We start from the raw sequence: 111,254 nt of genomic DNA on the forward strand, positions 1-111,254 counted from the left end.
GCCATAACCGGTATGAAAATCAATCAATTAACTGACTCTCTGCGGTTGTATATCGGCATGCTGATGCACGACTGAGTTGTGCCAACCCACAAATTCCGCGCCGTTCCTTCGGCGATTTTTTGTTGTTTCCCCTCAGGCCAACGCCGGGCGCGCGGGATATGTTGGCCTGCACATCAACCACGGAGAAAACAACAATGACAACCGTATCCACTCTGGGGGCGCTGGTGGCGTTAGCCGTCGCCATCGTCCTGATTCTACGCAAGGTTCCACCGGCTTACGGCATGATTGCCGGCGCGCTGGCGGGCGGGCTGTGCGGCGGCGCCGATCTGGTGCAGACCGTGACGCTGATGATCGGCGGGGCGCAGGGCATCACCAACGCCGTGATGCGCATTCTGGCGGCGGGGGTATTGGCCGGGGTGCTGATCGAATCCGGCGCGGCGCACACCATCGCCGAAACTATCGTACGCAAGGTGGGCGAAACCCGCGCGCTGCTGGCGCTGGCGGTGGCTACACTGATCCTGACGGCGGTGGGGGTGTTTATCGACGTGGCGGTGATCACCGTCGCGCCGATCGCGCTGTCGATCGCCCAAAAGGCCGGCATTTCTCGTGCGGCGATCCTGCTGGCGATGATCGGCGGCGGCAAGGCCGGCAACGTGATGTCGCCCAACCCGAACACCATCGCGGCGGCGGACAACTTCCACGTGCCGCTCACCTCGGTGATGATGGCCGGCATCGTGCCGGGGCTGTGCGGCCTGGTGGTGGCCTATCTGCTGGCGCGTCGCCTGAGCGATAAAGGTAGCAGGGTGATGGCTGAAGAGCTGACTCAGCATGCCGAAGGGGCGCGGCCGGGCTTCGCTGCGGCGATCAGCGCGCCGCTGGTGGCGATCCTGCTGCTGTCGCTGCGGCCGATCGCCGGTATCGCCGTTGATCCGCTGATCGCGCTGCCGGCCGGCGGTTTGGCGGGCGCGCTGCTGATGGGGCGCATTCGTCAGTGCAATCAGTTTATGGTCTCCGGCCTGTCGCGCATGGCGCCGGTGGCGATCATGCTGCTCGGCACCGGCACGCTGGCGGGCATTATCGCCAACTCGGCGCTGAAGGATGTCTTGATTACAGGTTTGACGCACACCGGGCTGCCGGCCTGGCTGCTGGCGCCGCTGTCCGGCGCGCTGATGTCGATGGCGACCGCCTCGACCACCGCCGGCACCGCCGTCGCCTCCGGGGTGTTCAGCTCCACGCTGCTTGAGCTGGGGGTGAGCGGATTGGCCGGCGCGGCGATGATCCATGCGGGCGCCACGGTGCTGGATCACCTGCCGCACGGCAGCTTCTTCCACGCCACCGGCGGCAGCGTCAATATGGCTGTGCACGAGCGGCTCAAACTGTTGCCGTATGAAACGCTGGTGGGGTTCACCATCGCGGCAATCTCGGCGCTGATGTTTGGCGTATTTAACCTGGCGGGATAAGGAACAGTGATGAAAACGCTGAAAAAAGTGGTTATTGCCCCGGATTCTTTCAAAGAGAGCCTGAGCGCGCTCGGCGTCGCCGACGCCATCGAGCGGGGATTCCGTCAGATTTACCCGCAGGCGCACTACGTGAAGCTGCCGATGGCGGACGGCGGTGAAGGGACGGTGGAGTCGATGGTGGCGGCCACCGGCGGTGAAATCGTTCAGGTGACGGTCACCGGCCCGCTGGGGGATCCGGTGCAGGGGTTCTATGGCTTGTTGGGCGACGGCGAAACCGCGGTGATTGAAATGGCCGCCGCCTCCGGGCTGCATCTGGCGCCGCCCAACCGGCGCGATCCGCGCATTACCACCAGTTACGGCACCGGCGAATTGATGCTGGCGGCGTTGGATCGCGGCGTGAAGGCGATCGTTCTCGGCATCGGCGGCAGCGCCACCAACGACGGCGGCGCCGGGATGATGCAGGCGCTGGGCGTTAAATTGCTGGATAAGGCTCGTCACCCGCTGCCAATGGGCGGCGCGGCGCTGGCGCAGCTGGCGCACCTCGATCTCGCCGGACTGGACGCGCGTTGGCAGCGGGTGAGCGTAACCGCCGCCTGCGACGTGGATAACCCGCTGTGCGGCGCAAAGGGCGCGTCGGCGGTATTCGGGCCGCAGAAAGGGGCGACGCCGGAGATGGTGGCGCAGCTCGATGCGGCGCTGCATCACTACGGCGAGCTGCTGGAACGGGAAACCGGCCGCGCCGTGCTGACCCAGCCAGGGGCGGGCGCGGCGGGCGGCATGGGGGCGGCGCTGCTTGGCATGCTCGACGCGCGCTTGCGACCGGGCATCGAGATTGTCACTGAAACCCTGCGCCTGGATGAGGCGGTGCGCGATGCCGATCTGGTGATCACCGGCGAAGGGCGGCTGGACAGCCAGTCGATTCACGGCAAAACGCCGATCGGCGTGGCGCGGGTGGCCAAGCGTCACGGCGTGCCGGTGATCGCCATCGCCGGCAGCCTGACGCCGGATTATTCGGTGGTGCATCAACACGGCATCGATGCAGCGTTTTCGGTGCTCGATCGCATCGTGACGCTGGAAGACGCGCTGGCGGACGCCGATCGCAATCTGCAGGTGACGGCGCGCAACGTGGCGGCGGTATGGCAGCTGGCGCAAGGAAGATGCCCACAGGCATAGCCTGTTGCTGTTATCGGTTTCGACGCAGGACTTTTCCGTTACAATAGCCGGCATTAATGGCTGCTGACATCCCGACCCAGAACGGAATGCCGGCCGGAAAGGAAATGAGGGGAACTGAGATGAAGCAAGAGAAACACGGCGTATTGCTGGTGAACCTGGGCACGCCAGATGCGCCGACCTCGTCGGCGGTCAAACGCTATCTGAAGGAATTCCTCAGTGACGATCGCGTGGTCGATACGGCGCCGCTGATCTGGTGGCCGATCCTAAACGGCGCGATCCTGCCGATCCGCTCGCCGCGCGTGGCGAAACTCTATCAGTCGGTGTGGATGGAAGAGGGTTCGCCGCTGCTGGTGTACAGCCGCCGCCAACAGCGGGCGCTGGCGGCGCGCATGCCGAATACGCCGGTGGAGTTGGGCATGAGCTACGGTTCGCCGAGCCTGGCGGAAGCCATCGACAAGCTGCTGGCGCAGGGCGTGACCAACCTGGTGGTGCTGCCGCTCTATCCGCAATATTCCTGTTCCACCAGCGCGGCGGTATGGGACGGCGTAGCCCGGGTGCTGAAAGGCTATCGCCGCTTGCCGTCGGTGGCCTTCATTCGCGATTACGCCGAACACCCAGCCTATATCGCCGCGCTGCAACAAAGCGTGGCGCGTTCGTTCGCCGAACACGGCCAGCCGGATCGGCTGGTGCTGTCGTTCCACGGCATCCCCAAGCGCTATGCGCGGCTGGGCGACGACTACCCGCAGCGCTGCGAGGATACGCTGCGAGCGCTGAGCGCCACGCTGCCGCTGGCGCCGGAGCGGGTGATGATGACGTACCAATCGCGCTTCGGCCGCGAGCCTTGGCTGACGCCGTACACCGATGAAACCCTGAAGGGGCTGCCGGCGCAGGGCGTGAAGCACATTCAGCTGATCTGCCCCGGTTTCTCGGCGGACTGTCTGGAAACGCTGGAAGAGATTAAAGAGCAGAACCGCGAGATCTTCCTTAAGGCCGGCGGCGAGAAGTTTGAATACATCTCAGCGTTGAACGACGAGCCGGCGCATATTGACATGATGCAGCAACTGGTGGCGCAGCGTCTGTAATCATCCATAATCTGTCTATTAGATGCATCGTGATCGGGCGGGGATGTGTTAACATTCTCCGCTTGTTAAACCGCCACCACCACCAATCACATGAAATTTCCTGGTAAACGCAAGTCCAAACACTATTTCCCGGTGAGCGCCCGCGATCCGCTTCTGCAGCAGGCCCAGCCCGAAAGTGAAATCAGCACCTCGTATATCGTCGGCATCGACCAGACGCTGGTGGATATCGAGGCGAAAGTGGACGACGCTTTTGTCCAGCGCTACGGCCTGAGCCTGGGCCACTCTCTGGTGATCGAAGATGACGTCGCCGAGGCGCTGTATCAGGAATTGAATGAAAACAACCTGGTCACCCATCAGTTCGCCGGCGGCACCATCGGCAACACCATGCACAACTATTCGGTGCTGGCGGACGATCGCTCGGTGCTGCTCGGCGTGATGTGCAGCAACGTGAAAATCGGCAGCTACGCCTACCGTTATCTGTGCAATACCTCCAGCCGCACCGATCTTAACTATCTGCAGGGCGTTGACGGCGCCATCGGCCGCTGTTTCACGCTGATCGGCGAAAGCGGCGAGCGCACCTTCGCCATCAACCCCGGCCAGATGAACCAGCTGCGCCCGGAAAGCATCCCTGAAGAGGTGATCGCCGGCGCGTCGGCGCTGGTGCTGAGCTCTTATCTGGTGCGCTGCAAGGAAGGGGAGCCGATAAAGGACGCGACCTTGCAGGCGATCAAATACGCTAAAAAGCACGATGTGCCGGTGGTGCTGACCCTGGGCACCAAGTACGTGATCGCCGACAACCCGCAGTGGTGGCGCGACTTCCTGAAGGAAAATGTGACCATTCTGGCGATGAACGAAGACGAAGCGCTGGAGCTGACCGGGCTGAGCGATCCGCTGACCGCCTCGGACATGGCGCTGGAGTGGGTGGATCTGGTGCTGTGCACCGCCGGGCCGAACGGCCTGTATATGGCGGGCTATACCGAAGAGGCCAACAAGCGTCAGACCCAGCACCCGCTGTTGCCGGGGCATATCGCCGAGTTCAACCGCTACGAGTTCAGCCGCGCCATGCGCCGCGAACACTGTGAGCAACCGCTGCGCGTTTACTCGCACATCGCGCCGTATATGGGCGGGCCGGAGAAGATCATGAACACCAACGGCGCCGGCGACGGCGCACTGTCGGCGTTGCTGCACGATATCGCCGCCAACGGCTATCACCGCCACAACGTGCCGAATTCCAGCAAGCACGTGCGCAGTTACCTGACATACTCCTCATTGGCGCAGGTGTGCAAATACGCCAACCGCGTCAGCTACCAGGTGTTGAACCAGCATTCGCCGCGTCTTACTCGTGGCCTGCCGGAGCGCGAAGACAGCCTGGAAGAGTCCTATTGGGAGCGTTAACCCGCTGAAAAAGAAAAGGTCCGGCATGCCGGACCTTTTTTTGTGCGCGGTGCCTCAGATCGGGCAGCCCCCCATTTTTTCTTCTTCGCTCAGGGTATCCAGCTGCAGGATGTTCAGCATGCTGTTGGCGATCTCCCGTTCACCCATCACCACCTGATTGGCGCCGCGATCGGTGATGTAGGCCACTTCGTCGTCGTAGTGGGCGCGGGCGATGATCTCGATGTTCGGCCGCTTGGCGCGCGCCGAGGCGACGATCTCGCCGGCCTCATAGCCGTTGGGGATGGTCAGCAGCAGCCAGCGCGCGCAGTCGAGCCGCGCCAGATCCATCACTTCCGGATTGGCGGCGTTGCCCAGCACCGTCTTGATGCCCTGTTCGCGCAGCGCTTCCACCCGCGGGCGGGAGTTCTCGATCACCACCAGCGGAATGCCCGCCTCGGCCAGTTTGCCGCCCAGCAGGCTGCCGACGCGGCCGTAGCCGACCACCAGCGCATGGTTGCACATGTCCACCGGGATCTGCTTCTCTTCTTCCACCGCCTCTTCGAGGATTTGCTCTTCGATGGTTTCGGTTTTGGCCAGATAGCGCTCCAGCAGGGTGAACAACAGCGGGTTGAGCATGATCGACAAAATGGCGCCGGCCAGCACCAGATTGCGCCCGTGTTCCGACATCATGCCGAGCGCGATGCCGAGGCCCGCCAGAATAAAGGCGAACTCGCCGATCTGCGCCAGGCTGGCGGAGATGGTCAGCGCGGTGCGCTTGGAGTGGCCGAACATTTTCACCAGCAGGAACGCGGCGGCGGATTTGCCGAACACGATGATCGCCAGCGTCGCCAGCACCGCCAGCGGTTCGTTAATCACGATCATCGGATCGAACAGCATGCCAACCGAGACGAAGAACAGCACGGCGAACGCGTCGCGCAGCGGCAGGGTGTCGTGCGCCGCGCGGTGGCTCAGCTCGGACTCGTTCAGCACCATGCCGGCGAAGAAGGCGCCCAGCGCGAAGGAGACGTCGAACAGCTTCACCGCGCCGTAGGCGATGCCGAGCGCCAGCGCCAATACCGCCAGGGTGAACAGCTCGCGCGAGCCGGTGCTGGCGGTTTTCGACAGGATCCACGGCACCAGGCGGCGGCCGACCACGATCATCAACGCAATGAAGGCGATGACCTTACCGATGGTCAGCGCCAGCTCCATCAGCAGCTGGCCGCTGCTGGCGTTGTCGTTGCCCAGCATGTTGCCGAAGGCGGGCAGTAATACCAGCGTCAGCACCATCGCCAAATCTTCGACGATCAGCCAGCCGATGGCGATTTGCCCGCGCTGGCTGTCGATCAATTGCCTCTCCTCCAGCGCGCGCAACAGCACCACGGTGCTGGCGGTGGAGAGACAGAGGCCGAACACCAGGCCGGAGATCAGATCCCAGCCGAGCAGCTTGGACAGCCCCATGCCGAGCAGGGTAGCGACGGCTATCTGCGCCACGGCGCCAGGTATGGCGATAGATTTTACTGCGAGGAGGTCTTTCAAAGAGAAGTGCAGGCCAACACCGAACATCAACAGGATAACGCCGATTTCCGCCAGTTCCGGCGCCAGTGAGGTATCGGCGACGAAACCGGGGGTGAACGGGCCGGCGAGCACCCCTGCGGCCAGATACCCCACCAGGGGTGAGATGCGCAGGCGGTTCGCCAGCATACCGAGGAGGAAGGCGAGTACTAACCCTCCGACGATGGTGGTGATGAGCGGTGTTGAATTATGCATCCATACTCCTTCTGGCTATGCATCGCGGCACGGGAGAAACGCAACAAAGTTACGAAAAGATACATTTAGTTTATTGCATTTGTTCGCGGCTTGCTTGGCTAATTTGGCCTTTTTTGTAAAAAAGCAGAGGATTTCGCTTAAGGCGCGGCAATGAGGGAGTTTTGTGCCAGATAAACCAAATAACATTGATTTATCCGTAGGATAACCCGGATGAATAAATACTTTCATCCGGGCGGTTCGCGGGGTTATTGCGGTTTATGCTCCATATTGGGCAGTAGCGCGGTAATAATGCCGATCAGCGGTAGGAAAGCACAGATTTGGTAGACCAGCTCGATACTGGTCAAATCCGCGACATAGCCAAGAACTGCCGCACCTAACCCGCCCATACCGAAAGCAAAACCGAAGAATAAACCGGAAACCATGCCGACTTTACCGGGGATCAGCTCCTGTGCGTAGACCAGGATGGCGGAGAAAGCGGAGGCGAGAATAACCCCGATGATCACCGTCAAAATGCCGGTCCAGTACAGGGATGCATGGGGTAAAATAAGCGTAAATGGCGCTGCGCCAAGGATTGAGCCCCAAATAACGTATTTTCTCCCTATCTTGTCGCCAAGAGGCCCGCCGATGATGGTTCCGGCGGCTACCGCGAACAGGAAGGCGAACAGGTGAATTTGCGCATTCTGCACCGAAACGCCGAACTTATGTATCAGATAAAAGGTGTAATAGCTGCTGATGCTGGCCAGATAGAAGTATTTAGAGAAAATCAGCACCAGCAGAATGCCCAGCGAGTAGGCGACGGTACGTTTTGGCAGCGGTTTCAGCATTGCGGGGCTTTTCGGCTGCCCTTTCGCCGCCCGATGCTGATGTTGGTACCACTTGCTGACCTGCAGCAATACCACGATCGCCAGCAGCGCCGCCAGCGTGAACCAGGCGACGTTGCCTTTGCCGTAAGGCGCGATGATCAGCGCGGCCAGCAGCGGGCCGAGCGAGCTGCCGAAGTTGCCGCCGACCTGGAACAGCGACTGCGCCAGGCCGTGTCGTCCGCCGGAGGCCATGCGCGCCACGCGCGAGGATTCCGGGTGGAATACCGATGAGCCGGTGCCCACCAGCGCCGCCGCCAGCAGCACCAGCGGGAAGGTGTTCGCCACCGACAGCAGCAGCAGGCCGGACAGGGTAAAGCCCATGCCGATAGGCAGTGAGTAAGGCTGCGGGTGTTTATCGGTGTAATAGCCGATCAGCGGTTGCAGCAGGGAAGCCGTTAGCTGATAGGTCAGGGTGATCATACCGATTTGCACGAAGCTGAGGTGGAAATCGGCTTGCAGGATCGGGTAAATCGCCAGGATCAGCGACTGGATCATATCGTTGAGCAGGTGAGACACGCTGATGGCGCCGAGGATGGAGAAAGCGGTCCTCTTTACCGTACTGCCCTTGGCGGGCGGCATCGCGCTTTGGCTACTGTCGGTCATATTATTATTAGCCTGATAAGTTGTTGAGCACAGAGATGACATCTTAGGCAGGGCGTTCAATTTTTACCATATCTGAAATAATCAGACTCACATCGCAAAAAATTGAAATCAGCTGTCATTAATTCGCGCTACAATTTCGCCCTCATCATAAAAGCCATTTAATACACGGAGATCCGCCATGCGTTTTTCGCTGAAAACCACCGCATGCGCGTTGGCCGTATCCCTGACGCTGCTGTCGGGGGCCGCCAGTGCCTGGGAAAAGGATAAGACCTACGCCATCACCATTCTGCATACCAACGATCATCACGGTCACTTCTGGCAGAACGATCACGGTGAATACGGTCTGGGCGCGCAGAAAACCCTGGTGGACGGCATTCGCCGCGAAGTGGCGGCGCAGGGCGGCAGCCTGCTGTTGCTGTCCGGCGGCGATATCAACACCGGCGTGCCGGAATCGGACCTGCAGGACGCCGAGCCGGACTTCCGCGGCATGAACCTGGTGGGTTACGACGCGATGGCGATCGGCAACCACGAATTCGACAACCCGCTGAGCGTGCTGCGCCAGCAGGAGAAGTGGGCGACCTTCCCGCTCTTGTCCGCCAACATCTACCAGAAAAGCACAGGCCAGCGCCTGTTCAAGCCTTATGCCTTGTTCGACAAACAGGGTATCAAGATTGCCGTGATCGGCCTGACGACCGACGACACCGCCAAGATAGGCAATCCGGAGTACTTCACCGACATGGAGTTCCGCGTGCCGGCGCAGGAAGCGAAGCAGGTGGTGGAGCAACTGCGCAAGGACGAGAAGCCGGACGTGATCATCGCCGCCACCCATATGGGGCACTACGACAACGGCGAGCATGGCTCTAACGCGCCGGGCGACGTGGAGATGGCGCGCAGCCTGCCGGCGGGATATCTCGACATGATCGTCGGCGGCCACTCGCAGGATCCGGTGTGCATGGCCGGCGACAACCGCAAACAGGCGGATTACGTACCGGGCACGCCATGCTCGCCGGATCGTCAGAACGGCACCTGGATCGTGCAGGCGCACGAGTGGGGCAAATACGTCGGGCGCGCCGATTTCGAATTCCGCAACGGCGAGCTGAAGCTGGTGCATTATCAGCTGATCCCGGTGAACCTGAAGAAGAAGGTGGAGAAAGCCGACGGCACCAGCGAGCGCGTGTACTACACCCAGCAGATTGCGGAAGATCCGACCATGATGAAGCTGCTGACGCCGTTCCAGGATAAGGGCAAGGCGCAGCTGGGCGTGAAGATCGGCAGCGTCAACGGCAAGCTTGAAGGCGATCGCAGTAAGGTGCGCTTCGTGCAGACCAACCTGGCGCGGGTGATGCTGGCGGCGCAGAGGGAGCGCGCCGACGCCGACTTCGCCGTGATGAGCGGTGGCGGGGTGCGCGATTCGATTGAAAGCGGCGATATCACCTACAAGAATGTGCTCAAGGTGCAGCCGTTCGGCAACACGTTGGTGCATGTCGATATGAAAGGCCGCGAGGTTGAACAGTATCTGGCGGTGGTGGCCAACATGAAGCCGGATTCCGGCGCCTATGCCCAGTTCGCCAACGTCAGCCTGGTGGCGGACGGCAAGGGCGTCAGCGAGGTGAAGATCAACGGCCAGCCGCTGCAGGCGGATAAAACTTACCGCATGGCGACGCTGAACTTCAACGCGCTGGGCGGCGACGGCTATCCGAAGCTGGACGGGCTGCCGAGCTACGTCAACACCGGCTTTATCGATGCCGAAGTGCTGAAGCAGTACATCGAGAAACACTCGCCGCTGGATGCGGCGGCCTACGAGCCGAAGGGCGAAATCGTCTATCGCTAGGGGCGTCGCGGAACGGCGCTCTCGCTTGTCGCGGGGGCGCCGTTCCCCCCTCGCTTTTCTCCACTGCATCAACGCCTTTTGTCAGCGTTGCCGTTTTAAACGGCGTCTTACTTTCTTCTCTCCATATACGCCCTCGGCGGGCAGCCCGCCATATTCTTGAAAAAAGTGGCGAAGGCGCTGTCGCTGGAAAACGCCAGCCGACCGGCGACGTCGGATTGGCTCAGCCCTGCGGCCAGCATCTCTATCGCTTTGATCAGGCGCCATTGCTGACGCCATTGTTGATAACCGAGCCCGGTTTCACGGCGGAAAATCCGGCTGATGGTTTTCTCGGAAGCGCCGCTATAGCGCGATAACTCGTGCAGCGGCGGAAGCATGTCCAGATTGGCCAGATGGCGCAGGCGGCGGTCGCTGGGCAGCGGCAGCAGCGTCAGTTCGCGCGGCGCGGCGGCGATCTCGTCCAGGCAGACCGCCAGAATATTGGCGTAAGGCCCATGCTGCCAGTCGGTGTCGAAGGCGGCGAACGCGATGCGTTCCAACACCTCGCGCAGCAGCGGCGAGGCTGTCAGTACGGCAAGCTGCGCAGGCAGACAGGCATAGCGATCGGCGTCGAGATAAAGCGAACGGTAACCGACGACGCCGTTGACCTGAACGCGGTGAGCCACCTGCGGCGGGATCCAGGCGACTCTGCCCGGCGGCAGCATGCAGATGCTTTGGTTGAGCGTGATGCGCATGCTGCCTTGCTGACAGAACAACAACTGCCCCCTGTCATGCCAATGCGTGCCCGAGTCGTGCTGCGCCAGTTCGGCGGCGATCCCGAGTACCCCGTTGTCGAGCGTATCCGGATTAAAACTGTCCTGCGCCTGAAGCCACGCCATAGTCTGTCCGATTTTGTAAATTTATTGTCTTTTATATTGTAATCGGCGCTGGGACCAGATGCTACCTTGTGCAGCCTATTCTTGGCTACAGGATCTGTTATGCAACGTAAACTGACGCTGACGTTGGCGACGTCGATGATGATGTTTCCCCAGGTGGTGGAGACCATCTACAGCCCTGCATTGACGCATATTGCGCACGGTTTCCGGGTCAGTGCGGAAATGGCGGCGCAAACGCTCTCTTGTTACTTTTTCGCCTTTGCGCTGGGCGTGGTGGTATGGGGGCGGATGTGCGATGTCATCGGGCGGCGTCCCACTATTTTGGCCGGGCTGACGCTCTATCTGCTGGCTTCTCTCGTTGCGCTGTTCAGCGGCAGCTTCAGCGTACTGCTGGCGGCGCGGGTGCTGGCCGCCTTTGGCGCGGCGGTCGGGTCGGTCGGGACGCAAACGGCGATTCGCGATCGCTTCGACGGTTATGAATTGGCGCGGGTGTTCTCGGTGATGGGGATCGCCATGGCGATCAGCCCGGCGGTTGGCGTGTTGAGCGGCGCAGTGCTGACTCACTATTGGGGCTATCAGGGGGTGTTCGGCGGTTTGGCGCTGTTGGCGGCGCTGTTGCTGGGCTATGCCGGTTGGCAACTGCCGGAGACGTGTCCGCAGCAGGTGGTGAAGAATTCATTTTTCGGCACGCTGGGACGGATGGTCAAGGACGGGGATATTTGGCTCAGCGCGCTGTTGGTGGCGTTGTTCAATATTTGCATGTTCAGCTATTACCAGCTGGCGCCATTCCACTTCTCGGCGTTGGCGCTGCCGGCACAGTGGTTCGGTTATACCGGTTTGGTGTTGGCGGCCGGGGTGGGCATCGGCGCGGCGATCAACAAGTTTTTGATCGGCAAGCACTGGCTGTTCCCCGCGCTGTTGATGCTGGCCTGCGGATTATCGCTGACCGGCGGCCTGCTGGTACTGCTGCTGGAAGGGACCTTGTGGTTCGTTCTGCCGATGATGCTGGTGGTGATGGCGTACGGCATCGCCATTCCCAATATTCTGGCGCGCGCGCTGCGCCATTATAAAGACTGCATGGGCACCGCCGGCGCCATCCTTGGCCTGATGTATTACCTGATGCTCGGCGGTGGCTTGGTGTTGGCGGGGCTGTCGCAGCACCTGGGCGCCGTGCTGTCGCTCTGCAGCCTCTGCGTGCTGCTGTTGGCGTGGCGGGTGGTGCACAACGAGCGTCGTTTGGCGATGCCTGAGCGTATCTGAATGATAAGCGGGCCGGACATTCTCGCCACCGCCGCCTTCCAATGATAGCCTGAGCGACAATTTGGTTTTGATAACGCAAACAGGAAGATGACATGTTGAAAACCGCAGGCTGGCTGCTGCCCGCCATCGTGGCGCTGGCGGGGTGTTCGTCATCCGGCGAACGTCATGGACAAACTCTCAGCCAGGCGCTGGCGGCCCTCGGCCAGGACAAGGCGTTGGTCGGGGCGTCGAACGGCGTGATGGTGCGCGATGCCGACAGCGGCAAGGTGCTGTATCAGGCGCACGCGGAGCAGCGTTTGGCGCCGGCTTCCAACATGAAGGTCTTCACTTCTCTGGCGGCGTTCGGCGTGCTGGGGGCGGATTACCGGTTTGAAACCCGGCTGTTGACCGCCGGCGAGCAGCGCGGCGACACGTTGCGGGGAGATCTCTATCTGCAGGGCAGCGGCGATCCGACGCTGCATCCGGACGATCTCGACACCTTCGCCGCGGCGCTGGCGCAGCGCGGCATCCGTCATATACAGGGGCGGTTGTTGCTGGACGCCGGCGCCTTCGATCAAACGCCATTCGGTGCCGGCTGGAGCTGGGACGATGAACCCTTCGCCTTCGCTGCGCCGATCTCGGCGCTGAACTACGCCTTTACCCCCGGCGGCGATATCAACGTGGTGCAGGTGGATGTGCGGCCGGGCGCTCGCGCCGGCGCGCCGGGACGGGCGAGCTTCTATCCCGCCAATGACGCGGTGACGCTGGTCAATCGCACCACCACCGGCAGTGACACCGCGCTGACGTACGAGCGCCGGCCGGGCAGCAACCGGATCGTGGTCAGCGGCACCATCGCCGCGCAGGCGGAGGCCAGCTCGCGATTGATTACCGTCGATCAACCGGCCCTCGTCGTCGGCGCTTTATTGCAACATGCTCTGCGCGCGCACGGCATCACCCTGCGCGGCAACGCTGAAGAGGGCGTGACACCGGCCGGCGCACAGCTGCTGGCGCAAAAAACCTCGCCGCCGCTCTCCCGCCTGGTCGTCACCTTCCTGAAAGTGTCCAATAACGGCTACGGCGAGATATTGACCAAGGCGATGGGCCGCAAGACGCAGGGCAAAGGGGATTGGGCCGCCGGCCTTCAGGCGATAAACGGATTTGTGCAAAGCCAGGGCATCGCGGCCGACGCGTATCGCCAGGTGGACGGTTCAGGGCTGTCGCGCATGAACCAGATCACGCCGCAACAGCTGACGACGCTGCTGCTGGCGGCCAGAAAACAGCCGTGGTTCGCCGACTGGTATCGCGCCTTGCCCGTCGCGGGCGAGCCGGGGTTGCTGGTGGGCGGCACGCTGCAAAGCCGCATGGTGAAAAGCGCGGCGGCGGGGCGCGCTCACGCCAAGAGCGGTTCCATGACCGGCGTATCGTCGCTCAGCGGCTATGTTGATTCGGCTACCGGGCGGCCGCTGGCGTTCGCCATCATCAGCAATAACTATCTGGTGCCCGGCGCGCAGGTGAAGGCGCTGGAGGACCGCCTGGTGGAAACGCTGGCGGCCTGTGACGCCACGGTGGTGTGCCGCTGAGTACGCGGCGTCAGTCGCGTTTGGCGATGTCGGCGAAGCTGCCGGCCAGCAGGCGGCACAGATCGGCGGCGGCCAGCTCGATATCCAGCCCGCGTTTGCCGCCGGAAACGTAAATGGTGGCGAACGCTTGCGCCGGGCTGTCGATCACCGTCGGCAGCCGTTTTTTCTGCCCCAGTGGGCTGATGCCGCCCACCAGATACCCGGTGACGCGCTGCGCCAGCTGCGGATCGGCCATCTCGGCCTTTTTGGCGCCGAGGGCGCGGGCAACCTTTTTCAGATCCAACTGGGTTGCGACCGGCGTGACCGCCACCGCCAGGTGTTTGGCGTCGCCGTTCAGCGCCACCAGCAAGGTTTTGTAAACCCGATCGGCATCCAGCCCCAGCTTTCTCACCGCCTCATCGCCGAAGTTGGTTTCGTCGCTGTCGTGGTGATAAGGATGGAGGGTGAAGGCGACCTTTTGTTTCTCAAGCAGAACGACTGCGGGCGTCATGATGTGTTGTCCAAAATGTCCCCGGCGGGGAAAGGGTGATAACCAGCCTTAAAAATACAAAAATCCAACCAGCCCGGCAACCTGAGCGGCTGTTACATAAAGCGGGTTGCCAAGATATTCGCCGGGTTGCTACCCTGTTTACTGTAACCGTTAACACGGTTGCTATGCGTATAACTAGAATACAAGAAATTCCTCTTTGACTGGCCAATAGCGATATTGGCCACTTTTTTACCCCTGCGGCTGCAGCATCGCCGGCAGGTTATCCTCGCCATACAGGTGCAATGCGCCAACCGCCACCACATAGTCTCCGGCCGGCAGCGCCTCCAGCTGACGCCGCCAGTCGCGATTGCGTTGATGCATCAGCACGTCGTAAAGCCCGGCGCTGAAGGTGGCCGGCAGCGTGTCCAGCGTGCCGCGCGGTTTGGCGTCCAGCCACCAGCTCACCATGGTTTGCAGCAGCCGCGCGTTGGTATGCCAGTGCTCCAGCGTATCGCGCAGCAGCGCGATGCCGCCTTCCGGCAGCTGTTCCAGCAGCGCCAACTGCTGCTGCGCCCCCTCGAGTTCGATCACCGGTTTGTCCTGCGCTCTGGCGGCCTGCAGCAGCTGATAATCTACGCCGTACTCTGCGCGCAGACCCAGACGCTGGGCCTGCCGCGCCTGCATCATCAGCGCCACCTGCCAGCCGGGCAGGGTGGCGAAGGCGTGTGGATCGGCGCCCAATTCGTGGCACAGCGCCAGCAGCTGTTGATATTCTTCGGCGGACAGGCGCTGTTCCAGCTCCGGCTGTTGCTCTGCGTGGTCGAAAGGGGAGGCGGCGCCGGTGATATCGGCTTCGACGATCAGCGCGTCGGCCTGTTGCAGCCGGGCGGCCAGCCGGGGCGGCAGCGGCGACATATCGACGGTGCCCATATGGATGCTGCCCACCAGATGGAGCCGACGCTCGCCCGGCAGCGTGATGTCCAGCGCCGGATAAGCGTAACTTTTGGGCGAGATCAGGCCGAGAAAGGCGGCGAGGCGGCGTAACAGTTGACCCATACGGCGTGGCTCCTGAATAACGGGTGCGCGTTTTCGCGTGCAAGGCGAGGGAAAATCGTCATTCATGCTAAACGCTATCCGCCGCGCAGGGAAGCCCGGAAAACAGCGGGGCGCCTTGACGGCGCCCCGGAGCTTACTTCCTGGGTTTAAAACGCAGCAGCCGGTTGGCGTTGCTGACCACGGTAATCGACGACAGCGCCATCGCCGCGCCCGCCACCACCGGGCTGAGCAGCGTGCCGGTCAGCGGGTAGAGCACGCCGGCGGCGATCGGAATGCCCAGCGTATTGTAGATAAAGGCGCCGAACAGGTTCTGCTTCATGTTGCGCAGCGTGGCCTTCGACAGTTCCACCGCATCCGCCACGCCGTGCAGGCTGTGACGCATCAGGGTGATGGCGGCGGTCTCGATGGCGATGTCGCTGCCGCCGCCCATCGCGATGCCCACGTCGGCCTGCGCCAGCGCCGGGGCGTCGTTGATGCCGTCGCCGACCATCGCCACGCGTTGGCCCTGCGCCTGCAGCTGTTTGATCGCCGCCGCTTTGCCGTCCGGCAGCACGCCGGCAATCACCCGATCGATACCGGCCTCTTTGGCGATGGCGTTGGCGGTCACCGGGTTGTCGCCGGTCAGCATCACCAGCTGATATCCCTGCTGGTGCAGGCGCTGCAGCGCCGCGACGCTGTCCTCGCGCAGCGGATCGCGAATGGCGAACAGCGCAGCCGGTTTACCGTCAACGGCCAGCAGCACCGGCGTCACGCCGCGTTCGGCCTGGGCGCGCATCGGCGCCTCCAGTTCGTCGGCCGCGACCTGATGTTGTTTCAGCAGCGCGGCGTTGCCCAGCAGCACCTGCACGCCGTCGATCTCCCCGCTGACGCCGGCGCCGCGCAGGGTGCGGAACTGCGCCACCTGCGGCAGCGTTTGCCCGGCGGCGCGTTCCATGATGGCGCGCGCCAGCGGGTGATTGGAGCCTTGTTCCAGCGCGGCGGCCCAGCCGAGCGCCTGCTGTTCGCTGACCTGATTGAAGGTCAGGATCTCCACCACCTGCGGTTTCCCTTCGGTCAGGGTGCCGGTTTTATCGAACACCAGGGTATCCAACTGGCTGGCCTGCTGCAGGGCGTCGGCGTCGCGCACCAGCACGCCGAATTCCGCCGCGCGGCCCACGCCGGAGATGATCGACATTGGCGTCGCCAATCCTAACGCACATGGGCAGGCGATGATCAGCACCGTGGTGGCGATCACCAGCGTATAGACCAGCTGCGGCTGCGGACCAAAGAAGTACCACACCGCCGCGCTGAACAACGCGATCGCCACCACCGCCGGCACGAACACCGCCGAGACGCGGTCGGCCAACTGGCCAATCGCCGGCTTACTGCTCTGCGCCTGACGCACCAGTTTGATGATGCGCGCCAGCGTGGTTTGGCTGCCGATGGCGGCGGCGCGGAACAGCACGCTGCCGTCGTCGACTACCGTCCCGGCATGCACCGTGTCGCCGGGGCCTTTCTGCTGCGGCACCGCTTCGCCGGTCAGCATCGCTTCATCAAGCCAGACTTCGCCCTGCACGATTTCACCGTCGACCGGCACGCGATCGCCGGTGGTCAGCCGCAGCGTCATGCCGAGCTGCACCTCCGCCAGCGGAATATCGCGCTCGCCGTCGTCAGTCACCAGCCGCGCGGTGGGCGGTGTCAGATCGAGCAGCCGCTCCAGCGCCTGCGAAGAACGTTGGCGGGCGCGCTGTTCCAGCGCATGGCCGAGGTTGATCAAACCGATGATCATCGCGCTGGCCTCGTAATAGAGGTGACGCGCCTCCATCGGGAAGAAATCGGGCCAAATGTTGACGGCGATCGAATAGAGCCAGGCGGCGCCGGTGCCGAGCGCCACCAGGGTATCCATGGTGGCGCTGCCGTTCATCAATGCGCGCCAGGCGTTGCGGTAGAAGTGCCCGCCGGCGAACACCATCACCGCCAGAGTAATGACGCCGACCAGCAGCCAGGGGCGCTGGGTTTCCGGCGTCAGCGTCATGCTGCCGCCGAACAGCCCCCAGGCCATCAGTGGGATACCCAACGCCAGCCCCAGCGCCGCCTGCCAGCTAAAGCGCTTCATGTTGGCGCGTGCGGTCTGTTGCTGACGTTCGCGGCGTTCGGTTTCGTCCTGGATCATCTCGGCGCCGTAGCCGGCTTTTTCCACCGCCGCCACCAGCGCCTGCGCATCGGCGGCGCCGGTCACCAGCGCGCTGCGCTCCGCCAGGTTGACGCGCGCGTGCTCCACGCCGGGAACGCTTTGCAGCGCCAGCTGCACCTTATTGACGCAGCTGGCGCAGGTCATGCCGCTGAGCAGCAGCTGTACGCTGTCGTCCGCGCTGTTGGTTGCCGGAAGAGAAGGCTGCGCCGCTGGCTGAACGTCCGGCAACGAAGGTGTTGCGTCAGTCAACGGCTCAGTTTTTGGGACGACGGCGCCCGCCACGCTGGCGTGATAACCGGCATGTTCCACCGCGGCGATCAGCGCCTGCGGATCGGCATCGCCGTACACTTTCGCGTTGTCGATCTCGACGTCGGCGGCGAACACGCCCGGCACCGCTTCCAGCGCCTTGCGGGTGCTGCCGACGCAGTGCATGCAGCTCAGCCCGCTCAGCTGCAGTTCGGTGTCGGCGCGCGGCGCGACTTCTGCCTGATAGCCGGCGGCGATCACGCTGTCGATCAATGCGCTGTCCGGCGCTTCGCCGGTCACTTTGGCGTAATGGACGTTAACCTCCGCCTGTTCGACATCGCTGCGGCTTTCCAGGGCTTTTTTCACCCGCTGCGCGCAGTTCATGCAGGACAACCCCTGCAATGCCAGCATAGTGGTGTGTGACATGATTGAACTCCTTGCTTAAAGGGCGGTGTTTAAAGGTTGACCGCCGGACCTGTTTTCACTAAGAATGGAGCTTAAACCTTCCAGCAAGGGTAAGGTCAAGGAGGGAAAATGAATATTAGCGACGTCGCGAAAAAAACCGGTTTAACCAGCAAGACGATTCGTTTTTACGAAGAGAAAGCGTTGATTACCGCCCCGATCCGCAGCGACAACGGTTACCGCCACTATTCCGCCAAGCATGTCGAAGAGCTGACGCTGCTGCGCCAGGCGCGGCAGGTGGGCTTCAACCTGGACGAGTGCCGCGAACTGGTAGCGTTGTTCAACGATCCGGCCCGCCACAGCGCCGACGTGAAGGCGCGCACGCTGCAGAAGGTGGCGGAGATCGAAAAGCACATCAGCGAGCTGGGGAACATGCGCCAGCGCCTGTTGACGCTGGCGGAACAATGCCCGGGCGACGAGGGGGCGGAGTGCCCCATCATCAATAACCTGGCGGGGTGTTGTCATCAGGTGACTGCGGCCAAATAATTCGGACAGCGAGTTGTCCACCTGCGTGTGGCACAACCCGTTGTTTTGGTGCAATGAAGGGCCGAACTTTAAAGTCTTTGTGTCGATTGAGACGCACAGACTTCAAAGAGGTGGTTCTATGACGAGCAGTTCTGACAGCGTTGCCGCGCTTACCGTTATCCCTAGTTTTGAAGCTCTAAGAGCCTATGTACCTGCGCAGGCTGGCGTGAGGGTTAGACTTAACGCGTGGAAGGAAGGTGGGATATATGGTGGCGGAGATTTTATTTCTGTCGCTGGTGTGAAAGTTGATGATGGTGGTCACGTCGCGCAAACAACCGGGTTCTATTGGGAAAGGATCGCCGGCTCGGTTAATCTTTATGATTATGGGATAGAAACTACGAATAGGGCGACATCAAGTTATGTTGATGTCACCGGAAGCTTACAGGCGGCTATAAACAAAGCGATTGAAAAAAAATGCGCTTTGGTGAGCGAGTTTCCTAAAGCTGGATCTTATGCACAAGTAGGGTTATTTATTTCATCCTCTATCAATATCACCGGGTTGACTTCTCTATCCGGTGCTCTCCACTTATTTATTAAGTCGTCTTCTTTTATTCCAAAGACTGATCTTGGGTTGAGACTTCCTTGGGTCGTCATTAACCAGAATGGGCAGTATGACGGAAAAGGTTTAGTGTATGGAACAACCCAAGGTAATCAGGATCTGGATACCATCACTATTTACAATATGGATGGCTACACGGGTAAAGCGATTAATGGTCAACTGCATACGCTTTCAGGTTCCAGAGTTCAATTTCTCTCTTCAATGCACATGAATGGTGCAGGCGTCTATTTTGCTTCTACGTTTGATAACGTATTTAATGACGTCAGGGCGCTGTTCTGTGGCAATGAGATGATGTTCGGTATCGACTTTACCAGTTATCCCGCTGCAACCGGATCGGCGTTTGATGAATCTAACGCCAATACGATCCACTCTTTAATGGCTCATGACTGTAGAGAGAAAGCTTGGCGAGTATCAGGTTCAAAAAATTGGCTGGCAAAAGTTCATGAAGAAGGCACGTTAGTCACTAAGGCAACTGTTGAAACCCCCAACTCTGCCGAAAAAAGAAATGGATATGGCTATATGAATAGCTACTTTTCTTCCGTAGGTGGCGGTGCCGGCGTGATTAATATCTATGCCTCTACAAATAGTACGGTTGAGCATGTTCATACTTTCGGTGCAACGGCAACTGCTGTCGGGAATCTTTCGTCAACGGCGAATGTTTCAATTATACCTGGTGATCCCGCTCCGAATGGGGGGGCTATAGGGACAGTCTTTGCCAAAGACATTGTAGTTATGGCTAATGCCCGCGTCAATTTAGACTCTGTCAGAACGGCAGGTGGAGTAGATATTCGTGACGATAACTCATCCGTATCCAGAGGCAATATTGCGGGTCACCTACAGCTCTCTTCTGCCGCCAAGATTTTAAATAGTTACATCGGTGGCGATGTGATTTCTACGTCGATGCCCAGACTCACTAATTGCGACCTGCAAAAGAGCTTTACCGGCGGCGGGAGTCTGCAAAATACGAAAGTCGTTGGCGATGTAACAACGGTCGATGCGCTGCGGTTGGTTCTGATTGATGTTTCTTTAGCAACGCTGATGGTTACCGGGAAAGGCGTTTTGTTGGATGTTCAAGGGGGAAACTTTAACCGTATGACCTTTGCCGATGGAGTTACGGGTAGATGGATAATCTTTCCGTCGCCTAGGGTGAATGTGACGGTGGATAATTGGTTACCTCCAACATTTGCCGCGGGCCACGGATTATTCACCATCAACCCGCTTTCGAACAAGATTTACACGGTTCGAAACGGCATGTGGGTGGATTATAAGGCGTAAAATACCGCTCTGCTGGCAGGATGAGTGAGCCGGGTGTGGGCTAGCCCGGCTCACTTGTTAACGCGATGAAGAAGGCAGGGCACGGATCACCAGCGTGACCCCTTCCACCGCCACCACTTCCACTTCGGTGCCGGCGGGCAGATCTTCCGCCGCCTGCGCGCGCCAGCTGCTGTCGCCGATATTGATGCGCCCCATGCCGTTGTGCATCGGCTCCGTCAGCGTGGCGCGGGTGCCGATCAGCTGACGGTTGCGCTGGTTGAGCACCGGCGAACCGCCGGATGCGGCCGCCGGGCGGCGACGCAGCCAGTACCACCACAGATAGGCGACGACGACGGTCAGGACGGCGAAGATCACGCCTTGCCATTCCCAGGAAAGCGGTGGCAGCAGCCAGATCAAGGCGCCGACCAACAGCGCCGCCACGCCGCTCCACAGCAGGTAGCCGCCGGCGCCGAGCATTTCCGCCGCCAGCAGCACGCCCCCGAGGGAGAGCCAGAACCACAGCGGATTCGCCGCGATCAGTTCGAGCATGATTATTTGCCTTTGCTTTCTTTCAGCAGTTCGGTAATGCCGCCGATCGAGCCGAGCAGGCTGCTGGCGTCCAGCGGCATCATCACCACTTTGCTGTTGTTGGAGGAACCGATCTTCTGCAGCGCATCGGTGTATTTCTGCGCCACGAAGTAGTTCACCGCCTGAATGTTGCCGCTGGCGATGGCGTCGGACACCAGCTGGGTGGCGCGCGCCTCGGCCTCGGCGGCGCGCTCACGCGCTTCCGCCTGCAGGAACGCCGACTGACGTTCGCCCTCGGCCTTCAGGATCTGCGATTGCTTCTCCCCTTCGGCGCGCAGAATGGCCGCCTGACGCACCCCCTCCGCCTCCAGGATGTCGGCGCGCTTGGTGCGCTCGGCCTTCATCTGGGCGTTCATCGAGGCGATCAGTTCTGCCGGCGGCCGCACGTCGCGGATCTCGATACGGGTGATTTTCACCCCCCAAGGGTTGGTCGCTTCATCGACGATGTGCAGCAGGCGGCTGTTGATGCTGTCGCGCTGCGACAGCATTTCGTCCAGCTCCATCGAGCCGAGCACGGTGCGGAAGTTGGTCATGGTCAGGTTGACGATCGCCTGTTCGAGGTTGCTGACCTCGTAGGCGGCGCGCGCCGGATCGACCACCTGGATAAAGCACACCGCGTCGATGGCGACGTTGGCGTTATCGCGGGAAATCACCTCTTGGGAAGGGATGTCCAGCACCTGCTCCATCATGTTGATTTTGCGGCCGATGCGGTCCATGAACGGCACCACCAGGTTCAGGCCCGGCATCAGCGTTTTGGTGTAGCGGCCGAAGCGTTCTACCGTCCATTGGAACCCCTGCGGCACAATTTTGACGCCGGCGAACACCACAATCAGTGCGACGACGATCACGATGGGAATAAAAGTAAGCATGCAAACCTCCTGTCAGACATATGTAAACAGATATTACGACAGCGCCGGAAAAATGCCTACTGATACCGCGACTTAATCCAGGGCGCTGACGCAACCCGCGAGCGGTGGATCCCGCGTCTGGAACAGAGTGTTGTCACGACAAGTGTGGCACAGCTGAAAAATAAGTATGCCTAAATGGCATGATTTCAATAATTTTTATTCATTTCATGATGTTGCTCGCCTTGGCTAGAGTAAAAACACCCCCGTGTTTACCGTCAAAAATTTGTCATTTTCATTTGCGACTATGCTTTTTGAAATGACATTTCGGCCAAGGATTGTTATGGATTCGCTCAGTGTTGATGAACTCGCCCAGAAGAACGATCGCTGGTATCGCATTGTGGAGGAGATGTTGGCGGAAGCCGGCGTCGCCATCAACGGCCCGCGTGCCTGGGATATCCGGGTGAATAACCCGGCGCTGTTCAAACGCATTTTGCAGGAAGGCTCGCTCGGCTTCGGCGAAAGCTATATGGACGGCTGGTGGGAGTGCGAACGGCTGGACATGCTGTTCACCCGCATTCTGCAGGCCGGCGTCGATGAACGGCTGCCGAAAAGCCTGAGCGACATCGCGCGCATCGCCTATGCTCGGCTGTTCAATCGCCAATCGCGCAAGCGTGCCTGGCAGGTGGGCAAAGAGCACTACGACATCGGCAACGACCTGTTCCGGGCGATGCTCGATCCTTATATGCAATACTCCTGCGGCTACTGGAAAGAGGCGCAGACGCTGGAGCAGGCGCAGCAGGCCAAGCTCAGGATGATCTGCGAAAAACTGCAGTTGAAACCGGGCATGACGCTGCTGGATATCGGCTGCGGCTGGGGCGGATTGGCGCAGTTTGCGGCGCAAAACTACGGCGTCTCGGTGCACGGCGTGACCATTTCGGCCGAGCAGCAGAAGCTGGCGCAGGAACGCTGCGCCGGGCTGGACGTCGAGATCTTGCTGCAGGATTACCGCGATCTGGATCGTCAGTTTGATCGCATCGTGTCGGTCGGCATGTTCGAGCACGTCGGGCCGAAAAACTACGAGACCTACTTCAGCGTCGCGGCGCGCAACCTGAAGCCCGACGGTCTGTTCCTGCTGCACACTATCGGTTCCAATCAAACCGATCTCAACGTCGACGCCTGGATAGACAAATACATCTTCCCCAACGGCTGCCTGCCTTCGGTGCGGCATATCGCCGAGGCCAGCGAAGGGCGTTTCGTGATGGAGGATTGGCACAACTTTGGCGCCGATTACGATCGCACGCTGATGGCCTGGCTGGAGAATTTCAAACGGGCGTGGCCGGATCTGATGGGCGGTTATTCCGAGCGCTTCGAACGCATGTTCACCTATTACCTGAACGCCTGCGCCGGCGCGTTCCGTTCGCGCAACATTCAGCTGTGGCAGGTGTTGTTCAGCCCGGCGGGCGTGGAGGGCGGGGTGCGGGTCTATCGCTAATCCCCGTCATATTTCAAGCTGGCTGCACGTTCGAGCCCTGGTCGCTTAGTTATCTAAGCGCCCAGGGCTTTTCACATTTGCCGCCTGGATGCAGCTTCAGGTATGACGGATATCAGTACAGCAGGGAGTACAGCTGGCGGCGATATTTAGCGGCCAGCGCGTCGCCGGTGCCGAGCGCGGCCAGAATGTCCATCAGGGTTTTGCGCGCGCTGCCGTTGGCGGCGGCCAGATCTTTCTTCAGATGCCCCATCAGCAGTTCCAGCGCTTCTTCGTTACGCCCGACCTGATGCAGTTGCAGCGCCAGCTGCACCGCCAGTTCGACGTTGTCCGGCTGCTGCTGCACCTGCTGTTGCAGCTGTTGGATTTCCGGCGTGTCCGCCGCCTGCTTCAACAGTTCAATCTGCGCCACCAGACCTTGATAGCGGGTATCGCGATCCTGCAGCGGGATGGTCGCCAGCACCGCTTCAGCGTCTTCGCTGCGGCTGAGCGCGATCTGAGTTTCGGCCAGCGTCAGGCCGATGTCGCTGCGCTGTTGGCTGCTCTGCCAGGCGTCTTTCAGCAGCGGCAGCGCTTCGGCGGCGTTGCCGGCGGCCAGCAGCTCCTGCGCCTGCGCCAGTTTCAGATCTTCTTCCTTCGGCAGGAAACGCTGCAGCAAATCGCGGATCGCTTCTTCCGGCTGCGGGCCCTGGAAGCCGTCGACCGGCTGACCGTCTTTGAACAGGTAGACCGTCGGAATGGAACGCAGCCCGAATTGCGAGGCGATCATCTGTTCGGCGTCGCAGTCCACCTTGGCCAGAATGAACTGACCGGCGTATTCCGCCGCCAGCTTGTCCAGCACCGGCGTGAGCTGCAGGCAGTGTTGGCTGCGCTCGGACCAGAAGTAGAACAGCACCGGTGTGGACATCGATTGTTCCAGCGTCTGGTGCAGGTTAGTTTCGTTAATATCAACAACAGCTTGAGCTAGCATCTTTTTTCTCTCTGATCGTGCGGAGCCATGGGGTGTAGATGGGGGCGCGCCGCCATTCTTCAACCCCGTCGGGCGAATTAAGCGTTGCTGCGCAGCAGCCAATCCAGACAGCGGCCCGGCAAAATGCGGCGCAGCACGCTCATCGCGTGCGCCAGCAGGGTGACCGGATAGCGCAGTTTGGCGCGCGGGCTTTCCAGCGCGTGGCGCAGTTTGGGCAGAATGGCCTCCGGCGGCAGCGTCAGGCGCTTGGCGATGCCGGGATTGTGCACCGGTTTGTCGCTCTGCGCCTGGTTGACGTTCTGGCTAAAGTGGGTGGAGATCGGCCCCGGTTCGATCAGGCTGACCTGAATGCCGCTGCCGTGCAGCTCCATGCGCAGCGCGTCCGACCAGGCTTCCAGCGCGAACTTGCTGGAGGCGTAGGCGCCGCGCCCGGCGCTGGAGACCAGGCCCATCACCGAACTGGTCTGAATGATCCGCCCTTCGCCGTGCGGCAACATCGCCGGCAACAGCAGCTGGGTCAGTTGGTGGGTGCCGAACAGGTTGGTGGCGAATTGCCGTTCCAGCTGGCTGCGCGAAATGCGGCTGAGCGGGCCGTAAACGCCGAAACCGCCGTTATTGAACAGACCGTACAGTCGGCCGTCGGTCAGCGCGATCACCTCGGCGGCGGCGCGCTCGACGTTGGCGCTGTCGTCCAGATCCAGCTCGATGCCTTCCAGCCCGAGCTGGCGCATGTTTTCCACGTCCTGCGGCTTGCGGCAGGCGGCCAGCACCCGGTAGCCGCGGTTGCGCAGATCCTGCGCCGCAATCAAGCCAATCCCGCTGGAACAGCCGGTTATCAATACCGCTTTTTGCATAACTTTACCTAGTGTACGACCCTAATTTAGTGAGACTCATGCTTTACTAGAGGCTCCAGGCGCTCCGCCATCCAGGTGGCGATAAACGGCTGGGCGTCCCCATTGGGGTGCAATCCGTCATCCTGCATCCATTCCGGCTTCACCACCACCTGTTCCATATAGAACGGCAGCAGCGGAATGTTGAACTGCTTGGCCAGTGCCGGGTAGACGGCGCCGAACGCTTCAGTATAGCGGCGGCCGTAGTTCGGCGGGATGCGGATCTGCATCAGCAGCGGCTGCGCGCCGGCCTGCTGCACCAACGTGATGATTTGGCCGAGATCGCGCTGTACGTCCTGCGCCGGGAAGCCGCGCAGGCCGTCGTTGGCGCCCAGCTCGATCAGCACCCAGCGCGGCTGATGCTGTTTCAGCAGCGCGGGCAGACGCGCCAGCCCCTGCGCGGCGGTGTCGCCGCTGATGCTGGCGTTGACCAGCTGCGGCGCACCCGGTTTTTTCTGCCACTGTTCGGCCAACAGCGTCGGCCACGCCCGCTCGATCGGCAGGCGGTAACCGGCGCTTAAACTGTCGCCTAAAATCAACAAGGTATCGGCGGCGGCAGCGCGTAAACTGAATAATCCCAACAGCAAAAGGAAGGGAAGATGCCAGCGGAAAACGTTCTTGAAGTTCATCATCTTAGTAAACACGTTGGTCAGGGTGAGCATCAGCTCACCATCCTTACCGGAGTCGAGCTGCTTGTCAAACCCGCGCAGACGATCGCCCTGATCGGCGAATCCGGATCGGGGAAATCGACCTTGCTGGGTATTTTGGCCGGGCTGGATGACGGCAGCGAAGGCGAGGTACGCTTGCTCGGCGAGTCGCTGACCGCGCTGGACGAAGAGGGGCGCGCCGCGCTGCGCGCCAGGAATGTCGGTTTCGTGTTTCAGTCGTTCATGCTGGTGCCGACGCTGAACGCGCTGGAGAACGTGCAACTGCCGGCGCTGTTGCGCGGCGAGAGCGACAGACAGAGCCGCGAGCAGGCGGTGCAGCTGCTCGAGCAGTTGGGGCTGGGGAAACGGCTCGATCACCTGCCGGCGCAGCTGTCCGGCGGCGAGCAGCAGCGCGTGGCGCTGGCGCGCGCCTTCAGCGGCCGACCGCGGGTGCTGTTCGCCGATGAACCGACCGGCAACCTCGATCGTCAGACCGGCGATCGCATCGCCGACCTGCTGTTTTCCCTCAACCGCGATTTTGACACCACCCTGATCCTGGTGACCCATGACGAAACCCTGGCGGCGCGCTGCCAGCGGCGGCTGCGGCTGCGCGAAGGCAAGCTGTGGGAGGAAGCATGATCTGGCGCTGGTTCTGGCGCGAATGGCGCTCGCCGTCGCTGCTGATCGTGTGGCTGGCGCTGACGCTCTCCGTCGCCTGCGTGCTGGCGCTGGGCAGCATCAGCGATCGCATGGACAAAGGGCTCAGCCAGCAGAGCCGCGATTTCATCGCCGGCGATCGGGTGCTGCGCAGCGCGCATCCGGTGCCGGAAGGCTGGCTGCTGGACGCGCAGCAACAAGGGCTGAAGGTGAGCCGTCAGCTGTCGTTCACCACCATGACCTATGCCGGCGATCGGCCGCAGCTGGCGGACGTGAAAGCCACCGATTTGGCCTATCCGCTGTACGGCAAGCTGGAAACGCGCCCGGCCAACATCCAGCCCGAACCGGGCAGCGTGCTGGTGGCGCCGCGTTTGCTGGCGCTGCTGAACGTGAAAGTGGGGGATTCGCTGGAGGTGGGCGACACCACGCTGCGCATCGCCGGTGAAATCATTCAGGAGCCGGACGCCGGCTTCAACCCGTTCCAGACCGCGCCGCGCATCATGATCAACCTGGCGGACGTCGATAAGACCGGCGCGGTGCAGCCGGGCAGTCGCCTGACCTACCGCTACATGTTCGCCGGCGCCGAGCCGGATATTCAACGTTACGAAGAACGGCTGACGCCGCAGTTGACGCCGGATCAGCGCTGGTTCGGGCTGCAGGAGTCCGGCAGCGCGCTCGGCAAGTCGCTGCAGCGCTCCCAACAGTTCCTGCTGTTGTCGGCCCTGCTGACGCTGCTGTTGTCGATCGCCGCCGTGGCGGTGGCGATGAGCCACTATTGCCGCAGCCGCTACGATCTGATCGCGGTGCTGAAAACCCTTGGCGCCGGGCGCGGTGCGCTGCGCAAATTGATCGTCGGCCAGTGGCTGGCGGTGATGGCGCTGGCGGCGGTGTGCGGCGGGGCGATCGGGCTGGCGTTCGAGGCGCTGTTGATTCGCCTGCTGAAGCCGGTGTTGCCGGCCGCGTTGCCCGCCGCCGGCGTTTGGCCGTGGCTGTGGGCGCTCGGCGCGCTGGTACTGATTTCGCTGCTGGTCGGGTTGCGGCCGTATCGCCAGTTGCTGGCCACCCAGCCGCTGCGGGTGCTGCGTCGCGATGTGGCGGCCAACGTCTGGCCGCTGCGCTACTTCCTGCCGGTGACGGCGGCGATCGTGGTCGCGTTATTGGTGTTGCTGATGGGAGCCAGCACGTTGCTGTGGGCGATCCTGGCGGGCATGGCGGTACTGGCGCTGCTGCTGGGCGGTATAGGGTGGGGCAGCCTGCTGCTGCTGCGCCGCATCACGCTCAAGAGCCTGGCGCTGCGGCTGGCGGTCAACCGCCTGCTGCATCAACCGTGGGTGACCATCAGCCAGTTGGCGGCGTTCTCGCTGTCGTTCATGCTGCTGGCGCTGCTGTTGGTGCTGCGCGGCGATCTGCTCGAACGCTGGCAGCAACAGCTGCCGCCGGACAGCCCGAACTATTTCCTGCTCAACATGACCGAGGCGCAGGTGCCGCAGGTGAAAACTTTCCTGCAGCAGCACCAGATCAAACCGGAAACCTATTACCCGATCGTCCGGGTGCGCCTGACCGAGATAAACCAGCAGGTGGCGACCGAACGGGTGCATGAAGACGATCCGGGCGGTGAGGCGGTGAACCGTGAGCTGAACCTGACCTGGCTGGCCGAACTGCCGGATCACAATCCGTTGGTGGCGGGCAATTGGCCGCCGAAAAGCGGCGAGGTTTCAATGGATGAAGGCATCGCCGGGCGGCTGAAGATCAAGCTGGGCGACACGCTGACCTTCAGCGGCGATACCCAGGCGTTCAGCGCCAAAGTCACCAGCCTGCGCCAGGTGGATTGGGAAAGCCTGAAGCCGAACTTTTACTTTATCTTCCCGCCGGGCGCGCTGGACGGCCAGCCGCAGACCTGGCTCACCAGCTTCCGCTACGACGGCGAGGGCCGGATGTTGACCCAGCTCAACCGCCAGTTCCCAACGCTCAGCCTGCTGGACATCGGCGCGATCCTGAAACAGGTCGGCGGCGTGCTGCAACAGGTCAGCCGCGCGCTGGAGGTGATGGTGGTGCTGGTGGTGCTGTGCGGCGGCCTGCTGCTGCTGGCGCAGGTGCAGGTCGGCATGCGTCAGCGGCGGCAGGAGCTGGTGGTCTATCGCACGCTGGGCGCCGGTAAACGGCTGCTGCGCCGCACGCTGTGGTGCGAGTTTGCCCTGCTGGGGCTGGTGGCGGGCATCGCGGCGGCGGTGGGGGCCGAGGCGGCGCTGTGGCTGCTACAAAGCCGGGTGTTCGACTTCCCGTGGACGCCGACGCCGGTGCTGTGGTGGGCGCTGCCGCTGGCCAGCGCGCTGCTGCTGTCGCTGTGCGGCGGCTGGCTGGGCGTGCGCTTGCTGCGCGGCCGGGCGCTGTTCCGCAGTTATGATGGCTGATCTGGCGATCGCAGGCCCGTTGCCGCCAAGCGTGGCCGGGCCTGCCGATTTTCTTTCGCGCGTCACTGGCGCAATTCCTCTTCATGCCCATTCATTGTGAAATCGATTACATTTATGTCATATCGATACGTTTGCCATTGGTCATCGGTGTAGCGGATAGTTGGCCGACTTCGCCTATTTTACGCATTGATTTAGAGGGTTACGCATGGATTAAGTGAATTCATCCGCCATAAAAAGCGACCTAAAAAGATTCAATGGAATGTAACCGTTTTCACTAATGTGATCGCACTCACTTATCTCCGACGCATTGCCTCCTATCATGTCGCACACTGATGACCGTTTTCTCTTGGAGGCTGTATGAGCGATACCGTCAAAGTGACACCGGCGGAGAAAAGCCCGACTCATGTCGGCATGACTTTTTTCGTCTGTTTTTTAGCCGCCTTGGCCGGCCTGCTGTTCGGTCTTGATATCGGCGTGATCGCCGGCGCCCTGCCGTTTATTACCGACACTTTTCAGATCACCAGCTCTCAGCAGGAGTGGGTGGTCAGCTCAATGATGTTTGGCGCCGCCGTCGGCGCCATCGGCAGCGGCTGGATGAACTTCCGGCTGGGGCGCAAATACAGTTTGATGATCGGCGCAATCCTCTTCGTGGCGGGATCGCTGTGTTCTGCGTTCGCTCCCAACGTGGAGGTGTTGATCGTTTCACGTATTCTGCTGGGATTGGCGGTGGGGATCGCTTCTTATACCGCGCCGATTTATCTTTCTGAAATCGCGCCGGAGAAAATCCGCGGCAGTATGATCTCGATGTATCAATTGATGATCACCATCGGCATTCTGGCCGCTTACCTGTCTGATACGGCATTCAGCTATACCGGCGCCTGGCGCTGGATGTTGGGCGTCATCACCATCCCGGCCGGGCTGTTGTTGGTCGGCGTGTTCTTTTTGCCTGACAGCCCGCGGTGGTTGGCCTCGCGTAATCGCCATGAGCAAGCGCGTCAGGTGTTGGAGAAGCTGCGCGACAGCAGTGCCCAGGCGCAGTATGAGCTGAATGAAATTCGTGAAAGCCTCAAACTGAAGCAAAGCGGTTGGGCGTTGTTCAAAGGCAATAAAAATTTCCGCCGCGCGGTTTTCCTTGGCATTCTTCTCCAGGTAATGCAGCAGTTCACCGGGATGAACGTCACCATGTATTACGCGCCGAAGATTTTCGGTCTGGCGGGCTTCGCCAGTACGGAACAGCAGATGTGGGGCACGGTGATCGTCGGTCTGGTCAACGTGCTGGCCACCTTTATCGCTATTGGGCTGGTTGACCGCTGGGGCCGCAAGCCCACTTTGATCCTTGGGTTTATCGTGATGGCCGTCGGCATGGGGGCGCTGGGCACCATGATGAACATCGGCATGAACTCGGCGGCGGAGCAATATTTCGCCATCGTCATGCTGCTGATGTTTATCGTCGGCTTTGCCATGAGCGCCGGCCCGCTGATTTGGGTGCTGTGCTCAGAGATCCAGCCATTGAAAGGCCGCGATTTCGGCATCACCTGTTCCACCGCCACTAACTGGATAGCCAATATGATCGTGGGGGCGACGTTCCTGACCATGCTGAATTCGTTGGGAAGCGCTCACACCTTTTGGGTTTACGCGGGGCTTAACGTGCTGTTTGTTTTCATCACGCTGGCGCTCATCCCGGAAACCAAAAATATTTCACTGGAACACATTGAGCGCAATCTGATGGCCGGCAAACCGTTGCGTAATATCGGCTCGCGTTGATCTTTGCGGCAATAAAAAAGGTTCAGCCTGGGCTGAACCTTCTTCTTTTCGGCGGTGTAAACCGTTAAGCCAGCTTCTGCTGTGCCCAGGCCAGCCCGCTTTGGTATTCGCCCGGCAGCAGCGGCGTCAGCGCCTGCAGCGCTTGACGCAGATCGGCGGCGCTCGGGTCGTTCAGATTGAGGTGGCCGACCTTGCGGCCCGGGCGAACCTCTTTCTCATACCAGTGCAGATGCACCAGCGGCAGCGACAGCCACTGTTCGTTGACGGCGGTGCCGATCAGGTTGACCATCACCGACGGTGTGCTCACCACCGGCTGCGGCAGCGGCAGGCCGAGGATGGCGCGCAGGTGCAGCTCGAACTGGCTGATGGATGCGCCGTTTTGCGTCCAGTGGCCGCTGTTGTGCACGCGCGGCGCCAGTTCGTTGATCAACAGCCGATCGCCGACGATAAAGCACTCCATCGCCATCACGCCGACGTAGTTCAGCTCGTTCAGGATCGCCGCCAGCATCTGCTCGGCCTGTTGCTGCAGCGCCGGATTGGGCTGCGGCAGCGCCACGCTGGCGCGCAGGATGCCGTCTTCATGCAGGTTGTGGGTCAGCGGGTAGAAGACCGAACGGCCGTCGTGGCCGCGCGCGCCCACCAGCGACACTTCGCCGGAGAAATTGATGCCTTGCTCGACGATGCACTCGCCATAGGCATCGGCCGGCAGTTCGGCTTCCTGCCCCGGACGCAGGCGCCACTGGCCGCGGCCGTCATAGCCGCCGACCCGGCGTTTGACGATCGCCAGCTCGCCCAGCGCAGCGAACACCTGCGGCCATTCGGCGGCGCTCGCCAGCAGCTGCCACGGCGCGGTCGCCAGGCCGAGTTGATCGAGCAGCTGCTTTTGCGTCAGGCGATCCGCCAAACGCGGGAAGATGTCGCGGTTGACGAAGGCGCTGTGAGTCGCCAGTTCGCGCGTCAGCGCGGTTTCCGGCCAGCGTTCAATCTCGGCGGTAATGACGCTGTTCTGATACGGCACCGCCTCGGGTTCGGCATCGATGCCGACAGGGTAGACGGCGATGCCCAGCGGTTCGCCGGCCTGGCGCAGCATGCGCCCCAGCTGACCGTTGCCCAATACGCAAACCGGCTTCATGCGTCCTCCCGCGGATCGGGGTGGTTCAAAACGTCTTCAGTCTGCGCCTGACGCCAGTCCGCCAAACGCTGCGCGAGCGCGGCGTCGTGCAGCGCCAGGATCTGCATCGCCAGCAGCCCGGCGTTGGCGGCGCCGGCTTTGCCGATCGCCAGCGTCCCCACCGGAATGCCGCGCGGCATCTGCACGATGGAGTAGAGGCTGTCCACGCCGCTCAGCGCGGCGCTTTGCACCGGCACACCCAGCACCGGCACCAGCGTTTTCGCCGCCAGCATGCCCGGCAGATGCGCGGCACCGCCGGCGCCGGCGATGATCACGTCAAAGCCGTTGGCGGCAGCCTGCTCGGCGAAGCTGAACAGCTTGTCCGGCGTGCGGTGAGCGGAAACGACTTCGACATGGAAGGGGACATCGAGCTGGGTCAGGACTTCGGCGGCGAACTGCATGGTGGCCCAGTCACTTTTCGATCCCATTACAATTGCGATTTTAGCCCCGGCATTGGCGGCTGAAGCGGCGTTGGCTCCCATGGGTGTAAGGCTCCTGTGATTTGTCTGGCGTCGGCTGAGGGCCGAATGAGGGCGTAGAGCATACCATGAGCGCACGGCGAGGAAAACGGTTGCGTCGCCGGTTTTCACCGGCGAAAGCGCGAATTTTCACCCGCGCGCCAGTGCGGAACTCAGAACGGGAATTGGATCAGCTCGACGGCGTCGGCGCTGACTTTGATCATCGATCCTTCGACGTGCCAGGCGCCCAGCACCGCGCGATGGGCTTCGCCGTTGCTCAACGCCAGCCGATGCACCGCCGGGCGATGGGTATGGCCGTGGATCATCCAGTGCACATCGTGGCGCAGCATGGTTTGCTCGACCGCCTGCGGGTTGACGTCCATGATGGCATCCGACTTGTACTGGTTGGATTGCTGGCTGCGGGCGCGCATCTTGGCGGCGATCTTCAGTCGCCAGCGCAGCGGCAGCGCGAGGAACAGTTTTTGAATCAGCGGGTTGTGCACTTTACGGCGGAATTGCTGATAGGCTTGATCGTCGGTGCACAGGGTGTCGCCGTGCAGGATCAGGATCCTGCGGCCGTACAGCTCCAGCACTTTTTCTTCCGGCAGCAGCTGCATGCCGCTGGCGCGGGCGAAGCGCTTGCCGAGCAGAAAATCGCGGTTGCCGTGGATGAAATAGCAGGGCACGCCGGCCTGTTGCAGCGCTTTCAGCGCCGCGGCGATCTCCGCGTGCAGCGGCTCGGGATCGTCGTCGCCGATCCAGGCTTCAAACAGGTCGCCGAGGATGTACAGCGCGTCGGCGTGCACCGCTTCGCGCCGTAAAAAACGCAGAAAACCGGCAGTGATTGCCGGTTCCTGTGCGCACAAGTGCAGATCTGCGATGAACAGCGTACTCATGCAGCCGCGATTACTCGCTGACGGTCACGCTGTTGATCACCACGTCTTCTACCGGTACGTCCTGGTGCATGCCGCTGCGGCCGGTTTTCACGCCTTTGATCTTGTTGACCACGTCCATGCCTTCAACCACTTCAGCAAACACGCAGTAGCCCCAGCCCTGCACGTTTTCGCCGCGGAAGTTCAGGAAGTCGTTGTCAGCCACGTTGATGAAGAACTGTGCGGTGGCGGAGTGCGGATCGTTGGTGCGCGCCATTGCCAGGGTGCCGATGGTGTTTTTCAAACCGTTGTTGGCTTCGTTCTTGATGGCCGCGTTGGTCGCTTTCTGGTTCATGCCCGGCTCGAAACCGCCGCCCTGGATCATGAAGCCGTTGATCACACGGTGGAAGATGGTGTTGTCGTAGAAACCGGCGCGGCAGTAGTTCAGGAAGTTTTCAACGGTAACCGGCGCTTTGTCAGCAAAGGTCTTGATAACGATATCGCCGTGATTGGTGTGGAAAGTAACCATAGTTTTAATCCTAACAAGGTGAAGTGAGACGTCACGTAAAGCGAGTGAACATTCAGACCGCCCTTATAACATATCCGCCCCAGCGAGTCAGCAGCGGCTCAACCGCGCACTGTCTGTGGTAATTGTATTTGTGTTATATTATAACATTTGCGCCGGCCGGCGAATTTTGCGCTTTTTCTTCGCGTGAAGTCAGCAAAGCATGGCCTTAACCTTGCAATAGATCAGGCTTCAGGTTTCAATACGCTACCGGGCGTTAAACCTGAAGCCCGGTTATCTTTTTTGTTATCACGCACACCACGGAATCTCCCGATGCTAAAGATTTTTAATACCCTGAGTCGTCAAAAAGAGGAATTCAAACCCATTCATGCCGGGAAAGTGGGCATGTACGTGTGCGGGGTAACCATCTATGACCTGTGTCACATCGGCCACGGTCGTACCTTTGTCGCTTTCGACGTGGTGGCGCGTTACCTGCGCTATCTCGGCTATTCGCTGAACTACGTGCGCAACGTCACCGACGTGGACGACAAAATCATCCGCCGCGCGGCGGAAAATCATGAGACCTGCGACCAGCTGACCGAACGCATGCTGGCGGAAATGCATGCCGACTTCGACGCGTTGCTGATCGATCGCCCGGACAGCGAACCGCGCGCGACCCAACACATCGCCGAGATCATTGAGATCACCCAGCGCCTGATCGATCGCGATCACGCCTATGTGGCCAGTAACGGCGACGTGATGTTCTCCATCGACAGCGATCCGCAGTACGGGCTGCTGTCGCGCCAGGATCTGGAGCAGCTGCAGGCCGGCGCGCGCGTGGAGATCGACGACGTTAAGCGCAACCCGATGGACTTCGTGCTGTGGAAAATGTCCAAGCCGGGCGAGCCGAGCTGGCAGTCGCCTTGGGGGCCGGGCCGTCCGGGCTGGCACATCGAATGCTCCGCCATGAACTGCAAACAGCTGGGTACCCACTTCGACATTCACGGCGGCGGTTCCGATCTGATGTTCCCGCACCACGAGAACGAGATCGCGCAGTCGAGCTGCGCCCACGACGGCCCATACGTCAATTACTGGATGCACTCCGGCATGGTGATGATCGATAAGGAGAAGATGTCCAAATCGCTGGATAACTTCTTCACCATTCGCGACGTGCTCGGCCATTACGATGCGGAGACGGTGCGTTACTTCCTGATGTCCGGCCACTATCGCAGCCAGCTGAACTACAGTGAAGAGAATCTCAAGCAGGCGCGCACCGCGCTGGAGCGCCTCTATACCGCGCTGCGCGGCACCGACGCCAATGCCGCGCCGGCCGGCGGCGAGGCGTTCGAAGCCCGCTTCCGCGAAGCGATGGACGACGACTTCAACACCCCGGAAGCCTACTCGGCGCTGTTCGATCTGGCGCGCGAGGTTAACCGCCTGAAGGGGGAAGACATGGCGGCGGCCAGCGGCATGGCGGCGGAACTGCGCAAGCTGGCGAACGTGCTTGGCCTGCTGCAGCAGGAGCCGGAGCAGTTCCTGCAAGGGGGCGCACAGGTTGACGACGGCGAAGTGGCGGAGATCGAAGCGCTGATCAAACAGCGTAACGAAGCGCGCGCCGCCAAGGACTGGGCGCTGGCGGATGCCGCGCGTGATCGCTTGAACGAGATGCACATCGTGCTGGAAGACGGCCCGCAGGGCACCACCTGGCGCCGTAAGTAATCCGGCAGAAGGAAACAAAAAAGGCGCTGAATTCAGCGCCTTTTTCTATGGCTGCGGGTTAGGGTTTAACCATGACCTTGCCGCCGCCGAACTCCACCACCTGATCGGCGACGATCTTGCAGCGCTTGCGGGTTTCGACCTTACCGTCGACTTTCACCTGCCCTTCGGCGATGACTTCTTTGGCGGCGCCGCCGCTTTCACACCAGCCCTGGAACTTCAGCAGATCGCACAGTTCGACATGGGGATGATTGTCCAGATTGAAAATTTCCATACTGCCTTACTTATTTAGGTTGAACGTCGTGATATTCCTCGCAGGCTTGCAAGGTATTTTGGATCAGTGTAGCCACGGTCATCGGGCCAACGCCACCCGGCACCGGGGTGATGTAGGCGGCGCGCTCGCTGGCGGCGTCGAAATCGACGTCGCCGACCACTTTACCGCTTTCCAGGCGGTTGATGCCGACGTCCACTACGATGGCGCCCGGTTTGATCCAGTCGCCCGGAATGAAGCCCGGTTTGCCGACCGCCACCACCAGCAGATCGGCGTTCTCGACGTGATGACGCAGATTCTTGGTGAAGCGGTGGGTGACGGTGGTGGTGCAGCCGGCCAGCAGCAGCTCCATGCTCATCGGGCGGCCGACGATGTTGGACGCGCCGACCACCACGGCGTTCAGGCCGTAGGTATCGATGTTATAACGCTCCAGCAGGGTGACGATGCCGCGCGGCGTGCATGGGCGCAGCTTGGGCGCGCGCTGGCACAGGCGGCCGACGTTGTACGGGTGGAAGCCGTCGACGTCTTTGTCCGGATGGATGCGTTCCAGCACCTTGACGTTATCGATGCCGGCCGGCAACGGCAGCTGCACCAGAATGCCGTCGATTTCCTCATCGGCGTTCAGCTGGTCGATCAACGCCAGCAGCTCGGCTTCACTGGTGGCAGCGGGCAGGTCGTAGGAGCGGGAGAGGAAGCCGACTTCATCGCAGGCGCGGCGCTTGCTGGCGACGTAAATTTGCGAAGCCGGATTCTCGCCGACCAGCACAACCGCCAGCCCTGGCGCGCGCTTACCGGCCGCCAGACGTTGTTTCACTTGCTCAGCCACTTCGTTTCTAACCTGCTGCGCAATCGTTTTACCATCAATAATCTTTGCTGACATCAGTGTGGAAATCCATCAATTAAGAAAAGCGGGGATGCCGCTATTCTGTCAGAAGCTGAGCGCGCTGTCAGGCGCAGAATCACCCTCGCCGCCGTTGGCGAGACCGATTTACGCTTTTTTTATGCCGGCTTCAGGAACCTCTACGCCATTTTTACCGGCATTTGCATACGCTGGGGCCATACACAGGGCGAAAGAGGGCAGGATCATGAGAGCGATAACCCGGCTTTATCCGTTGCATCATCAGCCTGATCGGCAACCGGCGCAGCCTAAGCACGTTGGCGAGACGGTGTTCGATTCTTCGCTGCATCCGGCGGACAGTGAGCAACTCACCGCGCTGCATCAGCTTTGTCAGCACCAGGCGACGCCGTCGTGGCGGGCGCGCCTGAGCGCCCTGTGGCGGAAGCTGTGCGCATGAACGGCTGCGCATGGGTAGGGTACGCGCTATTGCTGGCTTGGGCGCCGTGGAGCCAGGCTTCTTTAAACAGCGCACGCCCTGACTCCGCTCTGGGGAAAAGAGGGGAGGCGACCTGCAACATGCAGGTGGTTGAGCATGCCGATTGGGGCGACATTACGGCGGTCGTTCAGTCCGTGCGCCTTTGCCTGCGGCGGGGCGATGGGCGGCAAGGGGGTGAGCGCACGCCAGGCGATACCGCTGTCGGCCTGGCGCAACGCAGCATAGCGCGGGCCGCCGCACGGGCGCTGGCGGAAAAAACGCCATAAAGCACCGTCGCCGCCGTAACGTCATGAAAAGGCATTGACTCGCTAACCTCTGACCGTATAATCGCAACCCGCAACCACAGGTTGCCGCATCTCAATGCGCCCTTAGCTCAGTTGGATAGAGCAACGGCCTTCTAAGCCGTAGGTCATAGGTTCGAATCCTATAGGGCGTGCCATTAAGTATCAATGAGTTACGCCTTTCATCCCGTCTTTCCGATTTCATCATGGGACAGATTTGGGACTAAACCTCCGAAAATCGCATCAATTTGCCTCGCATGCTCAGTGAGATGGTTCGGTGTAAGGTGAGCGTATCGCTGTACCATTTCTATGCTCACCCAGCCGGTCTATTCTCCAAAGCTCAGCTTTTCGACGGTCGTGCAATTTCTGCGCTTGGCGAGTGATTAGGTATCCGGTCGCGGCGCCGCTGTTCCACCGGTGAAAACTCCTATTTCTCCCTCCCACGTTTATTCGCTAACGATGGTTCACTTCCCGCACCGGGCTCTCCGGTCGGGGAGTGAGTTCAGCACGCGCCGCACGGTGCAGCAATAAAAGACATTAATAACCTCAATAGGTTAGGAATTTTCTCGGTAACCCTGCAATTTGTAAAGGATTGATCGTTTTCAACGATCGGTAAGATCTTATTGATCTGCACAACCAATTATCTTTGCTGCACGGTCGCCGTTAAGATCGGGCAGGATATTATTCGGCGGTAACTCTTTATTCATCCGGTGAATACCACGTAGCGCTCGACAATTTATCAGGATAAAACCCCCGTACTCAGCCATGACGAGAACGTCTGCTAATTGCCCGCTTTCCCGCGATAACGAGATTGACGGTTCAGGGAGCACGGCAGAGAGAACGGCGTTTTCTCCCTGCAGCCTTCTCGGATTTTCGAACCGTGGCGCAGCGCTATTTTTATCCTCACGGACTCTTTCGGCCCTGCAGCGGCCTTTTGTATTTTTCTGAGGCGACGAACCATGAATGCCCATCGCACCACCGGCAAACGCCCCGCATCCCCGCTGGCCACACTCCCCGATCGCCGGGTGCCCAATGCGCTTTTGCACCGGGATAGCGTGCAACGCATTCTCGTCATCAAGCTGCGCCACTTTGGCGACGTCCTGCTGATGACGCCGGTGCTCAGCACATTGCGCGTCAACTACCCCAATGCGTTGATCGATGTGCTGGTCTATGACGGCACCGAGGCGATGCTGGCCGGCAGTCAGGATGTTTATCTGGCCTTTACCGTGGATCGAGAGCTCAAGCGCCAAGGGCTGAAAGCGCAATACCGCGGCGAATATGCGTTATGGAACAGCCTGCGGACCGGCCATTACGATCTGGTGATCAACCTCTCCGATCAGTGGCGGGCAGCGTTGTACTGCCGTTTTCTCAAACCGACCTTCAGTCTGGGGTTTCGCTACCCCAAACGCGACAATCGACTCTGGCGGGCCAGCCATTCGCTACTGGTCGACGTTGCCGGCCCGGCGCAGCACACCGTGCTGAATAATCTCAGCATTCTGGCGCCACTGGCCTTGCCCACGACAATCACGCAGGTGACGCAAGCCTGGCGGCAATCTGATGTGGATGACGTTGACCGGCTCAGTCGACGCCATCACCTGACCGATTTTGTGCTGATACAGCCGACCGCACGCTGGGCTTTCAAGACCTGGACGGTGGACGGATTCAGCGCCGTGATTAACTACCTGACCGCCCAGGGCAGAACGGTGGTGCTCACCGGCGGACGCACGCAAGATGAAGCCGCCATGATAAGCGCCATTATGGCCCGCTGCCTGTTACCGCGGCGGGTGATTAATCTGGCCGGGCGTCTGGAGCTGCCGGAGCTCGCGGTGTTGATTGACCGGGCGCGGCTGTTTATCGGGGTCGATTCGGTGCCGATGCACATGGCCGCCGCGCTGAATACGCCCTCGGTGGTGCTGTTCGGACCCAGCGACCTCGCGCGATGGTCCCCGTGGCAGGCGCCCCACACGTTGCTGTGGGCCGGAGACTATCGTCCGCTGCCCGCCCCGGAAGCCGTTGACACCAACACCTGCGAGCGTTACCTCGCGGCCATCCCGGCCGGCGATGTGATACAGGCGGTTAACAGGCAACTGGCATCCCTCGTCGGGTCTGCGCAGCGTTAATCCTGCGCGGCCTTCCACCGTGTTTTTTCTCTTATCAATGAGTACGTCACGATGCTATTCAACTCAGCAGTTTCCTCGTCGATACAGACGCCCCTTCAGCAACGGTTGTTTGCATTTACCGCCTTTTTGCTGGGAGCCTCCCTCCCGACCTCCAATCCCCTGATGAATATCTCACTGGGGCTGGTTGTCGTCTGTCTGCTCTGGCTGCGCGATATCCGGCCGTGGGCTGCACTGGTTTGTCATCCCCTGGTCTGGTTGCCGGCCCTGATATTTGCGCTGCTGGCGTTGTCATTGCTGACGCATGCTCACGCCTACGGCCCCAAAATGGTCGGCAAATACCAAAAATTGCTGTATGTCCTGCCGCTGGCGCTGTTCTTTCTGGCCGACTCGCGGCTGATGACGCAATTTGTCCGCGGCTTTTTGTGGGCCAATGCCGCGATATTGGCCATCAGCTTCATGAGCGGGCTTGGCCATGTCACATTGGGCGGGCTGAACCCCGACAACCCTACGGTGTTTAAGCTGCAAATCACCCAAAACGTGTTTATGGCGCTGGCGGCGCTGGTCTGGTTGTCGCGTGCTTTTGCCTGTAGCGGAAAACGGCGCTGGGGGTATGCGGGACTGGTGTTGTTGGCGACGGTTAATGTTCTGCTGATGGTGCAGGGGCGTACCGGGTATGTGGCATTGGCCGTTGGCATGGGTATCTGGTTATTGCTTACCCTCCGGCGCAAGCAGCAAGTGGCCGTGCTCGCCTGCGGCATACTGGCTGTCGTGATGCTGGTCATGACCCCCAATCGCGCCATGGAGCGCCTGACGCTGGGCGTCCAGCAAATTCAGGGGTGCGTTTTCGCCCCGGCCCAAACGGCTTATGCGGCCTGCGACAACTCCATGGGGCAACGCACCGCCTTCGCCCGCGAAGCCCTGCGACTGATAAAGCAATCCCCGCTGCTGGGCAACGGCGCCGGCAGCTTTTGGTACGGCAATCCATCCACCGGCTATGGCGTGCATAATCCGCACAATGAATACCTGTTGGAAACGGTGCAGAGCGGTTTGCTGGGATTGATGGTGTTCCTCACCTGGATGTGGAGTTGCTACCGCGTCGCCTGGCGCTTGCCGCCGGCGCGCCGAAATCTGTTCGTTGCGGTGCTCAGCAGCTACATGGCCTGCCATCTGTTCAATTCATTCCTGCTGGACTCGTCCGAAGGGCACCTGTTTGTCATTATCGCCGCCTTGCTGGCCGGGCTTTCCCTCACCACTCCGCCGTCTCTTCATGCAGACTTGCCTCAACCCCAGATGCGATAGGGGGTTGAAGTGCTTCGAAAATACGCGCTTGATCGCGGCGCTCAGCGCTCCTCCGCGCATCGGTGAAAAGCCAGCGGCCGACTGGTTCGCTCACAACGGCCGCCCCGGCGTTAACGCCGAGGCGGCACGGTTGCGGATGGCTTTTTTCCCTTCCGACGCAGTTTGCTGTGGGCGGAATTACTCTTTTTGCGCCATCACCTTCGCCCGGAACGCCGGACCGGCCACGGCGGTGCGCTCATCGCGGGCCAGCCAGCGGTAGGCGGTCGCGCCGAGGAAGACGCCGATAAACCAGCTGAAGTTGGCCACTTGGTGCAGGGCCGGAATAAAGCTGATGATCAGGCCAATGGCCACCGACGGCAGCAGCGCGGCAATGGCTTTCGGGTTAAAACCGTTGCGGTACCAGTATTTGCCTTTCGGGGTGTCATCAAACAGATCGTCCACGGATACCTGGCCGCGTTTGATCAGATAAAAATCGGCGATCAGGATGCCGAACAACGGGCCAATAAAGGCGCCCAGCACGTCGAGGGTGTAGTGGATAAGCTCCGGCGAATTAAACAAATTCCACGGCGTCAGCAGAATCGACCCAACGGCGGCAATCATCCCGCCGGTGCGGAAGCTGATTTTCTGCGGCGAACAGTTCGAAAAGTCAAAGGCCGGCGAGACGAAGTTGGCCACGATATTGATGCCAATGGTGGCGGTGATCATCGTCAGCAGGCCAATGGCGACCGCCAGATCGTTTCCAATGCGGCTGACGGTTTCAATCGGGTCGGTGATCATGTGGCCAAACAGCGATTGTGTGCCGGAAACAATCACTACGGTGACGATGGAGAACAGCAGGAAGTTGAACGGCAGGCCCCAGCGGTTGCCGCGGCGGATCTCGCCCATGTTTTTGCCGTAGCGGGAGAAATCGCCGAAGTTGAGCAGCGGCCCGGAGAAGTAGGAGACCACCAGCGCGGTGGCGGTGATCATTTGCCAGGTCTGCTCCCCGGCGGTCAGCGATTTGCTGGCCAGGGTAAAGGAAATCCCGTCAAAACCGGTCTTGTATACAATCCAGCCCGCCAGCGCCAGCATCACCACATAGACTGCCGGCCCGGCGATATCGATGAAGCGCTTAATGGCGTTCATGCCGTGCCAAAAGACCATCGCCTGCAGCAGCCACATGGTGGCGAAGCATAGCCAGCCCAGGAGCGACAGGCCGAGGAAGCCGGTTCCGGTGAGCGTGGACAGCGACGGCCAGAACTTGAGCAGCACCAGCATCAGGGCGTTGGCCGCAAGGTAGGTCTGGATCCCATACCAGGCGAAAGCGATAAGCCCGCGGATCACCGCCGGGATATTGGCGCCAAAGACGCCAAACGCCTGGCGGCAGATGACCGCATAGGGCACGCCGGCCATTTGGCTTGGCTTCGCCACCAGGTTGGCGCACAGCTGTACGATGCAAATGCCGATCAGCAGGCAGAGCAGCACCTGCCAACTGGCCAACCCAAGCGTGAAGAAGCTCGCCGCGACCACATAGCCCCCCATGCTGTGCACGTCCGACATCCAGAATGAAAAAATGTTGTACCAGCTCCAGTTTTGGTCGCGCGTCGGCGCGAGATCTTCATTACACAGTCGCGGGCTGTAGCCGGCGGTCGCGTCTTTGGCCGAAACCTGATGCATGTGTGTTGAATGTGGCATGAAACCTGCTCCTCTTGTTATGTGGATTGCTGAGGCTATTGCAGGATCCAGGCCACAATGGCTGATTTTGCATACAGAAACCGAGCGTTATGTATACGATTTTGCTATCGATAGGTGAAACCGGAGTAGGTGAATGAATACTGAACATTGTCTCCAGGCCGCGCCAGCGCTGCAGGACAAAGATGAAACCATTTATCAGGCGTTGATGACGGCGATTGTCGAGCATCAGCTGCCGCCGGGCAGCAAATTGCCGGAGGAGGCGTTGTCCGACGTGTTTGCCGTGAGCCGCACCGGCATCCGTAAGGTGCTGCAACGACTCGCCGCTGTGCAAATGGTTAGCCTGAAGCCCAAACGTGGTGCATATGTCGCCAGCCCGACGGTGGAAGAGGCGCAGGCTATCTTCCGCACGCGCGCGCTGCTGGAGGTCGCCAACCTTCCCGATATTATCGCCCGCTGTCGAGCGCCCCATCTGGCGGCACTGGAGCGCATTATTCAGCTGGAACAGCAGGTGCATGAGGCTTACGACGGCCCGGCGGCGATTCGCTATTCCGCCGATTTTCATATTCAGCTGCAGGCGATCTCGGGCAATTCGGTTATCACCGACATGGTGACGCGTCTTTGCCAGCGTTCTTCCCTGGTCATCGCCACCTGGGGCGCGCCGTGGCGGCAGGGGTGCCGTTGCGACGATCATCAGCAGTTGGTCGGTTTGTTGCGGGATAAAGCGCTGCAGCCTCTGAGCGACGCCCTGATGCGCCATTTTGATCATATTATCGCCAGCCTGCGCTTTGAGCGCGATGGCGTCAGCCTGCCCGATTTTTCCCGGCTGTTCGCCGGTTACAAGGAGCCGTGATGTCTTCTGTTTGCATACAGGTTATCAACCCCAACACCAGTCAGGCGATGACCGACAGCATCGCCGCCGCCGCGCGCACCGCCGCCGCGCCAGGCACCGAGATCCTGGCGGTGTGCCCGCGCGACGGAGTGCCGTCCATTGAAGGGCACTTTGACGAAGCCATCGCGGCGATCGGCGTGCTGGAACAGGTGAGGGCGGGGCGACGGCAGAGCGTTGACGGTCATGTGATCGCCTGTTTCGGCGATCCGGGATTGCTGGCCGCGCGCGAGCTGGCGCAGGGGCCGGTGATCGGCATTGCGGAAGCGGCGATGCATATGGCGTCGATGGTGGCGACCCGTTTCTCTATCGTCACCACGTTACCGCGCACGCTGATTATCGCCCGCCACCTGCTGCATCAGTACGGTTTTCATCAGCATTGCGCGGCGCTGCATGCCATTGACTTGCCGGTGCTGGCGCTGGAGGACGGCAGCGGGCTGGCGCAGGAGAAAGTGCGCGAGCGCTGCATCCGCGCTCTGAAAGAGGATGGCTGCGGGGCGATTGTGCTCGGCTGCGGCGGAATGGCGACGCTGGCGCAGGAACTGACCCGCGAGCTGCGGGCGCCGGTGATTGATGGCGTCAGCGCGGCGGTAAAAATGGTGGAGTCGCTGGTGGCGTTGGGGTTATCGACCAGCAAACAAGGGGACTTGGCCTATCCCGAAACCAAAGCGTTAAGCGGTCAATTTCAGTCGTTAAATCTATTTTAAAGGGATGAAGAATGGTCATTGTCGATGAGAATTACCCCCGTGACCTGCGAGGCTACGCCGGAGATCCGCCGCATGCGCGCTGGCCGGGCAACGCGCGAATTGCCGTGCAGTTTGTGCTCAATTACGAGGAGGGTGCGGAGAATCATGTGCTGCATGGCGATGCGGGATCGGAACAGTTTCTCTCCGATATTATCGGCGCCGCCAGCTATCCGGCGCGCCATATGTCGATGGATTCGCTGTACGAATACGGTAGCCGGGCGGGCTTTTGGCGGATCCACCGCGAGTTCAGCCTGCGTGGCCTGCCGTTGACGGTCTTCGGCGTGGCGATGGCGCTGGCGCGCCAGCCGGAGATTGTCGCGGCGATCAAAGCGGCGAAATACGATGTGGTCAGCCATGGTTGGCGCTGGATCCATTATCAACATATGGATATCGCTGAGGAGCGCGAGCATATGCAAAAAGCGGTGCAAGTGCTGGCCGACCTGTTCGGTAAAGCGCCTACCGGCTGGTATACCGGGCGCGATAGCCCCAACACTCGGCAACTGGTCGTGGAGCAGGGCGGTTTTGATTATGACAGCGATTATTACGGCGATGATTTGCCGTTCTGGAGCGAAGTGGCGTGCGGCGACGGCAGCCGTCGGCCGCACCTGATCGTTCCTTACACGCTGGACGCCAACGACATGCGTTTCGCCACCGCTCAGGGATTTAATACCGCCGAGCAATTTTACACCTATCTGAAAGACAGCTTCGACGTGCTGTACGCTGAGGGCGAGGAGGCGCCGAAGATGATGTCGGTGGGGATGCACTGTCGTCTGCTGGGCAGGCCGGGGCGTTTTCGCGCGCTGCAGCGTTTTCTCGACTATATCCAGCAACACGAACGGGTGTGGGTCTGTACGCGGCAGCAGATAGCGGACCACTGGCGCGAGACCCATCCGTACCCGGGAACATGACGCATGCCTGGCTGCGCTGTGTCGGTTCCACTGCGCAGCGTGTTTTCGTACGGCCAATAACGCTGCCGCTCAGCTCGCTCCAGTGCTTTGATGGATCGACAGAGCGGCCGTAGGGCAAACGACCCGCCGCCAATTGAACCTTCGTTTATTTTGCCGCGTTACAATAGGTGAAAATTTCCCCATGGAGCCTATCGTGCGCAAATCCAGATTCTTTCTCGTGACCTTGCTGTGCCTGTGCGGCGCCGCCGTGCTGTACGTCATGGCTTACCGGGCGTTGGGGCATTACCTCAGCGACGGGGAGAAGGCCTACCCGGACATCACCGTTGAAATCCGCTGAGGGCCGTGCGCCGCCGCGGTGATTGCGCCGATTTTTTCGCACTGATTTACCCGCCATTTACCCGCCGTCGGCAATGATGACGCTGCGTCTCCACACTGTGTGGTTCTCTTGGGCGGAATGCGGTTATGTCACTGCAACAGGTATCGAATGTTTCTTTGAGCAATAACGGCTTAAAAGGCATCGGTTACAAACATTACGCGTTGGCGATCGTGGCGTTTTCGGCGATCGTGCGGTGTATTTCCTTAACGGATCGGTATTTTTGGTGCGACGAGGCCTCCAGCGTGCTGACCAGCCGCTATGATGTGGGCGCTTTGCTGTACCATGCTTCCTTCGATGTTCACCCGCCGCTTTATTACCTGCTGCTGCATGGCTGGATGGTGCTGTTTGGCGACGGCATTATGGCGGCCCGCGCGCTGAGCCTGGTGTTCGGCGTGATGACGGTGGCGCTGGCGATGCGTTTTACCCGTTGGTTGGCCAACGAGCGGGCGGCGCTGACCGCGGGATGGCTGATGGCGATCATGCCGATGGCGGTGCGTTACAGCCAGGAGGCGCGCATGTATGCGCTGATGGGGCTGTTGGCGATCGCCGCCGCCATGGCGCTGGCGAAGTGGCTGAAAACGCCGGATAACCGCCGCTATCTGGCGCTGTATGCGCTGTTGATGACGCTGAGCTTTTATACTCACTACTTCACGATTTTCACGCTGATCGCGCACTGGCTGGTGGTGTTGGCACTGTCGTGCCGCCGCGAAGGCGAGTGTTACATCAGGCAGCCGGCGTGGTGGGTGGCCAATGCGGCGATTGGAGTGGCCTATATTCCCTGGCTGCTGGTGCTGCTCAATCTGCTGGCGCATATTGCCGAACTGCGGGTCGGCGGCGACGTCGGTTGGATCCCTCAGGTTGCCTGGGGCGATCTGCCGGCGATGTATTGGCGTTTTCTCACCGGGCATGATGGCAGCAACTATCCCACGATCATTCTCTGGCTGCTGCCGGCGATGTTTGTCGCCTTATGTTCACTGCTGCTGTGGCGGCGCCAGATGCCGAGAAAATATGCGCTGCTGCTGCTCGGCGGCATGCTGATCCCGGTGACGTTGGTATTCGCCATTTCCTGGCGTTCGCCGCTGTTTGTCGATCGCTACCTTTATTCCGCCGCGCTCGGCATTCCGCTGGTATTGGGCGTGCTGATCGCCGGTACGAAAAGCCGGGTGCGCGGGATCTCTTTGCTGCTGTTCTTCAGCCTGCTGTTCGGCTGCGGCGTGCGCAACGACTATCCGGTCGAGAAAGATGAGTTCAAGGTGATGGTACACTACATCAACAGTAACTATCAGCCCAACGATGCGGTGGTGGTCAGCAACATGTTCAACTACCTGAGCTATGTGTATTACAACAAGAAGGGCTATCGCGCCTTGCTGTATACCCCCGCCAGGCCCAACGGCATTTCGGGCAAGCCCAATGCCTATGGTTTCGGCACCTTTTTCCACGATCGGGCGGCGCAGACCTACGTCGATAACCTCAGCGCGTTAGCGAAAGGCCATCGCCGGGTCTGGCTGGTCAGCGGCGGGGATTTCAATCAGGACTTCGGCCGTTCGCCGCCGGGGTGGGTCAATACCGGCACCTTCAAAAGCGGCGGTTTCGAGTCGAGGCTGTTCGTGGTGCCTTGAGCGGAATGTCATATTTCCCATTCGGCGTTACATCTGGCCGAGCAAACTTACGCGGGGATGACAGTTCTATACATTGGGATTGGTACTGTAGCTCTACCCGATGATGTTGTGTGTTATCCATTCCCTGTAGTGTATTACCCCATCCCTGTTAAGTTTATCCCGCCTTGTGCGGGATTTTTTTATCTGCGCATACCCGGCGGCGCGTAGCGCGATTTTTTTGAATAACACCGTCAGTTTTATTCAGTATTCAGCCGTTGCGCGCTTGATTAGATTGAACGCGAGATGGGCGTCGTCGGCGCCTCTGTGCAATGAGTGGAGAATTTCTATGGCGAAGACAGTAGTGGTGTTTCATTCCGGCTACGGCCATACCGAGCGTTTGGCGAAAGTGGTGGCGGAAGGCGCAGGGGCCGAACTGATCGCTATCGATCAGGAAGGCGATATCAGCGATGAAGCGTGGCAGAAGTTGGATGAGGCGGACGCCATCATCTTTGGCTCACCGACCTATATGGGCGGCCCATCCTGGCAGTTCAAGAAATTCGCCGACGCCAGTTCCAAAGCCTGGTTCGGCCGCAAGTGGCAAGACAAAGTGTTCGGCGGCTTTACCAACAGCGCCAGCCTGAACGGCGACAAACAGGTCACGCTGATAGCGCTGCAAACGCTGGCTTCGCAACATGGCGGCCTGTGGGTCAGTCTGGGGCTGCTGCCGGCCAACACCAAATCGGCGCAGCGTACCGATGTCAACAACCTGGGCGGTTCGGTGGGGCTGTTGGTGCAAACGCCGTCGGATGCCGGCGTGGACGAGATGCTGTCGGGCGATCTGGCGACCGCCAAGCTCTATGGCCAGCGCGTGGCGGGCTTTGCCGCCAAACTGGCGTAAGGCCTTGCCGCGTGCAGCGTTCATTTTCTCTGCACATTTGGCGTGTAAGCTGCGAAATGTTATTAGCCTGCTTGGGCTAACGCTGCATTTCGTACAAATATTCCCGGTTCCTAGGCCGGGTTTTTTGTTGCTAAGGTCTGCTTAAGCTTTCGCCGCTACACTGCATGGCAGCACAGGCATGCAATGAATGGCTGTGTCGTAACTGTCGATTTGCTGTTGTTCAAGCAAGCCCGCTTTAGGCGGGCTTTTTTTGGGTTGTTATTGCACGGGCGGCCCAGTTGCAGGAAAATAATCGCGTAGTTATTCAAATATCATTCAACGAGCAATAACCACAATCTTATTAATGTAATTAACGTCGGTCGGCGGCCTATTACGCTTTGCGCTATGCTGTCAGCAGAGCTGAGCATTATTTTCCGACGGTATGCGGGGGAGTCCGCCGCCGCCACATTAGGTTAAGAAAAGTCTGTTAATTAATTGTTAATGTTTTTTATTATTGATTTGTCTGGCTTTTTTGGTTGAAATCCGGGTTGATTATCCCTCACTGGCCGGGCGAGAGAGTATGCACATTATTATTCTGGTTATTAGCAAAATATGGGCGAGGCGATGAACGCCAGAATAAACGCCAGGCATGGCCTGCCGCTTACGGTTCAGCTCATCAATCTTTTCATGCTGGCCTTTTTACTTTCCCTGGTGGGCATTCTTAGCCGGCCGATTGGCTCGCTTTCTTTATTTTGGCCGGTGAATGCGATTCTGCTCGGCCTGCTGCTGCGCAAACCCGCTTACGCCACGCCGCTCGGCTGGCTCACGACCTATCTGGGCATGGTTGCCGCCGATCTCAGCACCGGCGAGGGCTGGTCTTTGGCGCTGTGGCTGAACGCCTGCAACATGTCGCTGATCGTCGTCGGTTACGGCATCATGCTGATGCTGCCGCAATCTCAACGGCGCATGGGTAAACCCCAGGCGATACTCTATATGTTCAGCGCCAGCCTGGCCGGTGCGGCGGTGGCGTCGACGCTGTCCGTGCTGCGTAACGATAGCCTGTACAACAACACGGTGGTGGTCGCCTGGCTGGCCTGGTTCAGCGAACAGTTTTCGACGACCCTGCTGCTGTTGCCGGTGCTGATGGCGGCGCCGCGGTTGAAACAGCTGTTGCGCATGCAGGTGCGTTGGCGCTTGAAAGGCTGCCTGCCGCTGCTGGCGCTGCTGCTGTCGCTGGCGTTCAGCGTCTATATCGGCGGGCCGGGCGCGATCGCCTTCCCGATCCCGGCGCTGCTGTGGTGCGCGGTGCGCTACCAGCTGTTCCCCGTGACGTTGCTGACGCTGTTGACCGGTATGTCCGAGATCAGCAGCATCTCCGCCAACCTGGTGCTGTATGAAACGCCGAACAACCATAATGCCTTCCTCGACACGCTGATGTCCGCCCGATTGGGTATCGCCATGCTGGTGATGGGGCCGCTGATCCTCGCCAGTTCCATCGCGGCCAACCGTAAGCTTATGCGGCGTCTGGAGCACAGCGCCAACCACGATTTCCTGACCGGCGTGCTGGCGCGCAGCGCGATGACGCGCAAAGCGGGCGAGCTGTTGGAGCACAAGCACCGTTCCAAAGAAGCGGTGTCGTTACTGCTGATCGATATCGATCATTTCAAGCAGATCAACGATACGCACGGCCACAGCGCCGGCGATCAGGTGCTGGCGTCGTTCGCGCACATCGTGCGGCGCGAGCTGCGGCACGATCAGCTATTCGGCCGCTTGGGCGGGGAAGAGTTCGCCATCATGCTGCCGCGCGCGTTGGCGGCGCAGGGCGTGGCGCTGGGGGAGCATCTGCGCCGGCTGGTAGAGCAGACGGAGCTGCAGGCGGAAGGCAAGCAGACGTTGAAAATCACCATCAGCGTCGGCGTCGCCAGTTTGGCGATGAACGAGGTGAAATCGCTGGAGCAGTTGATGAACATGGCGGATATCGCGCTGTATCGCGCCAAATCGCAGGGGCGTAATCGGGTGGAGTCGTTCAACGTGGTGAACGGCAACAGCGTCGAGCATATCCTGTTCCGCTAACCGTTTTCAGCCTTGCCTGGGCTCGAAACGGGTTTCGCAATTAGGGCAAATCAATATCACGTCTTGCAGCATTGCCGCGCATTTTTGCCGGGTAACATAGCCGCATTTAGGGCAGACGATTTGGGTGGAGCGGTTGATAAAACCTTTGACGCTGCTGGAATCGGACATATCAATAGCCTGTGTCAGGTGAAAACTCACGCTAACACAGGCGACGACAAATTTCGTTGGTTATTTTCTGTACGCAGAGGCTTACAGGCTTTTCAGCGCCTTGATGGTCTCATCCATGTCGATCTCGTGCTCGGAGAAGGTATGGGTGGTGTTCTGGAAGGTGGTGATGGTCAGCATGCGCAGCGTTTGCATGGCCTGCGCCTGGTCTTCAGACTGCGGGCGAATGCGGTTCATCAGCAGGCCGACCGACAGCACGGTGTTCTCTTTATCCACGTCGGCTTTGACCGGCACTTCCTTGGTGAAGGTATTGAAAGACTTGATGCTGGTGATCTTGATTCTTTCATTGGCGATGATGATGTATTTGCTGGGCGCCAACACTTTGACCGCATAAGCCGACGGGCCTTTGGTGTTGTTGGTCGGTTCGAAGGTCACCGCCGCGTTTTTCTTAATCAGCTCCGGGTTTTGCACTTTAATCACGTGAAAATAACGATTTTCTCCGTTCTCGTCGGTAATAAAGCCGAAGCCTTTGTCTTCAAAAAAAGTCGTTATCTTGCCGTTCATCGCTATTCTCACAAAAAGGTTCAATACAGCGCTTATGATAGCGCGGAATGCCTTGCAGCGACAGATTGCGCGGGCGGCATTTAGTCATGCGATAACGGCATTTAGCGGCTTCCCGGCGACATGCTATGTTCATGCTGACTTTATTCAATGCGCAAAAAGGAATAGCGATGGGCATCAAACGTCTCAATCACGCCGTGCTGTATGTCAGCGACGTGCGGCAGAGCGCCGACTTTTATCATCAGGTTTTGGGCTTCAAGCTGAAGCCGTCCGACAGCCCCGATCGGGCGGTATTTACCCAGGCCGCCGACTCGGACAACGATCACGATTTGGCGTTGTTCAGCAAGAACCTGGGCCAGCAGCGCGCCGGGGTGTTTCGCGCCAACGGCGAGCCGCCGGCAGAGCATGAGCCACCGGCCGGGCTGTATCATCTGGCCTGGGAAGTGGACAGCCTGGAAGAGCTGGAGCGCATTCGCCATCAGCTGGCCGAACGCGGCATTCTCGGGTTGGAAGAGGATCACGGCGTGCACAAAAGCATTTATGGTCACGACCCGGACGGGCTGCTGTTTGAGGTGACCTGGTTTATTCCCCCGGCGTTGCTGACCGAAGAGGACAAAAACCAGCAGGGGATCCGCCCGTTGGATTTCGCCGCCGAGAAGCGGCGTTTCGCCGGTCTTTAACCTGCTCCTGCGCGGGGCGCATCGGCGCCCCGACGCTCACAGCACTTTGTTGAGGAAGTTGACGGTGCGCGGGTGCTGCGGCTGAGCCAGCACCTGTCTGGCATCGCCCTGCTCGACGATCTGCCCGTCGACCATAAACACCACCCGATCCGCCGCTTCGCGCGCAAAGCCGATTTCATGCGTCACCACCACCAGCGTGACGCCCAGATCCGCCAACCCTTTAATCACGTCCAGCACTTCGCCGACCAGCTCGGGATCGAGCGCGGAGGTCGGCTCATCGAACAGGATCACCTTTGGGTTCAGCGCCAGCGCGCGCGCGATGGCGATGCGCTGCTGTTGGCCGCCGGAGAGGTAGCGCGGGTAGGCGTCCGCCTTGTGGCGCAGCCCGACCGTATCCAGCAGCTCATAGGCCACCGCTTTCGCCCGTTCGCGGGAGTGGATCTTGTGCACCACCGGCGCTTCGATGATGTTTTCCAGCACCGTCAGATGCGGGAACAGGTTGAAGTTTTGGAACACGTAGCCGACGTTGATGCGCTGCCGGAGGATGGCCTTTTCCTTCAGCTCGTACAGCCGGTTGCCCTTGCGGCGATAGCCGACGTAGTCGCCGTCGATGCGGATAAAGCCCTCGTCGACGCGCTCCAGATGGTTGATCGCCCGCAGCAGCGTCGATTTTCCGGAGCCGGAAGGCCCGAGGATCACGGTCACGGTGCCCGGCTGCAGCGTCAGGCTGACGTCGTCCAACGCCTTGTGTTTGCCGAAGAACTTGCTGACGTTGCTGATTTCGATCAGGCCGCGCGCCGGCACCGGGGTGAGGTTGCGTGCCGGCTGTTCGGGCAAGGCGTAATAATCAATGGCTTCAGACATGCGGGTCTCCTAACGTTTTAGCCAGCCGGCCAGTTTCTGCCAGGGCGTCGGCGGCAGTTCGCGCACCGCGCCCCGAGCAAAATAGCGCTCGATGTAGTATTGGATCACCGACAGCGCGGTGGTGATGAACAGATACCAGACGGTGGCGACCATCAGCAGCGGTATCACCTGCTGAGTGCGGTTATAGATCACCTGAATGGTGTAAAACAGCTCCGGCAGCGCCAGCACGTAAACGATCGAGGTGCCTTTCGCCAGGCTGATGATCTCGTTGAAGCCGGTCGGAATAATGGAGCGCAGCGCCTGCGGCAGAATGATGCGGAAGGTGCGGCGATAGCCCGGCAGGCCCAGCGCCGCCGCCGCCTCGTGCTGGCCGTAATCCACGCCCAGGATGCCGCCGCGGATGATCTCGGCGGTGTAGGCGGACTGCACCAGCGTCAGGCCCAGCACCGCCACGGCGAACTGGCCGAGGATATCGATGGTCGGGTAACTGGCGAACACCACCGAGGTAAAGGGAATGCCCAGCGAGATGGCATCGTACAGATAGGAAAAGTTATACAGGATGATCAGCACCAGAATCAGCGGCAGCGAGCGAAACAGCCAGATATACCCCCAGGCCAGCGACGCCAGCAGGTAAGAGCGCGACAGCCGCGCCAGCGCCAGCAGGGTGCCGAACAGGATGCTGAACAGCGTGCCGAGCAGCGTCAGCAGCAGGGTCTGTCCCAGCCCCGCCAGCACCGCCGGGGCGAAGAACCACTCGGCGAACACGCCCCATTCCCAGCGCGCGTTGCCCGCCACCGATTGCACGATGGCGGCCAGAATAAACAGCGAAAACAGCGCGCCGATCAGCCGCAGCGGATAGCGGGCGGGCACCACTTTCAAGACTTCTTGTTTGGACATGTCATGTCTCCTGATACAGATAAAGGGGCCTTAGGCGATTTTCCTTTCCGACGCGCAACAACAGGCGTCCTCTGCAATCAGGCTTTTGCGGAACGGCAGGCGGCCATCGTAGGGCGGGCGGCTGTAAACCTCGCTGTCGACGGTGGGATCGAACTGCGGCTGATAACCGTTGCTCAGGTACAGGCCCACCGCTTCGGGCTGGCGAAAGCCGGTGGTCAGATAGAGCCGGCGATAACCCTGCGCCAGCGCCAGCGTTTCCAATTGCTGCAACACCCGTTGCGCCAGGCCCTGGCGGCGCAGATCGCCCCGCGTCCAGATACGCTTCAGCTCGGCGGTTTGCCCGTCATAGCGCTTGAAGGCGCCCATGGCGATCGGCGCACCGGCGCGCAGCAGCACGATGAAGGCGCCCTGCGGCGGCGCGTACAGGTCCAGCGGTTCCGGTTCCTGGTCACCAAAATAGTCGCCGTAGCGCTGACGATATTCGCCGAACAGCCCCTCGATCACCGGGGCGACCAGCGGATCGGTCGGCAGCGTCTGAATGAAAGTGTCTTGCGTCATCGCGCGCTCCTAATCGCCCAGGCCGGGCGGGTTGATTTCCGACTGCGCAAGGCGTTCGACGCTCTCGCCCCAGCGGTTGAGCACCTGATCGTACTGTCCGCCGCGGATCGCGCCGTTCAGCGCTTCATTCACCGCCTGCACCAGCCCGTTGCCTTTACGGGTGGTGACGGCGATGTGCGCCGCCTTGGGCCAACCGCCTTCCACCGTGCCCGCCAGCCGGGTACGGCCGTTCAGCGCCGCCTTATAGGCGCCCAGCACGTTCGGCCCGAAGTAGGCATCGGCCCGGCCGGACTGGATCGCCAGCGTGGCGGCCGCATCGTCGGTCACGTAGATCGGCTGGAAGGGTTTGAGCCCCTGTTGCCGATTCTGTTTGTCCCACGCCAGCAAAATTGCTTCCTGATTGGTGCCGGAGCCGACGATGATCTTTAATCCGGCGATATCGGCAGGCTGTTTGATCGTCGCGATCTTGCCGCCGGTTTTGACGTAAAAGCCGAGCGAGTCGATGCGGTAGGTGGCGAAGTCGAAGCGGGTTTTGCGTTCTTTGGTCACGGTGACGTTGGTGATGGCCGCGTCATACTTGCCGGAAACTACCCCCAGCGGCCAGTCTTCCCACGAGGTTTGCACTACGTTCAGCTCCAGGCCCAGGCTGTCGGCCACCAGTTGCGCGATATCCACTTCGCTGCCGATAAGCCGCCGGTTGTCGGCGGCGAACAGCGCCAGCGGCGGCGTGTTGAGCGCGGCGATTGCAACGGTGAATTGGCCCGGCTTCACGAAGTGGAAATCGGCCGGCAATTTGGCGATCGCCTGCGGGTTTTTCGGCGCATGGATCGGGGTTTCATTGGCCTGTAAATCGATGCCGGTGCCCGCCTGCGCGGCGCCGGTCAGGCTCAGCAAGGCCGCCACGAGGGCGGCGGTAACGGTTTTTTGCATAGCGGGTATCCCTGACAGCGTTCTTATTATTGGGTGAATCTGTTCAACGGGCGCGTCAGGCCCAGGTGCTCGCGCAGTGTGTCGCCATGGTACGCCCGGCGGAACAGGCCGCGCCGTTGCAGGACGGGCACCACCCGATCGACGAAGTGGCCGAAGGCGTTGGGCGTGCCGCCGCTGATGATGAAGCCGTCGGCGGCTTCGCCGTCGAACCAGCGTTGCAGGCCGTCCGCCACCGCTTCCGGCGTGCCGCTGAACGCCGGGCGCGGCGAAGCGGCTTCCAGCGCCACCTGGCGCAGCGTGAGGTTACGCTCGCGGGCGTTGCGCTTGATGGCGTCGGTGGTGCTGCGGAAGCTGTTTTGCCCCAGATCGCCGATGTCCGGGAAGGGCGCGTCCAACGGATGGCGGGAAAAGTCGTAATGTTCGAAGTAGCGGCCAAGGTAGTTGAGGGCGTTCTCGATGCTGACCAGACGGGCCGTCTCCTGGTACTGGCGCTCGACGTCCGCATCGTCGTCGCCGACGATCACGCTGACGCCCTGGAAGATGCGCAGGTCGTCCGGTTCGCGCCCCTGTTCCACCAGCTGCCGCTTCACGTCCTGGTAGAAATCCTGCGCCTGCTCCAGCGTGTCGTGATGGGTGAAGATCGCATCGGCGTGCTTGGCCGCCAGCCGTTTGCCGTCTTCGGAGGCGCCGGCCTGGAACAGGATCGGGCGGCCCTGCGGCGTGCGGCCGATGTTCAACGGCCCCTGCACCGAGAAGAACTCCCCCTGATGATTGAGGGTGTGCAGTTTCCCGGCGCGGAAAAATTCGCCGCTGGCCTTATTGCGCACGAAGGCATCGTCTTCCCAGGAGTCCCACAGTCCTTTGGCGACGTCGAGAAACTCGCCGGCGATGCGGTAACGCAGGCTGTGCTCCGGGTGTTCGGCGCGCGAGAAGTTTTTGGCCGAACCTTCCAGCGGCGACGTCACCACGTTCCAGCCCGCGCGGCCGTTGCTCAGGTGATCGAGGCTGGCGAACTGGCGGGCGACGGTGAACGGATCGCTGTAGGACGTGGAGAGCGTGCCCACCAGGCCAATTTTGTCGGTGGCGGCGGACAGCGCGGCCAATAAGGTCAACGGCTCGAAACGGTTAAGAAAATGCGGAATGGACTTTTCGTTGATATATAAGCCATCGGCGACGAAGACGAAATCGAATTTCCCTTGTTCGGCTTTTTTCGCCGAGGCGATATTAAATTCGAGGTTGATGCTGGCGTCGGCGGTGGCGTCCGGGTGGCGCCAGGCGGACATATTTCCCGATGCGCCGTGCAGAATGGCGCCCAGCCGTAATTGCCGTTGATTATTCGCGTTGTCGCTCATCGTGATTATCCTGTCATGCGCCGAAAGGCGCGCGGTGTCTGATGCGTCCACTATTGATGAGCGCTGTCGGGATGTAAAACAACAAAACAGCATATTCAAATGTTGAAAACTGCAAATATCACGGCGAGCGAAAATAATAATCCCCGGCGCGGCATCAGCGGCGTCGGGGAAATACTATTTCACGTTATTCAGGCGTTGCTGAGGGCTTTTTTCGCTGCGGGGGTTAATTGCTGCAGCGTGCGCTCCGCCAGCAGCGAAAAATAGTGGGCGGCAGGAAAGAGGGCGCGCTCATCGGGATTGAAACGCGGATGGTGCAGGCCGAATTCGCTGGCGGAGCCGATGCTGACGAACGCGCCCGGCACGTGATGCAGATACAGCGCGAAATCCTCGCCGCCCATCTGCAGCTCCGCCTCTTCGACCCGGTAGCCGGCCTCGGCGGCGACGGTTTTGCTGAACGCCGCCCAATGGGCGTCGTTGATCACCGCCGGCGGCCCCGGCTGCCAGTGGAGTTCGGCCTGCGCGCCGAGCGCGGCGGCAACGCCGTCGATCACCTGGCGAATTTTATCCGGCACCTGGCGGCGCACCGCATCGCTGTGGGTGCGCACCGTGCCTTCCAGCTCGACGGTTTGCGGCAGCACGTTCCAGGTATTGCCGCCTTCGATGCGCGTCACGCTCACCACCAGCGATTCCAGCGAGCTGAAGCTGCGGCTGGGCAGCGTTTGCAGCGCGCCGACGATCTGGCTGGCGGTGACGATGGTATCGACACCCTGTTCCGGTTTGGCGGCGTGGGCGCCTTTGCCGGTGATGCGGATCTGGAAGCGATCGACGTTGGCGTAGAACGGCCCGGCGCGGGTGGCGAAGGTGCCGGTGGGCAGCTCCGGCGCATTGTGCAGGCCAAATATCGCCGCGACGTTATCCAGCGCGCCGGCGTCGATCAGGTGCCGGGCGCCGTTGAAGGTCTCTTCCGCCGGCTGGAAGAAGATGCGCACCGTGCCCGCCAGTTCGGCTTCACGCGCTTTGAGCAGGTGTGCGGCGCCGAGCATCACCGAGGTGTGAAAGTCGTGCCCGCAGGCGTGCATCACGCCGCTGTTTTGCGAACTGAAGGGCACGTCGGCGATTTCGTCGATCGGCAGAGCGTCGATGTCGCCGCGCAGCGCGATGATCGGCCCCTGGCCGCTGCCGATCTCCGCCACGACGCCGGTTTTCAGCGCCAACGGCAGAAGGCGAATGCCCGCCTCTTGCAGCCAGCGGGTCAGGCGGGCGGTGGTGGCGAATTCGTGATTGGAAAGCTCAGGGTTTTGGTGCAGTTCACGCCGATAGGCGATGATCTTGTCTGCCAACTGGCTGGTCATAGGCTTGGCTCACAGTGGGAAATAAACCCTAACCCTAGTGCAGGGGCCGCCGAAGCAAAAAGACCATCTGGTTATATTTCATAGCGATTGTGTTTGCACGGCGCGTCAACGATGGGGGAAAGGGGCAGGTTTAGGCGTTCGCGCGTTGTTCGCTGGCGCAGGGAGAGGATTGACCTGGAACGGTAACTTACTGCAACCGGTGTCATTCATTTACACCGGACAACACGGATTTTTTCACTCTTTATCGGATTTCTGTGATCGCGGTGGTGGACAAAATCCTGCCTGCTTGCTGTACTGTAATCGACACAGGTTTTGTGTCTTTCATTCACGTTAAAGGTAAGTTTGATGTCTAAGATTAAAGGTAGCGTTAAGTGGTTTAATGAATCCAAGGGCTTCGGTTTCATTACTCCGGAAGATGGTAGCAAGGACGTTTTCGTTCACTTCTCTGCCATCGTTAGCAACGGTTTCAAAACGCTTGCTGAAGGCCAGCGTGTAGAATTTGAAATCACGAACGGTGCCAAAGGCCCATCTGCCGCTAACGTTACTGCTATCTAAGCTGCGTAGCTGAATTTCTTAAAACCCGCTCATTGAGCGGGTTTTTTATTGGGCGCGTTATGCGTCGCTGCGGCGGGCCAACAGGCTGAACAGCAGGATGGCGATGGCGTAACAGCCGACGATGGTCAGCGCCATCGACAGGCCCGAGGTGCCGCCCAGCCCGGTGAGCGGCACGGCGCAGGCGCCGAGCGCGAACATGCACACGCCGATCAAGGCCGACGCGCTGCCGGCTTTGTCCCCCTGGCTTTGCATCGCCAGCGACGAGGCGGTCGGGCCGACGATGCCGATCACCGCCACCGAGAAGAACAGCGGCACCAGCAACACGACCAGCGGCGCATGCAGCGCGGCGGCCAACAGCAGCAACAGCGATGCGACGGCCGCCAGCGTTAATCCGCCCCTCAACACCCGGCGTTCCCCCCAACGTGAACTGAGACGGCTGGCCAGCTGCGCCGCAATGATCAGCCCGACGCCGTTAATGGCGAAGCACAGGCTGAACATCTGCGGGCTGAGGCCGTAGATCTGCTGCAAGACGAAAGGCGAAGCGCCGATATAGGCGAACATGCCGGCCATTACGAAGCCCTGCGTCAGGCACAGGCCCATGAAATAGCGCTGGGTCAGCAACCCGCCGAGCGACATCAGCATCGCCAGAATGCCGCCCTGGCTGCGGCGCTCTACCGGCAGGGATTCGCGCAGCTTCAGCGCCGACAGGCTGAACAGCAGCACGGCGATGGCCGCCAGCACGCCGAAGATGCCGCGCCAGTTCATCACCTGCAGCATGACGCCGCCCAGCACCGGCGCGACGATCGGCGCCAGGCCGTTAACCAGCATCAGCAGGGCGAAGAAGCGGGTCAGCTCGTGGCCGGCGTACAGATCGCGGGCAATGGCGCGGGAAATCACCGCGCCGCCGGCGCCGGCGATGCCCTGGAGCAGGCGGGCGATCAGCAGTTGGTCGATGGTGGGCGCCAGCGCGCACCACAGCGAAGCGCCCAGCAGCAGGATCAGCGACAGCAGCAGCGGGCGCATACGGCCCAGTTTGTCGCTGTAAGGGCCAAAAATCAGCTGGCCGACGCCCAGGCCGAGCAGCCCGGCGGTCAGGCTGAGCTGCGCGGCGGCGGTGGAGGTATTCAGCTCGCCCGCCATTTCCGGCAGGGCGGGCAGATAGAGATCGGTGCACAGCGGCCCCAGCGCGGCCAACAGGCCAAGCACGACGGCGTACACCAGACGTTGTCTGGCTAAGTGTTTGGTCATGGGAGATTAAGATTTCCTGAACAGGTGAGAAATGGCCTGCTGATACAGATCGCGCAGCAGGGACGCATCGGCTTTTTGCGTGGTAAGGATACGGTAACCGGTGCCTTCGCTCATGACGGCGATAAACTCCACCCGCGCGGCGATCTCTTCCGCGCTGAAATCGGGATACAGCCGCTGCAGGTTGTGGCACACGTGGCGAAACAGCCGCGCCTCCGCATCGCTGAGCAGTTTGGCCACCACCGGGTTGCGCGTGGCCTCGGCGGTCACTTCCAGCATCAGCATGTGATCGGTTTCGCTCTCGCCCGGTTGCTGAAACAGCGTGCGCGCCGCCAGCGTGCCGGCGATCAGGTTGATGTGATCGCCAAGGTTTTCCAGGCGCTGCATCTTGCTGGTGATGATGCGATTGACGATCTCTTCGATAATCGCGTCTTTATTGGCGAAATAGCGATAGATTTGCCCGACGCTGAGCTGCGAGCCCTGGGCAATCTCCGCCATGCTGGCGGCATGGAAGCCGTGGCGGCGGAAGCTGGTTTTCGCCGCTTCGACGATCTGATCGCGGCGCGCCTGCACTTTGGCCTGTTTACTGTCGTTGGGGGAGAGCATCTGCCCGATCCTTTGCTGCGCGTGAGCCGGGTTCACAATTTTGGGTGTGAACGTTCATTCTCAATTGTAGTGTAACGGATGGGGAGGACGCAAGATGAACGCGTGCTGCGGGGAAAGGGGGGTTAGGCGAACAGGTAGGCGTTGATAAAGGCGGCGACGATCAGCACGCACAGCGCAACGGCGATCGCTTCGGCGGTGGTTTTCGGCAGGCTAAACATAGCGATTTCTCATCCAGTCAGGAGTTCTGGATGAGATTATGCGCATGCAAGATTAAGGAAACATTAAGGGCTTAGCGCCCGTTGACCCACATCACCAGCATGAAGGCCAGCAGCGTCATCGCCAGCGAGCCGGCCAGGTTAAGCAGCATGTTGGCCAATGCCCAGCCGAAGCGGCCGTCCTGCATCAGATACACCACCTCCAGCGAAAAGGTGGAGAAGGTGGTCAGGCCGCCGCAGAAGCCGGTGGTGATCAGCAGTTTCCAGGTGGGATCCAGGTGTGTCATGCGGGTGAAAATCGCCATCGCCAGACCGATGATAAAACCGCCGATCAGATTGACCATCAGCGTCCCTAGCGGAATGTGGGCGTTCAGCGGATTCATTTTCATGCTTACCGCCCAGCGCAAAACGCTGCCGACGCCGCCGCCGATAAAGACGGCCAGTAAAGAACTCAACATGGGGCAACTCCCTTTCAAACAGAGAAATTCACGGGCTCGGAAAGGGACAGGCGTAACGCTACGCGCCTCTCTCCGAGAGGTTACGTAGACATCATCAGCCTGTGAAGGCGGTTAGGGAGGAATGTCATCTCCAGCGTGCCGCACGGCCTTTTTCACCGTACCCGATGGATGTTACACCTAACGCCGTCTATTTTGTAGTATCGACCCCCTGCGAGGTAAAACCGATGGAAATCAGAGCGGCGCGTCTGGGCGACCGGCACGCTATCGCCGAATTGATGACGGTGTTGGGCTATCCTGGCACCGAGGCGTTTCTGACGCAGCGCATGCAGCAACTGTTGGCGCACCCGGACGAGGCGCTGCTGGTGGCGGCGGACGGGGCGCAGGTGCTGGGCGTGTTGTCGCTGCATTTCCTGCCGCAGCTGGCGTTGGCCGGCGACATTGGCCGCATCAGCTATTTTTGCGTCGACGATCGGGCGCGCGGCGCGGGCGTGGGGCGGCGGTTGTTGGCGGAGGGAGAGGCGCTGGCGCACCGTCGCGGCTGCGATCGGTTGGAGGTTCATTGCCACAGTCGCCGCGAGCGGGCCCATGCGTTTTACCTGCGTGAAGGCTTTGTTGAAGCGCCGAAGTATTTTGCCAAGTTATTAAGTCAGTAAGTTACTCCCCTGGCGGCACTGCCGTTTCCAGCCGGTTGCGGCCGTTTTGCTTCGCCCGATAGAGCGCGCTGTCGGCCGCTTTCAGCCAGTCCAGATAGCCGCCCAACGCGGGGTGGTAGTTGGCGATGCCGGCGCTGATCTGCAGCCGCAGTTGCGGCGCCTCCTTGAAGCTGACCGCGTCCAGCCGCTGCTGGATGCGTCGCAGGACGATTTCCGCCTGCTCGGCGTTGGTGTTCGGCAGCACCGCGCCAAACTCGTCGCCGCCGTAGCGCCCGACGATATCCACGTTACGCAAGCCGATCAGCAGCTCTTCCGCCAGCGCCGCCAGGGCCTCATCCCCCAAAGCATGGCCGAAGGTGTCGTTGATGGTTTTGAAGCGGTCGATATCCATCAGGATCAGCGTGGCGTTATCCTGGTAGCGACGGCAGCTGTCGAACTGGCGATGCAGCAGATGCTCCCAGTGGCGACGGTTGTATAAGCCGGTCAGCCCATCGCGGGTGCTGATGCGCTGCAGCTCCTGTTTCTTTTCCGCCAGCCGCTTGGCGGTGCGGTAAGTCACCAGCCCGAGCAGCGTCGGGTAAAGGTAGATCATCGGCAGGCACAGATAGACCTGCAACGGCGTGCTGTAGGGGTGAAACGGGAAGCCGAGCAGCGCGGCGGTGAACGCCGCAGTGGCCAGTTGCATGGCCAATCCTTTTACAAACAGCGCTTTGCCGGCTGAAGCGATGTTATTCATGCTCATCATCGACAGGATGACGATGGCGGGCAGCGCGTTGAACGCCATCATCGCCGCCCAGAAGCCGCCGAAAGCGGAGTCGATCAGCAGGTTGCGAATTTCGGCTTTGAACGGATCTTGGGCGCGGCAGGCCAGGCGGTACGCGAGATGCGGCCAGAGAAACCCGTGAAAGGCCAGCAATAGCCAGACCGCCGCGGGCGGAGCCAGGGGATAGAGCGCGGCGCAGACGCAGATAAAGCCGAGCCCCAGACCGACGGCGCGGGGCAGGTAGGTGCGTTTGGCGAAGCTGAGGCCGGATTTTCGGGCATCGAAAATGGGTGGGGCAATATACATCCGGCATCTCCCTGATGAGTATCATGGCAGCGTATCATGCGGGTGATAAACTAAGAATAGTCTGGGATTCACGTCCAGAGGCCCTGTGGCATTACTGCGACCGATCTCACTCTGTTACATGTTGCGGTTGTGCGAGCCAAAGGAAAGTCGCTAAATATTCGCAGGCAAGGTCAGTTTTTCTCGCTGTTCACGCAGCGCTCTATGATAAGAAGGTGAGTATGGAAGGTATCAGCATTACCAAACTTCTGGTGATTGCGGTGTTGGTGATTTTACTGTTCGGCACCAGCAAACTGCGTACGCTCGGCGCCGATCTTGGCGCGGCGCTGAAAGGCTTTAAAAAAGCCGTGGGCGATGACAGCACGCCGCCGGCCGCCGGCAACAACGCCGCCGAAAGCCAGTCCGCTCAGCAGAGCGTCGAAAAGAAAGACGTTTAACCCCGTCTGACTGCGCGCAATAAAAAACGGATGCCTTGCGGACATCCGTTTTTTGGCGTTTCCGCCGTCTATAGCGTAACAAACTATTACGCGTTATTTCACTTCCATCCCTTTGGCCTGCAGATCGGCGTGGTAAGACGAACGCACGAACGGGCCGCAGGCGGCGTGGGTGAAGCCCATCGCCATCGCTTCTTCTTTCATCTCGTCAAACTCGGCAGGGCTGACGTAGCGCTGCACCGGCAGGTGGTGACGGCTCGGCTGCAGGTACTGACCCAGCGTCAGCATGGTCACGCCGTGGCGACGCAGATCGCGCATCACTTCAATGATTTCCGCGTTGGTTTCGCCCAGGCCGACCATCAGGCCGGATTTGGTCGGGATATCCGGGTGCGCTTCTTTAAAGCGCTCCAGCAGCTTCAGCGACCATTCGTAGTTGGCGCCCGGACGCACCTGGCGGTAGACGCGCGGCACGTTTTCCAGGTTGTGGTTGAATACGTCCGGCGGCGTGGCGGTGAGGATCTCCAGCGCGCGGTCCATACGGCCGCGGAAGTCCGGCACCAGCGTTTCAATTTTGATGTTCGGGCTTTTGGCGCGGATGGCGGAGATGCAGTCGGCAAAGTGCTGAGCGCCGCCGTCGCGCAGATCGTCGCGGTCAACCGAGGTGATCACCACGTAACGCAGCGCCATGTCGGCGATGGTTTGCGCCAGCTTTTCCGGCTCGTTGGCGTCCGGCGCGATCGGGCGGCCGTGGGCCACGTCGCAGAACGGGCAGCGGCGGGTGCAGATGGCGCCGAGGATCATAAAGGTGGCGGTACCGTGGTTGAAACACTCGGACAGGTTAGGGCACGAGGCTTCCTCACAGACGGAGTGCAGGCCGTTCTTGCGCATCGCGGCTTTGATGCCCTGAATGCGCGTTGAGTCGGCAGGCAGTTTGATCTTCATCCACTCGGGTTTACGCAACAGCTCCTGCCGTTCGGTGACCACCGTTTTGACCGGGATCAGCGCCATTTTGTCAGCATCGCGGTATTTGACGCCGCGTTCCATCTGAATTGGTTTACTCATAATCGTGCAGGTTCCAGTTACGAAGCTCGACCGTCTGGTAGCCGAGTAAATGAACAAATTCCTGTACCAGGATTGGGTGTATGTCTTCAATGCCAACGCCGGGCGCCAGCGCGCTGACCTGCGTCATCTGCATACCGGCGTAACCGCAAGGGTTGATGCGTTGGAAGGGGCTGAGATCCATCGCCACATTCAGGGCCAGGCCGTGGAATGAGCTGCCTTTGCGGATCCGCAAACCCAACGAACAGATTTTCTGCTCCCCCACGTACACGCCGGGCGCATCCGGACGGGCGCGCGATGTGAGGCGGAAGTGGGCGAGGGTGTTGATAACCGTATCTTCTATCGCCGTGACCAATTGACGTACGCCGACCTTGTTGCGTTTCAGATCGACCATCACGTACATCACCTGCTGACCCGGCCCGTGGTAGGTCACCTGGCCGCCGCGATCGCTCTGGACAACCGGGATGTCGCCGGGCATCAGCACGTGTTCGGCTTTGCCGGCCTGACCCTGGGTGAACACCGGGTGATGCTGCACCAGCCACAGCTCGTCCGGCGTGGTCTCGGTACGACTGTCGGTGAAGTTATGCATGGCTTGGGATACAGGCGCGTAGGGCTGCAACCCCAGCTGACGCAAAATGATCTTGTCTGGTTGCAAAAGAGTCATCGTCAGGTTACAGAAGTGGTAAAGCCATTATACCGGGCGCTCCGGCCTGCGACCAGCCTTTCGCTGACCAAAAATGCGCAACCCGGGAAGACGCTGCGCCATCCCGGGTTGATAAGCAGGGGTTTATGCTGGAATTACAGCACCATGCGAACAATTTCAATGTTGCCCAACTCTTCGTACAGGGTTTCGACCTGCTCGATGTGAGTGGCATTGATGGTGATGGAGACGGAGTGGTAGTTGCCTTTGCTGCTTGGCTTGACCTGCGGGTTGTAATCGCCCGGCGCATGGCGCTGCACCACTTCAACCACCTGGTCAACCAGCTCAGGCTGCGCCAGGCCCATTACCTTGTAGGTAAAAGAGCAAGGGAATTCGAGCAGTTCGTTCAGTTTAGTTTTTTGCATGTGCGTGCGCTCCAGAGTGCTAGCTAATCTATAAAGTATAACTCCCGCCGGGGCGGGAGTTAGTGTTATTCACTATATGGGGGCAATTTCGCCCGATTCAACCGTTAACCGAACCAGTGGTGGAACATCAGTTTGATGTAGTCCACGATGCGGCTGAAGAAGCCGCCTTCTTTCACTTCGTTCATGACCACCAGCGGACGCTGGTCGATGGTTTTGCCGTCCAGCTGGAAGTTGATGCTGCCCACCACCTGGTTTTTCGCCAGCGGCGCGTGAATTTCCGGCGTGTTCAGCACGTAGCTGGCCTTCAGATCTTTCATGCGGCCGCGCGGAATGGTCAGGTAGACGTCTTTGTCCACGCCCAGCTCAACGCGGTCGGCATCGCCGAACCAGACCGGCTCGGAGGCGAACTCTTTACCGACTTTCAGCGGCGCCACGGTTTCGAAGAAGCGGAAGCCCCAGGTCAGCAGTTTCTTGCTTTCGGCTTCACGGCCTTTGTAGGTGCGGCCGCCCATCACGGCGGAGATCAGGCGCATTTGGCCTTCGGTCGCCGAAGCCACCAGGTTGTAACCCGCCGCGTCGGTATGGCCGGTTTTGATACCGTCGACGTTCAGGCTGTTATCCCACAGCAGACCGTTGCGGTTCATCTGGCGGATATTGTTGAAGGTGAACTCTTTTTCTTTGTAGATCGCGTATTCTTCCGGCACGTCGCGGATCAGCGCCTGGCCGATCAGCGCCATGTCGCGCGCCGAGCTGTATTGGCCCTGCGCATCCAGGCCGTGCACCGTCTGGAAGTGGGTATTCTGCAGGCCCAGCTTGCTGACGTAGGTGTTCATCAGGTTGACGAACGCATCCTGGCTGCCGGCGACGTAGTCGGCCATTGCCACGCAGGCGTCGTTACCGGACTGCAGGTTGATGCCGCGGGTCAGTTTGGAGACCGGCACGCGATCGCCCGGCTTCAGGAACATCAGCGAGGAGCCTTTGAACACCGGGTTGCCGGTCGCCCAGGCGTCCTGGCCGACGGTCACCAGATCGTCCTGGCCGATTTTGCCCGCTTTCAGCGCCTGGCCGATGACGTAGCTGGTCATCATTTTGGTCAGGCTGGCCGGATCGCGACGCGCATCGGCGTTCATCTCGGCCAGCACCTTGCCGGAGTTGTAATCAATCAGGATGTACGCTTCCGCATCGATCTGCGGGACACCTGGGATCATGGTTTTGATGTTAACGTCATCGGCGTGCGCAACGGAGGCTGCGCTCATTGCGATAACGGTGCCGAGGGCGATGCTTTTGATTAAGCGAAAAGAAGTTACTTGTTTCATGATCGGGACTACAACATCCGTGAAAGTAAAGTTAAAAAACGAGCCACACTATAGCAGATGCGATCCCGGCAGGCATTACCCATTCATCTGACTAATTGCGGTTAGTGCCCTTTTAGCTGCAAGAAAATGTTTCAGCTAAATAACCGCTTATCGGCCGTGAATGCCCGCCGGGCTTAACGCTCAGGGTGCAGCAGTAACGAAAGACTGTTGTTGCGCTTCGCTCGCCAGGCGTTGCTGCAGCTGGGCCGCCTGTTGACGGCTGCTGAACGGGCCAAGCTGGACGCGATAAACGTTGCCGTTGGCCGCCACTTTGCCCGGCACGCCAAACTGTTGGCTCAGGCTCTGTTGCCAGCTCTGGGCGCGTTCGGCGCTGCTCAGCGCGCCGACCTGCACCACGTAGCCGCCGGACGAGGCTGCGGCAGCCGTGCCGACAGCCGCAGCGCCGGCCGCGACCGGTGCGGCTACCGCGGCGGCTTCAGGTTCGGAACCTTCCAGCACCCCGGCCGGCACCGCGCTCGGCGCGCCGAGGAAACCGCTGCGGCCGTTGGCGGCATTGCCGCCGGCTGCAGGGGAGCTGTTGTCATCGGTGCGCAGAGTGCTGTTATCGATCGGGCGCACCGCCGCGCCGCTGGCGATCGGCGCCTCCTGTTGAATAGGGGTGCCCATGCCGCTGGAGCCGAGATCCGGGCGCGCCGGCAGGGCGTAGCTCTGTTTCGCCACGATGGTGCCGATGGTGCCGGGGCCGCTCAGCGTGCCGTCCGGCGCCACGTTGATGAAATCTACCTTGACCTTGGTGTTGTTGGACAGGTTGAGGCGGTCGGCGGCGGCTTTCGACAGATCGATGATGCGGCCCTTGGTGTATGGCCCGCGATCGTTGACGCGCACCACCAGCTGACGGCCGTTGGCCAGGTTAGTGACGCGCACATAGCTTGGGATTGGCAGGGTCGGATGCGCCGCCGTCAGGCCGTTGGGGTCAAACTGCTCGCCCAGCGCCGTGGTGTTGCCGTTGGCCTCTTCGCCATACCAGGCCGCCAGGCCGGTCTGCGAGAAGTTCTGCGGATCTTTTACGATGCGGTAAGTATCGCCATTAACCTTATAATCCTGCATGTTATTAGGGTTATAGGGTTCATATTGAGGCTCGACGCCGCCGATTTCCACCACCGGGCCGTTGTACGGCTGCGGAGGGGCTTGCTGTTCCGTGGTCGGGGCGGTACAGGCGGAGAGCAACACCGCCGCGACGCCGATCCAAAGCCATTCCTTACGCATTACTCACCTCTTATAAACTTTTAGACAGCATTTTCCGATGCGTGTGGATCGACATGATGATGCCGAAACCGGCCATCAACACTATCAGCGCCGAACCCCCGTAACTGACCAGAGGCAAAGGTACGCCAACTACCGGCAAAATGCCACTGACCATACCGATGTTAACAAAGACATAAACGAACAAAATCAGCATCAAGCCGCCGACCATGACGCGGCCAAAGGTGGTTTGCGCCTTGGCGGCGATCATCAGCCCGCGGATGATCACCAGCAGGTAAAGCGCCAGCAGCACCAGCACCCCGATCAGCCCCAGCTCTTCGGCCAGGACGGCGAAGATAAAGTCGGTATGGCGCTCCGGCAGAAACTCCAGCTGAGACTGGGTGCCGTGCAGCCAGCCCTTGCCGGACAGGCCGCCGGAGCCGATGGCGATCTTGGATTGAATGATGTGATAACCGGCGCCGAGCGGGTCGCTCTCCGGATCGAGCAGCATCATGACGCGGTCGCGCTGATAGCCGTGCATCAGGAAGAACCACAGCACCGGGATGAAGGCCGCCAGCGCGACGGCGGCGACGGCGATCAGCTTCCAGCTCATGCCGGACAGGAACAGTACGAACAGGCCGGAAGCGGCGATCAGGATAGAGGTGCCCAGATCCGGCTGCGCGGCCACCAGCAGCGTCGGCAGGAAGATCAGCACCAGCGCGATGGCGGTGTTTTTCAGCGAAGGCGGGCAGACGTCGCGGTTCATAAAGCGCGCCACCATCAGCGGCACGGCGATCTTGGCGATTTCCGACGGCTGGAAGCGCACTACGCCGAGATCCAACCAGCGCTGCGCGCCTTTACTGATCTGCCCGAAGGCGTCCACCAGGATCAGCAAAATCACGCAGAAGATATACAGATAGGGCGCCCAGCTTTCGTACACGCGCGGCGGGATCTGCGCCATGACGGCCATCACGATCAGCCCCATGACGATCTGCCCGATCTTGCGCTCCATCATGCCGATGTCCTGGCCGCTGGCGCTCCACATCACGAAGGCGCTGTAGACCAACAGGGCCAGGATCAGCAGCAGGAACGTCGGGTCGATGTGGATTTTGGTCCAGATCGAGCCTTTTTGTTGGCTTTCAGTCATGTTCTACCTTAGTCACCTTCTACGCCAGGCGGCAGCGGGGCCTCGCTTGGCAATTGCGTATTGTTGTCGCCCAGCAGAATGTGGTCGAGGATCTGGCGGGTGATGGTCCCCACCGCCGGACCGGAGCCGCCGTTTTCCAGAATGATGGCGACCGACACCGTCGGGTTGTTGAACGGTGCGAAGGCGGTCATCAGTTTGTGATCGCGCAGGTGCTCCGCCAGTTTGTGGGCGTTGTAGGTTTCATAGCCGAATACCTGTGCGGTACCCGATTTCGCCGCGGCTTTATAAGGTGCGTCCGCAAAGTATTTGCGCGCCGTCCCGTTCGGACGGTTGGCCACACCGTACATGCCGTCTTTGGCAATTTCCCAGAAGCCGGAGTGAATATCGCCGATCTGCGTGTTTTCTTCCTGTTTGAACGGCACCAGCGCGCCGTTGATGCGGGTGCTCTGCAGCAGGTGCGGCGTTTTGACGGTGCCGTCATTGATCAGGGTGTTCAGCGCCTTGGCCATCTGGATCGGCGTCGCGGTCCAGTAACCCTGGCCGATGCCTACCGGAATGGTGTCGCCCTGATACCACGGTTTTTTATAGCGTTTCTGCTTCCATTCGCGCGTCGGCATCAGGCCGGAGCGCTCTTCGGACAGATCGATGCCGGTGTACTGGCCGTAACCGAATTTGGTCAGCCAGGTCGACAGCCGATCGATCCCCATGTCATAAGCGACCTGGTAGAAATAGGTATCTGCGGACTCTTCCAGCGCCTTGGTGACGTTCAGGCGGCCGTGGCCCCATTTCTTCCAGTCGCGAAAGCGTTTTTCCGAGCCGGGCAATTGCCACCAGCCGGGATCGAACACCACGGTGTTTTTGGTGATCACCCCGGCGCTCAGCGCCGACACCGCGATATAAGGCTTCACCGTCGAGGCGGGCGGGTAGACCCCCTGGGTGGCGCGGTTGATCAGCGGGCGATTCGGATCGTTCAGCAACCCCTGATAGTCCTTGCTGGAAATGCCGTCGACGAACAGGTTCGGATCGTAGCTCGGGTTGGAGACCATCGCCAGGATGGCGCCGGTGCGCGGATCGCTCACCACCACCGCGGCGCGGCTGCCGACCAACAGCTGTTCGATATAGCGCTGCAGGTTAAGATCGAGCGTCAGGTAGACGTCCTGACCGGCGGAAGGCGGCTGTTCGTGCAATTGGCGGATCACCCGGCCGCGGTTGTTGACCTCGACCTCTTCATAGCCGGTTTTGCCGTGCAGCGTGTCTTCGTAATAGCGTTCGATGCCCAGCTTGCCGATATCGTGGGTGGCGGCGTAGTTGGCCAATTTGCCGTCTTTGTCCAGCCGCTCGACGTCGCGGTCGTTGATCTTCGACACGTAGCCGGTGACGTGGGTGAGGGCGGAGCCGTAGGGGTAGTAGCGGCGCTGGTAGCCTTTCACTTCCACACCCGGGAAGCGGAACTGATTGACCGCAAAACGGGCGACTTGCACCTCGGTCAGCGCGGTTTTCACCGGAATGGAGACGAAACGGCGCGAGCGCTTGCGCTCTTTTTCGAAGTTGGTGATGTCGTCATCGGTCAAGTCGACCACCGGGCGCAGCGCCTGCAGCGTGGCTTTGAGATCGTCGACCTTTTCCGGCATCAGTTCCAGCTGATAAATGGTGCGGTTGAGCGCCAGCGGAGTGCCGTTGCGATCGTAGATAATGCCGCGGCTGGGCGCGATGGGCACCAGCTTGATGCGGTTTTCGTTGGAGCGGGTGCGGTAATCCTCAACGCGGACCACTTGCAGATTATACAGGTTGGCGATCAGGATGCCGGACAGCACCAGGATGACCAAGAACGCCACCAGGGCGCGGCGTACAAACAGGGCGGATTCAGCCGTATAGTCGCGAAAAGGGTTACGTTCTATTTTCATCCCGCTGCTTTATTTCACTCTGTCACGGTCACCACCGGCTATTCCCGGTGGTAAGGATGATTTGTAGTAATACTCCAGGCGCGGTAGAGGCTTTCGGCCACCAGGACGCGCACCAAAGGATGCGGCAGTGTCAACGGAGAAAGCGACCAACTCTGCTCGGCAGCGGCTTTGCAGGCGGGCGCCAGCCCTTCCGGGCCGCCGATCAGCAAGCTGACGTTGCGGCCATCCTGCTTCCAGCGCTCAAGCTGCTGCGCCAGCTGCGGCGTTTCCCACGGCGTGCCTGGGATATCCAGCGTAACGATGCGGTTGCCTTTGCCCACCGCCGCCAGCATTTGTTCGCCTTCCTTGTCCAGAATGCGTTTGATGTCGGCGTTTTTGCCGCGTTTGCCGGCCGGGATCTCGGTCAGCTCAAACGGCATATCTTTGGGAAAGCGGTGCAGGTAATCCATAAAGCCGGTTTGCACCCAGTCTGGCATTTTGGTGCCGACCGCCACCAATTGCAGTTTCACCGCTTAGCTCCAGAGTTTTTCCAGCTCGTACAGGCGACGGCTTTCTTCCTGCATCACGTGCACGATCACTTCGCCCAGATCGACCACGATCCAGTCGGAGGCTTCCTGGCCTTTCATGCCAAACAGTTCCATGCCCGCGGCGCGGGATTCCTGCACCACGTGGCTGGCGATCGACATCACGTGGCGAGTCGACGTGCCGGTGCAGATGATCATGCAATCGGTGATGCTGGATTTGCCCTGTACGTCCAGAGCGACAATGTCTTGGCCTTTGAGGTCATCGATTTTATCGATGACGAAATCTTGGAGCGCTTTACCTTGCAAAGGTTCCCCCTCGGGTGTGTTCTGTTCAGTCGGCTGCGGCGGGCAAAATGCGCGCGCCGCGGCGTAACCGGATAAAGGTTTCGGCAGGCTGCCGCTGAAAGCCAGCTAACTGGTGACTGCCCGGCCAGCTAAGGTTTCCGGGGTTTTCAGCGGATACCTGAAAAATAGCGGCGCAGTATATCACGCACCTTTCGCTAGCGATATAAACCCTGCAACTCGATATAGCGCTGCACCGGGCGCGGCAGCAGATCGTCGCAGTTGAGGCCCTGATGGCGGCGCTGGCGGATCTCGGTGGCGGAAATTTCCAGCTCCGGCGTATCGGCCAGATAGATATGGCCGTGCGGGCGGCGGCTGAGCAGCGCCGGGTCGGCGGTGCGATGACGTTCCAGCCACTGCTGCAGTTCCGGCGTGTCCATGCGATCGTTATAGCCCGGGCGCGCCAACACCAGCAGATGGCAGACGTCCAACAGCGCCTGCCAACGATGCCATTTATGCAGCGTCAGCAGCGAGTCCTGGCCAATAATAAACGCCAGCGGCTGGGCGGCGCCACGCTCTTTACGAATCGTTTCCAACGTCTCGATGGTGTAGGAGGGGGTGGTGCGATGCAGTTCGCGATCGTCGACCGCGAACAGCGGATTGCCGGCGATCGCCAGCTCGACCATCTTCAAGCGCTGCTGTGCGTTGGCCTCGGGCTGCGGGCGGTGCGGCGGCACGTGGTTAGGCAGCAGCGTGACGCGATTCAGGCCCACTTCGGCGGCCAGCGCCTCCACCGGCCGCAGATGGCCGTAGTGGATCGGATCAAAGGTGCCGCCAAACAGCGCGTGCAATACGGTGGGGTGTTCCGGATTAGTGGGCATCGGTAAAACTCGTGGCCAGGGGTTTGCCGCACAGCAGCATCGACAGGGTTTCCAGTTCCGGCCAGACCGACTGGCCATAGTCCTGCTTGAGGGTCAGCTCGATTTGCGTCAGCAGCTGTACCGCTTGCTGCAGCTGGGCGCCGGACAGGCGTTGCAGCGCCTGGGTGACCAGCGGGCGGCGGTTCTGCCAGACCTTGTGCTGATCGAACAGCGTGCGCAGCGGCGCGGACGCCATGCGGCGCTGCAGCGTCAGCAACAGCAGCAGTTCGCGCTGCAGGGTGCGCAACAGGATCACCGGCTCGATATCCTCTTGCTGCAGCTGCTGCAAAATATGCCAGGCGCGCTTGCTCTTGCCGGCCAGTAAGGCGTCCAGCCAGTGGAACGGCGTGAAGTGGGCGGCGTCGTTCACCGCCTGCTCGACGCGCGGCAGGGTGAGCTTGCCGTCCGGGTGCAGCAGCGACAGCCGCTCCAGCGCCTGCGACAGCGCCAGCAGGTTGCCTTCGTAGCAGTAGCACAACAGCTGATTGGCGGCGTCGTCCAACTCCAGCTTCATCGCCTTGGCGCGCGCGGCGACCCAGCGCGGCAGCTGTGCCTGCTCAGGCGTCTGGCAACTGACGAGGGCGCCGTGCGGGCTGAGCGCCTTGAACCAGGCGCTGTTTTCCTGCGCTTTGGTGAGGCGCGGGCCGCGCAGGATCAGCAGGATGTCGTCGTGCAGCAGGGTGGCGAGCTTGGTCAGCTGTTCACCGATCGGCGCCGTCGGGCCGTTTTCCGGGAAAATCAGCAGCAGCGTCTGGCGGCTGGCGAACAGGCTCATCGCCTGGCAGATGCCGAAGATGGCGTCCCAGTCGGTATGGGCGTCGAGGGAAATGCTGTAGTGCTCGCTGAACTGCTGCTGTTGCGCGGCCTGCCGGAGCAGATCCTGGCTTTCCTGCAGCAGCAGCGGTTCATTGCCGCTCAATAAATAACAAGCGCGCAGCCCCTCTCGGAGCTGCGCGGCAAGTTGTTCCGGATAAATGCGGATCATTGTGCGGTTTGGCTTGCCGCTCGTTCGCCGACGGCAGCGGCTTTTTGCCGGTTTTCTTCTTCCGCCGCGTGCACGGTCAGCAGTTTGCGCACCAGCTGTTGCGCCGCCTGCTCACGCATTTCCTGGCGAATGATCTCCTGCTCGGAGTCTTTGGCCAGCGCGGTCAGCGGGTTGTCGAAGAACGAACGGAACACTTTCACCGACAGCGGATACAGGTCGTGCCCCGGGATCAGCACCTGGGCCTGCACGGTCAGCACCAGCTGATACTCGGCGGTTTTACCGTCCTGGAAGATCGAGGCGGTATCCTGGCTTTCCGTCGCGCCGACGATGCGCAGAGAAGGCACGTCTTTACGCTTCGGATCGCTGACGATGGTCACGGCGTTCAAACGCAGTTGCTCACGCACCGCGCGCGTCAATGGCCCATAAGGATCCGAACTGTCCAGGATCAGCGTTTTCATTTCATTAGGCACCTGCGTGGTGCCACGCAGGTGAAAACCGCAGCCGGCGGTGACCAGCACCGCCAACCCCAGCAACAGCGTCAGAATACGTTGTCGCACAACTCCTCCTTGTGTTAACCCACAACCAGGTTAAGCAGTTTGCCCGGAACGTAGATCACTTTGCGAATCGTGACGCCGTCCAGATATTTAGCCACCAGATGCTCTTCGGCAGCGCGCGCGCGCACTTGCTCTTCGGTCGCATCGGCAGATACGGTGATTTTAGCGCGAACCTTGCCGTTCACCTGCACCACCACCAGCTTGGAGTCTTCGACCATCGCCTGCTCGTCGGCAACCGGCCATGGCGCGGTATCCACGTCGCCTTCGCCGCCCAGCGCCTGCCACAGGGCGAAGCACACGTGCGGGGTGAACGGATACAGCATGCGAACGACGGCCAGCAGCGCTTCCTGCAGCAGCGCGCGATCCTGCTCGCTCTCCTGCGGCGCGCGGGCCAGTTTGTTCATCAGCTCCATCACGGCGGCGATCGCGGTGTTGAAGGTCTGGCGGCGGCCGATATCGTCGGTCACTTTGGCGATGGTTTTGTGCAGATCGCGGCGCAGCGCTTTCTGCTCTTCGTTCAGCGACGCCACGTCCAGCGGCTGCACCGCGCCTTTTTCCACGTGATCGTAGGCCAGTTTCCATACGCGTTTCAGGAAGCGGTTAGCCCCTTCCACGCCGGATTCCTGCCACTCCAGCGTCATTTCTGCCGGTGAAGCGAACATCATGAACAGACGCACGGTGTCCGCGCCGTATTTTTCCACCATCTCCTGCGGGTCGATGCCGTTGTTCTTCGACTTCGACATTTTGCTCATGCCAGCATAGACCAGTTCACGGCCTTGCGGATCGGTGGCCTTGATGATGCGGCCTTTGTCGTCGCGCTCGACGGTGGCGTCAACCGGGGATACCCAGACGCGCTCGCCGCTGTTGCCGGTGTAGTAGAAGGCGTCGGCCAGCACCATGCCCTGACACAGCAGGCGCTTGGCCGGCTCATCGGAATCCACCAGGCCCGCATCGCGCATCAGCTTGTGGAAGAAGCGGAAGTACATCAGGTGCATGATGGCGTGCTCGATGCCGCCGATATATTGATCGACCGGCAGCCAGTAGTTAGCGGCGGCCGGATCCAGCATGCCCTGGTCATACTGCGGGCAGGTGTAGCGCGCGTAGTACCAGGAGGACTCCATAAAGGTGTCGAAGGTGTCGGTTTCGCGCAGCGCCGGCTGGCCGTTGACGGTGGTCTTCGCCCACTCAGGGTCGGCCTTGATCGGGCTGGTGATGCCGTCCATGACCACGTCTTCCGGCAGGATCACCGGCAGCTGATCTTCCGGCGTCGGCATCACGGTGCCGTCTTCCAGGGTCACCATCGGGATTGGCGCGCCCCAGTAACGCTGACGGGAAACGCCCCAGTCGCGCAGACGGTAATTGACCTTGCGCTGGCCGACGCCTTTGGCGACCAGTTTGTCGGCGATGGCGTTAAAGCCCGCTTCGTTGTCCAGACCGTCAAACTCGCCGGAGTTGAACAGCACGCCTTTGTCGGTCATCGCTTCGGCGCTCACGTCAGGCTGGCTGCCGTCGAGGTTCAGGATCACCGGTTTGATCGGCAAATCATATTTGGTGGCGAATTCCCAGTCGCGCTGGTCGTGCGCCGGCACCGCCATCACGGCGCCGGTGCCGTATTCCATCAGCACGAAGTTGGCGACCCACACCGGCAGCTTCTCGCCGCTCAGCGGATGGACAACGAACAGGCCAGTCGGCATGCCTTTCTTCTCCATCGTCGCCATTTCGGCTTCGGCCACTTTGGTGTTGCGGCATTCGTCGATGAAGTCGGTCAGCGCCGGGTTGTTGTGTGCGCCCTGTTGCGCCAGCGGGTGGCCCGCGGCGACCGCCACGTAGGTGGCGCCCATGAAGGTGTCGGGACGGGTGGTGTAAACCGTCAGCTTCTCTTCGCTGCCAGCCACGTCGAAGGTGATTTCCACGCCTTCGGAACGGCCAATCCAGTTGCGCTGCATGGTTTTCACCTGCTCCGGCCAGCTTTCCAGCGTGTCCAGATCGTTCAGCAGCTGATCGGCGTAGGCGGTGATTTTGATGAACCACTGCGGGATCTCTTTACGCTCGACCTTGGTGTCGCAGCGCCAGCAGCAGCCGTCGATAACCTGTTCGTTGGCCAGCACGGTCAGATCGTGCGGGCACCAGTTCACCGCCGAGGTCTTCTTGTAGACCAGGCCTTTTTCATACAGCTTGGTGAAGAACCACTGTTCCCAGCGATAGTATTCCGGCTGGCAGGTGGCGATTTCGCGATCCCAGTCGTAGCCGAAGCCCAGCAGTTTCAGCTGGTTCTTCATGTATTCGATGTTGTCGTAGGTCCACGGGGCCGGCGCGGTGTTGTTTTTCACCGCCGCGCCTTCCGCCGGCAGGCCGAACGCATCCCAGCCGATCGGCTGCAGTACGTTTTTGCCCAGCATGCGCTGATAGCGCGAGATCACGTCGCCGATAGTGTAGTTACGAACGTGGCCCATGTGCAGTCGGCCGGACGGGTAAGGCAGCATGGATAGGCAGTAGTACTTTTCCTTGCTGTCGTCTTCGGTAACTTTGAAAGTCTGCTTCTCTTGCCAGTGAAGCTGTACGTTCGATTCTATGTCTTCTGGACGGTATTGCTCTTGCATGGCGGCCGGTGGTCCTGTAGGTGTAAACCGTTGCCCCGGTCAGAGGCAACGCAATGAACATTTAGTATTCGTAGATCCGCATAGCATAGCTGATAAGACCTCCCGGCAACAACTCCAAGCGCCTGACTCGGCGCATTTAAAAAAAACGCCGCCATGACGCGGCTCACAACCTGCGGATCCCGCGTCTTGCCAAGTGACATCAGTCATTTACGGCTAAAATAAGAACAAGTAGCTTAAGGGTATCCCCATGGCCAAGTCCGGCGCAGCGTTTATCGAGGAGAGTCTATGAACAAGGTTGCTCAGTATTACCGCGAATTGGTGGCATCGCTGACCGAACGTCTGAAAAACGGCGAACGCGATATCGACGAACTGGTGGCCAGCGCGGAGAGGCGGTTGAACGAGGCCGAAGATCTGACGCGCGACGAGGTGCGGCAGGTGACGCAGGCGGTGCGGCGCGATCTGGAAGAGTTCGCCCGCAGCTATCAGGAAAGCCGGGACGAGTTTACCGACAGCGTGTTTATGCGGGTGATTAAGGAGAGCCTGTGGCAGGAACTGGCGGATATTACCGATAAAACCCAGTTGGAGTGGCGCGAGGTGTTCAAGGATGTCAGCCACCACGGCGTGTACCACAGCGGTGAAGTGGTGGGGCTGGGCAATCTGGTGTGCGAGCAGTGCCATTACCACCTGGCGTTCTACACGCCGGAGGTGCTGCCGCTTTGCCCGAAATGCGGTCACGACCAGTTCCAGCGTCGGCCATTTGAACCCTGATGACGTCCCCCGCCGCGGCGGGGAACGCTGACGTTTACCGTTAACGGAACAGTTTCTTCAGCAGGTTGCTCAGGAAACCGCCGCTGACGGCTTCTTGGGCGACGTTTGCCGGCGCCGGTGCGCTGGCCGGGACGGCGACGCCGGCCGGGATTTTCTGCGCGACCGCGATGCGGCTGTCCTGGGCGGCTTTCTCCGCCGCTTCCGGGCCGTAGGCGAAGCCTTCCGCCAGCACGAATTCAACGTCGGTGATGCCGATAAAGCCCAGGAACAGTTTCACGTACGGGGTGATCAGATCCGTCGGCGTGTCGGCGTGGATGCCGCCGCGGCTGGAGATGACGATCGCTTTTTTGCCCGTCACCAGCCCTTCGGCGCCGGCGGAGGTGTAGCGGAACGTCTGACCGGCGCGGGCGATCAGATCGAAGTAGATCTTCAGCTGCGTCGGGATGTTGAAGTTGTACATCGGGGCGCTGATGATCAGCGTGTCGTGCGACTTCAGCTCGGCAATCAGCTCATCGGACAGCGCCAGGGTGCTTTGCTGATGCGGCGTCAGCGGGTTGTCGCCGGCGGTAAAGCCGGCCATCACTTCGCCATCCAGCTCCGGCAGCGTTGGGTTAGCCAAGTCGCGCACGGTGAAGGTGTCTTCCGGGTGAGCTTCTCGCCATTGTTCAACAAAAAAATCGACTAATTTTCCAGACTGGGAATATTCACCCAGAATACTTGATTTCAGGACCAGTACGCGGCTCATTGGCTTATCTCCAGGCGAAGTGTAATCGGTAACGATGTCAATCGGTGTAAACGCATGGTAGAGGCAAGCCATCAACAGTGATAGCGCAAAAATTCGCTGAGTTAAATCAAAAAAGTTGAATGAGGGCGCGAGCGCGCCCCGAGAGGATTAATAACGCGCGACGCGCTCGGCCAGCAGATCGATAAAGCCTGCGCGATCGATGCCGGTCAGCACTTCCACGTTGGCCGCGTTGTCGGTTTGCTGGAAATAGTCCACCACCGTCATGCCGACGGTGTACTCCCCTTTGGTTTCCACACCGACCCAGCGTTCAACGCCGGTAAACAGCTGCGGCGCCAGCAGCCAGGCGATGGTGCAGGGATCGTGCATCGCAGCGCCGGGCAGGCCGCGCGGATGGCTGAGGTACAGCGGCAGGTAAAAATCGAGCATCTCCGCGACCGCCTGCGCGACCGGATTGTCTATCTGGCGAATGCGCTCGATATCCTGCGGCAGCACCAGCGCTTGATGGGTGACGTTCAGCCCGGCCATGGTCAGCGGCACGCCGGATTTCAACACCATCTCGGCGGCTTCGGGATCGACGAAGATATTGAATTCCGCCACCGGCGTGGTATTGCCGGCATTCATGCCGCCGCCCATAAATACGATGCGCTCGATACGGCTTTTCAGCTCGGCATGCTGGGCCAACAGCAGGGCGATGTTGGTCATCGGGCCGGTCACCACCAGGGTGATTGGCTGCGGGCTGGCGCGCAGCAGGTCGGCGATCAGCTCGACGGCGCCGCGGGGATCGGGTTTGATTGTCGGCGTCGGCAGGTGGGTGTTGCCCATGCCGGTTTTGCCGTGGACATAGTCGGCGATCACCAGCTCGCGCATCAGCGGGCGAGCGGCGCCGGCGGCGACAGGGATGTCCTCGCGCTGCATCAGGGTCAACAGACCCAGCGCGTTGTGCAGGGTTTTTTCCGGCGTCTGGTTGCCGGCGGAGGTGGTGATGGCTTTGATGTCCAGCTCCGGCGAGCGCAGCGCCATAGCCAGCGCGATGGCGTCGTCGAGGCCGGGATCGCAATCGATGATAATAGGGCGGGGCATGTTCTTTCTCCTCTGTTTGTTATCCGGCGAGCATCGGATCAAAAACGAGGAGATACAAGCGCTTTTCGTGCCGGGAGAAAAGATGCGCCCCTGGCGGGGCGCATAGCGAGAACTTAGTGCAGGATCTTGGCGAGGAAGTCCTTGGCGCGATCGGACTCGGGGTTGTTGAAGAAATCGTCTTTGTTGCGGTCTTCGACGATTTTGCCTTCGTCCATAAAGATCACGCGGGTCGCCACCTTGCGGGCGAAGCCCATTTCGTGGGTCACCACCATCATGGTCATGCCTTCGTTCGCCAGCTCGACCATCACGTCCAGCACTTCGTTGATCATTTCCGGATCGAGCGCCGAGGTCGGTTCGTCGAACAGCATGGCGATCGGATCCATGCACAGCGCGCGGGCGATGGCGACGCGCTGTTGCTGGCCGCCGGAGAGCTGACCGGGGAACTTGTTGGCATGGGCGGACAGGCCGACGCGTTCCAGCAGCTTCAGGCCCTTCTCGCGTGAGGCGGTCTTGTCGCGCTTGAGCACTTTTACCTGCGCCAGCGTCAGGTTGTCGATAATGGACAGGTGCGGGAACAGTTCAAAGTGTTGGAACACCATGCCGACCTTGGCGCGCAGCTGCGCCAGGTTGGTTTTCTTGTCGTTGACGGGCGTGCCGTTCACCAGGATGCTTCCCTGCTGGATCGGCTCCAGGCCGTTGACGGTTTTGATCAGGGTGGACTTGCCGGAGCCTGAAGGACCGCAGACGACGACCACTTCGCCTTTTTTCACTTCGGTGGTGCAATCGGTCAACACTTGAAAGTGACCGTACCACTTGGAAACATTTTTCAGGGATATCATCAAACAGTCCTTTTCTTCAAATAGCTTACCAGCGCCGAGGCGGCGAGGCTGATAACAAAATAGACAAAGCCGGCGAACAGGATCATTTCAACCTGGGTGCCGTCGCGTTCGCCGATGGTCGATGCGGTGCGGAAGAAGTCGGCCAGGCTCAGTACGTAAACCAGCGAGGTATCCTGGAACAGGACGATGCCCTGGGTCAGCAGCAGTGGCACCATGGCGCGGAACGCCTGCGGCAGGATCACCAACCGCATGGATTGCCAATGCGTCATGCCCAGCGCCAACGCGGCGGAGGATTGGCCGCGCGAGATGCTGATGATACCGGCGCGGATGATTTCCGAGTAATAGGCCGCTTCAAACAGGGAAAAGGCTACCATAGCCGAGATCAGGCGAATATCGGTTTTCGGCGACAGGCCTAGAACCTGTTGTAATAAGCTTGGAACCACCAGATAGAACCACAGCAGCACCATCACCAGCGGCACCGAGCGGAACAGGTTGACATACAGGGTGGCGAACCAGCTGATAGGCTTGAACGGCGACAGACGCATCACCGCCAGCACGGTGCCCCACAGAATGCCGACCACGATGGCGGTCATGGTGATCTTCAGCGTGATCGCCATGCCCTGCAGCAGATAAGGGAAGCTTGGGACGATCGACGCCCAGTCAAATTCGTACATTATTTACTCCCCAGGTTGCCAGGCAACTGCACTTTCTTTTCGACCAGACGCATAAACAGCATGATCACGGCGTTGATGCCGATATAAGCCAGCGTAATGGCGGTAAAGGATTCATAGGCGTGTGCGGAGTAATCCAACAGCTTGCCGGCCTGTGCGGCCATGTCCACCAGGCCGATGGTGGAGGCGATGGCGGAGTTTTTGACCAGGTTGAGCATCTCCGAGGTCATCGGCGGCACGATAACCCGGTAGGCGTTCGGCAACAGCACGTAGCGGTAGGTTTGCGGCAGCGTCAGGCCCATCGCCAACCCGGCGGCTTTCTGGCCGCGCGGCAGGGATTGAATGGCGGCGCGCACTTGCTCGCAAACGCGGGCGGCGGTAAACAGCCCCAGACAGAGCATGGAAGAGACGAAGAACTGCACGTTGGGATCCAGCTCGGTCTTGAACCAGGTGCCGATATTGGCCGGCAGCAGCTCGGGGATCACCAGATACCAGGTAAAGAATTGCACGATCAGCGGCACGTTGCGGAACAGTTCGACGTAACAGGTGCCGAGAGTGGAAAGAAAGCGGTTGGGCACGGTACGCAAGATACCGAACAGCGAACCGACGAAGAAAGCGATAATCCATGCACAGACGGAGAGGGCCACCGTGACCTGAAAGCCGGACCAGATCCAGCCGAGGTAAGTGGTGTTCCCAAACGGGGCCTGCTGCAGGAAGATACCCCAGTTCCAATCTATTGACATAACAAACTCCGATAAACGGGCGCAGGGCGCCGAAGAGTGATGACTTGATAGGCGCCGATCGCCGTGCGGCCAGTCGGGCTGGCTTGTTGTGTGCGGAGATCGGTGACGCGCCTTGGGGAAAATGAGGGAGGGGAACGGCCCCCCTCATTCCTGTCTGTCCCAGTCATCAACTGGGCCGGTTTGGCTTGGCGGCCGCCCCGGCTTTATTCTATTGAGTTAGTTCAACGCTTTGTCGTTAGGCGCTTTGAACAGTTGCTTCATGTCGTCCGACAGCTCGAAGTTCATGTTGAGGTTTTTCGGTGGGATAGGCTGCTTGAACCATTTATCAAACCACTTGGCCGCTTCACCGGAGGTTTGCGCCTGGGCGATAGTGTCATCGACCAGTTTCTTGAACTCAGGATCGTCTTTACGCAGCATGCAACCGTAGGCTTCTTTCGACTGCGGCGTGCCGATGATTTCCCATTGATCCGGCTTCTTGGCTTTGGCGCGCTCGCCCGCCAGCAGGGCGTCATCCATCATGAAGGCCACCGCGCGGCCGCTTTCCAGGGTGCGGAAGGAGTCGCCGTGGTCTTTGGCGCTGATGATGCGCATGTTCATTTTGTCGCTGTCGTTCAGTTTGTTCAGCAACACTTCGGACGTGGTGCCGGAGGTGACCACCACCGGTTTGCCGGCCAGGTCTTTAAAGTCTTTGATGTCGGAGCCTTTCTTCACCAGCAGGCGGGTGCCGACCACAAAGATGGTGTCGGAGAAGGCGGCCTGTTTCTGGCGCTCTACGTTATTGGTGGTAGAACCGCATTCGAAGTCATAGGTGCCGTTTTGCAGCAGCGGGATGCGGTTCTGCGAGGTAATCGGCAGCATTTTCACCTGCAGATTCGGTGCATTCAGCTTTTTCTTAACGGCTTCAACGATTTGGTTGGAGTAGTCCTGAGAGTAGCCCACAACTTTTTGCTGGTTGTCGTAGTAGGAAAAGGGCACAGACGATTCGCGGTGGCCGACAACGATAACGCCGTTGTCTTTGATTTTCTTCAGCGTACCGGTCAGGTCTTCCGCGTGCGCTACGCTACCTGCCATACCGAGCAGCAGTAACGATAACGCCAATTTACGCATTTGCATGGTCCAACTCCTTTGCTGTTGTGGTGGCTCTGACTAAAGAGCGTCAGGTTTAAATCGACTATTTATTGCTCAGGTTATAAAGATAGTCTTAGAACGGATAGCCGTTAAAAAATAACCGATTGTGAATATCTTGAAACTAAAATGTTTCATTTTTTGAGACGCCGCGCGCACCAAATCAATGCAACCAAACCCCGATGCACCTGCATGGTGCGTTCGGCGCCTCCAAAATGTGCACGGGTGCGACAAAACGTCAGCAAAAGTTAACCGACGTGCGATGTCACCTTAGATAAAGCAAGGAGTGTGCCAGCCGCGTTGATTTAACGACGTTTTCTGACCGAGGTGGGGGAACGTTTACGGAAACGCGGGGCGCGGCGGGCGCGCCCCGGCGAACAGGACTATTTGCGGCGCAGGCCCAACATCAGCGCCCAACCGCCCAGCAACAGGGTGATCACCCACAGCGGCGCGGCGCCGAAACGCGCGTAAGGCGTGACGCCGGTGGTCGGTGTGACCTTCACTTCAAGCACCTGACGAGTGAACTGCGGGATCTCGGCGATCACGTCGCCGTTCGCGTCCACTGCGGCGGTGACGCCGTTGTTGGTGCTGCGCAGCAGCGGCCGGCCCAGTTCCAGCGCCCGCATGCGCGCCATCTGGAAGTGCTGCCATGGGCCGATGGAGTGGCCGAACCAGGCGTCGTTGGAGATGGTCAGCAGGAAGTTGGTGTCCGGGCGGAAGTTATCGCGCACCTGCTGGCCCAACACGATTTCGTAGCAAATGGCCGCCGTCAGGTTGTAGCCGCGTACGCTGAGCTGCGGTTGTACGTAGTCGCCGCGGCTGAAGGAGGACATCGGCAGGTCGAAGAACGGCGCCAGCGGCCGCAGCAGCGTCTCCAGCGGTACGAACTCGCCGAACGGCACCAGGTGGTGCTTGTTGTAGCGATCGTTGGCCGGGTACCTGTACGGCGTCGGTTCACCGAGCACGATGGCGCTGTTGTAGATTTGCTGGCCCTGCGGCGTGGCGCGCACGTCGACGATGCCGGTGATGAGGCTGCTGTTCTTCGCCCGCATCAGGTCGTCCATCATCGTCAGGAAACCGTTCTGATTGGCTTCATAATCCGGGATGGCGGATTCCGGCCAGATGACGATCGGTGCCTTACCCATGTAGGGACGGGTTTCGTCCAGATAGGTTTGCAGCGTGCTGACCAGCGCTTTCGGATCCCATTTCATCGATTGAGCGATGTTGCCTTGCACCATGGCGACATTCACCGCTTTATCCGTCTGCGGAGTAAACCACTGCAGCTGGCGCAGCGGCCATGGCAACAACAGCAGCGCGGCGGCGATCAACGCCGCCGAGAGGCGGCGCTGATTGACGGCGTACACCAGCAGGCCGGCGATGGCCATCAGCACAAAGGTGATGGCGTCGACGCCCAGCAGCGGCGCGATGCCTTTCAGCGGGCCGTTGATCTGGCTATAGCCGAACTGCAGCCACGGGAAGCCGGTCAGCACCCAGCCGCGCAGGAATTCCGTGACCTGCCACAGCGCCGGCGCGGCGATGGCCAGCCGCCACCAGCGAGTCGCCGGCCACAGGCGGGTCAGCAGCCCGGCGAACAGCCCGGTATACAGCGACAGGTAAGCGGCGAGCAGCGCCACCAGGAAGACGTTGACGGCGAAGGGCATGCCGCCGAAATCGGCGATGCTGACATACACCCAGTTGATCCCGCTGCCGAACAACCCGAAGCCCCAGACAAAGCCGAGCAGGGCGGACTGTTTGGTGGTGCGATTGAGGGTAACGGCCAGCAGGCCGAACAGGGAGACGATGGCCGCGGGCCAGAAATCGTAGGGCGAGAACGCCAGCGTCCCGCCGGCACCTGACAACAGCGCCAGCAGGGCGCGAACCCACTGGCGTTCAAGTAATGAGGCTTTAGCCATGTTGGATTTAATCTTCCAGTTTCGGTGGTGGAGAGTCGTCCGGAATTTTTACATGAACCTGGATGATACGTCGACTGTCTGCCATGGCAACTTTAAATAGGTAACCTTCGATTTCAATGGTTTCCCCGCGTGCAGGCAGATGGCCGAAGGCTTGCATCACCAAACCGCCGATGGTATCGACCTCGTCGTCGCTGAAATGGGTGCCGAAGGCTTCGTTGAAGTCTTCGATCGGTGCCAGCGCGCGTACGGTGTACATGTGGCGGCTGAGCTGGCGGATATCCAGATCGTCTTCGTCGTCGTATTCGTCTTCGATCTCGCCGACGATCAGTTCCAGAATGTCTTCGATGGTGACCAGGCCGGACACGCCGCCGAATTCGTCAATGACAATCGCCATGTGGTAGCGCTGGGAGCGGAACTCTTTCAACATCCGGTCGACGCGCTTGCTTTCCGGCACCACCACCGCGGTGCGCAGCACTTTGTCGATGCTGAACGGCTCGGAGTCTGCGCGCATGAACGGCAGCAGATCCTTGGCCATCAGGATGCCTTCGATGTGATCTTTGTCTTCGCTGATCACCGGGAAGCGCGAGTGGGCGGAGTCGATAATTACGTCCAGGCACTCTTCCAGCGTCTGGTTGCGCTTGAGCGTCACCATCTGGGAGCGGGGGATCATGATGTCGCGCACGCGCTGTTCGGCGATATCCATCACGCCTTCCAGCATGTCGCGGGTATCGGGATCGATCAGGTCGTTTTGTTCGGAATCACGGATCAGCTCGACCAGATCGCCACGGTTTTTGGGCTCGCCGTGGAACAGCTGGTTAAGGATAAGAGTAAAGAACCCCTTCTTGGGACTGGGGCTGTCATTGCTTTGTGAATGGTCGTCGCTCATGGCGTTTTCGTTACTGTCACTCATGTCAGAGTTAAGGGGCGTCAGCGACAGCCCCGTTAGGGGCTGTAAGGTAAACGGCTGACGTCAGACGGGGTCTTTTTCCGCCAGGTACGGATCAGGATAGCCCAGTCCGTGCATGATTTCGGTTTCCAAAGACTCCATTTCTTCGGCTTCATCGTCTTCGATGTGGTCATACCCTAGCAGATGAAGGCTGCCGTGGACAACCATATGCGCCCAGTGGGCCTCCAGCGCCTTGCCTTGCTCAATCGCTTCCTGTTCAACCACCTGGCGGCAGATGATCAGATCGCCGAGCAGCGGCAGCTCGATGCCCGGCGGGGCCTCGAACGGGAAAGAGAGCACGTTGGTCGGCTTGTCTTTGCCGCGATAGGTCAGGTTCAGCTCGTGGCTTTCCGCTTCGTCCACCAGACGCACGGTGACCTCGGCCTCTTCCTGAAATTGCGGCAGCACGCCTTCCAGCCAGCGCTGGAACGTGGCTTCATCCGGCAGGCCGTCGCTGCTTTCACAGGCAATCTGCAGATCCAAAATCACCTGACTCATGGTGTCTCCTGCTCGGAGGCGGCGAGCGCCTCGCGCTTACGTTGTTCGGCAATTGCGTCTTTGCGTTTCTGTTCGGCCGCTTCCCAGGCCTCATAAGCGATGACCACGCGGGCCACCACCGGGTGGCGCACCACATCTTCGCTGTGGAAGAAGTTGAAGCTCAGTTCTTCCACGTCCGACAGCACTTCCACCGCGTGGCGCAGGCCGGATTTCTGGTTGCGCGGCAGGTCGATCTGGGTGACGTCGCCGGTGATGACCGCCTTAGAGTTGAAGCCGATGCGCGTCAGGAACATCTTCATCTGCTCGATGGTGGTGTTCTGGCTCTCATCCAGAATGATAAAGGCATCGTTCAGCGTACGGCCGCGCATATAGGCCAGCGGCGCGACTTCGATCACGTTGCGCTCAATGAGCTTCTCCACGCGCTCGAAGCCCAGCATTTCGAACAGGGCGTCGTACAGCGGGCGCAGATAAGGATCAACCTTCTGGCTCAGATCGCCCGGCAGGAAGCCCAGCTTTTCGCCGGCTTCGACCGCGGGACGGGTCAGCAGAATGCGGCGAATTTCCTGGCGTTCCAGCGCATCCACCGCGGCGGCGACCGCCAGGTAGGTTTTGCCGGTACCGGCCGGGCCGATGCCGAAGGTGATGTCGTGATCGAGAATGTTGGCGATGTACTGCGCCTGGTTAGGCGTGCGCGGTTTCACCATGCCGCGCTTGGTTTTGATGGTGACCGCCTTGCCATAATCCGGCACGCTGTCCGCCACCTGTTCCAGCACCCGGCTCTCTTTGATCGCCAGATGGATTTGCTCCGGATCGATATCTGGGATCACGCCGCGAATCGGCGCGGTATCCACGTACAGATGGCGCAGGATATCGGCGGCGGCGACCACGCACAGGTTTTTGCCGACCAGCTTGAAGCGGTTGTCGCGACGATTGATTTCGATGCCCAATCGGCGCTCGAGTTGCTTGATGTTGTCATCAAACGGGCCGCACAGGCTGAGCAAACGCTTGTTGTCTGCGGGCTCCAACATAATTTCTTGTGTTGCGACGTTCAAACTATTCCTCTAGGTCACATCGGGCCTGGTTGATGTCACATAGCGCGTCCGGGACGCGCGCGTTCAGGGCGAGCCTGAATACTCTCTTTCTTGAATTATTCATGGTGCGCCGCAACGGCGCAAGTTTACCGCTGATCTATCTGTGCGCCGTCGGCGGAATTCAAGGGAAGATAAGGAAAAAACGCGGCGGGGCGCAAAGCCCGCCGCGTCATCACAGGACAAGGCCGCCGAGAATCAGTTCTTTTTCACGAATTCGGACTTCAGTTTCATCGGGCCGAAACCGTCGATTTTGCAGTCGATGTTGTGATCGCCTTCCACCAGACGAATGTTTTTCACCTTGGTGCCGATCTTCAGCATCGAGGAGCTGCCTTTGACCTTCAGGTCTTTGATCACGGTGACCGCATCGCCGTCCGCCAGCAGGTTGCCGTTGGCGTCTTTGACGATCAGCGCATCCTGATCTTCCGCCGGGGCGCTGTCGCTCCACTCGTGGGCGCATTCAGGGCAGATGAACAGGGCATTGTCCTGGTAGGTGTATTCGGAGTTGCACTTCGGGCAGTGTGGGAGTTGCATGTTATGTCGCCTCTTCAACAATAAAAAATAGAAAAAAGAACATCACCGGGCGCGGACGCCCGGCGGAGAAACGGTAAGGAATAGCGCGAACTGGCGGCGATAAGGCGGGCCGCCGCGGCGTCAGGGCTGGTAAATGCCGACGCCCAGCGCGTTTTCTTTGCGGGTACGGGCGATCACCGACTGCGGGGATTCATGTACGCGCAGATCCATCTGCTGTTCGGTGCGCACCACTGCGCCACGCAGGGTGTTGGTCAGCACCTCGGTAATTTCCACGTCGACAAACTGGCCGATCATGTCGGGTGTGCCTTCGAAGTTTACCACACGGTTGCACTCCGTGCGCCCGGCCAGCTCCATCACGCTTCTGCGCGAGGTGCCTTCCACCAGAATGCGCTGGACGGTGCCGAGCATGCGGCGGCTGAACTGCAGCGCCTGCTGGTTGATGCGATCCTGCAGAATATACAGCCGCTGTTTTTTCTCTTCTTCGCTGACGTCGTCAACCATGTCCGCCGCCGGCGTACCGGGGCGCGACGAATAGATGAAGCTGAAGCTGACGTCGAAGTTGATGTCGGCGATCAGGTTCATGGTTTGTTCGAAGTCGGCCTGGCTCTCGCCCGGGAAACCGACGATGAAGTCGGAGCTGAGCTGGATGTTCGGGCGCGCCTGGCGCAGCTTGCGGATAATCGCCTTATACTCCAGCGCGGTATGGGCGCGTTTCATCATGGTCAGGATGCGATCCGAACCGCTCTGCACCGGCAGGTGCAGGAAGCTGACCAGCTCCGGCGTGTCTTCGTACACCGCGATGATGTCGTCGGTGAACTCGATAGGGTGGCTGGTGGTGAAGCGAATGCGATCGATGCCGTCGATGGCGGCCACCAGGCGCAGCAGTTCGGCGAACGAGCAGATATCGCCGTCATGCGTGGCGCCGCGGTACGCGTTGACGTTTTGGCCGAGCAGGTTGACTTCGCGCACGCCCTGCGCCGCCAGTTGGGCGATTTCGAACAGCACGTCGTCGCTCGGGCGGCTCACTTCCTCGCCGCGGGTGTATGGCACCACGCAGAAAGTGCAGTATTTGTTGCAGCCTTCCATGATCGACACGAACGCGGTCGGGCCTTCGGCGCGCGGCTCCGGCAGGCGGTCGAACTTTTCGATCTCAGGGAAACTGATATCGACCACCGGGCTGCGGGTGCCCTGAACGTGGTTGATCATTTCCGGCAGGCGGTGCAGGGTCTGCGGGCCGAATACCACGTCGACGCAAGGCGCGCGGCTGCGGATCAGTTCGCCTTCTTGCGAGGCCACGCAACCGCCGACGCCGATGATGACAGACGGGTTCTTCTCTTTCAGCAAGCGCCAGCGCCCCAGCATGGCGAAAACTTTTTCCTGCGCTTTTTCACGGATCGAGCAGGTGTTCAGCAACAGCACGTCCGCTTCCTCGGCGTTGTCGGTCCACTCGAAGCCGTGCGTGCTGTTCAACAGGTCGGCCATTTTCGATGAATCGTACTCATTCATCTGGCAGCCCCAGGTTTTGATATGTAGTTTTTTCGTCATTGACTTGCCATTACTCAGTGCGGAGCGAAAGTTGCGTTACGCGACATGCAGGGCGCGTATTGTAATCATTTGCCGCCGTTGTGACCAGCGCGGGGGAAAATGGCACGCAACCTGAAGCCGAAGCGAAAATCCGGTACACTGCGCAAAACGCCATGCCGGGTGGGATGGCGAGCATTCACACAGAAAACATAGCCAATATGAAGACATCTCAAAATCGGTATGACGCGGTGGTGGTGGGCGGCGGCATGGTCGGCGCGGCGGCGGCTCTGGGCCTGGCGCAGGCGGGCTGGTCGGTGGCGTTGCTGGAACATCAGGCGCCGCAGGCGTTCGAGGCGCAAAGCCCGCCGGACCTGCGCATTTCCGCTATCGGCTGCACCTCGGTGGGGCTGCTGAAACAGCTCGGCGCCTGGCCCGCCGTGACGGCGATGCGCACGGCGCCGTATCGCCGGCTGGAGACCTGGGAATGGGCGTCGTCGCGCGTGGCGTTCGATGCGCTATCGCTGGGGCTGCCGGAGTTGGGCTTTATGGTGGAAAACCGCATTTTGCAGCTGGCGCTGTGGCAGCAGTTCGCACAGTGCGCCAATTTGACGCTGCTGTGCCCCGCCAGGCTGCAATCGCTGCAGCGGGCGGACAAGGCCTGGCAACTGACGCTGGACAGCGGTGAAACGCTGCAGGCGCGGCTGGTTGTCGGCGCCGACGGCGCCAACTCGCAGGTGCGCAAGCTGGCGGCGATCGGCACCAACGGCTGGCAGTATCGTCAGGCGTGCATGTTGATCACCGTCGATACCGGCGCGCCGCAGCAGGATGTGACCTGGCAGCGCTTCTTCCCGTCAGGGCCGCGCGCTTTCCTGCCGCTGTACGACAGCTGGGCGTCGCTGGTGTGGTATGACAGCCCGCAGCGCATTCGCCAACTGCAGGCGATGCCGCCGGCGCAGCTGGAGCGCGAGATCGCCGCCGCTTTTCCGGCGCGACTGGGCCCGGTCAAGGTGCATGCCGCCGGATCGTTCCCGTTGACGCGCCGTCATGCGCAGCGCTACGTGCTGCCGGGCCTGGCGCTGCTGGGCGATGCGGCGCATACCATCAACCCGCTGGCCGGGCAGGGCGTCAATCTGGGGTATCGCGATGTGGATGCCTTGCTGAACGTGCTGAGCGAGGCGCGGGAGCAGGGAGAAGACTGGAGCGGCGAGGCGGTGCTGCTGCGCTATCAACGCCGCCGCCGTACCGACAATCTGTTGATGCAGAGCGGCATGGATCTGTTCTATACCGCCTTCAGCAATAACCTGGCGCCGCTGACCGTGGCGCGCAATCTGGCGCTGATGGCCGCGCAGCGGGCGGGCAAGCTGAAAGAGCATGCGTTGAAGTACGCCTTGGGATTGTAACCGACAGGGCTCAGCGGTGGCTGGGCCTATTTAAGGTTGGCTGAACGGCAGACAGCAAAAAGCCCGCCGAAGCGGGCTTTTCTAAATATGGCTGGGGTGCCAGGATTCGAACCTGGGTATGCTGGTATCAGAAACCAGAGCCTTACCGCTTGGCGACACCCCAATTATGGTGGCTACGACGGGATTTGAACCTGTGACCCCATCATTATGAGTGATGTGCTCTAACCAGCTGAGCTACGTAGCCGATGTTACTTTTTACTTCTTTGATTTGCAAGCAGTTTGTTATGGCTGGGGTACCTGGATTCGAACCAGGGAATGCCGGTATCAAAAACCGGTGCCTTACCGCTTGGCGATACCCCACCTGCAAACAAATCTTATGTTGAAACCCCATTCCCGAAAGAATATGGCTGGGGTACCTGGATTCGAACCAGGGAATGCCGGTATCAAAAACCGGTGCCTTACCGCTTGGCGATACCCCATCAACATACTGCGCCGACGATGAAGAGAAATGGTGCGGGAGGCGAGACTTGAACTCGCACACCTTGCGGCGCCAGAACCTAAATCTGGTGCGTCTACCAATTTCGCCACTCCCGCAAATACAAAAAAGAGATGGTGGCTACGACGGGATTCGAACCTGTGACCCCATCATTATGAGTGATGTGCTCTAACCAGCTGAGCTACGTAGCCCTCTTTTTTTGCTTTGCCTTCATCGGCGTTGCGGGGCGCATTATGCGTATATGACCGATTTGCGTCAACAAGTTTTTTCCCGAAAAAGCGCCCGGAAGCGCCGTTTGTCTGGGTTGTGAACATTATGGCGATAAAATCGGCAATTCAGGCAGTTGGCGGGCGGAAAAGGCAACAAAAAGGCGGGCCAAAAGGCCCGCCTCGGGGAAAATGCCGCGCGATTATTTATAGGCGGCCTGGTGCACGCCGACGGCGCGGCCGGAAGGATCGTCCATCTTCTTGAACGATTCATCCCACTCGATGGCCTTGGCGGACGAGCAGGCGACGGATGGGCCGCCCGGCACGCATTCGGCGGCGCTCGGCAGCGGGAACAGCTCCTCGAAGATTTCGCGGTACAGGTAGCCTTCTTTCGACGTCGGCGTGTTGTACGGGAAGCGGAAACGCGCGGTTTCGAGCTGTTGATCGCTAATTTGCTGCGCAGCCACCTCTTTTAGCGTGTCGATCCAGCTGTAGCCGACGCCGTCGGAGAACTGCTCTTTCTGGCGCCAGGCCACGCTGGCGGGCAAATAGGACTCGAAACATTCGCGAACGATGTGTTTTTCCATTTTGCCGTTGCCGCACATTTTATCTTTCGGGTTGATGCGCATTGCCACATCGAGGAATTTCTTGTCCAGGAACGGCACGCGGGCTTCGACGCCCCAGGCGGACATCGCCTTGTTGGCGCGCGCGCAGTCGAACATGTGCAGCGCCAGCAGTTTGCGTACGGTCTCTTCGTGGAATTCGCGGGCGTCCGGCGCCTTATGGAAGTACAGGTAGCCGCCGAACACTTCGTCCGCGCCTTCGCCGGAAAGCACCATCTTGATGCCCATCGCCTTGATTTTGCGCGACATCAGGTACATCGGCGTCGACGCGCGGATGGTGGTGACGTCATAGGTTTCGATGTGGTAAATCACGTCGCGGATGGCGTCCAGCCCTTCCTGCACGGTGAAGTGGATCTCATGGTGCACGGTGCCCAGATGGTTGGCCACCTCCTGCGCGGCGCGCAGATCCGGCGAGCCTTCCAGCCCGACGGCGAAGGAGTGCAACTGCGGCCACCAGGCTTCGCTGCGTTCCTGATCTTCCACGCGGCGCGCGGCGTACTTCTTGGTGATCGCCGAAATGACCGAGGAATCCAGCCCGCCCGAGAGCAGCACGCCGTAAGGCACGTCGGACATCAGGTGGCTTTTCACCGACTCTTCCAGCGCGGTGCGCAGGGCGGCGGCGTCGGTCACGTTGTCCTTGACGCTGTCGTAATCGAACCAGTCGCGGCGATAGTATTCGCGGATCTGGCCGTCCTGGCTCCACAGGTAGCTGCCGGCCGGGAATTCCTTGATGGTGCGGCACACCGGCACCAGCGCTTTCATTTCCGAGGCAACGTACAGGTTGCCGTGTTCGTCATGGCCCATATACAGCGGGATGATGCCCAGGTGATCGCGGCCGATCAGGTAGGCGTCTTTTTCGGTGTCATACAGGGCAAAGGCGAACATGCCTTGCAGATCGTCGAGGAACTCCGGGCCTTTCTCCTGATACAGCGCCAGGATCACTTCACAGTCGGAGCCGGTCTGGAAGGCATAGCGGTCGCTCAGCTGTTGGCGCAGCGCCTGATGGTTGTAAATTTCGCCGTTGACCGCCAGAACGTGGGTGTGCGCAGCGTTGTACAGCGGTTGAGCGCCGTTGTTGACGTCGACGATCGACAGGCGTTCGTGAGCCAGAATGGCTTTGTCGCTGGCGTAAACGCCGGACCAATCCGGGCCGCGGTGGCGCATCAGACGTGACAGCTCCAGCGCTTTCTTACGCAGTTCAACGGGATCGGACTTCAGATCGAGCACACCGAAAATAGAACACATACAACTCTCCTAACGGGCTTTTATGACTGTGATGTTGTTTTTACTGTTATGGGCAGCATTGCCGATTTATCAGCGATAACGCGGTTTTGCTGCGCTGTGGTTATGAAAATGCGCCAAAAGCTGCAGAGGATGCAAGCGTTTTAGCCATGCGCTGAGAAATAGTTGTTTGCGTAGCTGAGGTTTTTAACGGATTTTCAGTTATCGGCGTGAAAAATTATCGATTATGCAATTTTTAGCGTGATGGCGGGATTGCCGGCCAGTTTGACCGGCAATCGATTAGCGATTAGGCGATGAGCTGCCAGAGGGTGAACGCGGCATCCGGCGTCCAGCCGGCATTGGAGGTGTGCGCCTGAATACAGGTGTATTTCTTGCCTTTATAACTCACGACGTCGCCGGCTTTGTAGCTGTGGTTGTTCTGCCACTCGGGCGCGCCCGGATCGGGCGGCGTACCGTCATTGGCGGTTTTGACCGCCAGCGCGCTGCTCGGCAGGGAGGTATTGCCCAGGGTGTCGGTCGCGGTAACGAAGTAGCTGTACTGGGTTGCCGGCGTCAGACCGCTGTCGGCCAGCGACAGACCGGCGGTTTGGCCGATCGGGTTGCCGTTGCGGTAGACGGTGTAGCTGGCGATCGGTGAGGCGCCGGTGGCGGCGGCCCAGCTCAGTTTCAGCGAGGTGGCGCCCAGCTCGGCGACCGTCAGCGCCGTCGGCGCATTAGGCTTTCCCGGCGGCGGGGTGACGCCGCCCTGAATCAGCGGCGCATAGCGGGTTTTGAACTCCCAATTGTAGGCGACGCCGGCTTTGCTCTTGCCGTTATCCCAGTTGATTGACCAGGTCATCAGGCCCTTGATCGACAGGTTTTTGGCGTCGAGACGCGAGAAAGCGTTATACACCGCCTGTTTGTTGACCACGTAGCCGGTGGCGGCGGCATCGTTGTTGCTCGGCAGGCCGATGACGAATTTCGCCGCCGGGATCTTCGCATAGCCGCGGGTGCCGGTAACCAGGCTTTCCGTCAGGTAGTAGAGGAAGTCCTCTTTCATGGCGTCGTTATTCTGCGTGATCCAGGCATTGAGTTCATCCACCCAAATACCGTCGCCGCCCTGGTTATAATATTGCGGCGCGATAAAGTCGTAATAGCCTTCGAGGGCGTTAATATAATCCAGGTAGGTGCCGTTGGTGCGTAAATACGGGAATTCCGGCGCCATGCTGATAATAAAGTTTTTCCCCTGGGCGGCGTAATGGTCTTTTACTTTTTTCAGCGCCGCAGGCAAGACGGTTTTATTATTGGCGGCGCCGATCGCCGCCTGTTCCAGATCGATATCCAGGCCGTCGAAGCCATAGACTTCCACCAGGCGAATAATCTCGTCTTTCAGCTTGTCTTCGTCGCCGGTTTTCAGCTCGATATGCGCGTCTGCGCCGCCGAGGGAGATCAGCACCGCGCGGCCCTGGCTGTTCAGCACGCCCACCTGGCGGCGGAACTCGGCATCGGACAGGTTGTAAGGCTTGAAGGTCGGGATGCCCTGGCCTTTCATAAAGGCGACGGCCACCACGTTGTACTCGGCGGGAATGTCGGTCAGGTTCATATTGGTGAACTGGCCCTGCTGATAGCCGTCACTGGCGCCGGCGGCCCAGTTGTGCCAGAAACCCATCAGGATCTTTTTATTGGCGATAGACGGCATAATGGCCGCGTCATCGGCGGCGACGGCATTAATCGTGTTATTTGTGCTCATGGTAGCCTCATTAATTAGGAGTAAGGGTTTTTCGCTCTCCGGCAATATCAGCTATTGGCGGGGCGTAACGTTATAATGAGGATTTTTAACGCAGGCAGGCTGAAACCTTTTACGGCCATGAACGAATTAAATTCAAACCGACGCTGAGGGAGAAGGAAATAATGGCGGCCGGGCGGCCGCCATGGCCGCATCAGAAGATGGTGATATCGGCGACGGAAGGGTAGACGTAGCTCGGGCGGAACGGCATGGTTTCGATGTCGCTCAGCGTGGAGACGCCGGACAGCACCAGCACGGTTTCCAGGCCGGCCTGGAAGCCCGCCAGAATGTCGGTGCGCAGGTTATCGCCGACGATCACCGTCTCTTCCGAGTGCGCCTGCATTTTGTTCAGTGCGGCGCGAATGATCCACGGGCTGGGCTTGCCGACGTAAAACGGCTTGCGGCCGGTGATCTTCTCGATGGGGGCGCACAGCGCGCCGCAGGCCGGCGAGAAGCCGTGGCCGTGACTATCCGGGTTGGTGGCGATAAAGCGCGCGCCGTTACTGACGAAGTAGGCGGCTTTATGCATCATGTCCCAGTTGTAAGAGCGGGTTTCACCGACGATCACGAAGTCGGGGTTGATGTCGGTGATGGTGAAACCGGCTTTGTACAGCTCATGGATCAGGGCGCCTTCGCCGACCACATAGGCTTTTTTGCCTTCCTGACGGCGCAGGAAATCGGCGGTGGCCATCGCCGAGGTGTAGAACGCGCTCTCCGGCACTTCCAGCCCGGCGGCGGCGAAGCGGTTCGCCAGATCCTGTGCGGTCTGTGACGGGTAGTTAGTCAGCACCACCAGCGGCATGCCCTGTTCCTGGATGCGCGCCAGGAACAGATCGGCGCCGGGCACCGGCGTATTGTCATGCAGCAGCACGCCGTCGATATCGCATATAACGTTTTTGATTTTCATTTGTCGCTGTTTCTCATGATTACGGCAGGCGAAGGGTGACGATAACACGCCTGCCAGAAGCGGCGGATCAGCTTTCCAGCAATCGCTGCAAGAGCACGCCGTTGAGCATCGCGCGTTTGGCCAGGGCGAAAGCGCCGATCGCCGAGCGATGATTGAGTTCGGAGGTCACCACCGGCAGATTTTTGCGGAAGTCCTTCAGCACCTGGGTATTGATGCAGCTCTGGATCGCCGGCAGCAGCACCTTGTCCGCTTCGGTGATCTCACCGGCGATCACCACCTTCTGCGGATTGAACAGGTTGATGGCGATGGCCACCGCTTTGCCCAGATAGCGGCCTACGTGTTCGATCACTTCGCTGGCCAGCAGATCGCCGCGGTTGGCGGCCTTGCAGATGGCGTTGATGCCGCAGTCTTCCAGCGTCAGTTTGCTCGGGTAGCCCTGGCTCAGCAGCTGGCGCACGCGCTGTTCGATCGCGGCGTTGGCGGCCACGGTTTCCAGGCAGCCGAAGTTGCCGCAGTGGCAGCGTTCCCCCAACGGATCGATCTGGATATGGCCGATCTCGCCGACGTTGCCGTTGTTGCCGAGAAAAATCTGCCCGTTGACGATGATGCCGGCGCCGGTGCCGCGGTGCAGGCGCACCAGAATCGAGTCTTCGCAGTCGCGGGTGGCGCCGAAGTAGTGCTCCGCCAGCGCCAGGCTGCGGATGTCGTGGCCGACGAAGCTGGTGACGTTAAAGCGCTGCTGCAGGTTGTCCACCAGCGCCCAATTGCTGACGCTGATGTGCGGCATGTAGCGCACCACGCCCAGCGCCGGATCCACCAGGCCGGGCAGGATCACCGCGATGGCGATCAGCTCGCGCAGGCGGCGCTGGTTAGCGTCGATGAATTGGTCGATGGCGGCGAACAGCGCATTCTCCAGCGTTTCTTGAGTGCGTTCCGGCAGCGGATAGTGTTCTTCGCTGAGCGACTTGCCGCTCATGTCATACAGGGTGATGGTGGCGTCGTGGCGGCCGAGACGCACCGCGACGGTATGGAAATGACGGGTTTCCGACACGATGGAGATCGCGCGGCGGCCGCCGGTGGAGGCTTGCTGATCGACTTCTTTGATCAGCCCGCGCTCCAGCAGCTGGCGAGTAATTTTGGTGACGCTGGCGGGGGCGAGCTGGCTGAGTTCGGCAATCTGAATGCGCGAGATCGGGCCCTGCTGGTCGATCAGGCGGTAAACTGCCGCGCCGTTAAGTTGTTTGACTAAGTCAACGTTCCCTATTTGTGCTTGTCCGCCAGTGCTCATCAATAATTTTACTCGCTGTTCATTGAATTAAACCTCGTTACCGTTAACGAGCGTTTTGGTGATCTTGAAATCACGGGTGAAGGCGGTCAGGTTAGCCACCTTGCCGGCTTCGAGGGTGCCCAGACGGTGATCGACACCGATGGCGCGCGCCGGATACAGCGTCGCCATGCGCAGCGCTTCGTCCAGCGCGATGCCGATATGCTCGACGCTGTTTCGCACCGCTTCGATCATGGTCAGCGCGGAACCGCTCAGGGTGCCGTTCTCATCCACGCACAGCCCATCCCGATAGTATATTGTTTTACCGGCGAAAATAAATTGGTCAATATCTGCACCCGCCGGCGCGGTGGCATCGGTGACCAAGACCAATTTATCACCTTTCAGGCGTTTGGCGTTACGGATACTCGCCCAGGCCACGTGATGGCCGTCGGCGATGATGCCGGTATAGACCTCCGGCGTATCGAAGATCGCCCCCATCAGCCCCGGTTCGCGGCCGGTGATATAAGGCATGGCGTTGTACAGGTGGGTGGCGAAGCTGATGCCGGCGGCGAAACCGGTGCGAGCCTGATCGTAGGTGGCGTTCGAGTGGCCGGCGGAGACCACGATGCCGGCCTCGGTCAGCTGCTTGATAAAGTGCGGCTCAACCATTTCCGGCGCCAACGTCACCTTGGTGATCACGTCGGCGTTGGCGCACAGGTAATCGATCATTTCCTGGGTCGGCTTGCGAATGAACGCCGGATTGTGGGTGCCTTTTTTCACCGGGCTGAGGTATGGCCCTTCCAGGTGCAGGCCCAACGCCTGGTTTTGGTGCTTTTTCAGATAAGCGCGCATCACGTCGACGCTGTGCTTCATGAATTCGTCGCTGCTGGTGATCAGCGTCGGCAGATAGCTGGTGCAGCCGGATTTCTCGTTGGCGCGCTGCATGATCTCCAGCGTTTCTTCCGAGATTGCTTCCAGCGAATCGTTGAACTGTACGCCGCCGCAGCCGTTCAGCTGCACGTCGATAAGCCCGGGGGCCAGGATGGCGCCACCCAGGTCGCGCGTTTCGATGCCGGCGGGCAATTCAGCCGCCGGGCAGACTTTCTCGATCAGCCCATCAGCGATAATGACTGCATGGTCATCAAGTACGTCGTGGCCGGTATAGATTCGGCCGTGGGTTAAAGCGAACATCGTAGCCCCCTGCAAAGATTAAAGACTTTTAACGCTTTCCGCTTCTAACTCGCGGAAATATTTGACGGTTTTGACTTTCAGCTCCATGGTAGCCGGTTCGTCGCACACCACTACCGCTTTGGCGTGCAGCTGCAGACAGCTGATGGTCCACATGTGGTTGATATTGCCTTCCACTGCGGCTTCCAGTGCCTGCGCCTTGGCGTGGCCGGTGACCAGGATCATCACTTCTTCCGCGTCCAGCAGCGTGCCCACGCCGACGGTCAGCGCATATTTCGGCACCAGGCTGACATCGCCGCCGAAGAAGCGCGAGTTGGCGATGCGGGTGTCTTCGGTCAGCGTTTTGATGCGGGTGCGCGAAGCCAGGGACGAAGCCGGCTCGTTGAACGCGATATGGCCGTCGATGCCCACGCCGCCCATGAACAGGTTAATTTTGCCGTAAGACTTGATCTTCTCTTCGTACTGGCGGCACTCGGCGTCGACATCCGCGGCGTTGCCGTTCAGCAGGTTGATATTTTCGCTAGGGATATCAATGTGATCAAAGAAGTTGCGGTACATGAAGGTGTGATAGCTTTCCGGGTGTTCCTGCGGCAGGCCAACGTACTCGTCCATGTTGAAAGTCACAACATGCTTAAAGCTTACTTCACCTGCTTTGTGCATCGCAATCAGATGTTTGTAGGCTTCCAGCGGCGTGCCGCCGGTGGGCAGGCCGAGAACAAACGGGCGCTCTGCGGTTGGCTTGAATGCGTTGATGCGTTGAACGATATGACGCGCGGCCCATTTGCCGACTTGTGCGGTATCTTTCAGTGGGATAAGTCTCATCTAACACCTCTTGGGATAAGTAAACTAAAGCTATACTGTACGGGCCTGCGGGAGTCGTAAGCGTAACCCAGCTTTATGATTCTCGCGTGAATCGTCCGTCCGGTTGATTTTTTGAATGATAAAATAAGTTTTGTGTGATGGCCAGCAATCTGGGAGGTAAAGACTACTTTTTGGTGATATTTATCACAAAAAGGGAGGTTTTAATTTGCGATACAAAATAAATTTTTTACACTCGGCATGAGTGATACGTGCCAAGCGCTGTTTCTAAAAAGGTAGTGAGAGCTCCAAATAAACTACTAATAGGGTCCGTCCGCGGACAACATAGGGGGAAAAGGTGAACATTCTTAGTTATTTGCAAAAGGTGGGACGGGCGCTGATGGTGCCGGTCGCCACGCTGCCCGCCGCCGCCATCTTGATGGGCGTCGGGTACTGGATTGACCCTGTTGGTTGGGGCGGCGACAACGCGCTCGCCGCTTTCTTCATTAAATCCGGCTCCGCTATCATCGACAACATGTCGGTGCTGTTCGCTATCGGCGTGGCCTACGGCATGTCCAAAGACAAGGACGGCGCCGCCGCGTTGACCGGCTTCGTCGGCTTCCTGGTGCTGACCACTCTCTGTTCGCCGGCCGCCGTGTCGATGATTCAGAAGATCCCGCTCGATCAGGTGCCCGCCGCGTTCGGCAAGATCCAGAACCAGTTCGTCGGTATTCTGGTGGGCATCATCTCCGCCGAAGTGTACAACCGCTTCAGCGGCGTCGAGCTGCCCAAGGCGCTGTCGTTCTTCAGCGGCCGCCGTTTGGTGCCGATCCTCATTTCCTTCCTGATGATCCTGGTGGCTTTCATCCTGATGTACATTTGGCCGGTGATCTTCAACGGTCTGGTGAACTTCGGTGAACACATTCAGAAAATGGGCTCGGTCGGCGCGGGCATCTACGCCTTCTTCAACCGCCTGCTGATCCCGGTCGGCCTGCACCACGCGCTGAACTCGGTGTTCTGGTTCGACGTGGCCGGCATCAACGATATTCCTAACTTCCTTGGCGGCCAGCAGTCGATCGAAGCCGGTAAAGCGGTTGTCGGCATCACCGGCCGTTATCAGGCGGGCTTCTTCCCGATCATGATGTTCGGTCTGCCGGGGGCGGCGCTGGCCATTTACCACTGCGCGCGTCCTGAGAACAAAGCCAAAGTGGCGGGCATCATGCTGGCGGCCGCTTTCGCCGCCTTCTTTACCGGTATTACCGAACCGCTGGAATTCTCCTTCATGTTCGTGGCGCCGGTGCTGTACGTGATCCACGCCGTGCTGACCGGTATCTCGGTGTTCATCGCCGCCAGCATGCATTGGATCGCCGGTTTCGGCTTCAGCGCCGGCCTGGTGGATATGGTGCTGTCGTCTCGCAACCCGCTGGCGACCCACTGGTACATGCTGATCCCGCAAGGCCTGGTGTTCTTCGTCATCTACTACGTGGTGTTCCGCTTCACCATCAAAAAATTCAACCTGATGACTCCGGGCCGCGAGCTGGCGGTTGCCGGTGACGAAACCGACGGCTACGACGTCAACGTCGACAGCAACGCCGGTAAAGACGAGAACGAAACCACCACCCTGGCTCGTCGTTACGTCGGCGCGATCGGCGGTTCCGACAACCTGACCGGCATCGACGCCTGCATCACCCGCCTGCGTTTGAACGTGAAAGACTCCGCGCTGGTGAACGACGCATTGGCGAAACGCCTCGGCGCGTCGGGCGTTATCCGCCTGAACAAGCAGAGCGTGCAAGTGATCGTCGGCACCCGTGCCGAACTTATCGCCAGCGCAATGCGCAACGTGATTGCAGCCGGACCGGTCGCGGCAGCGGCGGCCCCGGCGGCGGCGCCTGCCGCGGAAGCCAAACCGCAGGCGGTGCCGAACGCGCCGAAAGCCGCGTTTGAAACGCTGCTGGCGCCGGTGACCGGCGAAGTGGTGGCGCTCGATCAGGTGCCGGACGAAGCCTTCGCCAGCAAGGCGGTAGGCGACGGCCTGGCGATTCGCCCGACCGACAAGATCGTGGTGGCGCCGGCTGACGGCACCGTGGTGAAAATCTTCAATACCAACCACGCATTCTGCCTGGAAACCGACAAGGGCGCCGAGATCGTGGTGCACATGGGGATCGACACCGTCGCGCTGGAAGGCCAGGGCTTCAAACGCCTGGTGGAAGAGGGCGCGGAAGTGAAAGCCGGTCAACCGATTCTGGAACTGGATCTGGATTACCTGAATGCCAATGCGCGTTCGATGATAAGCCCGGTGGTGGTCAGCAACTCTGACGAGTACGCCGGCCTGGCGGCGCTGGCCAGCGGCTCTGTGGTCGCCGGTCAGACCAAGCTGTATGAGATCCAGAAATAAGGCTGTTTTTACCTGAGTAGTGCCTGGGGCCTAACACGCATCATGGCGGAGTTTGCCCCGACTTGGCGGGAAGAGAGCGATCTCTTCCCGCTTTTTTTATCCCGTTTCGCCCTACGGCGGTGCGCTGCGCGCCGATGGTGCAACGCGCCGCATTTTTCATGAAACAAACGGTTGTTTCCAGACGTGGCTTGTTGGATCATAGGCGGTTATGTGTAGCGCTTTGCATTGAGGAACAGTGAAATGAGTGAGGCTGAAGCCCGCCCAACCAATTTTATCCGTCAGATCGTCGATGAAGATCTGGCGTCGGGGAAACACACGTCGGTACATACCCGTTTCCCGCCGGAGCCTAACGGCTATCTGCATATCGGCCACGCCAAGTCCATCTGCCTGAACTTCGGCATCGCCAAGGACTATCAGGGCCAGTGCAACCTGCGTTTCGACGACACCAACCCGGTGAAAGAAGACATCGAGTTCGTCGAGTCTATCAAGCACGACGTGGAGTGGCTGGGCTTTGAGTGGAGCGGCAACGTTCGTTACTCCTCAGACTATTTCGATCAGCTGCACCAGTACGCGGTGGAGCTTATCAGCAAAGGGCTGGCCTACGTCGACGAACTGTCGCCGGAGCAGATCCGCGAATACCGCGGCACCCTGACTGCGCCGGGCAAAGACAGCCCGTACCGCGGTCGCAGCGTGGAAGAGAACCTGGCGCTGTTCGAGAAGATGCGCAACGGCGAATTCGCCGAAGGCGCCGCCTGCCTGCGCGCCAAGATCGATATGGCTTCGCCGTTTATCGTGATGCGCGATCCGGTGCTGTACCGCATCAAGTTCGCCGAACACCACCAGACCGGCAATAAATGGTGCATCTACCCGATGTACGATTTCACCCACTGCATTTCCGATGCGCTGGAAGGGATCACCCATTCGCTGTGCACCCTGGAATTCCAGGATAACCGCCGTCTGTATGATTGGGTGCTGGATAACATCACCATTCCTTGCCACCCGCGCCAGTACGAGTTTTCGCGTCTCAACCTCGAATACGCCATCATGTCGAAGCGCAAGCTGCATCAGCTGGTGGCCGAGAAGATCGTCGAAGGTTGGGATGATCCGCGCATGCCGACCGTCTCCGGTCTGCGCCGCCGCGGTTATACTGCCGCCTCGATCCGCGAGTTCTGCCTGCGCATCGGCGTAACCAAGCAAGACAACAACGTCGAAATGGTGGCGCTGGAATCCTGCATCCGCGACGATCTGAACGAGAACGCGCCGCGCGCCATGGCGGTGCTGGATCCGGTGAAAATCGTCATCGAGAACATGGGCGATGCGGTGGAAATGGTCAGCATGCCTAACCACCCGAACAAGCCGGAAATGGGCAACCGCGATGTGCCGTTCAGCCGTGAGATCTATATCGATCGCGCCGACTTCCGCGAAGAAGCCAACAAGCAGTACAAGCGTCTGGTGCTGGGCAAAGAAGTGCGTCTGCGCAACGCGTACGTGATCAAGGCCGAGCGCGTCGAGAAAGATGAAGCCGGCGAGATCACCACCATCTTCTGCAGCTACGATGCGGAAACGCTGAGCAAAGATCCTGCCGACGGCCGCAAGGTGAAGGGCGTGATCCACTGGGTGTCTGCGGCGCACGCGCTGCCGGCGGAAATTCGCCTGTACGATCGCCTGTTCAGCGTGCCTAACCCGGGCGCGGCGGAGGACTTCCTCTCCACCATTAACCCGGAATCGCTGGTGATCAAGCACGGTTTCGTTGAGCCGAGTCTGGCGGCCGCACAGCCGGAGAAAGCCTATCAGTTCGAGCGTGAAGGCTACTTCTGCGCCGACAGCCATTACTCTTCGGCTGAGCACCTGGTGTTTAACCGCACCGTCGGTCTGCGTGACACCTGGGCGAAAATCGAAGGCTAATCTTAATCGCCTCGAAAATTAATGTATCAGCGCGGCTCAGGCCGCGCTTTTTTATGCCTGCTATTGAGTAAATCATCTATTCCCGCCACGTTTTTCCGGGCTGCGTTTAATTAACTGCGGTGCGTTAATCAATAAGTTTTCTTATATTGGGCTTAGTAGTCTTAATCTTTACTTATATATTCGTGATGCGAATTAATTTCATTTAGAGAGCGCTCTCAAATTTTATCTCCTGACTGACGGATTTAGTCAGGCTGAAACCATTAATCGTCTCTGGTTGACCTGGTATCCGTATTTATTCTGATTTAATTGAATTTTTTATTAGACACCTTCCATGAATGCCAGCGTAACAAATTATCACCGATATGTGCTCCTTGTCATACTTTGACAAATCTTCCGCATTTTTCATTTGATAATTCGCGTCGCGAAAAATAGTCTGTCTGTAGCAATTAGTGCTGTGGGAATAACATCTCGTCGGCAATATTTTTTACCCGTTCGGGTTTTTTATTGGCAGTCGTGCAGGGCAGTGGTGAACACAGGCGGCTGCAACTTTTAAGTTAAGTCAAAGAGGAATTTCAATATGGGTACGCACGGTGCTCAGCGTAAAACGCTGGCGCTCGCAGTCGCGGGCGCGCTGTTGGGAACAGGGTTTGCCATGGCGCCTGAGGCGAAAGCCGCAGGGTTTATCGAGGATTCCACGCTGACCGGCGGCATTTATTACTGGCAACGTGAGCGTGACCGTAAAGATCTCAATCCGGACAGCAAGGATTACAATCAATACACCACCAACCTGTCCCACTCTACCGCCAACCTGAGCCTGGATTTCGCGTCGGGCTACGCCTGGGACATGTTCGGTCTGGATGTCGGCACTTTTACCGCCATCGAACTGGCTGAATCCAGCGCCAGCGGTCACCCGAACGAAATCGCGTTCTCCTCGAAGAACCGTACCTACGACGAAGACTACTCCGGTGATAAAGGCGGTATCAGCCTGTACAAAGCCGCCGCCAAATTCAAATACGGCCCGGTCTGGGCGCGCGCCGGCTATATTCAGCCGAGCGGTCAAACCCTGCTGGCGCCGCACTGGAGCTTTATGCCGGGCACTTATCAGGGAGCTGAAGCCGGCGCCAAGTTCGACTACGGCGATGCCGGCGCGTTGAGCTTCTCCTACATGTGGGCCGACAAATACAAAGCGCCGTGGCATATCGAGATGGACGACTTCCGCCAGAACGATAAGAAAACCCGTGTCTCCTACCTGCACTCGCTGGGCGCCAAGTACGATTTCAAAAACGATCTGGTGCTGGAAGCCGCTTACGGCCAGGCCCAGGGGTACGTGAATCAGTACTTCACCAAGGCGTCTTACAAATTCGATCTGCTGGGCAACCCACTGACCACCAGTTACCAGTTCTATGGCGCGGAAGACCGCATCAGCAACAAGAACGATCCGAACAGCATCTATGACGGCCTGGCCTGGCTGCAGGCGTTGACCTTCGGTTACACCACCGGCCAGTTCAACTGGCGTCTGGAAGGCACCATGGTCAAGGCGGAAGGCAATCAGGGCTTCTTCCTGCAACGTATGACCCCGACCTACGCCTCGTCAAACGGTCGCCTGGACGTGTGGTGGGATAACCGCTCCGACTTTAACGCCAACGGCGAAAAAGCGGTGTATGCCGGCGTGATGTATGACCTCAGCAACTGGAACCTGCCGGGCATGGCGGTCGGCGGCTCTTACGTTTACGCGTGGGACGCCAAGCCGAGCACCAACCCGATCTACGATCAGAGCCAGCGCCTGAAAGAGAGCGCCTGGAGTCTGGACGCGATGTACACCATCCAGGAAGGGCGAGCCAAGGGCACGCTGCTCAAGCTGCATTACACCCAGTATGACAACCACACCAACATTCCGAGCTGGGGCGGCGGTTACGGCAACATCTTCCAGGACGAGAAAGACGTCAAATTCATGGTCATCGCGCCATTCACCATCTTCTGATGCGTTCCCCGGCCTCGCCGCCGGGGCAGTTAAGGGAATTCAACGATGAAAAAAATCATGCTGATGTTGGCGGCCGCTGCGGCGCTGAGCGCCTGTGCGCAACCCACCGCGCCGCCGGAAGACGCCAAGTTGAAACAGGCTTACAGCGCCTGCATCAATACCGCGGAAGGCTCGCCGGAGCGTCTGCAGCCGTGCAAGGCGGTACTGAACGTGCTGAAACAAGAGAAACAGCACCAGCAGTTCGCTGCGCAGGAAACGGTACGGGTGATGGATTATCAGAACTGCATTATGGCGGTTCACAGCGGTAACGGTCAGGCTTACGACGCCAAGTGCGGCAAGCTGTGGCAAGAAATTCGCGATAACAATAATTAAGAAGGACGAGAAGATGAACGCATTCAAACTGAGCGCACTGGCCGCCTTGACGGCAACGATGGGATTCCTGGGCGGCATGGGGAGCGCCATGGCCGATCAACAGCTGGTGGATCAGCTGAGCCAACTGAAGCTGAACGTGAAAATGCTGGATAACCGCGCCGGGGAAAACGGCGTGGATTGCGCGGCGCTGGGCGCAGACTGGGCCTCATGCAACCGGGTGTTGTTCACCCTGAGCAACGACGGGCAGGCGATCGACGGCAAAGACTGGATCATTTATTTCCACAGCCCGCGCCAGACTCTGCGGGTAGACAACGATCAGTTCAAGATCGCTCACCTCACTGGCGATCTGTACAAGCTGGAGCCGACCGCCAAATTCAGCGGTTTCCCGGCCGGTAAGGCGGTGGGAATCCCGGTGGTCGCCGAATACTGGCAGCTGTTCAGAAACGACTTCCTGCCCCGCTGGTATGCCACTTCCGGCGACGCCAAGCCGAAAATGCTGGCGAATACCGACACCGAAAATCTGGATCAGTTTGTGGCGCCGTTTACCGGCGATCAGTGGAAGCGCACCAAGGACGACAAAAATATTCTGATGACGCCGGCTTCGCGTTTTGTCAGCAACGCCGATCTGCAGACGCTGCCCGCCGGCGCGCTGCGCGGCCAGATCGTGCCGACGCCGATGCAGGTGAAAGTGCACGCGCAGGACGCCGACCTGCGCAAAGGGGTATCGCCGGATCTGAGTGCGTTGGTCAAGCCGGCGGCGGATGTCGTCAACCAGCGCTTCGCGCTGCTGGGCGTGCCGGTTCAGGCCAACGGTTACCCGATCAAGACCGACATCCAGCCGGGCAAGTTTAAAGGCGCGATGGCGGTGCCGGGCGCTTATGAGCTGAAGATCGGCAAGAAAGAGGCGCGGGTGATTGGCTTCGATCAGGCCGGGGTGTTCTACGGGTTGCAGTCTATCCTGTCGTTAGTGCCGACCGACGGCAGCGGCAAGATCGCCACGCTCGACGCCAGCGATGCGCCGCGCTTCCAGTATCGCGGCATTTTCCTCGACGTGGCGCGTAACTTCCATAAGAAGGATGCGGTGCTGCGCCTGCTGGATCAGATGGCGGCTTACAAGCTCAACAAATTCCACTTCCACCTGAGCGATGACGAAGGTTGGCGTATCGAAATTCCCGGCTTGCCTGAGTTGACGGAAGTCGGCGGCCAGCGCTGCCACGATCTGAGCGAAACCACCTGCCTGCTGCCGCAGTACGGCCAGGGGCCGGATGTCTACGGCGGTTTCTTCACTCGTCAGGACTACATCGACATCATCAAATACGCCCAGGCGCGCCAGATTGAGGTGATCCCGGAGATCGACATGCCGGCGCACGCCCGCGCGGCGGTGGTCTCGATGGAAGCGCGCTACAAGAAACTGCATGCCGCCGGCAAAGAGCAGGAGGCCAACGAATTCCGTCTGGTGGATCCGACCGATACCTCCAATACCACCTCGGTGCAGTTCTTTAACCGTCAGAGTTACCTGAACCCGTGCCTGGATTCCTCCCAGCGCTTTGTCGACAAGGTGATTGGCGAGATTGCCCAGATGCATAAAGAAGCCGGCCAGCCGATTAAGACCTGGCACTTTGGCGGCGACGAAGCGAAAAACATCCGCCTGGGCGCCGGCTACACCGACAAGGCGAAACCGGAACCGGGTAAAGGCATCATTGACCAGAGCAATGAAGATAAGCCGTGGGCCAAGTCTCAGGTGTGCCAGGTGATGATCAAAGAGGGCAAAGTGGCCGACATGGAGCACCTGCCGAGCTACTTCGGCCAAGAGGTCAGCAAGCTGGTGAAGGCGCACGGCATCGACAGAATGCAGGCCTGGCAAGACGGCCTGAAGGACGCCGAGAGTTCGAAGGCGTTCGCCACCTCGCGCGTGGGGGTCAACTTCTGGGACACCCTGTACTGGGGCGGTTTCGACAGCGTCAACGACTGGGCCAACAAAGGGTATGAAGTGGTGGTCTCCAACCCGGACTACGTCTATATGGACTTCCCTTACGAGGTGAACCCGGACGAGCGCGGTTACTACTGGGGCACCCGCTTCAGCGACGAGCGCAAGGTGTTCAGCTTCGCGCCGGACAACATGCCGCAGAACGCGGAAACCTCGGTTGACCGAGACGGCAACCACTTCAACGCCAAGAGCGACAAGCCGTGGCCGGGGGCATATGGACTTTCCGCTCAGCTGTGGAGCGAAACCCAGCGCACCGACCCGCAGATGGAATACATGATCTTCCCACGCGCGCTGTCGGTGGCGGAGCGCGCCTGGCATCGCGCCGGTTGGGAGCAGGACTATCGCGCCGGCCGCGAATACAAAGGCGGGGAAACCCACTTTGTCGATACCAAGACGCTGGAGAAAGATTGGCTGCGCTTCGCCAATATTCTGGGCCAGCGTGAACTGGCCAAGCTGGACAAAGGCGGCGTGGCTTATCGTCTGCCGGTGCCGGGCGCTCGCGTGGCGGGCGGCAAGCTGGAGGCGAATATCGCGCTGCCGGGGTTGGGCATCGAGTACTCCACCGACGGCGGTAAGCAGTGGCAGCGCTATGATGCCAAGGCTAAACCTGCGGTCTCCGGCGAAGTACAGGTGCGCTCGGTCAGCCCGGACGGCAAACGCTACAGCCGCGCCGAAAAGGTCTAAGAAGGGCGGTGCGGCCCGCAGTTTTGGCGGCGGGCCGCATCATAACGAAGGGGGAATGCGTTCGCCCGCGCGTGTCGGCGCAGGGCGGACGTTGTGGTGAGAGTAGTACGTGGAGTCGCTGTGCCGCTGCAATTGTGGTATTTCATGACATGATTTTCCCCGGCTGGTCCGGGGATTTTTTTTCCCGTTGTACGGCGGGCATAAAAAAACCGCCTCAAAATGAGGCGGTTTTTCATAGCCGGTCAGGGCTTATTTCTTGTCGTGCAGCGTTTCGTCTTCGCGACAGTCACCGGTTTCACAGTGGCCGTACAGGTACAGACTGTGGTTGGTGAGCTTGATGCCGTGCTGCTTGGCGATGTCACGCTGGCGCACTTCGATGGATTCGTCGCTGAATTCGATCACTTTGCCGCAATCCAGGCAAATCAGGTGATCGTGGTGATGCTGTTGGGTCAGCTCGAACACGGACTTGCCGCCTTCGAAATTGTGACGTGTCACAATGCCCGCATCGTCAAACTGGTTCAGTACGCGATAAACCGTCGCCAGCCCGATCTCTTCGCCCATATCAATCAGTTTTTTGTACAAATCTTCCGCACTGACGTGATGGCATTCCGGATTTTGCAGTACTTCCAGGATTTTGAGTCGCGGAAGCGTGACTTTTAAGCCGGCCTTCTTCAATGCGATGTTGTTGTCGGTCATGCGAATTCAGTCCTGTTACTATGCTAATCAAGTTGAGGCGTACTCGCCTGTGGCATCGGTCGGCACAAAGAGTTAATGCGTCTCATTATAGAACCGGTTGTACTAAATGGAAACCGCCGGTTGTTAACAAAGATATAATTGCACTATTGCATGTTTTGCATGCAACGCCTTGATGGATGGGATAAACCGATATCTCAGTCTACCGTGACGGGGTGGGAAGTTACAAATCTGTAGCTTCTATCGCAGCAATCCCTGTTGCCGATGACGGCCCTGTCGGCACACTATGCACTTTACAGGGCCTTTGTTCAACCTTTCGCCAGTCCCGGCGTTTAGCCGACGATATCGGCCAGGCTCAGCTCTTCGACGATCTGTTTGACCCAGGCGTCGACACGCTCGTTGGTCAGCTCCGGCTGACGGTCTTCGTCGATCGCCAGACCGATGAAGTGGTTGTCGTCCGCCAGGCCTTTGGAGGCTTCGAAGTGGTAGCCTTTGGTCGGCCAGTGGCCCACGATGGCCGCGCCGCGCGGTTCGATGATGTCGCGGATGGTGCCCATCGCGTCACAGAAATATTCCGCGTAGTCTTCCTGGTCGCCGCAGCCGAACAGCGCCACCAGTTTGCCGTTGAAATCGACTTCTTCCAGCGTCGGGAAGAAATCGTCCCAGTCACACTGCGCTTCACCGTAGTACCAGGTCGGGATGCCCAGCAGCAGGATATCGAACCCTTCCAGGTCTTCTTTGCTGCTTTTAGCGATGTCATGCACTTCAGAGACGTCGTCGCCAAACTGTTTCTGGAGAATTTTCTGGATCATTTTGGCAATGTTTTCGGTATTGCCAGTGTCGCTGCCAAAGAAAATGCCTACAGTAGCCATATCGCGTATAACCTTTAAATTCAAGTAATTGCATTACTCGATGCCAGCACTGCCGCCGCTGACGCCGATTAAAATGATGCCATGGCAAGAGCCGTTCGCCGCGGGGGCGGGCGCCGACAGGCGCAGTCTCTTACCGGTAAATGCGTATCATGCCAGAAAGTGGCGCCGGGGTTTTATCGCATTTATGCGATGCCGGAGATGAAGAAAAGCGTGTCGATCCGGCGTTGTCCTTAACGCCGCGCCGCGCGTGCGGCCGAAGAGATCAATGTTCCGGCTGTTCTTCCGCCAGTTGCGCCAACAGCATCTGCTCGATGAGTTCGCTGCGGCTGATGTTGCGCTGTTCCGCCAGTTTGTTCAGGGCGTCCACCGCATCCGCGTTGATTTTCAGCTCTACGCGCCGCAATCCACGCACTTTATCGCGCCGTAACTGATTGCGCTTATTGATTCTAAGCTGTTCATCGCGGGAAAGCGGGTTGGTTTTCGGGCGCCCCGGACGGCGTTCATCTGCGAACAGATCCAGCGTCGTGCGATCCGTTTGTTCTTTTGCCATAGGTAGCGGTACTGCAAGGGAGTTTGCATCAAAAAGCGCTCGCACGCTTCCGGAGGCATCGGTTAACACACTTCGGGCCAATAAACCCTAACCCAAATTCACCCCCGACCCGGCGTTCGCGAACGCGCTGGCGCGGCGGCAAAATTATAGCGCGCCATATTACCCCAGCAGATGGAGCGGCGACAATGCCTAACTGCGGGCTAAACGCGCTAAGCCGTTATCTTTAGCGCGTTTTTTCGCCAGGTGAGCGTATTTTTCAGGCTTCGTCGAGGAAACGGTGGATGGCACGCAGCACCGCCTCCGGTTTTTCGGCGTGCACCCAATGGCCGGTGCCGGCAACAACGTGCGCGCGGGCCTGCGGGAACTGGCGGGCGATGTCCGCACGGTAGCTGTCCTGCACGTACGGCGACAGGCCGCCGCGAATGAACAGGGTCGGGTGCGGCCAGGCCGGCACGTCCTGCCAGCCGGTGATGTCATCATAGCGCTCAATCAGCACCGGCAGGTTGAAGCGCCATTCGCCGTTATGGAAGGACTTCAGCAGGAACTGGATCACGCCTTCTTCCTGCAGGTAATCGCGCATCAGCTGGGCGGCGGCCTGGCGCTGGGTGATGCCGGCGGCGCTGACGGCCTTCAGGGCGGCGAAAATCTCGTCGTGACGTCGGGTCTGGTAATTCACCGGCGCGACGTCGATGACGATCAGCTTGGCGACGCGCTCGGGCGCGATGGCGGTCAGCGCCATCGCCGCTTTGCCGCCCATCGAATGGCCGATGACGATCGCTTTCTCAAGCCGCAGTTCGTCGAGCAGCTCCAGCAGATCCTGCGCCATCGCGGGGTAGTTCATCTCGTCGGCGCGCGGGGAGAGGCCGTGGTTGCGCAGATCGACCTTAATTACGCTGTGACGCTGATGCAGATCGCGCGCCAGCACGCCCAGGTTGTCCAGATTGCCGAACAGCCCGTGGATCAGCAGCACCGGCAGCGCGTCTGACTCGGCGGCCAGCAGTTGATAATGTAATTTCATGGCGAAGTTCATACTGAGAGAGATTCAGATTAGGGTATCATGATTGAATCGCACGATGAATCATGCGGAATTTTCGCGGCGCGGGCTTGGCAGTGCCGGCTATAGGTATTAGTCTGCATTTGCCGTCCGGAGGCACATTGTTGTGTTCGCCCCAGCGCTTTTAACCTTATAATCCCATGGCTTGAATGCAGGATCTGGCTTCAGGTTCTAAGTAGAAAAAACAGTATT

The 111,254-nt window shown here is 60.0% G+C and carries 101 protein-coding genes, 7 tRNA genes, 3 pseudogenes and 1 riboswitch (1 of these 112 cut by a window edge); of the genes and pseudogenes, 38 read left to right on the top strand and 73 right to left on the bottom strand.

All coding sequences use genetic code 11. The features are described from left to right. The 5 genes from ACSBQS_RS01150 to ACSBQS_RS01170 form a co-directional block, all read left to right on the top strand. A protein-coding gene (locus tag ACSBQS_RS01150; RefSeq protein WP_197666214.1) for a sugar diacid recognition domain-containing protein crosses the window boundary here: on the top strand, window positions 1-75 show its final stretch. Its footprint begins 1,059 nt before the window's first position; only the last 75 of its 1,134 coding nucleotides appear in the window; its start codon lies beyond the left edge, outside the window; its stop codon occupies window positions 73-75. A gap of 119 nt (window positions 76-194) precedes the next feature. Beyond that, entirely contained in the window at window positions 195-1,460 is a 1,266-nt protein-coding gene (locus tag ACSBQS_RS01155) for a GntP family permease (RefSeq protein ID WP_042783808.1), read from the top strand. A gap of 9 nt (window positions 1,461-1,469) precedes the next feature. Beyond that, window positions 1,470-2,633, top strand: a complete 1,164-nt coding sequence (locus tag ACSBQS_RS01160) for a glycerate kinase (protein WP_197749694.1) — start codon at window positions 1,470-1,472, stop codon at window positions 2,631-2,633. Window positions 2,634-2,752: 119 nt separating this feature from the next. After that, complete coding sequence (gene hemH, locus ACSBQS_RS01165; RefSeq protein ID WP_047025744.1) at window positions 2,753-3,715, top strand: ferrochelatase; 963 nt, start codon at window positions 2,753-2,755, stop codon at window positions 3,713-3,715. A 90-nt stretch (window positions 3,716-3,805) separates the two neighbouring features. After that, the gene (locus tag ACSBQS_RS01170; RefSeq protein WP_197749692.1) at window positions 3,806-5,110 is read left to right on the top strand and encodes an inosine/guanosine kinase; all 1,305 of its coding nucleotides are present in this window, start codon (window positions 3,806-3,808) and stop codon (window positions 5,108-5,110) included. A gap of 54 nt (window positions 5,111-5,164) precedes the next feature. Here ACSBQS_RS01170 and ybaL read toward each other — a convergent pair whose 3' ends face one another. Together ybaL and ACSBQS_RS01180 are read right to left on the bottom strand one after the other, a co-directional pair. After that, complete coding sequence (ybaL, locus tag ACSBQS_RS01175; protein WP_025160055.1) at window positions 5,165-6,856, bottom strand: YbaL family putative K(+) efflux transporter; 1,692 nt, start codon at window positions 6,854-6,856, stop codon at window positions 5,165-5,167. A gap of 245 nt (window positions 6,857-7,101) precedes the next feature. Beyond that, window positions 7,102-8,322, bottom strand: coding sequence for an MFS transporter (locus ACSBQS_RS01180; protein WP_033651115.1), 1,221 nt, complete (start codon window positions 8,320-8,322; stop codon window positions 7,102-7,104). Between the two features lie 178 nt (window positions 8,323-8,500). Here ACSBQS_RS01180 and ushA point away from each other — a divergent pair, with 178 nt between their 5' ends. After that, on the top strand, window positions 8,501-10,153 hold the full coding sequence (ushA, locus tag ACSBQS_RS01185) for a bifunctional UDP-sugar hydrolase/5'-nucleotidase UshA (RefSeq protein WP_033642120.1): 1,653 nt from the start codon (window positions 8,501-8,503) through the stop codon (window positions 10,151-10,153). Window positions 10,154-10,260: 107 nt separating this feature from the next. Here the strand turns inward: ushA and ACSBQS_RS01190 are convergent, their stop codons facing one another. Continuing rightward, a complete protein-coding gene (locus ACSBQS_RS01190) occupies window positions 10,261-11,028 on the bottom strand; it encodes an AraC family transcriptional regulator (RefSeq protein ID WP_047025742.1) in 768 nt (255 codons plus the stop codon). Window positions 11,029-11,127: 99 nt separating this feature from the next. On the opposite strand from ACSBQS_RS01190, the gene ACSBQS_RS01195 reads away from it, so the two are divergent. Then, on the top strand, window positions 11,128-12,285 hold the full coding sequence (locus tag ACSBQS_RS01195) for an MFS transporter (RefSeq protein ID WP_047025741.1): 1,158 nt from the start codon (window positions 11,128-11,130) through the stop codon (window positions 12,283-12,285). A 92-nt stretch (window positions 12,286-12,377) separates the two neighbouring features. After that, window positions 12,378-13,844: a D-alanyl-D-alanine carboxypeptidase/D-alanyl-D-alanine endopeptidase gene (gene dacB / locus ACSBQS_RS01200; protein WP_434989496.1), complete on the top strand. Its 1,467-nt coding sequence runs from the start codon at window positions 12,378-12,380 to the stop codon at window positions 13,842-13,844. 10 nt (window positions 13,845-13,854) lie between these two features. Here the strand turns inward: dacB and ybaK are convergent, their stop codons facing one another. From ybaK to copA, 3 genes are all read right to left on the bottom strand, one after another. Continuing rightward, complete coding sequence (gene ybaK / locus ACSBQS_RS01205) at window positions 13,855-14,334, bottom strand: Cys-tRNA(Pro)/Cys-tRNA(Cys) deacylase YbaK (RefSeq protein WP_004940240.1); 480 nt, start codon at window positions 14,332-14,334, stop codon at window positions 13,855-13,857. 228 nt (window positions 14,335-14,562) lie between these two features. Continuing rightward, window positions 14,563-15,369, bottom strand: a complete 807-nt coding sequence (locus ACSBQS_RS01210) for a TraB/GumN family protein (RefSeq protein WP_033641125.1) — start codon at window positions 15,367-15,369, stop codon at window positions 14,563-14,565. A gap of 133 nt (window positions 15,370-15,502) precedes the next feature. After that, a complete protein-coding gene (copA, locus tag ACSBQS_RS01215) occupies window positions 15,503-18,214 on the bottom strand; it encodes a copper-exporting P-type ATPase CopA (RefSeq protein ID WP_197666216.1) in 2,712 nt (903 codons plus the stop codon). Window positions 18,215-18,322: 108 nt separating this feature from the next. Here copA and cueR point away from each other — a divergent pair, with 108 nt between their 5' ends. Both cueR and ACSBQS_RS01225 read left to right on the top strand, forming a co-directional pair. Beyond that, complete coding sequence (gene cueR / locus ACSBQS_RS01220; protein ID WP_046897486.1) at window positions 18,323-18,736, top strand: Cu(I)-responsive transcriptional regulator; 414 nt, start codon at window positions 18,323-18,325, stop codon at window positions 18,734-18,736. 118 nt (window positions 18,737-18,854) lie between these two features. Continuing rightward, window positions 18,855-20,609: a hypothetical protein gene (locus ACSBQS_RS01225; RefSeq protein WP_434989500.1), complete on the top strand. Its 1,755-nt coding sequence runs from the start codon at window positions 18,855-18,857 to the stop codon at window positions 20,607-20,609. Between the two features lie 57 nt (window positions 20,610-20,666). Here ACSBQS_RS01225 and ACSBQS_RS01230 read toward each other — a convergent pair whose 3' ends face one another. Beyond that, the gene (locus ACSBQS_RS01230; protein WP_046897484.1) at window positions 20,667-21,137 is read right to left on the bottom strand and encodes an NfeD family protein; all 471 of its coding nucleotides are present in this window, start codon (window positions 21,135-21,137) and stop codon (window positions 20,667-20,669) included. A 2-nt stretch (window positions 21,138-21,139) separates the two neighbouring features. After that, window positions 21,140-22,045 (bottom strand): SPFH domain-containing protein, encoded by a 906-nt coding sequence (locus ACSBQS_RS01235; RefSeq protein ID WP_004940203.1) that lies wholly within the window; start codon window positions 22,043-22,045, stop codon window positions 21,140-21,142. Between the two features lie 319 nt (window positions 22,046-22,364). Here ACSBQS_RS01235 and cfa point away from each other — a divergent pair, with 319 nt between their 5' ends. Next, the gene (cfa, locus tag ACSBQS_RS01240; RefSeq protein ID WP_108680257.1) at window positions 22,365-23,516 is read left to right on the top strand and encodes a cyclopropane fatty acyl phospholipid synthase; all 1,152 of its coding nucleotides are present in this window, start codon (window positions 22,365-22,367) and stop codon (window positions 23,514-23,516) included. Window positions 23,517-23,628: 112 nt separating this feature from the next. Here cfa and ACSBQS_RS01245 read toward each other — a convergent pair whose 3' ends face one another. The 3 genes from ACSBQS_RS01245 to tesA form a co-directional block, all read right to left on the bottom strand. Continuing rightward, on the bottom strand, window positions 23,629-24,483 hold the full coding sequence (locus ACSBQS_RS01245; RefSeq protein ID WP_033642135.1) for a co-chaperone YbbN: 855 nt from the start codon (window positions 24,481-24,483) through the stop codon (window positions 23,629-23,631). A gap of 77 nt (window positions 24,484-24,560) precedes the next feature. Further along, on the bottom strand, window positions 24,561-25,337 hold the full coding sequence (locus ACSBQS_RS01250; RefSeq protein WP_342164254.1) for an SDR family oxidoreductase: 777 nt from the start codon (window positions 25,335-25,337) through the stop codon (window positions 24,561-24,563). 26 nt (window positions 25,338-25,363) lie between these two features. Further along, window positions 25,364-26,002: a multifunctional acyl-CoA thioesterase I/protease I/lysophospholipase L1 gene (tesA, locus tag ACSBQS_RS01255; protein ID WP_162472522.1), complete on the bottom strand. Its 639-nt coding sequence runs from the start codon at window positions 26,000-26,002 to the stop codon at window positions 25,364-25,366. Here tesA and ybbA point away from each other — a divergent pair. The 3 genes from ybbA to ACSBQS_RS01270 all read left to right on the top strand — a co-directional run bounded on the left by ybbA (window position 25,973) and on the right by ACSBQS_RS01270 (window position 30,852). After that, window positions 25,973-26,659 (top strand): putative ABC transporter ATP-binding protein YbbA, encoded by a 687-nt coding sequence (gene ybbA / locus ACSBQS_RS01260; protein WP_004940192.1) that lies wholly within the window; start codon window positions 25,973-25,975, stop codon window positions 26,657-26,659. The genes tesA and ybbA overlap by 30 nt on opposite strands. Continuing rightward, window positions 26,656-29,088, top strand: coding sequence for a putative ABC transporter permease subunit YbbP (gene ybbP / locus ACSBQS_RS01265; RefSeq protein ID WP_042783823.1), 2,433 nt, complete (start codon window positions 26,656-26,658; stop codon window positions 29,086-29,088). Before ybbA ends, ybbP begins: the two co-directional genes overlap by 4 nt. A gap of 357 nt (window positions 29,089-29,445) precedes the next feature. Beyond that, complete coding sequence (locus ACSBQS_RS01270; RefSeq protein ID WP_033642138.1) at window positions 29,446-30,852, top strand: sugar porter family MFS transporter; 1,407 nt, start codon at window positions 29,446-29,448, stop codon at window positions 30,850-30,852. A gap of 64 nt (window positions 30,853-30,916) precedes the next feature. Here the strand turns inward: ACSBQS_RS01270 and purK are convergent, their stop codons facing one another. The 4 genes from purK to ppiB all read right to left on the bottom strand — a co-directional run bounded on the left by purK (window position 30,917) and on the right by ppiB (window position 33,882). Continuing rightward, on the bottom strand, window positions 30,917-31,984 hold the full coding sequence (gene purK, locus ACSBQS_RS01275; RefSeq protein ID WP_197749686.1) for a 5-(carboxyamino)imidazole ribonucleotide synthase: 1,068 nt from the start codon (window positions 31,982-31,984) through the stop codon (window positions 30,917-30,919). Beyond that, complete coding sequence (gene purE, locus ACSBQS_RS01280) at window positions 31,981-32,505, bottom strand: 5-(carboxyamino)imidazole ribonucleotide mutase (protein ID WP_004940188.1); 525 nt, start codon at window positions 32,503-32,505, stop codon at window positions 31,981-31,983. The genes purK and purE overlap by 4 nt, the downstream gene beginning before the upstream one ends. A gap of 149 nt (window positions 32,506-32,654) precedes the next feature. Beyond that, a complete protein-coding gene (locus tag ACSBQS_RS01285; RefSeq protein ID WP_033642139.1) occupies window positions 32,655-33,377 on the bottom strand; it encodes a UDP-2,3-diacylglucosamine diphosphatase in 723 nt (240 codons plus the stop codon). 10 nt (window positions 33,378-33,387) lie between these two features. Next, complete coding sequence (ppiB, locus tag ACSBQS_RS01290) at window positions 33,388-33,882, bottom strand: peptidylprolyl isomerase B (RefSeq protein WP_016928800.1); 495 nt, start codon at window positions 33,880-33,882, stop codon at window positions 33,388-33,390. 309 nt (window positions 33,883-34,191) lie between these two features. On the opposite strand from ppiB, the gene cysS reads away from it, so the two are divergent. Beyond that, a complete protein-coding gene (cysS, locus tag ACSBQS_RS01295; RefSeq protein ID WP_197666222.1) occupies window positions 34,192-35,577 on the top strand; it encodes a cysteine--tRNA ligase in 1,386 nt (461 codons plus the stop codon). A gap of 58 nt (window positions 35,578-35,635) precedes the next feature. On the opposite strand, the gene ybcJ is transcribed toward cysS, so the two are convergent. Then, a complete protein-coding gene (gene ybcJ, locus ACSBQS_RS01300; protein WP_033642141.1) occupies window positions 35,636-35,848 on the bottom strand; it encodes a ribosome-associated protein YbcJ in 213 nt (70 codons plus the stop codon). A 10-nt stretch (window positions 35,849-35,858) separates the two neighbouring features. Then, window positions 35,859-36,725, bottom strand: coding sequence for a bifunctional methylenetetrahydrofolate dehydrogenase/methenyltetrahydrofolate cyclohydrolase FolD (gene folD / locus ACSBQS_RS01305; protein ID WP_004940177.1), 867 nt, complete (start codon window positions 36,723-36,725; stop codon window positions 35,859-35,861). A gap of 205 nt (window positions 36,726-36,930) precedes the next feature. On the opposite strand from folD, the gene ACSBQS_RS01310 reads away from it, so the two are divergent. The 3 genes from ACSBQS_RS01310 to ACSBQS_RS01320 all read left to right on the top strand — a co-directional run bounded on the left by ACSBQS_RS01310 (window position 36,931) and on the right by ACSBQS_RS01320 (window position 37,618). Then, complete coding sequence (locus ACSBQS_RS01310; protein WP_047572399.1) at window positions 36,931-37,140, top strand: hypothetical protein; 210 nt, start codon at window positions 36,931-36,933, stop codon at window positions 37,138-37,140. Continuing rightward, complete coding sequence (locus ACSBQS_RS01315; RefSeq protein ID WP_342164247.1) at window positions 37,137-37,445, top strand: hypothetical protein; 309 nt, start codon at window positions 37,137-37,139, stop codon at window positions 37,443-37,445. The genes ACSBQS_RS01310 and ACSBQS_RS01315 overlap by 4 nt, the downstream gene beginning before the upstream one ends. Window positions 37,446-37,541: 96 nt before the next feature. Then, window positions 37,542-37,618, top strand: a tRNA-Arg gene (locus tag ACSBQS_RS01320). 24 nt (window positions 37,619-37,642) lie between these two features. On the opposite strand, the pseudogene ACSBQS_RS01325 reads toward ACSBQS_RS01320, so the two are convergent. Together ACSBQS_RS01325 and ACSBQS_RS01330 are read right to left on the bottom strand one after the other, a co-directional pair. Further along, window positions 37,643-37,783, bottom strand: a pseudogene (locus ACSBQS_RS01325) (integrase); the annotation flags it as partial. Window positions 37,784-38,080: 297 nt separating this feature from the next. Next, a complete protein-coding gene (locus tag ACSBQS_RS01330) occupies window positions 38,081-38,431 on the bottom strand; it encodes a hypothetical protein (protein WP_197666225.1) in 351 nt (116 codons plus the stop codon). On the opposite strand from ACSBQS_RS01330, the gene rfaQ reads away from it, so the two are divergent. Continuing rightward, window positions 38,420-39,580, top strand: coding sequence for a putative lipopolysaccharide heptosyltransferase III (gene rfaQ / locus ACSBQS_RS01335; RefSeq protein ID WP_434989508.1), 1,161 nt, complete (start codon window positions 38,420-38,422; stop codon window positions 39,578-39,580). The genes ACSBQS_RS01330 and rfaQ overlap by 12 nt on opposite strands. 51 nt (window positions 39,581-39,631) lie before the next feature. Continuing rightward, window positions 39,632-40,879 carry an O-antigen ligase family protein gene (locus ACSBQS_RS01340; RefSeq protein WP_050594406.1) on the top strand — a complete coding sequence of 416 codons (1,248 nt, stop codon included), beginning with the start codon at window positions 39,632-39,634 and terminating at the stop codon, window positions 40,877-40,879. A gap of 177 nt (window positions 40,880-41,056) precedes the next feature. On the opposite strand, the gene ACSBQS_RS01345 is transcribed toward ACSBQS_RS01340, so the two are convergent. Beyond that, complete coding sequence (locus ACSBQS_RS01345; RefSeq protein WP_033651129.1) at window positions 41,057-42,553, bottom strand: NCS1 family nucleobase:cation symporter-1; 1,497 nt, start codon at window positions 42,551-42,553, stop codon at window positions 41,057-41,059. 133 nt (window positions 42,554-42,686) lie between these two features. Here ACSBQS_RS01345 and ACSBQS_RS01350 point away from each other — a divergent pair, with 133 nt between their 5' ends. The 7 genes and pseudogenes from ACSBQS_RS01350 (at window position 42,687) to ACSBQS_RS01380 (ending at window position 50,017) form a co-directional block, all read left to right on the top strand. Continuing rightward, a complete protein-coding gene (locus tag ACSBQS_RS01350; protein WP_434989509.1) occupies window positions 42,687-43,403 on the top strand; it encodes a GntR family transcriptional regulator in 717 nt (238 codons plus the stop codon). Continuing rightward, window positions 43,403-44,270: pseudogene (locus ACSBQS_RS01355) on the top strand (aspartate/glutamate racemase family protein); the annotation flags it as partial. The gene ACSBQS_RS01350 and the pseudogene ACSBQS_RS01355, both read left to right, overlap by 1 nt. Continuing rightward, window positions 44,239-45,093 (top strand): annotated as a pseudogene (puuE, locus tag ACSBQS_RS01360) (allantoinase PuuE); the annotation flags it as partial. The pseudogenes ACSBQS_RS01355 and puuE, both read left to right, overlap by 32 nt. A 193-nt stretch (window positions 45,094-45,286) precedes the next feature. Then, window positions 45,287-45,430 (top strand): hypothetical protein, encoded by a 144-nt coding sequence (locus tag ACSBQS_RS01365; RefSeq protein WP_162837200.1) that lies wholly within the window; start codon window positions 45,287-45,289, stop codon window positions 45,428-45,430. A gap of 125 nt (window positions 45,431-45,555) precedes the next feature. After that, complete coding sequence (locus ACSBQS_RS01370; RefSeq protein ID WP_047025717.1) at window positions 45,556-47,088, top strand: glycosyltransferase family 39 protein; 1,533 nt, start codon at window positions 45,556-45,558, stop codon at window positions 47,086-47,088. 325 nt (window positions 47,089-47,413) lie between these two features. Then, window positions 47,414-47,965, top strand: a complete 552-nt coding sequence (locus tag ACSBQS_RS01375; RefSeq protein WP_033642149.1) for a flavodoxin family protein — start codon at window positions 47,414-47,416, stop codon at window positions 47,963-47,965. Window positions 47,966-48,568: 603 nt separating this feature from the next. Further along, window positions 48,569-50,017 carry a GGDEF domain-containing protein gene (locus tag ACSBQS_RS01380; RefSeq protein WP_033644213.1) on the top strand — a complete coding sequence of 483 codons (1,449 nt, stop codon included), beginning with the start codon at window positions 48,569-48,571 and terminating at the stop codon, window positions 50,015-50,017. A gap of 6 nt (window positions 50,018-50,023) precedes the next feature. On the opposite strand, the gene ACSBQS_RS01385 is transcribed toward ACSBQS_RS01380, so the two are convergent. Both ACSBQS_RS01385 and ACSBQS_RS01390 read right to left on the bottom strand, forming a co-directional pair. Next, window positions 50,024-50,185, bottom strand: coding sequence for a YnfU family zinc-binding protein (locus ACSBQS_RS01385; protein WP_015376921.1), 162 nt, complete (start codon window positions 50,183-50,185; stop codon window positions 50,024-50,026). Between the two features lie 81 nt (window positions 50,186-50,266). Next, window positions 50,267-50,746: a cold-shock protein gene (locus ACSBQS_RS01390; RefSeq protein ID WP_004940042.1), complete on the bottom strand. Its 480-nt coding sequence runs from the start codon at window positions 50,744-50,746 to the stop codon at window positions 50,267-50,269. Window positions 50,747-50,913: 167 nt separating this feature from the next. Here ACSBQS_RS01390 and ACSBQS_RS01395 point away from each other — a divergent pair, with 167 nt between their 5' ends. Continuing rightward, complete coding sequence (locus tag ACSBQS_RS01395; RefSeq protein WP_015376923.1) at window positions 50,914-51,423, top strand: VOC family protein; 510 nt, start codon at window positions 50,914-50,916, stop codon at window positions 51,421-51,423. Window positions 51,424-51,459: 36 nt separating this feature from the next. On the opposite strand, the gene ACSBQS_RS01400 is transcribed toward ACSBQS_RS01395, so the two are convergent. From ACSBQS_RS01400 to ACSBQS_RS01425, 6 genes are all read right to left on the bottom strand, one after another. Further along, the gene (locus ACSBQS_RS01400) at window positions 51,460-52,287 is read right to left on the bottom strand and encodes an amino acid ABC transporter ATP-binding protein (RefSeq protein ID WP_434989513.1); all 828 of its coding nucleotides are present in this window, start codon (window positions 52,285-52,287) and stop codon (window positions 51,460-51,462) included. A gap of 9 nt (window positions 52,288-52,296) precedes the next feature. Next, a complete protein-coding gene (locus ACSBQS_RS01405) occupies window positions 52,297-53,184 on the bottom strand; it encodes an amino acid ABC transporter permease (protein ID WP_004940038.1) in 888 nt (295 codons plus the stop codon). 30 nt (window positions 53,185-53,214) lie between these two features. Next, window positions 53,215-53,742, bottom strand: coding sequence for a GNAT family N-acetyltransferase (locus ACSBQS_RS01410; protein ID WP_096241998.1), 528 nt, complete (start codon window positions 53,740-53,742; stop codon window positions 53,215-53,217). 9 nt (window positions 53,743-53,751) lie between these two features. Next, a complete protein-coding gene (locus tag ACSBQS_RS01415; RefSeq protein WP_004940036.1) occupies window positions 53,752-54,672 on the bottom strand; it encodes an ABC transporter substrate-binding protein in 921 nt (306 codons plus the stop codon). A 26-nt stretch (window positions 54,673-54,698) separates the two neighbouring features. Continuing rightward, window positions 54,699-56,024 (bottom strand): LLM class flavin-dependent oxidoreductase, encoded by a 1,326-nt coding sequence (locus ACSBQS_RS01420; protein WP_353440039.1) that lies wholly within the window; start codon window positions 56,022-56,024, stop codon window positions 54,699-54,701. A gap of 188 nt (window positions 56,025-56,212) precedes the next feature. Then, window positions 56,213-57,376, bottom strand: a complete 1,164-nt coding sequence (locus ACSBQS_RS01425; RefSeq protein ID WP_033651144.1) for a M20 peptidase aminoacylase family protein — start codon at window positions 57,374-57,376, stop codon at window positions 56,213-56,215. Between the two features lie 345 nt (window positions 57,377-57,721). Between ACSBQS_RS01425 and cspE the strand changes: the two genes are divergently transcribed. Continuing rightward, complete coding sequence (gene cspE / locus ACSBQS_RS01430; RefSeq protein WP_004940030.1) at window positions 57,722-57,931, top strand: transcription antiterminator/RNA stability regulator CspE; 210 nt, start codon at window positions 57,722-57,724, stop codon at window positions 57,929-57,931. A 57-nt stretch (window positions 57,932-57,988) separates the two neighbouring features. On the opposite strand, the gene ACSBQS_RS01435 is transcribed toward cspE, so the two are convergent. The 3 genes from ACSBQS_RS01435 to crcB form a co-directional block, all read right to left on the bottom strand. After that, window positions 57,989-59,179: a multidrug effflux MFS transporter gene (locus ACSBQS_RS01435; RefSeq protein WP_033642154.1), complete on the bottom strand. Its 1,191-nt coding sequence runs from the start codon at window positions 59,177-59,179 to the stop codon at window positions 57,989-57,991. Between the two features lie 6 nt (window positions 59,180-59,185). Beyond that, window positions 59,186-59,782, bottom strand: coding sequence for a TetR/AcrR family transcriptional regulator (locus ACSBQS_RS01440; protein ID WP_033642155.1), 597 nt, complete (start codon window positions 59,780-59,782; stop codon window positions 59,186-59,188). A 289-nt stretch (window positions 59,783-60,071) separates the two neighbouring features. Next, on the bottom strand, window positions 60,072-60,455 hold the full coding sequence (gene crcB, locus ACSBQS_RS01445; RefSeq protein WP_004940022.1) for a fluoride efflux transporter CrcB: 384 nt from the start codon (window positions 60,453-60,455) through the stop codon (window positions 60,072-60,074). 78 nt (window positions 60,456-60,533) lie between these two features. Continuing rightward, window positions 60,534-60,596, bottom strand: a riboswitch (Fluoride riboswitch). Between the two features lie 83 nt (window positions 60,597-60,679). Here crcB and ACSBQS_RS01450 point away from each other — a divergent pair. Next, a complete protein-coding gene (locus ACSBQS_RS01450; protein WP_033642156.1) occupies window positions 60,680-61,108 on the top strand; it encodes a GNAT family N-acetyltransferase in 429 nt (142 codons plus the stop codon). A gap of 1 nt (window position 61,109) precedes the next feature. On the opposite strand, the gene ACSBQS_RS01455 is transcribed toward ACSBQS_RS01450, so the two are convergent. Further along, window positions 61,110-62,177: a diguanylate cyclase gene (locus tag ACSBQS_RS01455; protein WP_164107193.1), complete on the bottom strand. Its 1,068-nt coding sequence runs from the start codon at window positions 62,175-62,177 to the stop codon at window positions 61,110-61,112. Between the two features lie 218 nt (window positions 62,178-62,395). Between ACSBQS_RS01455 and tatA the strand changes: the two genes are divergently transcribed. After that, window positions 62,396-62,611: a Sec-independent protein translocase subunit TatA gene (tatA, locus tag ACSBQS_RS01460; RefSeq protein WP_004940019.1), complete on the top strand. Its 216-nt coding sequence runs from the start codon at window positions 62,396-62,398 to the stop codon at window positions 62,609-62,611. 93 nt (window positions 62,612-62,704) lie between these two features. On the opposite strand, the gene lipA is transcribed toward tatA, so the two are convergent. The 13 genes from lipA to leuS form a co-directional block, all read right to left on the bottom strand. Further along, window positions 62,705-63,670 (bottom strand): lipoyl synthase, encoded by a 966-nt coding sequence (lipA, locus tag ACSBQS_RS01465; protein ID WP_004940018.1) that lies wholly within the window; start codon window positions 63,668-63,670, stop codon window positions 62,705-62,707. Beyond that, complete coding sequence (lipB, locus tag ACSBQS_RS01470; RefSeq protein ID WP_033651147.1) at window positions 63,663-64,331, bottom strand: lipoyl(octanoyl) transferase LipB; 669 nt, start codon at window positions 64,329-64,331, stop codon at window positions 63,663-63,665. Before lipB ends, lipA begins: the two co-directional genes overlap by 8 nt. 134 nt (window positions 64,332-64,465) lie before the next feature. After that, window positions 64,466-64,732, bottom strand: a complete 267-nt coding sequence (gene ybeD / locus ACSBQS_RS01475; RefSeq protein ID WP_004940012.1) for a DUF493 family protein YbeD — start codon at window positions 64,730-64,732, stop codon at window positions 64,466-64,468. Window positions 64,733-64,836: 104 nt separating this feature from the next. Continuing rightward, entirely contained in the window at window positions 64,837-66,048 is a 1,212-nt protein-coding gene (gene dacA / locus ACSBQS_RS01480) for a D-alanyl-D-alanine carboxypeptidase DacA (RefSeq protein ID WP_004940010.1), read from the bottom strand. Window positions 66,049-66,228: 180 nt separating this feature from the next. After that, window positions 66,229-67,314 carry an endolytic peptidoglycan transglycosylase RlpA gene (rlpA, locus tag ACSBQS_RS01485; protein WP_033651148.1) on the bottom strand — a complete coding sequence of 362 codons (1,086 nt, stop codon included), beginning with the start codon at window positions 67,312-67,314 and terminating at the stop codon, window positions 66,229-66,231. Window positions 67,315-67,324: 10 nt separating this feature from the next. Further along, the gene (gene mrdB, locus ACSBQS_RS01490; RefSeq protein ID WP_004940006.1) at window positions 67,325-68,437 is read right to left on the bottom strand and encodes a peptidoglycan glycosyltransferase MrdB; all 1,113 of its coding nucleotides are present in this window, start codon (window positions 68,435-68,437) and stop codon (window positions 67,325-67,327) included. Between the two features lie 8 nt (window positions 68,438-68,445). After that, a complete protein-coding gene (mrdA, locus tag ACSBQS_RS01495) occupies window positions 68,446-70,341 on the bottom strand; it encodes a peptidoglycan DD-transpeptidase MrdA (RefSeq protein WP_033642160.1) in 1,896 nt (631 codons plus the stop codon). A gap of 38 nt (window positions 70,342-70,379) precedes the next feature. After that, entirely contained in the window at window positions 70,380-70,850 is a 471-nt protein-coding gene (gene rlmH, locus ACSBQS_RS01500; RefSeq protein WP_004940002.1) for a 23S rRNA (pseudouridine(1915)-N(3))-methyltransferase RlmH, read from the bottom strand. Window positions 70,851-70,853: 3 nt separating this feature from the next. After that, window positions 70,854-71,171, bottom strand: coding sequence for a ribosome silencing factor (gene rsfS, locus ACSBQS_RS01505; protein ID WP_004940001.1), 318 nt, complete (start codon window positions 71,169-71,171; stop codon window positions 70,854-70,856). A gap of 194 nt (window positions 71,172-71,365) precedes the next feature. Then, a complete protein-coding gene (gene nadD / locus ACSBQS_RS01510) occupies window positions 71,366-72,028 on the bottom strand; it encodes a nicotinate-nucleotide adenylyltransferase (RefSeq protein ID WP_015376938.1) in 663 nt (220 codons plus the stop codon). Further along, on the bottom strand, window positions 72,018-73,052 hold the full coding sequence (holA, locus tag ACSBQS_RS01515) for a DNA polymerase III subunit delta (protein ID WP_047025710.1): 1,035 nt from the start codon (window positions 73,050-73,052) through the stop codon (window positions 72,018-72,020). The genes nadD and holA overlap by 11 nt, the downstream gene beginning before the upstream one ends. Beyond that, window positions 73,049-73,609, bottom strand: a complete 561-nt coding sequence (gene lptE / locus ACSBQS_RS01520) for an LPS assembly lipoprotein LptE (RefSeq protein WP_033633932.1) — start codon at window positions 73,607-73,609, stop codon at window positions 73,049-73,051. The genes holA and lptE overlap by 4 nt, the downstream gene beginning before the upstream one ends. Before the next feature lie 14 nt (window positions 73,610-73,623). After that, complete coding sequence (gene leuS, locus ACSBQS_RS01525) at window positions 73,624-76,206, bottom strand: leucine--tRNA ligase (protein WP_046686566.1); 2,583 nt, start codon at window positions 76,204-76,206, stop codon at window positions 73,624-73,626. A gap of 285 nt (window positions 76,207-76,491) precedes the next feature. Between leuS and ACSBQS_RS01530 the strand changes: the two genes are divergently transcribed. Then, complete coding sequence (locus tag ACSBQS_RS01530) at window positions 76,492-76,974, top strand: zinc ribbon-containing protein (RefSeq protein WP_025301844.1); 483 nt, start codon at window positions 76,492-76,494, stop codon at window positions 76,972-76,974. A gap of 40 nt (window positions 76,975-77,014) precedes the next feature. Here the strand turns inward: ACSBQS_RS01530 and ACSBQS_RS01535 are convergent, their stop codons facing one another. From ACSBQS_RS01535 to miaB, 12 genes are all read right to left on the bottom strand, one after another. Further along, window positions 77,015-77,719 (bottom strand): FMN-dependent NADH-azoreductase, encoded by a 705-nt coding sequence (locus ACSBQS_RS01535; protein ID WP_033651152.1) that lies wholly within the window; start codon window positions 77,717-77,719, stop codon window positions 77,015-77,017. Window positions 77,720-77,866: 147 nt separating this feature from the next. Continuing rightward, on the bottom strand, window positions 77,867-78,799 hold the full coding sequence (gene rihA, locus ACSBQS_RS01540; protein ID WP_434989521.1) for a pyrimidine-specific ribonucleoside hydrolase RihA: 933 nt from the start codon (window positions 78,797-78,799) through the stop codon (window positions 77,867-77,869). Between the two features lie 113 nt (window positions 78,800-78,912). Further along, window positions 78,913-79,638 carry an amino acid ABC transporter ATP-binding protein gene (locus tag ACSBQS_RS01545; protein WP_434989523.1) on the bottom strand — a complete coding sequence of 242 codons (726 nt, stop codon included), beginning with the start codon at window positions 79,636-79,638 and terminating at the stop codon, window positions 78,913-78,915. Then, entirely contained in the window at window positions 79,638-80,312 is a 675-nt protein-coding gene (gene gltK, locus ACSBQS_RS01550) for a glutamate/aspartate ABC transporter permease GltK (RefSeq protein ID WP_434989525.1), read from the bottom strand. The genes ACSBQS_RS01545 and gltK overlap by 1 nt, the downstream gene beginning before the upstream one ends. Beyond that, the gene (locus ACSBQS_RS01555; RefSeq protein WP_004939979.1) at window positions 80,312-81,052 is read right to left on the bottom strand and encodes an amino acid ABC transporter permease; all 741 of its coding nucleotides are present in this window, start codon (window positions 81,050-81,052) and stop codon (window positions 80,312-80,314) included. The genes gltK and ACSBQS_RS01555 overlap by 1 nt, the downstream gene beginning before the upstream one ends. Before the next feature lie 216 nt (window positions 81,053-81,268). After that, window positions 81,269-82,165, bottom strand: coding sequence for an amino acid ABC transporter substrate-binding protein (locus ACSBQS_RS01560; protein WP_033642166.1), 897 nt, complete (start codon window positions 82,163-82,165; stop codon window positions 81,269-81,271). Between the two features lie 395 nt (window positions 82,166-82,560). Then, a complete protein-coding gene (gene lnt, locus ACSBQS_RS01565; protein ID WP_069100248.1) occupies window positions 82,561-84,090 on the bottom strand; it encodes an apolipoprotein N-acyltransferase in 1,530 nt (509 codons plus the stop codon). Window positions 84,091-84,097: 7 nt separating this feature from the next. Beyond that, entirely contained in the window at window positions 84,098-84,976 is an 879-nt protein-coding gene (gene corC, locus ACSBQS_RS01570) for a CNNM family magnesium/cobalt transport protein CorC (RefSeq protein WP_004939973.1), read from the bottom strand. Window positions 84,977-85,060: 84 nt separating this feature from the next. Further along, on the bottom strand, window positions 85,061-85,534 hold the full coding sequence (gene ybeY, locus ACSBQS_RS01575) for an rRNA maturation RNase YbeY (RefSeq protein WP_004939970.1): 474 nt from the start codon (window positions 85,532-85,534) through the stop codon (window positions 85,061-85,063). After that, complete coding sequence (locus ACSBQS_RS01580; protein ID WP_170853105.1) at window positions 85,531-86,562, bottom strand: PhoH family protein; 1,032 nt, start codon at window positions 86,560-86,562, stop codon at window positions 85,531-85,533. Before ACSBQS_RS01580 ends, ybeY begins: the two co-directional genes overlap by 4 nt. A 258-nt stretch (window positions 86,563-86,820) precedes the next feature. Next, a complete protein-coding gene (locus ACSBQS_RS01585; RefSeq protein WP_004939967.1) occupies window positions 86,821-87,156 on the bottom strand; it encodes a zinc ribbon domain-containing protein YjdM in 336 nt (111 codons plus the stop codon). Window positions 87,157-87,276: 120 nt separating this feature from the next. Then, on the bottom strand, window positions 87,277-88,701 hold the full coding sequence (miaB, locus tag ACSBQS_RS01590; protein ID WP_047025704.1) for a tRNA (N6-isopentenyl adenosine(37)-C2)-methylthiotransferase MiaB: 1,425 nt from the start codon (window positions 88,699-88,701) through the stop codon (window positions 87,277-87,279). 197 nt (window positions 88,702-88,898) lie between these two features. Between miaB and ubiF the strand changes: the two genes are divergently transcribed. After that, window positions 88,899-90,080 (top strand): 3-demethoxyubiquinol 3-hydroxylase, encoded by a 1,182-nt coding sequence (gene ubiF / locus ACSBQS_RS01595; RefSeq protein WP_089191295.1) that lies wholly within the window; start codon window positions 88,899-88,901, stop codon window positions 90,078-90,080. A gap of 88 nt (window positions 90,081-90,168) precedes the next feature. Here ubiF and ACSBQS_RS01600 read toward each other — a convergent pair. From ACSBQS_RS01600 to nagB, 12 genes are all read right to left on the bottom strand, one after another. Then, window positions 90,169-90,243 (bottom strand) — tRNA-Gln (locus ACSBQS_RS01600). A 4-nt stretch (window positions 90,244-90,247) separates the two neighbouring features. Further along, window positions 90,248-90,324: transfer RNA gene (locus ACSBQS_RS01605), tRNA-Met, on the bottom strand. 41 nt (window positions 90,325-90,365) lie between these two features. After that, a tRNA-Gln gene (locus ACSBQS_RS01610) sits at window positions 90,366-90,440 on the bottom strand. A 44-nt stretch (window positions 90,441-90,484) separates the two neighbouring features. Then, window positions 90,485-90,559: transfer RNA gene (locus tag ACSBQS_RS01615), tRNA-Gln, on the bottom strand. A gap of 30 nt (window positions 90,560-90,589) precedes the next feature. After that, window positions 90,590-90,674, bottom strand: a tRNA-Leu gene (locus ACSBQS_RS01620). Window positions 90,675-90,690: 16 nt separating this feature from the next. Further along, a tRNA-Met gene (locus ACSBQS_RS01625) sits at window positions 90,691-90,767 on the bottom strand. Window positions 90,768-90,985: 218 nt separating this feature from the next. After that, window positions 90,986-92,650: an asparagine synthase B gene (asnB, locus tag ACSBQS_RS01630; protein ID WP_033642171.1), complete on the bottom strand. Its 1,665-nt coding sequence runs from the start codon at window positions 92,648-92,650 to the stop codon at window positions 90,986-90,988. A 283-nt stretch (window positions 92,651-92,933) separates the two neighbouring features. Beyond that, entirely contained in the window at window positions 92,934-94,376 is a 1,443-nt protein-coding gene (locus ACSBQS_RS01635) for a carbohydrate-binding protein (RefSeq protein ID WP_046686571.1), read from the bottom strand. A gap of 190 nt (window positions 94,377-94,566) precedes the next feature. Then, the gene (locus ACSBQS_RS01640) at window positions 94,567-95,319 is read right to left on the bottom strand and encodes an HAD-IIA family hydrolase (RefSeq protein WP_004939957.1); all 753 of its coding nucleotides are present in this window, start codon (window positions 95,317-95,319) and stop codon (window positions 94,567-94,569) included. A gap of 67 nt (window positions 95,320-95,386) precedes the next feature. Then, complete coding sequence (gene nagC, locus ACSBQS_RS01645) at window positions 95,387-96,607, bottom strand: DNA-binding transcriptional regulator NagC (protein ID WP_197666231.1); 1,221 nt, start codon at window positions 96,605-96,607, stop codon at window positions 95,387-95,389. A 27-nt stretch (window positions 96,608-96,634) separates the two neighbouring features. Next, window positions 96,635-97,774 (bottom strand): N-acetylglucosamine-6-phosphate deacetylase, encoded by a 1,140-nt coding sequence (gene nagA / locus ACSBQS_RS01650; RefSeq protein ID WP_033642173.1) that lies wholly within the window; start codon window positions 97,772-97,774, stop codon window positions 96,635-96,637. 18 nt (window positions 97,775-97,792) lie between these two features. Next, window positions 97,793-98,593: a glucosamine-6-phosphate deaminase gene (nagB, locus tag ACSBQS_RS01655; protein WP_197666233.1), complete on the bottom strand. Its 801-nt coding sequence runs from the start codon at window positions 98,591-98,593 to the stop codon at window positions 97,793-97,795. A gap of 334 nt (window positions 98,594-98,927) precedes the next feature. On the opposite strand from nagB, the gene nagE reads away from it, so the two are divergent. The 5 genes from nagE (at window position 98,928) to ACSBQS_RS01680 (ending at window position 107,893) form a co-directional block, all read left to right on the top strand. Continuing rightward, the gene (nagE, locus tag ACSBQS_RS01660; RefSeq protein WP_047025701.1) at window positions 98,928-100,964 is read left to right on the top strand and encodes an N-acetylglucosamine-specific PTS transporter subunit IIBC; all 2,037 of its coding nucleotides are present in this window, start codon (window positions 98,928-98,930) and stop codon (window positions 100,962-100,964) included. 240 nt (window positions 100,965-101,204) lie between these two features. Further along, window positions 101,205-102,869, top strand: a complete 1,665-nt coding sequence (gene glnS / locus ACSBQS_RS01665; protein ID WP_033642175.1) for a glutamine--tRNA ligase — start codon at window positions 101,205-101,207, stop codon at window positions 102,867-102,869. Between the two features lie 577 nt (window positions 102,870-103,446). After that, window positions 103,447-104,850, top strand: a complete 1,404-nt coding sequence (chiP, locus tag ACSBQS_RS01670; protein ID WP_033642176.1) for a chitoporin ChiP — start codon at window positions 103,447-103,449, stop codon at window positions 104,848-104,850. Window positions 104,851-104,895: 45 nt separating this feature from the next. Continuing rightward, window positions 104,896-105,222, top strand: a complete 327-nt coding sequence (gene chiQ, locus ACSBQS_RS01675) for a ChiQ/YbfN family lipoprotein (RefSeq protein ID WP_025301860.1) — start codon at window positions 104,896-104,898, stop codon at window positions 105,220-105,222. A gap of 13 nt (window positions 105,223-105,235) precedes the next feature. After that, window positions 105,236-107,893 (top strand): beta-N-acetylhexosaminidase, encoded by a 2,658-nt coding sequence (locus ACSBQS_RS01680; RefSeq protein ID WP_047025700.1) that lies wholly within the window; start codon window positions 105,236-105,238, stop codon window positions 107,891-107,893. A 249-nt stretch (window positions 107,894-108,142) separates the two neighbouring features. On the opposite strand, the gene fur is transcribed toward ACSBQS_RS01680, so the two are convergent. The 4 genes from fur to ybfF all read right to left on the bottom strand — a co-directional run bounded on the left by fur (window position 108,143) and on the right by ybfF (window position 111,038). Beyond that, window positions 108,143-108,589: a ferric iron uptake transcriptional regulator gene (gene fur / locus ACSBQS_RS01685; protein ID WP_019454058.1), complete on the bottom strand. Its 447-nt coding sequence runs from the start codon at window positions 108,587-108,589 to the stop codon at window positions 108,143-108,145. A 329-nt stretch (window positions 108,590-108,918) separates the two neighbouring features. Then, entirely contained in the window at window positions 108,919-109,458 is a 540-nt protein-coding gene (fldA, locus tag ACSBQS_RS01690; RefSeq protein ID WP_004939938.1) for a flavodoxin FldA, read from the bottom strand. Window positions 109,459-109,720: 262 nt separating this feature from the next. Continuing rightward, the gene (ybfE, locus tag ACSBQS_RS01695; RefSeq protein WP_004939936.1) at window positions 109,721-110,008 is read right to left on the bottom strand and encodes a LexA regulated protein; all 288 of its coding nucleotides are present in this window, start codon (window positions 110,006-110,008) and stop codon (window positions 109,721-109,723) included. Window positions 110,009-110,264: 256 nt separating this feature from the next. Beyond that, window positions 110,265-111,038, bottom strand: coding sequence for an esterase (gene ybfF / locus ACSBQS_RS01700; protein ID WP_080273370.1), 774 nt, complete (start codon window positions 111,036-111,038; stop codon window positions 110,265-110,267). Window positions 111,039-111,254 lie beyond the last annotated feature (216 nt).

It is taken from the genome of Serratia sp. H402Y (genome assembly GCF_051172415.1).
In the GTDB taxonomy this organism is placed as follows: Bacteria; Pseudomonadota; Gammaproteobacteria; order Enterobacterales; family Enterobacteriaceae; genus Serratia; species Serratia ureilytica.

What these genes read in the sequence shown, in the direction of transcription:
- ACSBQS_RS01155 (WP_042783808.1), top strand. Translation starts at nt 195, where the DNA reads ATGACAACCGTATCCACTCTGGGGGCGCTGGTGGCGTTAGCCGTCGCC.
- ACSBQS_RS01160 (WP_197749694.1), top strand. Translation starts at nt 1,470, where the DNA reads ATGAAAACGCTGAAAAAAGTGGTTATTGCCCCGGATTCTTTCAAAGAG.
- hemH (WP_047025744.1), top strand. Translation starts at nt 2,753, where the DNA reads ATGAAGCAAGAGAAACACGGCGTATTGCTGGTGAACCTGGGCACGCCA.
- ACSBQS_RS01170 (WP_197749692.1), top strand. Translation starts at nt 3,806, where the DNA reads ATGAAATTTCCTGGTAAACGCAAGTCCAAACACTATTTCCCGGTGAGC.
- ybaL (WP_025160055.1), bottom strand. Translation starts at nt 6,856, where the DNA reads ATGCATAATTCAACACCGCTCATCACCACCATCGTCGGAGGGTTAGTA.
- ACSBQS_RS01180 (WP_033651115.1), bottom strand. Translation starts at nt 8,322, where the DNA reads ATGACCGACAGTAGCCAAAGCGCGATGCCGCCCGCCAAGGGCAGTACG.
- ushA (WP_033642120.1), top strand. Translation starts at nt 8,501, where the DNA reads ATGCGTTTTTCGCTGAAAACCACCGCATGCGCGTTGGCCGTATCCCTG.
- ACSBQS_RS01190 (WP_047025742.1), bottom strand. Translation starts at nt 11,028, where the DNA reads ATGGCGTGGCTTCAGGCGCAGGACAGTTTTAATCCGGATACGCTCGAC.
- ACSBQS_RS01195 (WP_047025741.1), top strand. Translation starts at nt 11,128, where the DNA reads ATGCAACGTAAACTGACGCTGACGTTGGCGACGTCGATGATGATGTTT.
- dacB (WP_434989496.1), top strand. Translation starts at nt 12,378, where the DNA reads ATGTTGAAAACCGCAGGCTGGCTGCTGCCCGCCATCGTGGCGCTGGCG.
- ybaK (WP_004940240.1), bottom strand. Translation starts at nt 14,334, where the DNA reads ATGACGCCCGCAGTCGTTCTGCTTGAGAAACAAAAGGTCGCCTTCACC.
- ACSBQS_RS01210 (WP_033641125.1), bottom strand. Translation starts at nt 15,369, where the DNA reads ATGGGTCAACTGTTACGCCGCCTCGCCGCCTTTCTCGGCCTGATCTCG.
- copA (WP_197666216.1), bottom strand. Translation starts at nt 18,214, where the DNA reads ATGTCACACACCACTATGCTGGCATTGCAGGGGTTGTCCTGCATGAAC.
- cueR (WP_046897486.1), top strand. Translation starts at nt 18,323, where the DNA reads ATGAATATTAGCGACGTCGCGAAAAAAACCGGTTTAACCAGCAAGACG.
- ACSBQS_RS01225 (WP_434989500.1), top strand. Translation starts at nt 18,855, where the DNA reads ATGACGAGCAGTTCTGACAGCGTTGCCGCGCTTACCGTTATCCCTAGT.
- ACSBQS_RS01230 (WP_046897484.1), bottom strand. Translation starts at nt 21,137, where the DNA reads ATGCTCGAACTGATCGCGGCGAATCCGCTGTGGTTCTGGCTCTCCCTC.
- ACSBQS_RS01235 (WP_004940203.1), bottom strand. Translation starts at nt 22,045, where the DNA reads ATGCTTACTTTTATTCCCATCGTGATCGTCGTCGCACTGATTGTGGTG.
- cfa (WP_108680257.1), top strand. Translation starts at nt 22,365, where the DNA reads ATGGATTCGCTCAGTGTTGATGAACTCGCCCAGAAGAACGATCGCTGG.
- ACSBQS_RS01245 (WP_033642135.1), bottom strand. Translation starts at nt 24,483, where the DNA reads ATGCTAGCTCAAGCTGTTGTTGATATTAACGAAACTAACCTGCACCAG.
- ACSBQS_RS01250 (WP_342164254.1), bottom strand. Translation starts at nt 25,337, where the DNA reads ATGCAAAAAGCGGTATTGATAACCGGCTGTTCCAGCGGGATTGGCTTG.
- ybbA (WP_004940192.1), top strand. Translation starts at nt 25,973, where the DNA reads ATGCCAGCGGAAAACGTTCTTGAAGTTCATCATCTTAGTAAACACGTT.
- tesA (WP_162472522.1), bottom strand. Translation starts at nt 26,002, where the DNA reads ATGAACTTCAAGAACGTTTTCCGCTGGCATCTTCCCTTCCTTTTGCTG.
- ybbP (WP_042783823.1), top strand. Translation starts at nt 26,656, where the DNA reads ATGATCTGGCGCTGGTTCTGGCGCGAATGGCGCTCGCCGTCGCTGCTG.
- ACSBQS_RS01270 (WP_033642138.1), top strand. Translation starts at nt 29,446, where the DNA reads ATGAGCGATACCGTCAAAGTGACACCGGCGGAGAAAAGCCCGACTCAT.
- purK (WP_197749686.1), bottom strand. Translation starts at nt 31,984, where the DNA reads ATGAAGCCGGTTTGCGTATTGGGCAACGGTCAGCTGGGGCGCATGCTG.
- purE (WP_004940188.1), bottom strand. Translation starts at nt 32,505, where the DNA reads ATGGGAGCCAACGCCGCTTCAGCCGCCAATGCCGGGGCTAAAATCGCA.
- ACSBQS_RS01285 (WP_033642139.1), bottom strand. Translation starts at nt 33,377, where the DNA reads ATGAGTACGCTGTTCATCGCAGATCTGCACTTGTGCGCACAGGAACCG.
- ppiB (WP_016928800.1), bottom strand. Translation starts at nt 33,882, where the DNA reads ATGGTTACTTTCCACACCAATCACGGCGATATCGTTATCAAGACCTTT.
- cysS (WP_197666222.1), top strand. Translation starts at nt 34,192, where the DNA reads ATGCTAAAGATTTTTAATACCCTGAGTCGTCAAAAAGAGGAATTCAAA.
- ybcJ (WP_033642141.1), bottom strand. Translation starts at nt 35,848, where the DNA reads ATGGAAATTTTCAATCTGGACAATCATCCCCATGTCGAACTGTGCGAT.
- folD (WP_004940177.1), bottom strand. Translation starts at nt 36,725, where the DNA reads ATGTCAGCAAAGATTATTGATGGTAAAACGATTGCGCAGCAGGTTAGA.
- ACSBQS_RS01310 (WP_047572399.1), top strand. Translation starts at nt 36,931, where the DNA reads ATGAGAGCGATAACCCGGCTTTATCCGTTGCATCATCAGCCTGATCGG.
- ACSBQS_RS01315 (WP_342164247.1), top strand. Translation starts at nt 37,137, where the DNA reads ATGAACGGCTGCGCATGGGTAGGGTACGCGCTATTGCTGGCTTGGGCG.
- rfaQ (WP_434989508.1), top strand. Translation starts at nt 38,420, where the DNA reads ATGAATGCCCATCGCACCACCGGCAAACGCCCCGCATCCCCGCTGGCC.
- ACSBQS_RS01330 (WP_197666225.1), bottom strand. Translation starts at nt 38,431, where the DNA reads ATGGGCATTCATGGTTCGTCGCCTCAGAAAAATACAAAAGGCCGCTGC.
- ACSBQS_RS01340 (WP_050594406.1), top strand. Translation starts at nt 39,632, where the DNA reads ATGCTATTCAACTCAGCAGTTTCCTCGTCGATACAGACGCCCCTTCAG.
- ACSBQS_RS01345 (WP_033651129.1), bottom strand. Translation starts at nt 42,553, where the DNA reads ATGCCACATTCAACACACATGCATCAGGTTTCGGCCAAAGACGCGACC.
- ACSBQS_RS01350 (WP_434989509.1), top strand. Translation starts at nt 42,687, where the DNA reads ATGAATACTGAACATTGTCTCCAGGCCGCGCCAGCGCTGCAGGACAAA.
- ACSBQS_RS01370 (WP_047025717.1), top strand. Translation starts at nt 45,556, where the DNA reads ATGTCACTGCAACAGGTATCGAATGTTTCTTTGAGCAATAACGGCTTA.
- ACSBQS_RS01375 (WP_033642149.1), top strand. Translation starts at nt 47,414, where the DNA reads ATGGCGAAGACAGTAGTGGTGTTTCATTCCGGCTACGGCCATACCGAG.
- ACSBQS_RS01380 (WP_033644213.1), top strand. Translation starts at nt 48,569, where the DNA reads ATGAACGCCAGAATAAACGCCAGGCATGGCCTGCCGCTTACGGTTCAG.
- ACSBQS_RS01385 (WP_015376921.1), bottom strand. Translation starts at nt 50,185, where the DNA reads ATGTCCGATTCCAGCAGCGTCAAAGGTTTTATCAACCGCTCCACCCAA.
- ACSBQS_RS01390 (WP_004940042.1), bottom strand. Translation starts at nt 50,746, where the DNA reads ATGAACGGCAAGATAACGACTTTTTTTGAAGACAAAGGCTTCGGCTTT.
- ACSBQS_RS01395 (WP_015376923.1), top strand. Translation starts at nt 50,914, where the DNA reads ATGGGCATCAAACGTCTCAATCACGCCGTGCTGTATGTCAGCGACGTG.
- ACSBQS_RS01400 (WP_434989513.1), bottom strand. Translation starts at nt 52,287, where the DNA reads ATGTCTGAAGCCATTGATTATTACGCCTTGCCCGAACAGCCGGCACGC.
- ACSBQS_RS01405 (WP_004940038.1), bottom strand. Translation starts at nt 53,184, where the DNA reads ATGTCCAAACAAGAAGTCTTGAAAGTGGTGCCCGCCCGCTATCCGCTG.
- ACSBQS_RS01410 (WP_096241998.1), bottom strand. Translation starts at nt 53,742, where the DNA reads ATGACGCAAGACACTTTCATTCAGACGCTGCCGACCGATCCGCTGGTC.
- ACSBQS_RS01415 (WP_004940036.1), bottom strand. Translation starts at nt 54,672, where the DNA reads ATGCAAAAAACCGTTACCGCCGCCCTCGTGGCGGCCTTGCTGAGCCTG.
- ACSBQS_RS01420 (WP_353440039.1), bottom strand. Translation starts at nt 56,024, where the DNA reads ATGAGCGACAACGCGAATAATCAACGGCAATTACGGCTGGGCGCCATT.
- ACSBQS_RS01425 (WP_033651144.1), bottom strand. Translation starts at nt 57,376, where the DNA reads ATGACCAGCCAGTTGGCAGACAAGATCATCGCCTATCGGCGTGAACTG.
- cspE (WP_004940030.1), top strand. Translation starts at nt 57,722, where the DNA reads ATGTCTAAGATTAAAGGTAGCGTTAAGTGGTTTAATGAATCCAAGGGC.
- ACSBQS_RS01435 (WP_033642154.1), bottom strand. Translation starts at nt 59,179, where the DNA reads ATGACCAAACACTTAGCCAGACAACGTCTGGTGTACGCCGTCGTGCTT.
- ACSBQS_RS01440 (WP_033642155.1), bottom strand. Translation starts at nt 59,782, where the DNA reads ATGCTCTCCCCCAACGACAGTAAACAGGCCAAAGTGCAGGCGCGCCGC.
- crcB (WP_004940022.1), bottom strand. Translation starts at nt 60,455, where the DNA reads ATGTTGAGTTCTTTACTGGCCGTCTTTATCGGCGGCGGCGTCGGCAGC.
- ACSBQS_RS01450 (WP_033642156.1), top strand. Translation starts at nt 60,680, where the DNA reads ATGGAAATCAGAGCGGCGCGTCTGGGCGACCGGCACGCTATCGCCGAA.
- ACSBQS_RS01455 (WP_164107193.1), bottom strand. Translation starts at nt 62,177, where the DNA reads ATGTATATTGCCCCACCCATTTTCGATGCCCGAAAATCCGGCCTCAGC.
- tatA (WP_004940019.1), top strand. Translation starts at nt 62,396, where the DNA reads ATGGAAGGTATCAGCATTACCAAACTTCTGGTGATTGCGGTGTTGGTG.
- lipA (WP_004940018.1), bottom strand. Translation starts at nt 63,670, where the DNA reads ATGAGTAAACCAATTCAGATGGAACGCGGCGTCAAATACCGCGATGCT.
- lipB (WP_033651147.1), bottom strand. Translation starts at nt 64,331, where the DNA reads ATGACTCTTTTGCAACCAGACAAGATCATTTTGCGTCAGCTGGGGTTG.
- ybeD (WP_004940012.1), bottom strand. Translation starts at nt 64,732, where the DNA reads ATGCAAAAAACTAAACTGAACGAACTGCTCGAATTCCCTTGCTCTTTT.
- dacA (WP_004940010.1), bottom strand. Translation starts at nt 66,048, where the DNA reads ATGAAACAAGTAACTTCTTTTCGCTTAATCAAAAGCATCGCCCTCGGC.
- rlpA (WP_033651148.1), bottom strand. Translation starts at nt 67,314, where the DNA reads ATGCGTAAGGAATGGCTTTGGATCGGCGTCGCGGCGGTGTTGCTCTCC.
- mrdB (WP_004940006.1), bottom strand. Translation starts at nt 68,437, where the DNA reads ATGACTGAAAGCCAACAAAAAGGCTCGATCTGGACCAAAATCCACATC.
- mrdA (WP_033642160.1), bottom strand. Translation starts at nt 70,341, where the DNA reads ATGAAAATAGAACGTAACCCTTTTCGCGACTATACGGCTGAATCCGCC.
- nadD (WP_015376938.1), bottom strand. Translation starts at nt 72,028, where the DNA reads ATGCCCACTAATCCGGAACACCCCACCGTATTGCACGCGCTGTTTGGC.
- holA (WP_047025710.1), bottom strand. Translation starts at nt 73,052, where the DNA reads ATGATCCGCATTTATCCGGAACAACTTGCCGCGCAGCTCCGAGAGGGG.
- leuS (WP_046686566.1), bottom strand. Translation starts at nt 76,206, where the DNA reads ATGCAAGAGCAATACCGTCCAGAAGACATAGAATCGAACGTACAGCTT.
- ACSBQS_RS01530 (WP_025301844.1), top strand. Translation starts at nt 76,492, where the DNA reads ATGAACAAGGTTGCTCAGTATTACCGCGAATTGGTGGCATCGCTGACC.
- ACSBQS_RS01535 (WP_033651152.1), bottom strand. Translation starts at nt 77,719, where the DNA reads ATGAGCCGCGTACTGGTCCTGAAATCAAGTATTCTGGGTGAATATTCC.
- rihA (WP_434989521.1), bottom strand. Translation starts at nt 78,799, where the DNA reads ATGCCCCGCCCTATTATCATCGATTGCGATCCCGGCCTCGACGACGCC.
- ACSBQS_RS01545 (WP_434989523.1), bottom strand. Translation starts at nt 79,638, where the DNA reads ATGATATCCCTGAAAAATGTTTCCAAGTGGTACGGTCACTTTCAAGTG.
- gltK (WP_434989525.1), bottom strand. Translation starts at nt 80,312, where the DNA reads ATGTACGAATTTGACTGGGCGTCGATCGTCCCAAGCTTCCCTTATCTG.
- ACSBQS_RS01555 (WP_004939979.1), bottom strand. Translation starts at nt 81,052, where the DNA reads ATGTCAATAGATTGGAACTGGGGTATCTTCCTGCAGCAGGCCCCGTTT.
- ACSBQS_RS01560 (WP_033642166.1), bottom strand. Translation starts at nt 82,165, where the DNA reads ATGCAAATGCGTAAATTGGCGTTATCGTTACTGCTGCTCGGTATGGCA.
- lnt (WP_069100248.1), bottom strand. Translation starts at nt 84,090, where the DNA reads ATGGCTAAAGCCTCATTACTTGAACGCCAGTGGGTTCGCGCCCTGCTG.
- corC (WP_004939973.1), bottom strand. Translation starts at nt 84,976, where the DNA reads ATGAGCGACGACCATTCACAAAGCAATGACAGCCCCAGTCCCAAGAAG.
- ybeY (WP_004939970.1), bottom strand. Translation starts at nt 85,534, where the DNA reads ATGAGTCAGGTGATTTTGGATCTGCAGATTGCCTGTGAAAGCAGCGAC.
- ACSBQS_RS01580 (WP_170853105.1), bottom strand. Translation starts at nt 86,562, where the DNA reads ATGTTGGAGCCCGCAGACAACAAGCGTTTGCTCAGCCTGTGCGGCCCG.
- ACSBQS_RS01585 (WP_004939967.1), bottom strand. Translation starts at nt 87,156, where the DNA reads ATGCAACTCCCACACTGCCCGAAGTGCAACTCCGAATACACCTACCAG.
- miaB (WP_047025704.1), bottom strand. Translation starts at nt 88,701, where the DNA reads ATGACGAAAAAACTACATATCAAAACCTGGGGCTGCCAGATGAATGAG.
- ubiF (WP_089191295.1), top strand. Translation starts at nt 88,899, where the DNA reads ATGAAGACATCTCAAAATCGGTATGACGCGGTGGTGGTGGGCGGCGGC.
- asnB (WP_033642171.1), bottom strand. Translation starts at nt 92,650, where the DNA reads ATGTGTTCTATTTTCGGTGTGCTCGATCTGAAGTCCGATCCCGTTGAA.
- ACSBQS_RS01635 (WP_046686571.1), bottom strand. Translation starts at nt 94,376, where the DNA reads ATGAGCACAAATAACACGATTAATGCCGTCGCCGCCGATGACGCGGCC.
- ACSBQS_RS01640 (WP_004939957.1), bottom strand. Translation starts at nt 95,319, where the DNA reads ATGAAAATCAAAAACGTTATATGCGATATCGACGGCGTGCTGCTGCAT.
- nagC (WP_197666231.1), bottom strand. Translation starts at nt 96,607, where the DNA reads ATGAGCACTGGCGGACAAGCACAAATAGGGAACGTTGACTTAGTCAAA.
- nagA (WP_033642173.1), bottom strand. Translation starts at nt 97,774, where the DNA reads ATGTTCGCTTTAACCCACGGCCGAATCTATACCGGCCACGACGTACTT.
- nagB (WP_197666233.1), bottom strand. Translation starts at nt 98,593, where the DNA reads ATGAGACTTATCCCACTGAAAGATACCGCACAAGTCGGCAAATGGGCC.
- glnS (WP_033642175.1), top strand. Translation starts at nt 101,205, where the DNA reads ATGAGTGAGGCTGAAGCCCGCCCAACCAATTTTATCCGTCAGATCGTC.
- chiP (WP_033642176.1), top strand. Translation starts at nt 103,447, where the DNA reads ATGGGTACGCACGGTGCTCAGCGTAAAACGCTGGCGCTCGCAGTCGCG.
- chiQ (WP_025301860.1), top strand. Translation starts at nt 104,896, where the DNA reads ATGAAAAAAATCATGCTGATGTTGGCGGCCGCTGCGGCGCTGAGCGCC.
- ACSBQS_RS01680 (WP_047025700.1), top strand. Translation starts at nt 105,236, where the DNA reads ATGAACGCATTCAAACTGAGCGCACTGGCCGCCTTGACGGCAACGATG.
- fur (WP_019454058.1), bottom strand. Translation starts at nt 108,589, where the DNA reads ATGACCGACAACAACATCGCATTGAAGAAGGCCGGCTTAAAAGTCACG.
- fldA (WP_004939938.1), bottom strand. Translation starts at nt 109,458, where the DNA reads ATGGCTACTGTAGGCATTTTCTTTGGCAGCGACACTGGCAATACCGAA.
- ybfE (WP_004939936.1), bottom strand. Translation starts at nt 110,008, where the DNA reads ATGGCAAAAGAACAAACGGATCGCACGACGCTGGATCTGTTCGCAGAT.
- ybfF (WP_080273370.1), bottom strand. Translation starts at nt 111,038, where the DNA reads ATGAACTTCGCCATGAAATTACATTATCAACTGCTGGCCGCCGAGTCA.